The sequence below is a fragment of the Streptomyces sp. NPDC057616 genome, from assembly GCF_042800575.1.
Taxonomy (GTDB): domain Bacteria; phylum Actinomycetota; class Actinomycetes; order Streptomycetales; family Streptomycetaceae; genus Streptomyces.
Genome location: NZ_JBHVGU010000007.1, coordinates 115931 through 227478, shown reverse-complemented (window position 1 = coordinate 227478; position 111548 = coordinate 115931). Strand labels below are relative to the sequence as shown.

Here is a 111548-nt window from a genome sequence, read left to right as displayed (position 1 = left end):
GAGGTGGTACTCCAGGACCGAGGCGTCGAAACGCTTGCCCTCGCAGTCCTCGCAGGTGCTGGCCACCCCGGCCATCATCGCCAGGTCGGTGTAGATGACGCCGTTGCCGTTGCAGGTGGGGCACGCGCCCTCGGAATTGGCGCTGAAGAGCGCGGGCTTGACGCCGTTGGCCTTGGCGAAGGCCTTCCGGATCGGCTCCAGGAGACCCGTGTACGTCGCCGGGTTGCTGCGCCGCGAACCCCGGATCGGGCTCTGGTCGACCGAGACGACCCCGAGGTCCTCCGGGACCGAGCGGTGCACCAGCGAGCTCTTGCCGGACCCCGCGACCCCGGTGATCACGGTGAGCACGCCGAGCGGTACGTCCACGTCGATGTCCCGCAGGTTGTTCGCCGAGGCGCCGCGGATCTCCAGGACCTCGCTGAACCCGCGCACCTCGTCCTTGAGCGAGGCGCGGTCGTCGAGGTGGCGCCCGGTGACGGTGTCGCTGCCGCGCAGCTTGCCGACGGTGCCCTCGAAGCACACGCTGCCGCCCGCCGTACCGGCGCCGGGACCCAGGTCCACCACATGGTCGGCGATCTCGATGACCTCCGGCTTGTGCTCCACGACGAGCACCGTGTTGCCCTTGTCCCGCAGCCGCAGGAGCAGGTCGTTCATCCGCTGGATGTCGTGCGGGTGCAGGCCGGCGGTCGGCTCGTCGAAGACGTAGGTGACGTCGGTGAGCGAGGAGCCCAGGTGGCGGATCATCTTGACGCGCTGCGCCTCGCCGCCGGAGAGCGTGCCCGCGGACCGGTCGAGGGAGAGGTAGCCGAGGCCGATCTCCACGAACGAGTCGAGGGTCTGCTGCAGCGCGTCGAGCAGCGGCGCCACCGACGGTTCGGCCAGCCCCCGCACCCAGTCGGCCAGATCCCTGATCTCCATCCGGCAGGCGTCCGCGATGGAGATCTTCTTGATCTTCGAGGTGCGAGCGTGCTCGGCGAGCCGGGTGCCGTCGCACTCCGGGCACGTGGCGAAGGTGACCGCACGGTCCACGAACGCCCGGACGTGCGGCTGCATCGCCTCCTTGTCCTTGGACAGCATCGACTTCTGGATGCGCGGGATCAGACCCTCGTAGGTCATGTTGATGCCCGCGATCTTCATCCGGGTCGGCTCCCGGTGCAGGAGGTCGTGCAGCTCCTTCTTCGTGAACCTGCTGATCGGCTTGTCCGGGTCGAAGAAGCCGGACTCCGCGTACAGCCGGGAGTTCCAGCCGCCGCCGGTGTAGCCGGGGATGGTGAAGGCGCCCTCGTTGATGGACTTGCTCGCGTCGTAGAGCTGGGCCAGGTCGAGGTCGGAGATGCTGCCGCGGCCCTCGCAGCGCGGGCACATGCCGCCCACCTTGTTGAAGGTGACCTTCTGCTTGGCGCCGCCGCCCACCGAGATCGCGCCGGCCGCCGACACCGAGGGCACGTTGAAGGCGAAGGCCCCGGGCGGGCCGACGTAGGGCTTGCCGAGGCGGCTGAACAGGATGCGCAGCATCGCGTTGGCGTCGGTGGCCGTGCCGACCGTGGAGCGCGGGTCGGCGCCCATCCGCTGCTGGTCGACGCTGATGGCGGTGGTCAGGCCGTCGAGGACGTCCACCTCGGGCCGCGACAGGTTCGGCATGAAGCCCTGGACGAAGGCGCTGTAGGTCTCGTTGATCAGCCGCTGCGACTCCGCGGCGATCGTGTCGAAGACCAGGGAGCTCTTGCCCGAACCGGAGACACCGGTGAACACCGTCAGGCGGCGCTTCGGGATCTCGATGCTGACGTCCTTGAGGTTGTTCTCGCGCGCGCCGTGCACGCGGATCAGGTCGTGGCTGTCGGCGGCGTGCGGCGCGGGCGAGTGCGAGTCCGTCCTCTTGGCCGTGGTCATCGTCTCTCCATCTGTCGGGCCCGGGGCGGGTGCGGGGCGTCGGTGGTCGGCGGGGCGGCGGTGCTCAGCGGTCCTGGAGCAGCCCGAGGACGTTGGTGTCGGGGTCGGTGCGGGTGGCCACCAGGCGGCCGCCGCCCACGTCGTGCGCCGGCTCCGGCGCCACGCCGGGCAGCGCCGTGTACACCTGCCTGGCCGCCGCGACGTCGGACACGGGGTGCAGCACGGTCCTGATTCCCTGCGCGGGTGAGCCGGTCATGGTCACTCCTGAGGTCGTGGTTCTGCGGTCACGTTATCCGCGGCTCGTGGACCGGCGCTTCTCGATTCCTGACGGGGTGCGGCGCCGGTCGCCGCGCCGGGCCGCGAGCAGCACGCAGGCGAGGATGCCGAGCACCACGGTGGCCAGGCCCGAGCCGCCGATCGTCGCCCGGGGGCCCAGGGCCGCGGTGAGCGGGCCGCCGAGCGCCGTGCCGAGCGGTGACGCCGTGAGCAGCACCGCGTTGTTGGCGGCGAGCATCGCCGCAAGGTGCCGGGGCGGCGACTTCGCCTGCATCAGCGTCACCGACAGGGCGACGAAGGGCCCGTAGATCAGGCCGCCGAGGGTGAAGCAGGCGACGGTGGCCGCGGTCGGCGCTCCGAGGCCGAACGGCAGCAGCGAGAGGCCCCAGGCGATCACGATGCAGACGGTCACGGGCCACAGCGGGAGGTTCCGCAGGGTGCCGATCGCCAGCGAGCCGAGCACCGCGCCCACGCCGAACAGCATCCAGTACAGGCCCAGCAGCGTGCCCGGTGCGTGCAGGTCGTCGGTCACGTGCAGCGGCAGGGCCACCTCGACGGGGCCGTAGAGGAAGTTGAAGCACCAGGTGAGCGTCAGCAGGCCGAGCAGTTCGGGGCGGGAGCGCAGGAGGGCGAGGCCGCCGCGGGCGGCCGCCTGGTCGACGGGCTCGACGGGTTCGACGGGTTCGACGCCGGAGGCGTCCGCCCGCTCCGGCAGCCGGGTGCGCGCGACCAGGACGGTGAGGAACACGTAGGTGAGGGCGTCCAGGCCGAGAACCAGCGCGGAGCTCGCGTACGTCACCAGCACACCGGCGACGGCGGGTCCGGCGATGGTGGCGGCGAAGCTGAGGGAGCCGACGAAGGTGTTGGCGGCCAGCCGCTGTTCCTCGGGCAGCAGCTCGGCGAGCAGCGTGTACTTGCCCGCACCGCCCCATGCGTGCAGCAGCGAGGAGACGGCGAGCAGTACGACGTACAGCGGCGGCGTCAGCAGCCCGGCCGACCAGACCAGCGGCACGGCGCCGATGAACACGGCGCGCACCACGCTGTCCGCCGTCAGCAGCCGCCGGGCCGGTACCCGGCGCAGCCGGCGCCCGAACGCCAGCGCGCCGACCACGCCCGGCAGGGTGTACGCGGCGACCGCGCCGCCGACCCACAGCCCCTGCGTCGCCTGTGGTGCGAGCTCGATGGCGAGCCACGCCACCGCGACGAAGCTCATGCCGTCCCCGAGGCCGGAGACCCCGAAGGCCAGGGCCAGCCGCCGGAACACCCCGTTGGCGAGGAGGGGCCGGTAGGCGAAGGGCACCAGACGTCGGATCACACGGTCACGCTACGGGCGGCGCGGGGCCCGGCGCTTCTCCATTACTGATCTCTCCGGCCGCGGGGCTCCCGAGCGCGGCCGCACAAGGGAGGGCGCCCCGAACCGGACCGCGACACCCGGCGAGTACAGCACGCTGACCGGCGCGCCCCGCACCTGCGGCAGACCGGCCGCGGCCACCAACTCGTCCTCGAGATCCAGGAGTTCGGCCCGGTGCAGCGGCCACGGCGGATGGTCGTTCGGCAGGTGCGTGGTGCGGCCGTGCCAGGGCAGGTGCATGCCCCAGCGGGCGGTGAGGAAGTGCTCCAGGGGTGTGGGCCGCGCGATCGGCTCGCCGGGGCGGACGACCACGCGGCTCGTGGGCCCGTGGCCCGCGGTCCGCCCGCGCCGGCAGACGTACGTGAGCACGCCGTCGTCGTGGCGCAGGCGCATCGCCGACCAGACGTAGGGCAGCCGTACGCCCCATCGCCCCACCAGCACCGGCAGCAGGCGGCTCGCGTCCAGGGAGCGGAACACCACGCCGCGGCGGCCCTGTTCGTCCACCGAGTACAGCCGTACGTTCGTCTCGCAGAACGTGCCGAGATACGGCAGCCCGGGCCCCGGGCCGAGGCCCACGCCGCGCATCAGGAACGGCACCAGGCCGACGTAGGTGACGCCGTCGAGGGTGTCCGGGCGGGTCCCGGCGGGCAGCAGCCCGGCCACCCGCTCCGGCTCGACCGGCCAGTGCAGGAACGTGAGTTGGTGCCAGCCCTGCACCAGCGACGCCCGGCGCACGGGCCGCGGCGTGGACGGGGTGACCGGCTCGGCGCCGGCCGGCCTCACCGGCTGCTCCCGCGCGGCGCGGCGGTGCTGTGCCGGACCACGAGGCCGGCCGGGACGAGATCGGTGCCGGCCCGCGCGCCGCCGTGGGCGCGGATCTGCTCCAGGACGCCCTCGACGCAGCGGCGGCCGACCTCGGCGAAGTCCTGGTGGACGGTGGTGAGGGGCGGGACGAAGAACTCGGCGTCGGGGATGTCGTCGAAGCCGACGACACTGATGTCCGCGGGCACGTGCAGGCCGCGCTCGTGGAAGGCGCGCAGCAGCCCCAGCGCCATCTGGTCGTTGGCGGCGAACACGGCCGTGCAGTCCGGCTGTTCGGCGAGGGCGAGGCCGGCCGTGTACCCGGACCCGGCGGACCAGTCGCCGGGCAGGGGCGCCGGGACCGGGCGGCCCGCCTCCTCCAGGACGGTGCGCCAGGCCTGGGTGCGGCGCTGGCCGGCGAAGGACGTCTCGGGCCCGGTCACGTGCCAGACGGTGCGGTGGCCCAGGTCGAGCAGATGGGTCACGGCCTTGCGGGCGCCGTCGGCCTGGTCGGTGTCGACCACGCTGTAGCGGTCGCCGGCGTCGGAGTCCACGACGACGACGTGCACACCGGGCGGCAGCTGCACCGTGCCGGTGTCGAGCAGATGGATCTCCATGATGACGATGACGGCGTCCACCGCCAGCTCTCCCATGCGCGTGAAGGCGCCGAGCACGTTGTCCTGGGTGGGGACGTCGATGGGGATCAGCGTGATCGCGTAGCCCTCGGCCGCCGCGTGCGTGGCGATCGCCTCCACGGTACGGCTGTTGCCCGTCGAGGCGAGGCTGAAGAGGATCACGCCGATGGTGTTGAACTGACCGTAACGCAGCGCGCGCGCCGCGCTGTTGGGCCGGTAGCCCAGCTCCCGCATCGCCGCGAGCACCTGCTCCCGGGTCGAAGTGATCACGCCGGGATGGCCGTTGGAGACCCGCGAGACCGTCTGCGAGGACACCCCCGCGAGCTTGGCGACGTCGGCCATGGACACCCGCTGCTTGCGGCGCCCGCCGGGCACGCCGGAGCCGCCTCGCTGCGCGCCGCCCGCGGGGGCGGACGCCCGTTGCTCCCGGTCGCTCAGATCCATCGCTGCACCACTTCCGCCCGGCTCCTCGACGCACCGGATGTTACGCGTGGGACATCTTGACGGCCGCTGGGACGGATGCCACGATTCCGGCGCCGCCGAGTTTACGTAAACATCCGTTGCCGAGGCAGGGCGTGTTTACGTAAACATGCGGGCGCCGAGCCGCCGTCTCCCGAAAGGCACGTCGATGCGCAAGCCCACCGCCACGAACCGCCTCACCCCCCGGCTGCGCGCCGCCTGCGCGGCGGTCGCGATCGCCGCGCTGTGCGGAACCGCCCTCGCCGGCGGCCCCGCCTCCGCCGCTCCGGGCACCGGCACCACCCAGTTCAAGGGCGTCAACTGGGCCGACCCGCGCGACAATTACGCCGACGACCCGGTCGTCCTGTCCGGTCTGTCGCTCTCCGACACCTACGCGCAGACGTACGCCAAGGCGAGCCGCGTGATCTCCGCCTTCCGCGCCAATCTCGGGGCCAACACCGTGCGGCTGCCCATCAACCCGTACACCGCCGACGGCTCGTACTGGAGGTCGTACCGCGGCGTCATCGACGCGGCCTCCGACCGCGGCTTCAAGGTCATCGTGTCCTACTGGGAGGGCACCGGCACCCGCAAGGACGGCCTCATCGACGACGAGGCCACCTACTGGCCCATGTGGAACACGGTCGTCGGCGCCTACCGGCACGACCCGCACGTCTACTTCGAGCCCATGAACGAACCCCACGGCTACACCGACTCCCAGTGGGCAGACCTCGCCGCGAAGTGGCTCGCCACCTACCCGTCCGTGCCGCGCGACCGGGTCTTCGTCAGCGGCGCCGGCTACAACGACCACGTCACCTCGGTCTGCGCCGACCCGCGCCTGAAGGGCACCTATCTGTCGCTGCACCACTACGGCTTCTGGAAGAGCTACGCCACCTACGACCAGTGGGTGGCCGACCTCCAGGAGCGCATCGGCGACTGCGCCGGCCGCACGGTCGCCGACGAGTTCGGCGCGCCGATGACCACCGGCCTCGACTACGACAGGCCGGACGCCGCCGACAACTCAGTCAACTTCATCCAGGCCGACACCGACACCTTCCGCAAGCTCGGCATGGGGTCGGTCTACTGGCCCGGCCTGCGCACCGACGACACCTACTCCATCCAGAAGCTGACCGGCGATCCCGCCCGGCCCTGGCTGGCCACCACCAACCGCTCCGGCGCCGACCGCCTGGCCTGGGCCTGGGGCCGGGGCAGGCCCGTGCAGAACTGAGGCCGCTGCCCGCGCCCGACCGGCGTACGGCCCCGGCCCCCTGCGGGACCGGGGCCGTACGGCACCCCCAACTGCCGCACCCCCTACGGCTTGATGCCCACCCCGGTCCACAGGCTGACCTCGGCGTCGGTGGCCGTGGGCTCGCCGTCCGGGCGCCAGCGGTGGCCCACCGAGATCCCCGGCTCCAGCAGGTCCAGCCCGCTGAAGAACCGGGCCACGTCCTGCTGCGAGCGGAACTGCACCGGCGTACCGGCGTTGTTGTAGATGTCGGTGACCTTCTGCCAGGTGGCCGGGTCGAAGTCGGGCGTGCAGTGGCTCAGGGCCAGCGCGCTGCCCGAGGGCAGCACGGCCAGCAGCCGCTCCACGATGCCGTACGGGTCCTGCGCGTCCGTCACGAAGTGCATCAGGGCGTTGAGCGACAGGGCCACCGGCCGGCCCAGGTCCAGGACCTCGGCCAGTTCCGGGGAGTTGAGCAGCATGGACGGGTCGTTGACGTCCGCCTCGATGTACGTCGTGCGGCCCTGCGCGGTGCTGCGCATCAGGCGCTCGGCGTACTTGAGGACGAGCGGGTCGTTGTCGGCGTAGACCACCCGTGCCTCGGGCACCACGGACTGGGCCACCTGGTGCAGGTTGGGCTCGGTCGGGATGCCGGTGCCGATGTCCAGCCACTGGCGGATGCCGTGCTCACGGGCGAGGACGCGGGTGGCGCGGTGCATGAACGCCCGGTTCTCCCGCGCGCACACGAAGATGGCCGGGTAGGCCTCGGCGACGGTCTCCGCGGCCAGCTTGTCGACCTCGAAGTGGTCCTTGCCGCCGAGGTAGTAGTCGTACATCCGGGCAGAGTGGGGCCTGCTGGTGTCGATGTCCCGCGCGGCGTGCGAGTTGGTCATCCTGTCCCTTTCGTGGTGTGCGTGTGGGGGTGTCGGGCAGGTGGTGGCCGGGGTGGGCCCCTTCCCGCCGGTCCGGTGGCGTCAGCCGGCCGTCAGATGATCGGCGAGGCCTCGTTTGACTCCCGCGACGAACGCGGTGATCTCCTCAGGGGTGTAGATCAGCGCGGGTCCGGCGGGATCGGTCGACTGCCTCAGCGCCACACGGCCGTCGGCGAGTTGCTTGGTCTGCACGCACTGGCCCCCGTTGGGACCGCTCCACGGAGACTCCCAGCCCTGATCGCCGAGGTCCGACGCCGGCATCCCGTTGTAGACATGGCAGACCCGGCCTCCGGTCACGGTCATGAGTACTCCTTTCGCATGCGGTTCAGGAGCGCCTTGCTGTCCGCGTCCGAGGTCAGCAGGGACATGCGGTTGTGCGCCTCCAGGTGGGCCGCCACGTCCGAACGCTGGTCCAGGTACATGGAGCCGGTGAGGACCTCGGTGTAGACGATGTCGGGCAGCTCCGGCTCCTCGAACCGGAAGTAGGTGAAGGGTGCGCACGCACCGACGTGGGCGCCGGCGGTGAACGGCACGACGTCGACGCTGACGTGCTCCAGTTCCGAGACCTCCAGGAGCCGGTCGACCTGCTCCCGCATCACCTCGGGGCCGCCCACCACCCGGTGCAGCACGGCCTCCTCCATCACCACCCACAGCGTGGGCGCGTCCTTCTTCTCCAGCAGGCTCTGGCGACGCAGCCGCACGTCCACCCGGCGGTCCAGCTCCTCCTCGCTGCCGTTGGGCAGTCCGCCGCGCAGCACGGCCCGCGAGTAGCGGGGGGTCTGCAGCAGGCCGGTCACGTAGTGCGGCTCATAGGTGCGCAGCGTCGTCGCACCGGTCTCCAGGCTGACGTAGGCGCTGAACCAGGTCGGCAGCACGTCGCGGTACATGTGCCACCAGCCGGGCTCGTTGGCCCGCTCCGCGAGGGGGACGAACTCCTCGATCTCCTGCCGGTCGGCCCCGTAGGTCTCGAGCAGCTTCTCCACGTAGAGGGGCTTGAGCGCGACCTCCGCCTTCTCCAGCCGGCGGATGGTCAGGGACGTCACCCGCAGCGCCTTGGCGGCGGCGTCCAGGGAGATGCCGGCGTCCTGACGCCGCTCCTGGAGCCGTCGGCCGAGGATCATGCGGAGAACGGTGGGAGCGCTGGGGCTGTTGCTGCCCGCGCCCGACCGGCCTTCGTTCACGCCCTACCTCCTGAGGAACCGTCACGAACGCTCGTGCGCAAGCGACTTGTTGAAGTCACCAGAACGATACCGGCTAGATGAAAATAACAGGCAGCTGGTTGCAGGTTGAACTGGCCTGTGAGCATAGTTACTTGCGCGGATCTTTGCGACGATCACAGCGCGCCGCCGCTCTCCCCTGGAAGGCAACTGCCGTGTCCCCCCACATGACTTCCTCCCCGCAGCTGTTAGACGCCGCGAGCCAGGAACGAACGCACTGGCTCGAACTGCCGCCCCACCGCTCCAGCATCAAGGTCGCCCGCCGCTCCGTGAGTGCGCGGCTGAGCGCCTGGCGGGTGCCCGCCGACCTGTGCGCCGACGCCGTCCTGCTCGTCTCCGAGCTCGCCACCAACGCCCTGCGGCACACCCTCAGCGCACGCATCCTGTGCGGCATCGGGCTCGTCACCGACGACTGCCTCCGCCTGGAGGTGCACGACCACGACCGCAGCGGGCGCGGACTGCCCCGCTGCGAGCCGGGACCGGACGACGAGAACGGCCGCGGACTGCTCCTGGTCGAGGCGATCGCCGACATGTGGGGGGTCGACCGGTCCAGACTCACCGGGGGCAACGCCGTCTGGGCCAACCTGACGGTCTGAGCCCGCACGGCACGGGGGTGTCAGTCCTTCCCGGGCGTCAGTTCGGCCAGCAGCAGCGTACGGTCGTCCGCGCCGGCGGCGGCGATGGGGGAGCGCAGCAGCCGCCGGCACAGGGACTGGAGCCGCTGGTCCTCCTCGGCCGGGGCGGGCTCGAGGGCGGCCGTGTCCAGGGCCAGCGCGAGGCGGCCGATCTCCTGGTCGATGTCGGCGTCGCGCGACTCGACCAGGCCGTCGCTGTAGAGCGCCAGCAGCGACGGTTCGTCCACGGTGAGCACGGTGGCCTCGTAGCTGCCCGTGCCCAGCCCGAGGGGCAGGCCCGGACTGGCCAGTGTCACCGGCGCGGTCCGGCCGTCGGGGCCGCGCAGCAAGGGGGGAGGGTGGCCCGCGCCGACGAGCGTGCAGGTGCGCGCGCGGGCGTCCCACTCGGCGTAGATGCAGGTCGCGAAGGAGGCGCCCGGGGTGTCGTAGGCGAGCGCGTCGAGGCGGCGTACGAGATCGACGGCCGGGATGTCGAACCCGGCCAAGGTGCGCACGGCGGTGCGCAGTTGGATCATCGCCACGGCCGACTCGGGGCCGTGCCCCATGGCGTCCCCGACGACCAGGCTGACCCGGTCGCCCGGCCGTCTGAGCACGTCGAACCAGTCGCCGCCGATGATGTTGCCCTGTCCGGCCGGCAGACCGGCGTGCGCGACGCGGCAGCCCTCGAACTCGTGGGCGGAGCCGGGCAGCAGGCTGTTGCGGATGGCCAGGGCGGTGCGGCGCTCGCGCTCGTAGCGGCGCGCGTTGTCCAGGGCCGTCGCGGCCCGTGCGGCCAGCGCCGCCACGGCAGCGACCTCCGCGGTCAGGAAGGGGGCCTGGCCCGGGTCGCGGGTGCACGCGACGAAACCGACCGCGGTGCCGCGCAGTTGGAGCGGGACGACGAGGAAGGACGACGACCGCACCAGGGTGTCCATCCGCACGTCGCCGCGGCCGGAGGCGATCAGCCGCTCGGAGGTGTGGGAGTCGACCGCGTCGAGCAACTGCGGCTTTCCGTCGGCGAGGGCGCGGGCGTACGGCGTCTCGCGCGGGAAGACGATCACCTCGCCGTCCGGCAGCAGGCCCGCCCAGTCCTCCACCGCGTCCGTCCCCACGCGCAGGGCCAGCCGGCGTGCCTCTATCTGGGGCGGGTCCGCGGTCGGGTAGGCGTTCTCCTCGCGCAGCCAGCGCTCCAGCAGGTAGACCGAGGCCGCGTCGCAGAATCCAGGCGTGAGCGCGTGCACGACATGGCTGCCGGTCAGCCGCAGATCCAGCTCCGAGCCGATGACGTCGGCGGCGGGGGAGAAGGCCGAACGCCTGGGCGGGGGCTGGGCGGCGTGGGAGTCGTCGGTGCGGCTGCGCGGTTCGTTCCGCAGGGGTCGTGCCTTTCCGGGTGGGGTGTCCGGGCGCACGGCGAGGAGGGTGGCTCGTCGGGCGTCGTCGGCAACTATATGATGACGCGTCAAGGCCCCTGGCCATAGAGGGAGTTGCAGTGCCGGACCACGCTGGAATGCCACCCGGGACCGATCCCGGCAAGGCGAGTGTCGCCCGTATGTACGACGCGATGCTGGGCGGTGACCACAACTTCGCCATCGACCGCGAGGCCGTCGCGGCCTTCACCGCCATCGACCCCCAGGTGCGCACCCTGGCCCGGGCCAACCGCGCCTTCCTCGGCCGCGCGGTGCGCTTCCTGGTCGACTCCGGGGTACGACAGTTCATCGACCTCGGCTCGGGCATCCCCACCCAGGGCAACGTGCACGAGGTGGCGCAGGCCGCCAGCCCCGGCGCCCGGGTCGTCTACGTGGACAACGACCCGGTGGCCGTCGCCCACAGCGCCTCCCTGCTCGCCGACAACCCGGACGCGGACATCGTCGACGGCGACATCCGGCGGCCCGCCGAGGTCCTGGCCTCCCCACAGGTGCGCAAGCTGATCGACTTCGACCAGCCCGTCGCCGTCCTGATGATCACGATCCTGCACTTCGTCTCGCCCGACGAGGACCCCGCCGGCATCGTGGCCGCCTTCCGCGACGCCCTGCCCGACGGCGGCTGGCTCGCGCTGACCCACGCCACCAACGAGGACCGCCCGGACACTGCCGACGCCGTCGGCAAGCTCTACCGCTCCCGCGCCACCTCACCCGTCACCGCCCGCTCCCACGACGAGATCCTCGGTCTGTTCAGCGGCTTCGACCTGGTGGAGCCGGGCCTGGTCTACGTCCCCCTGTGGCGGCCGGACCCGGGCGACCAGATCCCCGACAGCCCCTCGGAGTACTGGGTGTACGCGGGAGTCGGCCGCAAGGGCCCGTGACCGCGGGCGTGCGTCAGCAGTGCTGGATCTGCGACTTCCAGGTGCCAGGGCCGCCCGTGTTGAGATACCAGTCGTTGACGTAGCCGTCCCCGATGCCGTTGTCGACCCGCATCCAGTAGCGGTAGCCGTGGCCGTCCGCGTCCGGGGCACCGGTGGTCCAGCACAGCAGGCCGAGCTGGTCGCCGTTGTGGTACTGGCCGAACACCGGCGACCTGGCGGCGCCGTAGCTCGGCCCGGTGCGCACCGCCAGGTACGAGCCGGCGTCGATGCCGGTGACGTTCGCGCAGACGGCCGGGTCGCCGGAGATGCTGCACGGGTGGATCGCCGCGCCGGCCGGCCCCGCGCCGGCCAGGACGGCCGCGGCCGCGGCGGTGAGAGCGACTGCCGTGGCGGTGAGAGCACGCAGGTGCTTCATGAGGGTTCCCTCCGTTTCCATTCCTCGACGGGGATCAGGCGCACCGGGGGATCTGCGACTTCCAGGTGGCCGGGCCGCCGCTGTCCAGGTACCAGTCGTTGACGTAGCCGTTCCGGCTGCCCGTGGAGACCTGCATCCAGTAGCGGTAGCCGTGGCCGTCCGCGTCCGGGTCGCCGGTGGTCCAGCAGTCCAGCTCCAGCCACTGCCCGTTGCCGAACCGGGCCACCTGCGCCGCGCCGTAGCGCGGTTCGGTGCGCATCACCAGGGACGAGCCCGCCTTGATGCCGATCACCTGGGCGCAGCGCGCCGGGTCGCCGGCCCCGGAGCCCGGGCAGGGACGCGGGTCGGCCTGTGCGGGTGCGGCCGTGAGCAGACCGGATCCGGCGAGCAGGGCCACGGCGACGGCCGCCCCCGCGGCGGCCTTCGACGCCGGCCGGGACCGGGTCGGTCGTGACTTCAGCATCGGTTCCTCCGTTCGATTGCCGATGATCGAGACCATCGCAGCGAACGGTCAGGGAGACATCCTCTGAAGTCTCAGGGTCCGGCGCGCGGCGGCCGTCGCCCGCGGATGTCGATTCGGGCGGCCCCTGTTCGTATGGAAGACAGGGAGACCGGCACCGGGCCGGTCGGGCGGAAGGGCTGTGATGGCGATGACCCAGGTGTCCGTACTGCTCACCGGCCGGGGCCTGGTGGAGTCACCCCGCTGGCACGGCGACCGGCTGTACTTCTCCGACTGGTCCGCCGGCGAGGTCGTCGCCGTCGATCTCACCGGCTGCGGCGAGGTCGTCGCCCGGGTGCCGTCGCTGCCGCTGTGCACCACCTGGCTCCCCGACGACCGGCTGCTGGTCGTCTCGTCCGCGGACGGCCGGCTGCTGCGCCGCGAGCCCGACGGCAGCCTCGTCCTGTACGCGGATCTCGGCGTCCCGGGCTGGAACGACATCGTGGCCGACGGCCGCGGCAACACCTACGTCAACCGCGCCCACTTCGACCCGACGGCGGGGGAGGACCCCGAACCCGGCTCGGTGCACCTGGCCACCCCGGACGGCTCGGTGCGCCAGGTGGCCGACGACATCGCCTTCCCCAACGGCATGGCGGTCACCGCCGACGACTCCACGCTGATCGTCGCCGACTCCTACCGCCACCAGCTGGTCGCCTTCGACATCGAGGCCGACGGCGGACTGTCCCGCCGGCGCGTCTGGGCCGGCCTCGGCGAGGGCACCCCGGACGGGATCTGCCTCGACGCGGAGAACGCCGTCTGGTACGCCGACGTCCCGCACCGGCGCTGTGTGCGCGTCGCCGAGGGCGGCACCGTGCTGCGGACCGTGCCGCTGGATCGCGGGGCGTTCGCCTGCGTGCTCGGTGGCCCCGACGGCAGGACGCTGTTCGTCACCGCGGCCCGCTGGCAGGGCATGACGGAGAAGGAGATGGTGGCGCCCGGAACCGGCCAGGTGCTCACCGTGCCCGTCGACGTGCCGGGGGCGGGGCGGCCGTAGAGCGTGGCCGGCCCCGGAAGGTTCGGCCTCACAGGAACGGTGTGCCCGCGTCGAGTCCCGACAGCACGCGGCCGTACAGCTCCAGATTGGTCGTGGGATTGACGAACGAGTGCAGGTTCAACGCCTGCAGATCGCGTACGGCCCGCTGGACGGGGACCTCGCGGTGCAACGAGGACGCCCCGGATGCGGAGGCGATCAGGTCCACGGCCTCCTTGCACAGCCGCGCCACATGGCCGGTCTGCGCCCGGATGCGCGCCCGCTCCTCCTGCGTGAAGGGGGCGCCGGCCTCGATCCGGGCGACGAAGTCGCGCGTCAGCAGCTCCGCGCAGGAGATCTTCATCGCCGCCTCGGCCGCCTGGAGATGGGTGACGGACGCCTCGTACTGCCGGCCGTGGTGGGTGTACGTGATGCCCCGCCGGTGGATGCGCTCGGTGAACTCCTGCAGCGCCGCCCGGGCCAGACCGAGCGCGTTGGGCGCCGTCCAGGCGCAGAACATCAGCAGTACGGGCATGCGGTAGAAGGGATCGTCGGCGTTGGCCTTCGAGGGGAACTCCCCGCCCAGCAGCGGGCCGACGGGCAGGACGCGGTGGGCGGGCACGAGGACGTCCCGGGCGACGACGCTGCTGCTGCCGCTGCCCGCGAGGCCGGAGACGTGCCAGTCGTCGAGGATCTCCAGCTCCCGCATGGGCACGGCCGTCCACAGCACCTCGGGCGGCCCCTCACCGGAGTCCGCACGGGCCGTCAGCAGATGCCAGTCGGCGTGCCGGCAGCCGGTCGCGAACCCCGAGGTGCCGTTGACGACATAGCCGTCGCCGGACGCGACCGCGGTCGCGTCCGGGACGAGCGTGCCGCCGACCTTCACATCGGGGCCGGTGAAGATCTCGTCCTGCGCCTCGTCGGGAAAGAGCGCCGCGATGAAGGAGCAGCCGGCCTGGATCAGCGCGGTGAAGGCCGTCGAGCCGCACGCGCCGGCGATCTCGGCCAGCGCGTCGACCTGGGTGTGCAGCGGGGTCTGGTAACCGCCGTACCGCCGGGGGACGTTCATCCGGTAGATCCCGGCGTCCGTGAGCGCCGCGACGACCTCCCTCGGCACCGTCCTCTCCTGCTCGGTGCGGAGCGCGTGCGCACGGACGAAGGGCCTGAGCGCGGCGGCGCGCTCGACGAGGCCCGCGTCGGTGGGCGGTGCTGCGGACGGAGCCATGGACGACCTCCGGACACGACGGATCCTCACCGTGACGCGGATCGCACCGAGTGTCAACGGCACCTTGGCGCACAGGAGTTGAGTGCCCGGATGCGCAGCGGCCCGGCGCCCGCACCGCGGCTCAGCGTGTGCCCAGCGGGTTCGCGCCGGCCGCCGCCAGCAGGTACCAGGCCGTGGCGCCCGTGTGCCGGTACGGGTAGTAGCCGAAGCCGTAACCGGTGTCCAAGGGGCTGCTGGCCGACACCACACCCGACCGCTCGGGCAGCGGCCTGCCGCCCACGGTCTGGTCGGGGCCGAGGTGGTCCTGGGCCTTCTCCACGGATGCGAGGAGGCGGGCGGCACGCCGCGCGTCCCCCGCGGCGCCGCGCTCCCGCAGGGCCAGGGCCAGATGCGCGGTGCCCTCGAACCACACGCCGCTGCGGTCGGGCTTGGGCTGGGACGGCGCGATGGGCGCGTCCTCGTTCGCGACGAGGGAGGCCGAGCTGAAGGTGACGCCCCCGTACAACTGCCCGGCCGGGACCGCGCTGTTGGTCCGCTCGGAGGAGTCCAGGACCGCGAGCCCGTCCGCGGCCCAGTCCACGGACCTCGCGCGGCGGCGATCCCGCAGCGCCAGGTAGCTCCAGGTCTGGGCGTCCTCCGGCACCGGGTTGGTGTTGATCGTGACGCCGTCGTTGGTGCCCGTGTGGAAGAAGCCGCCGGACCCGTTCCACATCTTCTCCACGAACGCCCGTGCGCGGGCCCGCCGTTCGAGCCAGACCGTGTCCCCGGTGAGCCGGGCGAGCCGCCCGAAGAGGCAGGTCAGATCGATGTTGTGCTCGGTGGAGGTGTAGGGGAGCGGCCGATCGGCCCCGTCGACCCCGAACTTGTAGCCGCCCAGCGGCTCGTCGGTGCGCCCGTGCGCCTCCACCCAGGCGCCGATCCGCAGCGCACCCGTCAGGAACCGCCGGGCTTCCGTGCGTGCCGCCAGCGCGGCCAGTGCGATGCCCGCCCAGGCCATGTCCCCGACGGCCGTACCGGTGAAGCCGAACTGCGTGCCGACGTTCACGGTGCCGTCGGCCCGCACGAAGCCGTCCGGCTGCGCCGAGCCGTCGTAGAAGACGTACGGCCCCACGTTGTACCCCTGCCGCAGCCGGCCGTCCGCGTACTGCGGGTCGTGGGTCTGGGCGTACAGCAGCGCGTCCCCGAGAGCGACGGCCCGGGCACGGCCCTCCCGGCCGGGGCGGACGAGGTGGGCCAGGATCGCGAGGGCGTTGTCGTAGGTGAACGCGGTGCTGAACAGGCCGGCCTGGTCGGCGTAGCTCTGGGCCAGCCGGATGCCGCCGTGCTCCGGGTAGCCGTCCGCCGCGGCGTCGAGGAAGGCGTAGCCGCGTCTTGGCGCGTCCCCGGCCCCGGCGGCGGGAGCCGAGCGGGCGCCGGCACGTGCCGTGCCGCTGCCGAACACGGTCAGGGCCGCGGCCGTGCCGGCCCCGATGATGGTCCGACGGGCGATCTCGGCCATGTCTGCTCTCCTCGATGTCGATCCGGTGTCGATGGCGGCGCTCGCTTGAGAGCGCTCTCAAGTGGCGCACATTGTGCTGGGGCGGAAAGGGGCGGTCAAGGTGACTCGTTCCTCAACTCCCACAGCCGCAGCCGGACTTCTTGCTTGACGTGTACTCGGCAAGCTGAGTTCACGGGAGCGCTCGCATGTCACCGCCACCCCCCACCCGATGCACCTTGGAGTCGCCTCGGCCGGTGTGACACCGGCGAGTTGCACGAACACGATTCCGGTCGGCGGTTCGGTCACCGTGGGCTTCATCGCCGGCAAGGGGGCCACGAACACCGCACCCGCCGAGTTCACCCTCAACGGCAGCACCTGCACCACCACCGCTCACCAGCCCCACTGCCGGTCATCTCGCCCTTCCGCAGGGACGATTGGGGAGTCATGGTGGGGATAGTGGCTCCCGCGCCGGGCGATCCCACCCACCTGACAATCCCACCCACCTGACAATTTCCCTTCAAGCGCAGGACAGGACGTCCATCCGGCCCGGATCCTGGCCCCTCGTCACAGTGCGGTCTTTGTTGGGGCAGGCACTCTTGACAACATGCGTACTGTTTCGCGAGGTTTGATCCACGGCGGAGAGTGCGCCGTGGGGGGACATCATGGGGGGAGCGGTCGCCGATGCGATCGATGAACAGGGGTCCACACGCTCAGCCGGCCTGTGCCGCGGTCGGGACATCCCTCGCGGAGCCTGCGGAAGGGCGGATGATCTGACGTGGACGTCACGATCCACAGAGCCGACGAGCTGACCGCCGCACTGCGGGCGGCATGGCACACGGCGATGGACGAGTCTCCGGAATACGCCAATCCCTTTCTGGCCCCGGAGTTCGCGACCGGGATCGGCAGGTACCGCGCCGGGACACGGATCGCCGTCCTGCGTGAGGACGGCGAGCCCGTCGGCTTCCTCCCCTACGAGCGCAACGCCTTCGGCGTCGGCCGCGCCGTCGGCCTCGGCCTCTCCGACTGCCAGGCGCTCGTGCACCGCCCCGGCTTCACCTGGGACGCCCAGGACCTGCTCAAGGGCTGCCGGCTGTCCGTCTTCGAGTTCGACCATCTCGTGGAGGAGCAGAAGCCGTTCGGCCGGTACGCCACGGGCCTGTTCGCCTCCCCGGTGGTCGATCTCAAGCCCGACGAGAGCGGGTACGCGCCGTGGCTGCGCGGCGCCTACCCCGGCCTCGCCAAGACCACGCTGAAGAAGGAGCGCCGCCTCGGGCGCGACGTGGGCGAGGTGCGCTTCGAGTTCGACGAGCGCGATCCGCGGATGCTGCGCCGGCTCATGCAGTGGAAGTCCGCCCAGTACCGCAGGACGGGCCGGATGGACCGCTTCGCGCGGCCGTGGATCGTGGACCTCGTGCACCATCTCCACCAGGTCCGCGAGGAGCACTTCACCGGCGTCCTGTCGGTGCTCTACGCCGGCGACCGCCCGGTCGCGGCACACTTCGGGCCCCGCTCGCGCACGGTGCTGGCCGCCTGGTTCACGGCCTACGACCCCGAGTTCCACCGCTACTCGCCCGGGCTGATGATGCATCTGCGCACCGCCGAGGCGGCGGCCCGGCATGGTGTGACCCTGCTGGACCTGGGCCGCGGCGACAAGGAGTACAAGGACTGGCTGAAGACCCGTGAGCTGCGCGTGGCGGAAGGATTCGCCAGCCGGCCCCACCCGGTCGCGGCCGCCCACCAGCTGTGGCGCAGACCCGTGCGGGGCCTGCGGAACACGGTGAACGCCCATCCCGGACTGCGCGCACCCGCCGACCGTCTGCTGAAGACGGTCGGCACCCTGCGTACGTCGAGACGGCCGGATCCTGGCGCCGAGGGGCCCCGCGCCCGCTGACCGCGCCCCCCGTCAGCCCGCGGCGAAGTCCTCTCCGCCTGCCCCTGCAAGGGTGTAAGCATGTAATGCACGCACCTGGGCAAGCGGAAAGGTCGACTCGTGGCCACCACACTTTCCGGGCCCGACCACTCCGGCAGGGAGCAGGCCGCGCTCGACTCCTACTCGCGGATCGTCACCTCGGTCGCCGCCGAGCTCACGCCGAAGGTGGCGGCCCTGAACGTCGCGCACCGCCGCTCCAGAGGACGATTCGTCCGGGGGACGGGCTCCGCGGTCGTCTTCACCGACGACGGCTTCCTGCTCACCAACGCCCATGTCGTGGGGCACGCGGACGCCGGCACGGCATCCTTCGCCGACGGCACGACCACCCCCTTCCACGTCATCGGCGCCGACCCGCTCTCCGACCTCGCCGTGGTCCGCGCCGACGGTCCCACTCCGCCCCCGGCCGCGCTCGGCGAGGCCGACGCACTGCGGGTGGGGCAGCTGGTCGTGGCGGTCGGCAACCCGCTCGGGCTGGCCGGCAGCGTCACCGCCGGTGTCGTCAGCGCGCTGGGCCGGTCGCTGCCGGCCAGTGCGGGCCGGGCCACGCGCGTCATCGACGACGTCGTCCAGACCGACGCCACCCTCCATCCGGGAAGCTCGGGCGGGGCGCTCGCCACGGCCGACGGCCGGGTCGTCGGCATCAACACGGCCATCGCCGACGTCGGCCTGGGCCTGGCCATCCCGGTCAACGGCACCAGCCGGCAGATCATCGCGACCCTGCTCTCCGAGGGCCGGGTCCGCCGCGCCTATCTCGGTCTCGCCGGCATCCCCGCACCGCTGCCGCCGCCGCTCCAGGACCGCACGGGCCGGTCCACGGGCCTGAGGATCATCGAGGTCGTGCCCGACTCGCCCGCCGCCCGCTCGGGCCTGCGCGACGGCGATCTGCTGCTCACCGCGGGCGGTGACCCGGTGACCAGCGCGCAGGTGCTCCAGCGGCTGATGCTGGAGGACGCCATAGGGCGGCCGCTGTCCCTGACGGCTCTGCGCTCCGGCGCGCTCGTGGACGTCGTGGCGGTGCCGGTGGAGCTGGTCGCGGACGACTGAGACCGACGCGGGCGTGCGGGAGGGGCGGGACGGCTGTCCGCCGTCCCGCCCCTCCCGTTGATCCGTGTCCGGTCTACGCGCCGGCCAGTACGCCGCGGCGGCTCGCGCTGCGGTACGTCGAGACGCCCACGGCCAGCAGCCAGTAGCTGAGGATCGCGCCCATCAGGGCCGTGGTGCCCCAGCCGTTGGCCGCGTAGAAGTGCGCGGGGGTGTTGCCGAAGAACAGGGACGGCACGAACAGGAGGTTGACGGCCGCGAGCATGTAGGCCGAGCGCCCCACCCAGCGCGGCAGCAGGTTCGTGCGGGTGACGGCGACGCCGACCGCCGTGAGGAAGAAGGCCAGAATCAGCCGGGAGATCGAACCGTAGAGGATGTAGGTGCCGTTGACGGTGATCGTCGGGTCGATCCGGTGGTCGGTGGCGATGACCGCGCCCGCCTCCAGCCCGGAGGAGACGAGGGTGATCGTGGCGTAGACGAGTCCGGTGGCGAAGGCGATCGAACCGGCCCATTCGTAGGCGGGGTTGGTGTGTTTGACGAGTTCGCGGAAGGCCGTCACGAACACGACCAGGAAGGCCAGGGCGACGATGCCGATGAGCAGCCGGGCGAGCACGTTCGCGTCGGTCGGCGGGCCCGAGTAGACGAAGTACAACGGCACTTCGATGATGAGCGCGGCCGCGGTGGCGATGCCCGCGGCACCTGTCAGCCGCCGTGCGAAGGTCTCGTTCATGGGTGGTCCCCCGAATCCGTGAGGTGGATGTCCTTGCCGGCCGTTCGCCGACATCAGGAATCCTTCCTGTTCAGGGGGACCCCGTCCCTGGGCCTGGGCACCTGATACCAGGTGTACCCGGCAACACCCCCCTAGCCCAGGGCCTTGTCCAGATTGAAGGCCGCGCTGATGAGCGCGAGGTGGGTGAACGCCTGCGGGAAGTTGCCCTGTTGCTCGCCGGTGTGGCTGATCTCCTCGGCGTACAGGCCCAGATGGTTGGCGTAGGTGAGCATCTTCTCGAAGGCGAGCCGCGCCTCGTCGATGCGCCCGGCGTGCACCATGGCCTCGACGTACCAGAACGAGCAGATGGAGAAGGTGCCTTCGTCGCCGCGCAGCCCGTCGGGGCTGGTGAGCGGGTCGTAGCGGTAGACCAGGGAGTCGGACACCAGGTCGTGGGTCAGGGCGTCGAGGGTGGACAGCCATTTGGGGTCGGTGGGCGCGATGAACTTCGTCAGCGGCATCATCAGCACGGCCGCGTCGAGTACGTCGCCGTCCTCGTGCTGGACGAACGCCTGCCGGGTCTCGGACCACCCGTTCTTCATGATCCGCCGGTAGATCGTGTCGCGGCACTCGAGCCAGCGGGGCAGATCGGCGGGCAGCCCGCGCCGGTTGGCCATGCGGATGGCGCGCTCGATCGCCACCCAGCACATCAGCCGCGAGTACAGGAAGTTCTTGCGCCCGCCGCGCGTCTCCCAGATCCCCTCGTCGGGCTGGTCCCAGTGGGCGCACACCCACTCCACCAGGGCGCACACGTCGTCCCACTGCGCGCTGGAGACGGGCTTGGCCCACTTGTCGTAGAGGTAGATCGAGTCGATGAGCGCGCCGTAGATGTCGAGCTGGAGCTGGTCGGCCGCGGCGTTGCCGACCCGGACCGGCGCGGAGCCCTGATGCCCTTCCAGATGGCCGAGTTCGGTCTCCGTGAGGTCGGTGCGGCCGTCGATGCCGTACATGATCTGCAGAGGCCCGGAGGGCCTGCCGTCGCCCGGGCTGATGTGCCGGGTCACGAACTTCATGAACGCCTCGGCCTCGTCGGAGAAGCCGAGCCGCAGCAGCGCGTACACGCAGAAGGCGGCGTCGCGCACCCACACGTAGCGGTAGTCCCAGTTGCGCTCGCCGCCCAGCTGCTCGGGCAGGCTGGTGGTCGGCGCCGCCACGATCGCGCCGGTGGGCGCGTAGGTGAGCAGCTTCAGGGTGAGGGCCGAGCGGTGCACCATCTCCCGCCAGCGGCCCCGGTACTTGGAGGCGGACAGCCAGCGCCGCCAGTACGCCACCGTGGTGCCGAACTGCTCCTCGGCCTCCGCCTTCGCGCACCGGCGCGGCTCCAGGTCGCCGCCGACCTGGTCCAGCGCGAACACCGCCGTCTCACCCTCGGAGAGCTTGAAGTCCGCCCGCACGTCCGGCCCTTGGGCCTCGAGCGGCACGGTCGAGGTCAGTGCGAGGGCCAGCCCGTCGGTCTCGAAGACCGCCGCTTCGCCGGCCATGCGCACGGTGTGCGTCCGGGTGCCGTAGTCGAAGCGCGGGGCGACCCGCGTGCGGAACGGGATGGAGCCGCGCACGCACACCACCCGCCGGATCAGGCGGTGCCGCTCCGCCTCGGCGTCCCCGCCGTCGACGGGCATGAAGTCCTGCACCTCACCGACGCCGTCCTCGGTGAAGAACCGGGTGATCAGCACGTTCGTGTCGGGGAAGTAGAACTGCTTGGTCCGGGCCGGGACGGACGCCGCCAGCTCGAAGCACCCGCCGCGCTCCGCGTCCAGGATCGCCCCGAAGATGCTCGGCGCGTCGAAGGCGGGGCAGCAGTACCAGTCGATCGTGCCGTCCGTGCCCACGAGGGCCACGCTGCGCAGATCACCGATCAGCCCGTGCTCCGCGATCGGCAGATAGCGCGGGCCGGTCCCGGGATCGTCCTGGTCGATCGCTCGTGCACCCATCGCAGCCTCCCTGACCCGCCACGCACCCCGCCCTCAGCCTAGGCGGATTCGGGCCGGGGAGCGCGGGGATCGCGGCAGCGAAGGCAGCCGGTGGCCGGACCACGGCTGCGGGGACGTGGCGGCGGTGGCGGTCGCGGGAGCGAGGGCGGAGGCGTCAGACCGTGAGGACGGTCAGGCCTGCCTCCTCGAACCGCCGCACCTCGTCCGCGCCGGCCCCCGTGTCGGTCACGAGCGTGCCGACCTCGCCGGCCCCGCAGATCCGCGCGAACGCCCGCTGCCCCAGCTTGCTGGAGTCGGCGGCGACGATCACGCGCTCGGCGCGCTCGCACAGCAGCCGGTTGATCGCGGCCTCCGCCTCGTCGTGCGCGGCGGCGCCGTGCGCGGCGTCGAAGGCGACGACGCCCAGCACGGCCACGTCGACGGTGATCTGGCCGAGCACACCGTCCGCGAGCGGCCCGATGAGCTCGTACGACTGCGCGCGCGCCACCCCGCCGGTCACCACGATCTTGAACTGGGGCCGCACGGCGAGCTCGTTGGCGATGTTGAGCGCGTTGGTGACGACGGTGAGCGCCGGCGAGCCGGAGGCGAGATCACTGCGTACGGCCAGTGCGCGCGCCACCTCGGTGGTGGTCGTGCCGCCGGTCAGCCCCACCGCCTCGCCGGGCGCGACGAGGTCGGCCACCGCCTTGGCGATGCGCTGCTTCTCGGAGGGGTGCCGGGCGGTCTTGTAGCGCAGCGGCAGCTCGTACGACACCCCGTGCACGACCGCGCCGCCCCGGGTGCGGACGAGCATCTGCTGCTCGGCGAGCTGGTCGAAGTCGCGCCGGATGGTCGCGGAGGAGACCTCCAGCTCGGCGGCGGCCTCCTCGACGTCGAGCCGGCCGCGCTCGACGAGCAGTTCCAGCAGCGCCTTCCAGCGGGCGTCCCGCGACATGCCCACCCTCCCGTTCCTCGATCTCCCGGCGACCCTAGCGCACACCGCCCTCACCGCAATGCTTGATTATGCTCGAAACGGCGCTGTATCTTGCAGAAACAAGCAAACCGCCGCGTCGAGCGGCATCCACATCAGGGGAGGGCCCGGCATGACCCATGTCGAGGACGAACTGACCAGCCAGCCCGCGTGCTGGATACGGGCCGCGGGAGAGGCGGCGGGGCACCGCGACACGCTCCCGGCGCCCGGCGAGCGGGTCGCGATCGTCGGATGCGGCACCTCGTACTTCATGGCGCAGGCGGCCGCAGTGCTGCGCGAGGGCGCGGGGCAGGGCGAGACGGACGCCTTCGCCGCCTCCGAGTTCCCCTCCGGCCGCACGTACGACCGGGTCGTGGCCCTCACCCGCTCCGGCACCACCACCGAAGTCCTCGACCTGCTCGGGCAGTTGAAGGGGCGCGCCCGCACGGTCGCGATCACCGCCGATCCGGAGACCCCCGTCATGCGGGCGGCCGACGACGTCGTCGTCCTCGACTTCGCCGACGAACGGTCCGTCGTGCAGACGCGGTTCGCCACCACCGCCCTCACCCTGCTCCGCGCCCATCTGGGCCTGCACACCGACGCCGTGGTCGAGGACGGCCGCACCGCCCTCGCGGCCCCGCTGCCCGAAGGACTCGTCGCCTGCACGCAGTTCACCTTCCTGGGCCGGGGCTGGACGGTGGGCCTGGCCAACGAGGCCGGCCTGAAGATGTGCGAGGCCTCACTCGCCTGGACGGAGTCCTACCCGGCGATGGAGTACCGGCACGGCCCGATCAGCGTCACCACCGAGGGCACGGCGACCTGGATGCTCGGCGACGCCCCGGAGGGCCTGGCCGAACAGGTGCGCGCCACCGGCGGACTGTGGATCGCGGGCGGCCTCGACCCGCTGGCCGAACTGGTCCGCGTCCACCGCCTCGCGGTCGCCGTCGCCGCGGCCCGCGGCCTCGACCCCGACCAGCCCCGCCACCTCACCCGCTCGGTGATCCTCACGCCCTGACGCGCCCCGACGCGCCTGATCGAAGGAGAAGCCGTGCCCCTCGTCACCACCGGCGAACTCGTCACCCGCGCCGCCGCCGGGCGCTCCGCCGTCGCCGCCTTCAACATCATCACCCTGGAGCACGTGGAGGCCGTCGTGGCCGGCGCGGAGTCCGCGCGCAGCGCCGTCGTCCTCCAGGTCAGCGAGAACGCGGTCAAGTTCCGCCGCGGACGCCTGCTGCCGCTCGCCCGCGCGGCCGTCGCCGCCGCCGAACGCGCCGCCGTACCAATCGCGTTGCACCTCGACCACGTCCAGAGCGACCACCTGCTGCGCGAGGCCGCGGACGCCGGGTTCAGCTCCGTGATGTACGACGCGGCCCGCCTGCCCTACGAGCGCAACCTCGCCGCCACCCGGGCCGCCGCGGACTGGGCGCATTCCCAAGGGCTGTGGATCGAGGCCGAGTTGGGGCAGGTCGGCGGCAAGACGGGCGAGCCCTCTCTGGACGCGCACGCACCCGGCGCCCGCACTGATCCGGCCGAGGCCCGCGCCTTCGTCGCCGACTCCGGCGTGGACGCGCTCGCGGTCGCCATCGGCAGCACGCACGCCATGACCACCCGCACCGCCACCCTCGACCACGACCTGCTCAAACGGCTCTCCGCGGCCCTGGACGTGCCGCTCGTCCTGCACGGCTCCTCGGGAGTACCGGACGGCGAGCTCGCCGCCGCGGTCGCGGGCGGCATCTCCAAGGTCAACGTCGGCACCGCCCTCAACATCGCCATGACCGGCGCGATCAGGGAGTTCCTGGCCGAGCACCCCGGCGTGGTCGACCCGCGGAAGTACCTGAGCGTGGCGCGGGAGGCGATGGTGCGGGCGGTGACCGGGATCATCGCGACCCTCGCCCGACCGCTCGCCGCGCCCTAACCCTTGACCGCCTTCAGCACCACGAACTTCGGGTTGCCGGCGACCAGCCGGCTGTTGCCGAAGACCTTGCGCAGTTTCACGTGATAGCCCAGGTGCCGGTTGCCGATCACCCACAGCTCACCGCCGGGGCGCAGCACCCGCCGCGCCCCGGTGAACATCCGCCACGCCGTCGCGTCCGTCGTCGCCTGGTGCGAGTGGAACGGCGGATTGCTGAGCACCAGGTCGGCGCTCCCGTCGGGCACCCCCGCCAGCCCGTCGCCGACCCGGAACTCCGCGTGCCCCGGCACCCCGTTCGCCTTGTACGTCGCCTCCGCCGAGGCCACGGCCTGGAACGACTCGTCCACGAACAGCACCTCGGCCGCCGGGTCGGCCAGCGCCACCGCCGTACCGACCACGCCGTTGCCGCAGCCCAGGTCCACCACCCGCGGACCGGTGCGCCCGGCCGGCAGATGCTGCAGGAAGAAGCGGGTGCCGATGTCGAGCCGGTCGGCGCAGAAGACGCCCGCGTGGTTGACGACCGTGCGCCCGGAGACCGCGCCGACGCCGTCGGGGAGCGTGTAGGTGTACGGCCACGGGTTGGGGTTGGCGGGCCGGTCGGGCGAGGGCCGTGGCGTGCAGAAGATCAGCCGCGCCTTCTTCTCGGCGAGCGAGGTGCGGGTCGGCCCCAGGATCCGCTCGAAGAGCTGGAGCGTGGAGGTGTGGATCTCCTTCACCATCCCGGTGCCCACGACGACCGTGCCCTCGTGCACCGCGGGCGCCAGCCGCAGCAGCTGGTCCTCCAGCAGCGCGAGACTCTTCGGCACCCGGACCAGGAGGACGTCGATCCGCTCGGGCGGCGGGTCCTGCGTGGTCAGCAGGCGTACGGCACCGGTCTCGACGCCGGCCCGGTCCAGGTTCGCCCGGGTCGCCTCCTGCGCGAGGAAGGAATCGGTGATCTGCACCGGCCGGTGCGCCGCGAGCGCCGTGACCAGCGCACCCCAGCGGTCGCCCAGGACCACGACCGTGCCGGACAGCGGGACGTCCTCGTCGGCGAGGTGGCGCAGGAGGTACTCGTCGGAGGCGTCCCAGGCGCGTAGCCGGTCGCGCGGGTCCTCGGGGAATCGCGTCAGCGCCGGCTCGCCCCAGGGCGTCGTCATACGGTCGTTCATCGTGTGCCCAGGCTAGCCGAGCCGCAGCTCACGGCCGGTGGGGGAGGATGGACGCATGGACGCCGAGCTGTTCCCCCGCGAGCGCACCGAGGTCGCGCCGGGCGCGGTGCACGTGCCCGACTGGCTGGACGCGCGCGAGCAGGGCACGCTGCTCGGCGCCTGCCGCGCGTGGGCCCGCCCGCCGGCCGGCCTGCGGACGGTCCGCACCCCCGGCGGCGGCACGATGACCGCCCGGCAGGTCTGCCTGGGCTGGCACTGGTACCCGTACGCCTACGCCCGCACGGTCGCCGACGGCGACGGCGCCCCCGTGAAACCCTTCCCCGACTGGCTGGGCGAGCTCGGCCGCCGCGCGGTCCGCGACGCGCTGGGCGACCCCGCGCAGACACCGGCGTACGACATCGCGCTGATCAACTTCTACGACGGCGACGCCCGCATGGGCATGCACCGCGACGGCGACGAGAGATCGGACGCCCCGGTGGTGTCCCTCAGCCTCGGCGACACCTGCGTCTTCCGCTTCGGCAACCCCGAGACGCGCACAAGGCCGTACACGGACGTGGAGCTGCGCAGCGGCGACCTGTTCGTGTTCGGCGGACCCTCGCGGCTCGCGTACCACGGCGTGCCGAAGGTGCAGCCCGGCACCGCACCGCCCGAGTTGGGACTGACGGGACGTCTGAACATCACACTCAGGGTCAGCGGCCGGTAGCCGGTGCGCCGGCGGATCATGGGAGACTCGCCCTCATGAGCGGCAAGGCGGACCCCCGGGCGGCGGGGGAAGGGACCACCTCGAGGGCGCGGCTGGACCGGGGGCGCGGTGCGCTCGGGCCCGCGTTGGAGCTCGTGCACACCGGACGCGCGCCCACCCGGGCCGTGCTCACCGCCGAACTCGGGGTGACCCGGGCCACCGCCGGTGCGGTCGCCGCCGAACTGGAGGCGCTCGGCCTGATCCAGGTGGACGCCCGGCCGGGCGCCGCGGCCGGATCGCAGGGCAGGCCCTCGCACCGGCTCGCGGTCGCCGAGGATGGGCCGGTCGTGCTGGCGGCCCAGGTGCACGCCGACGGATTCCGTGCCGCGCTGGTCGGGCTCGGCGGCCGGATCGTCGCCACAGCGCCGGGCTGCGAGACCGTCGACGCCGACCCGGCGAAGGTGCTCGGCTCGGTCGTGGAGGCGGGCGCCGAGCTGCTGCGCTCGACCGGGCGGCGCTGCGTCGGCGCCGGACTCGCCGTGCCGTCCGCGGTCGCCGAGCCGGACGGCCTCGCCCTCAACCCCCTGCACCTGGCCTGGCCCGTGGGCGCGCCGGTCCGCCGGCTCTTCTCGGAGTGCGTGCGCACGGCCGGGATCGACGGACCCGCCTTCGCCGGCAACGACGTCAACCTCGCCGCCCTCGCCGAGCACCGGCACGGCGCCGGGCGCGGCGCCCGGGACCTGCTGTGCGTGGCCACCGGCCACCGCGGTGTGGGCGGCGCGCTCGTGCTGGACGGCCGCCTGCACACGGGCAGTTCGGGCCTGGCCCTCGAGGTCGGCCACCTCACCGTCAACCCCGAGGGCCGGCCCTGCCACTGCGGCAGCCGCGGCTGTCTCGACGTGGAGGCCGACCCGCTGGCCTTCCTCACGGCCGCGGGCCGCGACCCCGGTCCCGAGGTCTCGCTCCTCCAGCAGGCCATCGACCTGATCCGCAACCACTACGACGACCCGTCCATCCGCACCGCCACCGAGGCCCTCATCGACCGCCTCGGCCTGGGCCTCGCGGGCCTGGTCAACATCCTCAACCCCGACCGCATCATCCTCGGCGGCCTGCACCGCACACTCCTCGACGCCGACCCCCAGCGCCTGCGCGCCGTCGTCGCCGACCGCAGCCTGTGGGGCCAGAGCGGCGGGGTCCCCATCCTGCCCTGCACCCTCGACCACAACAGCCTGGTCGGCGCTGCGGAGTTGGCGTGGCAGCCGGTGCTGGACGACCCGCTGGGGGCGCTGACGTGAGCGCCTGTCGCGCACTGGGAGCGGGCGCTGTGCGGCGTTAGTCTCCAGGCATGCGGATCTCCGTCTCCTCGGACATGGACGAACCCGTGGCGCACCTGCTCGTCGCGGAGCTGCGCAGGCGCGGCCACCAGGTGGTGCCCCACGGCGCACTGAGCCCCGGCGACGACCCGCAGTGGGCCGCGTGCTCGGAGGCCGCGGCCCGCGAGGTCGCCGAAGGCGCCGCGGACCAGGCGGTCGTGTGCTGCTGGACCGGCACGGGGGCCTCCATCGCGGCGAACAAGGTGCCGGGCGTACGGGCGGCCCTGTGCACGGACGCGTACACGGCGGACGGCGCCCGCCGCTGGAACGACGCGAACACGCTGGCACTGAGCCTGCGGCTGACCTCCGAGCCGCTGCTGAAGGAGATCCTCGACGCGTGGTTCGCCGCCGCGGCGAGCGAGGACGCGGAGGACCGGGAGAACGTGGCGCGGGTGGGGCGGCTGGACGCCGGGAGGGGCACGGGCTGACGACGTCCGGTGCCGCTCGTAGCCGCCCCGCGCCTTCGAAATCGCCGCCGATCACCTCTTGCTTGCTCCGATAAAGCCCCTTTAGCTTGGTAAGCATGATGCTGACCCAGCGGGAGCGCGAGATCATCGCCTTGCTGCGCCGCGACCCGCTGGCGGGCCCGCAGGCGATCGCCGACGCCCTCGGCAGCACCCGGGCCTCGGTGAACGTGCACCTGTCCAACCTGGGCAAGAAGGGCGCCATCCTCGGCCGCGGCTACATCCTCCGCGAGGAGAACGCGGTCGTGGTCGTCGGCGGGGCGAACACCGACGTCAAGGTGCGCAGCCTCGCGCCCATACGGCAGCGGACGAGCAACCCGGGCCGGGCGGGCACCACGGCGGGTGGCGTCGGCCGCAACATCGCGGAGAACCTGGCGCGGCTCGGTACCCCGACGCACCTGATCGCCGCCGTCGGCCGGGACGCCGCGGGCGAACGGCTGCTCGCGGAGACCGCGGCGGCGGGCGTGCGCCTCGACCACGTGCACCGCAGCGCGCATCCGACGGGGACGTACACGGCGGTGCTGGACGCCGACGGAGACCTGGTCGTGGCGGTCGCGGACATGGCGGCCACCGAGGCCCTGGCCCCGGAGGACCTGCACCCGGCGCGCGAACTCATTGCCCACGCCGACATGCTGGTCCTGGACGGCAACCTGCCGGCCGGTGTGCTGGCCCACGCGATGGACGTCGCGCATCCCGCCGACGTACCGGTGGTGATCGACCCGGTGAGCGCCCCCAAGGCGGCCTTCCTCGCGCCGCTGCTCGGCCCCCGGCGCCCGGTCTTCGCCCTGACCCCCAACCTCGACGAACTCCGTTCCCTGCTCGGCGACTTCGTCGGCGACGGCGAGGCCGAGGTGGTGGTGGCGGCCGACGCGCTGCACGCCCGCGGGGTGCGGCACGTGTGGGTCCGGCTCGGCGCCCGCGGCAGCGTGCTGAGCTCGGCGGGCGCGGGTGCGCGGTTCCTGGCCGCGCCGCCCGCCGAGGTCGCCGACGTCACCGGGGCCGGCGACGCGATGCTCGCCGCGTTCGTCCACGCGCTGCTGGCCGGCGGCGATCCTGTGGACGCCGCCCGCTTCGGCCACGCGGCCGCGGCCCTCACGGTCGCGAGCGCGTCGACCGTGAGACCGGACCTGACACCACGTCTGATCGAGGACGTACTCGATGACAGCACAGCTCCTACGAACGCCTGACCAAGTGGCGTGCCCGGCCCACGGGTTCGCCTGAAGAACCCGCCCGCCCCACCCACCGCTCGCCCGAACGACCCGATCCGGAGCCCGAGATGATCACGCCCTCCCCCGCCCCGACCCCCGCGACGCCCGTGCCGCACCCGCGCCTGGTGCTGACCGACGAGGTCCGTGACGCGCTGCGCGACGGGCGTCCCGTCGTGGCCCTGGAGTCGACGATCATCAGCCACGGCATGCCGTATCCGCAGAACGTCGGGATGGCCGTGGAGGTCGAGCAGATCATCCGCGACGGCGGCGCCGTCCCCGCGACGATCGCCGTCCTGCACGGCCGCCCGCGCATCGGGCTGACCCCTGAGGACCTGGAGCTCCTCGCGACCGCGCCGGACGTCACCAAGGCCAGCGTCCGCGACCTCGCGTACGTGATGGCGCGTGGCACCCACGGGGCGACGACCGTCGCGGCGACCATGCGGCTGGCCGCCCTCGCCGGCATCCGTACCTTCGTCACCGGCGGCATCGGCGGTGTGCACCGCGGCGCCCCGACGACCTTCGACATCAGCGCCGACCTGACCGAACTGGCCACGACCGGCGTCGCGGTGATCAGCGCGGGCGTCAAGAGCATCCTCGACATCGGCCTGACCCTGGAGACCCTCGAAACGCTCGGAGTCCCGGTCCTCACCTACGGCACGGAGGAGTTCCCGGCGTTCTACTCGCGCCGCAGCGGCTTCACCTCGCCCATGCGCGTGGACTCGGCCGCCGAGATCGCCGCCGTGATGCACGCCCGCTGGGACCTCGGCATCCCCGGGGGCGTCAGCATCGCCAACCCCGTTCCCGAGGACGAGGAGGTCCCGGCCGAGCGTATGGACGGCGTCATCGCGCAGGCCCTCGCCGAGATGGACAAGGCAGGCATCACCGGCAAGGACACCACGCCCTACCTCCTCGGCCGGATCGTCGAACTCACCGGCGGCGAGAGCCTGCGGACCAACATCGCCCTGGTCAAGAACAACGCGCGCCTGGGCGCGCGGATCGCGGTCGAGTACGCCAAGCTCGGCTGACCGCTCCGGGCCGGCAGCGGGTCACCGGCTCCACAGCGCCGCCACCAACGGCCGCCGCAGATCGGCCCGCCGCACGCACAGCCCGATCGGGAACGGCTCCGGCGGCGGATCGGCGGGGACCACGGCGAGCCGGTCGCGCACCGCGCTGTGGTCGAGGACGAGGCGGGGGACCACACCGGTGCCGCAGCCCAGGGCCACGAGCGTCAACAGCCCCTCGTGGCCGTCCGGTTCGCACGCCACGTGCGGCCGTGTGCCGCGGGCGCGGAACCAGCGGTCCGCGGCCTCCCGGACCAGCCCGCGGTGGGGGAGGACGAACGGTCCGCCGAGACCGGGGTCCGGCCGGTCCCGCGCCGTGACGAGGACCAGCTCGGTGACCGCCACCGTCCGGCTCACCAGCCCCTCCGGCAGGCGCGCCGGAATCCCGGCCACGGCCACGTCGACCTCGCCCTCGTCCAGCCGGGCCAGCGCGGCCGCCGCGTCCCCGGTTCGCAGGTCGAGCTGCACCTGGGGGTGGGCGGCGCGGAACGGCGCCAGCAGGTCGGGCAGCAGCGCCTGGCAGGCGGTCACCGTGGCGAACAGACCGAGACGGCCGGTGAGTTGTGCCGGGTCGGGATGCTCCTCGCGGTACGAGCGCCACAACTCCAGTGCCTGCACGGCGTATTCACGGAAGCGGTGGCCCTCCGCCGTCAGCGACACCCCGCGCGGCCCGCGCTCGAACAGCCGGTGCCCGAGGTCCGTCTCCAGCCGCTGCACCGTGCGTGTCAGCGTCGCCGGGCTGACATGGCAGTCGAGACTGGTCCGCCCGAAGTTCAGCGTCTGCGCCAGATGGAGAAAAAGACGCAGCTCCCGATGATCGTCGCGCACGGCATGACCTCTGTCTTTCATTCCACGCAACGCTCCGGTGCACAGGTTGCGCTTGCTGCAACGTTCCCCGCGAGCCTACAACTCGACCATGACCTCCACCACGAACAGCTCCCGCGTCTTCTCGCTCGAGACGATGGACGTGCCCGGCGGCACCGAGACCATCCTGCGCGGCGGCCGGCATCTTTTCCCGCTGCTGCCGCGGGCCTTCGACGGTGTCCGCCGCATCGGCGTCCTCGGCTGGGGCCCGCAGGGCCGCGCCCAGGCCCTGAACCTGCGCGACTCGCTGGCCGGCACGGACATCCGGGTGACCGTCGGACTGCGCCCCAGGTCCGCGTCGGCCGCCGACGCACGGGCCCACGGCTTCACGGAGGAGGACGGCACGCTCGGCGACTGGCTCGCCGTCGCGGCCGGCAGCGACCTCCTGATCCTGCTGATCGCCGACGCGGCCCTCGCCGCCCACCACCAGGAGATCTTCGCCGCGCTCAGGCCAGGCGCCGTGATCGGCCTCTCGCACGGCTTCCTGCTCGGCCATCTCCGGGAGGCGGGCGGGCAGTTCCCGCCCGGGCACGGGGTGATCGCCGTCTGCCCCAAGGGCATGGGCGACTCCGTGCGGCGCCTGTACCAGCAGGGCGCGGAGAGCAACGGCGCCGGGATCAACAGCAGTTACGCCGTCCACGCCGACCCCGACGGCCGCGCCACCGACCTCGCGCTCGGCTGGTCGGTCGCGCTCGGATCGCCGTACACCTTCCGCACCACGCTCGACAGCGAGTACCTCTCCGACATCGTCGGCGAACGCGCCATCCTGCTCGGCGCGGTGCACGGCATCGTCGAGAGCCTGTTCACCCGCGCCCGCCTCGCGGGCGACGACGCCGTCACCGCCTACGAGCGGGCCTGCGAGAACATCACCGGACCGATCGCCCGGACCATCTCGGGCAACGGACTGCGCACCGTGCGCGAGGAGTTGGCCCCGGCCGGCCGCGACGTCTTCGACCGCGCCTACACCGCGACGTACGGCCCCGCCCGGGAGATCGTCGCCGAGATCTACGACGAGGTCGCCGACGGCACCGAGCTGCGCAGCGTGATCCTCGCCGAACAGCGGCTCGGCAGCCGCCCGATGAGCAGGATCGGCGGCTCACCCATGTGGTCGGTCAGCGACGAGGTGCACGCCCGGCGCGGCGAACGCGAGCTGCCCGTCGACCCGTTCACCGCGGGTGTCTTCGTCGCCACCATGACCGCCCAGATCGACGAGTTCGCCGAACGCGGCCACCCCTGGTCGGAGATCGTCAACGAGTCCGTCATCGAGGCGGTCGACTCGCTGCTGCCCTACATGCACGCGCGCAACGTCGCCCACATGGTCGACAACTGCTCCCGCACGGCCCGCCTCGGCACCCGCCGCTGGGGCCCCCGCTTCCAGGCGGCATACGAGCAGATCGCCTACCCGGCCGCCGAGCGACCTGCGGACCGGGACCTGCTGGCGGCCTTCGACGCCCACCCCGTCCACGAGGCCCTGGCCGCGGCGGCGAAACTGCGCCCGTCCGTGGACATCGCGGTCTCCTAGAGGCGTCGGCAACAGGCCCCAGGGGCGCTGTCAGTGGCGGCGGTTAGCCTGCGGGCATGATCGAGACGACCGGCGAGGACCGCCGCTTCCCGCCCGCCCTGGCCGACGTGGCCGAGGTGGAGTTCGACTACGACGACGGCGAGGGCGTCGACTTCGAGCCGTACGGCGCCTTCGGCCCCGCCGAGGAGACCACCGACTGGCTGCGCCACTGGACGGGCAACCACGACCTCGACGGTGCCGCCTACCTGGTCTTCGGCCAGGACGGCAGCGGCGGCCACGCCGCCCTCTGGCAGGTGCGGCCGGGCCGTCCGCCGGCCGAGCAGCCCGTGGTGTTCCTGGGCTCGGAGGGCGAGCGCGGAGTGGTGGCCGGGAACCTCTCCGACTTCCTGTGGGTGCTGGCCGACGGCGTGGGGCCGCTGGAGGTGGTCGAGTTCGCGCAGTTCGAGGGGCGCCCGGACCCCGCCCTCGCCGCACTCGCCGAGCGGCACGCGACCACACCGCGCCGGACCGCCCGTGAGATCGTCGCCGAGGCCCAGGCCGAGTTCCCCGCCTTCTCGGACGACATCGACGCCCTCTGCCGCTGAACCCGCCCGGTCCGGGCCGTACTTGTCAGCGCCAGTCCACGGCGAAGGCCCGGCCGGGATTTTCGGCGAGGATGCGGACCACCGCCTCCGTGCCCAGCGCGGCCTCCAGCCGCGGCCGCACACGCCGCAGCAGATACGGCATCCCGGGCCCGCCGTCGACCGATCGCGCCGCGGCGACGACGGTGTCGCCGCCGAGCAGCAGCCGGTGCCCGAACCCGGCCTCCGCCAGGGCCCGTACGGCGTCCGGCATGCGCCAGTCGGTGGCGTGATGGGCGCGCGACGGCCCGTCGAAGGCCAGCCAGCAGCCGGCCTCGGCGGCCTGGCGCTGCACCGTGAAGTCGGGGGAGCGGTTGAGGTGGCCGAGGATCACGTGCTGCGGAGGCACACCCAACTCGCCGCACAGCAGGTCCAGTACGTCGAGGGCGCCCGTGCCCATCTCCAGGTGGACGGCGATCGGCGCACCCGTCGCGTGGTGGGCCTCGGCCGCGGCGGTCATCGTCCAGCGGGCGTGCGCGTCCAGGGCGTGGAAGCCGCCCGCGACCTTCACGAGCCCGGCGCGGACGCCCGACGTGCCGATCCCCTCGGTGAGTTCGGAGACGAACACCTCGGCGAGACGGCCACGCACCTCCTTGAGCGACTCCGGTGCGTAGTGGGCCGCCTGGTGGAGTCCGGTCGCGCACACCACGTGCACACCGGTATCCCGCGACAGCGCGGGCAGGTCGGCGGCCCGCCGCACCATCCCGTACGGCGTCCACTGCGCGACGGCCGCCCCGCCGGCCGAAGCGAACGCCTCCAGCTCGGCCCGCGCGGCGCGGGCGTCGTTCAGCTCCTGACCGGGCAACTGCGGGCTGCTGATGAAGAGATGGTCGTGCGCGTCGCACACGCCCAGCTCCTCGGGCCGGATGTCGCCCAGCACCGTACGGACGCCGCTCACCACTGCCTCCCTCGCGGCAGGCGGTCACGTCCCGGCGCCGACAGGTGCAGCACCTCGAAGACGTCCCCGTCGGCCTTGGGCGTGTCGTGTTCCCAGAGCGAGAAGTGCACGAGCTCCCAGCGACTCGTGTCCACGGCGGCGGCCGCCAGTATGGCTCCGTCCTCCCCGGCCAGCCGCGCGACCTCGGCCACCGCCTCCGTCGTCAGCTCGGCCAACTCCGCGCCGTCCGGGACGGGTTGACGCCGCCGGACGGCATACCGCGCCGCCGATCCCGCAGCGCCGCCCTCCTCGTAGGCGAGACCGCTCCACTGGCGGACCGAGGGGCGCCCGAAGTCGTTGCTGAGCCCCTGGAAGGCGCCGCCCCACAGGAAGGCGTTCATGCCCGCCATGGTGTTCCAGAGGTAGAAGGGCGCGTACTGGTTGACCGGCGAGCCGTTCACTCCGCGCTCGCGCAGCAGGTAGGTCTTGAAGCCGAGGCCGTCCCAGTCGTCGAGCAGGTGCCCGATGCGGGCTACGCGGCCGCGGACGATGCCCATGTCGTAGTCGGCGGGCAGGGTCAGCTCGTACTGCATGGCGTGCATCGATGCCTCCTCAGGCGGGGGTGTCCGGCGAGGCGCCCGCGGCGTACTCCTCGCGGGCGACATGCGCGTCCCACTCCGTGGTGGTGCCGTCCTCGGCGGCCTCGACGACCGCGAGATGCGTCATGAAGGTGCGCGGCCCGGCGCCGTGCCAGTGCCACTCGTCCGGCTCGATCCACACCGTGTCGCCCGCGCGGATCGCCTCCACGGCACCGCCTTTGCGCTGCACCAGCCCTTCGCCCTCCAGCACGTGCAGCACCTGGCCGTGCGGATGGCGATGCCAGGCGGTGTGCGCTCCGGGGGTGAAGTGGACGTTGAACATGCGCAGCCGGGACGGCGCGGCGGGGGCCGCGATCTCGTCGAGCCACACCGAACCGGTGAAGTTCTCCTCCGGTCCCTGCCGGGTGTCGGGTCGATTCCTTGTGATGTGCACGTGCGTGCGCTCCTCTCGTGGACGGGGCGAAGCGGGGGCGAGTCAGCGCGGTGACGAAGGCACGGCGCGGGCAGGCGAGTTCTGCCGGGGGGCGAGAAGGGACAACAGGCCCCGGACGCCGGCGTCGAAGGCCGTGGGCGAGCCGGAGGCGCGGGCGAGGACGTAACCGCCCTGCACGGTCGCGAGGACGGTCGCGGCGATCTCCTCACCGTCCAGCGAGGACGCGAACTGCCCCTGCTCCTTGCCCTCTTCGACGATGCCGGCGATCAACTCCCGGATGGCGTCGAGCGTCTCGTCGACCGGTGCCCGGAGCTCGTCGCTGGCGATCACCTCTGGATCCATCGTCAGCCGCCCGACCGGGCAGCCGCGCAGCACGTCGCGCTCACGCAGCAGATACGCCTGGATGCGCTCGTACGGCGTCCCCGGACCGCCCAGTACTCCCTCGGCGGTAGCCCGCAACTCCTCGGCCGTCCGCCGGATCGCGGCCAGCGCGAGATCCGGCTTTCCCTTGAAGTGGTGGTACATGCTGCCCTGGCCCGCGCCCGAGCGCTCCAGGATGGCCTTGGGGCTGGTGCCCACGTAGCCGCGCTCCCACAGCAGCTCACGCGTGGACTCGATCAACCGCTCCGACGCGCTCTCCGAAGTGCTCACGAGGGTACTGTACATACTAGTAGTTACAGAAGTCGAGGCCCTGAGGAGCAGGGGAGCGGGCCCCGCGTACTCCCGGGGAGGTACGCGCAGTGCCGCTGGCCGTACGACGACCCGGACCCCTCCACGGCGGGAGCCTCGAGTCATCACCGGAGCACCGGAGGACCGGAGCACCGGAAGACCCACTCTGGGAGATGACTCGAGATGCAGACACTCGCGAACTGGCACGGCGGCGGCCCCGGCCCCTGGATCCTCTTCTTCCCGCTGATCTGGGCGGCCGTCGTGGTCGGCGTCGTGACGCTGCTGCGCCGCACGGTGTGGCGCGGGCGCGGAGGCCCGTGGCGGGCGATGGCGGACGCTCGCCCCACCGGCGACTCACCCATCGCCGTGCTCGGCCGCCGCTTCGCCGCCGGCGAGATCGACGAGGACGAGTACTGGCGCCGGCTGTCCGTCCTGGACGAGCAGTTCGGCCGTACGAAGGGCGGTGCGGCGTGACCACCACGACCGCGATCCGCACGGCCGCCCGGGTCGTCGACGCCGTGAAGGTCTACGGCCGCGGCGACACCGAGGTGAGGGCCCTGGACGGGGTGAGCGTCGACTTCCCGGTCGGCCGCTTCACCGCGATCATGGGGCCCTCGGGCTCCGGCAAGTCCACCCTGATGCACTGCGCGGCCGGCCTCGACACGCTCACCTCGGGCGCCGCCTTCGTCGGCGACACCGAGCTCGGCGGCCTCGACGACCGCCGCCTGACCCTGCTGCGCCGCGACCGCGTCGGCTTCGTCTTCCAGGCGTTCAACCTGGTGCCCACGCTGACGGTTGCCGAGAACATCACGCTGCCGCTGGACCTGGCCGGCGGGAAGGGCGACCCGGAGTGGATCGACGCGCTGATCGACGTCGTCGGCCTGCGCGACCGGCTGCACCACCGGCCCACCGAACTCTCCGGCGGCCAGCAGCAACGCGTCGCCGTGGCACGGGCGTTCGCCGGACGGCCGGACGTCGTCTTCGCCGACGAGCCCACCGGCAACCTCGACTCCCGCTCCGGCGGGGAGGTGCTCGGCCTGCTCGGCCGCGCCGTGCGCCAGACCTCCCGCACGGTCGTCATGGTCACGCACGACCCCGTGGCCGCGGCCCACGCCGACGAGGTCGTCTTCCTCGCCGACGGACGCCTGGTCGACCGTATGGAATCCCCGACCGCCGACACGGTCCTGGACCGCATGAAAGCCTTCGAGGTGCCGTCATGAACGCCGCCGTACGCCTGAGCGTGTCCTCCCTGCGCGCCCACAAGCGGCGCTTCGCCGGGACCTTCCTGGCCGTGTTCCTCGGCGTCGCCTTCCTCGCCGGCACCCTCGTCATGGGCGACACGCTGCGCGCCAGCTTCGACTCGATGTTCGGCAGCGCGACCAGCGGCACGGACGCCGTGGTGCGCAGCGCCGACGCCATCACCACGCCCGGCGAGAGCCAGGGCGTGCGCCAGCCCGTGCCCACCGGCCTGGTGAGCACCCTCGAGAACGTGCCGGGCGTGGCGGCGGCCGCACCCGACATCGAGGGCGCCGGCCAGCTCGTCGGCAAGAACGGCAAGCCCATCGGCGGCCAGGGCCCGCCCACCCTCGCAGGCAACTGGATCACCGACTCCAAGCTCAACCCGTACCAGCTCGCCGAGGGCCGCGCCCCGCGGAAGTCCGGCGAGGTCGTCGTCAACCGCGGCGCGGCGAAGAAGGGCGACCTGAGGATCGGCGACACGACGACGCTGCGCACCCCGGACCCGGTCAAGGTGACCGTCGTCGGCCTCGCGACCTTCGGCGGCGAGGACGGCATGGCGCAGGTGACCTTCACCGGCATGACCCGCGCGGACGCCGAGAAGTACCTGACCGCACGGCCCGGCGAGGCGGCGAGCATCAAGGTGCGGGCCGGACCCGGCGTCAGCGAGAAGGCGCTCGTCGACCGGCTGACTCCCGTGCTGCCCAAGGGAGTCGAGGCCATCACCGGTCAGCAGTCGGCGCAGGAGAACACCGACATGATCTCCAGCCAGTTCCTGACCATCTTCACCACCTTCCTGCTGGTGTTCTCCGGCATCGCCCTGCTGGTCGCGACGTTCTCCATCCACAACACCTTCGCGATCGTCGTCGCCCAACGCACCCGCGAGAACGCCCTGTTGCGGGCTCTGGGGGCCTCTCGCCGCCAGGTCACCGCCACCACTCTGGCCGAGGCCACCGTCGTCGCCGTGACGGCCTCCGTGGCCGGTCTGGCGGGCGGCATCGGCATCGCCGCGGGACTGCAGGCGCTGTTCCCGGCGATCGGATTCCCCTTCCCCGACGGCAACTTGGTGATCGGCGCCCTGTCCATGGTGCTGCCGCTCGTGGTCGGCATCGTGGTCTGCCTCGGCTCCGCGCTGATGCCCGCCGCACGCGCCGGCCGCACCGCTCCGCTGGCTGCGCTGCGCGAGACGGCCGTCGACGCCTCCGGCGCCTCCCGCACCCGTGCGGTCACCGGCATGGGCCTCGGCGCCCTGGCCGTCGCCACCACCCTCGGCGGAGTCCTCGTGTCACCGTCCCTGTGGATGGCGGGACTTGGCGCCGTGCTCGCCCTGGCGTCGTTCGTGGTCCTCGGACCGGTCGCCTCGAACACGGCCGTACGCGTCCTCGGCGGCCCCCTCGACAAACTCCGCGGCGTGACCGGCGGCCTGGCCCGGCGCAACGCCCTGCGCAGCCCCAAGCGGACCGCCGCCACAGCGAGCGCCCTGATGATCGGAGTCGCGGTCGTCTCGTTGTTCACCGTCTTCGGTGCCTCGCTGAAGGCCACCATGGACCAGACCGTGTCCCGGTCCTTCGCCGGTGACGTCGCCGTCAGCACGCCGTCGTTCGGCGCGGGCGGCAGCGGCCTGAGCCCGCGCCTCGCCGACGCGATCCAGCAGCTCCCCGAGGTCGACACGGCCGTAGGACTGGGCCGCGGAGTCGCCCAAGTGGACGGCAAGGGGCGGGCGTTGACCGTCACCGACCCCGTCGCGCTGGAGCGCACCTTCGACCTGGGCACGGTCGACGGCTCCCTGCGCGACCTCGGCTCCGACGGTATCGCCGTCACCAAGGCGGAGGCCGACAAGCAGCACCTCACCACCGGCGGCAAGGCCCAACTCACCTTCACCGACGGCAAGAAGCAGACCTTCACCGTCCGCGCGGTCTACGGCCAGTCCGAACTCGCCGGCGACTACGTCATCACCCGCGCCGCCTGGGCCCCGCACCGCACCCAGGACTCCGACACCCTCGTCGCCGTCTCCTTCAAGGACGGCGTGAGCACGGACGCGGGCAAGGCGGCCGTGCAGAAGGTCGCCGTGCACTACGGCAGCCCCGAGGTGCAGACCCGCGACGACTACGCGCAGTCCTCGGCCGGCGGCATCGACATGATGCTCACCCTGGTCTACGCCCTGCTCGCCCTCGCGGTGCTCATCGCCCTGCTGGGCATCGCCAACACCCTGACCCTGGCGATCCACGAGCGCACCCGCGAACTGGGCCTGCTCAGGGCGGTCGGCCAGACCCGTGCTCAGCTGCGGGCCATGGTCCGCTGGGAGTCGGTGCTCGTCGCCGCCTTCGGCACGGCCGGCGGCCTCGGCCTCGGTGCCTTCCTCGGCTGGGTCCTGGTGAAGGCCTCGGACGGCGCGAGCGACAGCGCCTTCGCCTTCGCGATCCCGCCCGTTCAGCTCGTGATCGTGGCCCTGGTGGGCCTCGTAGCAGGCGCCCTCGCGGGCTGGCGCCCGGCGCGGCGGGCGGCACGCCTGGACGTGTTGCGCGCCATCGCGACGGAGTGACTGCCGTCGGCCTGGCGGGGGTTGAGGGTACGGTCACCGCCCGGTCAGCCGGCAACGGCGGACCGGGCGGGAGCATGTGCGGACCTGTGGGCGTCGACGGCGTGCTCGACCTCGACGAAGCGGCGAGCAGGCTTCTCGGCCGTGCGGCGCTGCGGGCGGGCCGGCGGGGCGACCGGCGCCGGGGCGGTGGGCAGCGTGAACCAGACGACCTTGCCCGACTCGCCGTCCGGGCGCACGCCCCAGCTCTCGCTGACCGCGGCCACCATGGCGAGCCCGCGCCCGGTGGTGGCGGACGTCTCCACGTCCCGGACCTCGGGCAGGCGTGGGTCGTGGTCGCGTACCGAGACCATGAGCCGGTCCAGCAGCAGTTCTATCTCCACGGTGCACAGCTTGTCGGGCTGGGCATGCAGGTGGACGTTGGTCAGCAGCTCCGTCACACCGAGCGCGGCCCGGTCGATGAGCGAGTCCATATGCCAGTAGCGCAACTGCGCAGAGACGATTCTGCGGACCTGGCCGATCCGCGACGGCAGGGCTTGCAGCTCTACCGTGCAGTGCCTGCTTGGGTGAGTGATCACGGCTGCGACTCCCCGACTGAAGAGGTCCGGAAGAACACGGAAGACGGATCCAGCAGGGCCTGAGTGGAACGGCTGCCTGCTGTCGTGCCCGGCGGCTGGTTCGCAGCGTTATCGCCGGTAAACCCAGAGTGACGTGAGACCAGAGTGACGCAGGGGGCGCGGTACCGCAACTCGCCGTCGCCCAACCCGATCCGCTGCCGCGGGCCGAGCGGTGGTCTTGAGCGGTGGTCTTGAGTGGCGGTCTTGAGTGGCGGTCCCGAGTCGTGGCCCTGGGCCGTGGTCCCGAGCCATGGTCCCGAGCCATGGTCGCGAGCCATGGTCGCGAGTCGTGGCCCTGAGGCGTGGTTCCGGGTCGCGGCCTCGGGCTGTGGTTCGAGCCGTGGCCCGCGGTTGTGGTTCGACCCGTGGCCCCGGGCCCTGGTCGGAGTCGCGACCCGCGGTTGTGGTTCGACCCGTGGCCCCGGGCCGTGGTACCGAACGCAGGTTTCGGGTCGTGGTACCGAGTCCGGGGTGCCGGCCCGTGACCCTGAGCCAAGGCCCCGGTTTGGTCCCAGGGCCCGAATCGTGAGCCCCGCTCCAAGGTCTCGCGGTCCAGGCCCAGGTCCCGAGCCGAGTCCCGTCGGTCTGAGACAAGGGCGCCGGTCGTGGCCCCGAGCCGCGGTCTCGCGGTCCAGGCCCACGTCCCGAACCGCGGCCCTGCGGTCTGAGCCCTGATCTCGAGTCGCGGTCCCGGACCAAGGCCCCGGGTCGAGGTCCCAGCCGAGGCACCGAGTTCGGGGTCTCGAACCAGATCCCGGGCTGTGGTCCCGAACCAAGGCCCCGGGCTGTGGTCTCGGACCAAGGTCCCGGGCTGTGGTCCCGGACCAAGGCACCGGGCTGTTGTCCCGAACCAAGAACCTCGAGCCACGGTCGATGCCGAGCCCGTGTGCCGTGGTCGTGAGCCAGGAAGCCCGAGCCACGATCCCAGCCGAACCCGCGTGCCGTGGCCCTGAGCCAGGAGCCGCGCTCCCGGCCGAGTCCGCGGACCGAGGTCCCGAACCAAGAACCCCGAGCCGCCGTCCCAGCCGAGGACCCGAGCCGCCGTCCCAGCCGAGGACCCGAGCCGTGGTCCCCGGCCAAGACCCCGAGCCGTGGTCCCGCCAAGACCCCGAGCCGTAGCCCCCCGGCCAAGACCCAAACCGTAGTCCCCGCCCAAAACCCCGAAGCCCCCTCAACCGCCCCGCCCCGCCGCCTTCCGTACCGCCTCGATGAAGCGGCGGGCCGCAGGGGGACCGACCTCGCCGGGGGCCGGGTCGTGGTCGCCCAGGGTCAGTAGATATCGCTTGCCGTTGAGGTCCGCGAGCGCCCGGTCCTCCGGGGCGAACCAGGGTTTGGAGGCGCGCACCGCCTGCACCGGCGCACTGTCGATCTCGGTGCCGTAACTGGTGAGCAACGCGAGCCTGCCGTCGCTGATCCGGACCTGCCCGGCCCGGGTGAGCGAACGCAGCCGTTTGCCGATCCGCACCCCCGTGGCCGTGAACTCCGGCTCCGCCATGCCGCCGCCCCCTTGTGCGCGTCCGGGCGCTGGACCGTGTGCCTGCGCGGGTCAAGATCCAGCTCGTGTCGAGGCCCAGTGTGCGGCCCCGTTCGGTGCGGTTTGCCCGCACCCGCGGTGCAGTCTGCACGCACCCGGCGTCGAGCACCAGTACGCACGCCTCGCTCGGACGAAGCGCACGGAGCACTCGCGCGAATGCGCCCCCCACGCCCGCCGGCCCTGCACTCCAGGTGGTTCTTTGAGGCGCTCAAAGGTGCGTTTATGCAGGTGAGAAGCGTGTGGAAGGTGCTTATGATCGAGGCGTCGGCCGCGCGACGCGCCGTCGGCGCCCAGCGTAAGGAGCACCCGTCGTGAGCACCCCCCAGCAGACCCGGTCCGGCGAGACCCTCGACGTCGACCACAGCGACGCGGCCTACCGCGACTGGCTGAAAGAGGCCGTCCGCAAGGTCCAGGCCGATGCCAACCGCTCGGCCGACACCCACCTCCTGCGCTTCCCGCTGCCCGAGAAGTGGGGGATCGACCTGTACCTCAAGGACGAGTCGACACACCCCACCGGCAGCCTCAAGCACCGCCTCGCCCGCTCCCTCTTCCTCTACGGCCTGTGCAACGGCTGGATCCGGCCGGGCCGTCCGGTGATCGAGGCGTCCAGCGGCTCGACGGCCGTCTCCGAGGCGTACTTCGCGGGGCTGATCGGCGTGCCCTTCATCGCCGTCATGCCGCGCACGACGAGCGCCGAGAAGATCCGCCTGATCGAGTTCCACGGCGGGCAGTGCCACTTCGTGGACGACTCACGCAGGATGTACGAGGAGTCGGCCCGCCTGGCGGTGGAGAGCGGCGGCCACTACATGGACCAGTTCACCTACGCGGAACGGGCCACGGACTGGCGCGGCAACAACAACATCGCCGAGTCCATCTTCCGCCAGCTGGAACTCGAGCGGTTCCCCGAACCCGCGTGGATCGTGGCGACGGCCGGCACCGGCGGCACCTCGGCGACCATCGCGCGCTACGTCCACTACACCCAGCGCGACACCCGTATCTGTGTGGCCGATCCCGAGAACTCCTGCTTCTTCGAGGGCTGGACCACCGGCGATCCGGACGTCACGTGCGACTGCGGCTCCCGGATCGAGGGCATCGGCCGGCCCCGGATGGAACCGAGCTTCGTGCCGGGCGCCGTCGACCGGATGATGAAGGTTCCCGACGCGGCGAGCGTCGCCGCCGTACGGGCCCTGGAGCGGGCCATCGGCCGCAAGGCGGGCGGCTCCACGGGCACCGGGCTGTGGAGCGCGCTGAAGATCGTCGCCGAGATGGTGGCGCAGGGGCGGCAGGGGAGCGTGGTGACGCTGCTGTGCGACCCGGGCGACCGGTACCTGGACAAGTACTACTCGGACGCCTGGCTCGCCGGGCAGGGCCTGGACATCGAGCCGTACACGGCCGCGATCCGGTCCCTGCTCGAGACCGGCGTCTGGCCCGACTGACCCGTCTGGCCCGTCTGGCCCGACTGACCCGCTGGCCCGACTGACCCGGCTGGCGGCCCGCGGCCGCGACGCCGGGGCCGGGGCCGCTAGGCGGCGATGTGCCGGTCCAATCCGGCCATCGCGCCCCGGAAGGACCGCCCCAGGCCCGCACGGGCCGCCTTCAGGACGAGACGGAACGGCGCCGGCCCGTCGGCGGCGAACGTCCAGCGCACGCGCGTGCCGGTGCCGGCCGGAGTGAGGCGCCACTCCTCGGCCAGGGCCCGCATGCCCGGCGCGTTGGTCTCGTCGACGCGGTAGGCGTACAGCTCCGCCTCCTTCGCCGCGAGCACCGTCTCCTCGAAGCGTGTGCCGCCCTTGAGGCGCACCTCGCGCCGGGCGCCGTCGTCGAGCGGCCGGGCCTGCGTGACCGCCGTGAACCACTGCGCCCAGCCCGGCACGTCCTCGGCCAGCGCACGGAACACCGCCTCCGGCGGGGCCGCGACGTCCCGGGTGAAGACCAGACGTACGGGCGCGGTCTCGACGAAGTCGATCCCGACGGGGCGCAGACGGCGAGCCATGGGCACGAACCCCCGGGCGGAGAAGGGTGGTTGACAGGGCGTCCTCACCGTAATTGACGACCCGTCAGTTGTCTGCCCCGTGGCGGGGATCAGTTCTCCGGCTCGCCCGCCACCACCAGCTGGGGCAGGTGCTCGGAGATCTCCTCGCGGGCGTCGCCCGGCAGTCCCGCGTCCGTCACGAGCGTGTCGACCTGCTCCAGCGCCGCGAACGAACTCAGGCCCACCACACCCCACTTGGTGTGGTCGGCGACCACCACGACACGCCGCGCCGACTGCACCAGGCGCCGGTTGGTCTCGGCCTCCGCGAGGTTCGGCGTCGACAGGCCGGCCTCGACCGATATGCCGTGGACACCGAGGAAGAGCACGTCGAAGTGGAGTGCCGCGATCGCCTGGTCGGCCACCGGTCCCACCAGCGAGTCGGAGGGCGTGCGCACCCCGCCCGTCAGCACCACGGTGGCCGCGCCCTGCCGGGGCCCCGAGGTGCGCTGCGCCGCGTGGAAGACGTCGGCCACGCGCACCGAGTTGGTCACGACCGTCAGGTCCGGCACGTCCAGCAGCTGGTGCGCCAGGGCGTACGTCGTCGTACCGCCCGAGAGCGCGATCGCGGTGCCGGGCGCGACCAGCTGGGCCGCCGAGCGCGCGATGTCCTCCTTGGCCGTCAGCTCCAGGCCCGACTTGGCCTCGAAGCCCGGCTCGTGCGTGCTCGCCTCCACCACCGGTACGGCGCCGCCGTGCACCTTCTCCAGGACACCCTGGCGGGCCAGTGCGTCGAGGTCGCGGCGCACGGTCATGTCCGACACGCCGAGCTTGCGGGTCAGCTCGTTGACCCGGACCCCGCCGCGCCGCCGGACCTCCTCCAGGATCAGGGAGCGCCGCTGCTCCGCGAGGAGGTTCTGATTCTCACTCACGTACGCTCCGGTCCTTTCGCCTCACGCCGTCCGACACGCCGCGCACACCTGCTCCGACAAGGCCATTCTCCCAAGCCCCGGTGCGCGGATGTCCCATCCTCGCACGGGTGGGTACCCGCCACGCCACTGACCCGACGCGCGCATGTCACCGTGGCCACATCTGTTCCCCGCATGTCACTCGGATCGGGGAGATTCCGTGGTCACAGGTGTGAGCCGGGTCCGCAGCGGAGATCCTTGTGCCCGCACGGACACAAGCCGACGGCGCGTCACGGGGGAAGTGCGAACAGTGGAACGTGCGCAGGAACGGGTTTCGGCCGACGGCCCCGCCCAGGGAGCCCAGGCATCGGCGACCGCCCTGGAACTCCTGGTCCACGGCGTGGGCGGCACGACGCCCCAGACGATGCTCAACGATCCGAGCACGGTGCGGATCAGCGGGGACGACACGGCGGCCGTCTTCCGGCGCGCCGAGGACGTCGACGCCGAGAGCAGGCCCGAGGACTACCGGGGCCGGCCGGTGCCGGAGGCGTACGTCTGGTGCAACCTCACCTCCGGAAACAGCGCACGCGCCCTGTGGCTGCTGCTTCTGCCGTTCATGGTCGTCAACCTCGCCCACTGGATGCGTCCGAGCACCCGCGGCCACCGGCGGACGGTCCGGCTGTACGGGCTGCTGGTGCGGCTCGCCGGGCTGACCCTGACGGTGCTGCTGGTCGCGGCCGCCTGCGAGGTGGCCCTGGACCTGGCGGCCTGGCAGTGCGCGGGTACGCGCGCGTGCGCCGAGCGGCACACCTGGCTCGGCTTCCTGTCGCCCGCCCTGTCGCACGACGGCTGGTGGAGTGCACCGGGCCGCCGCCTGGCCCTCGCGGCCGTGGTGCCCGCCGCGCTCACCGGCCTGCTGTGGTACCTCTCCCGCCGCACCTGGAGCGCCTACGAGTCGGTCCGGCCGATGCCCCACCGGGCCGAACCGGACGAGGACACCAGCCGCAGCGCCCTCGGCAGCCCCGGCTTCTGGTACGGCCGCCGGCTGGTCGCCCGCCTGCGGGCCGCCCACACCGCGGCGGGCCTGCTGACGGTGGCCTCGGCCGTCGCCTCGTCCGCGGCACGCCACGACCGCCTGCCCGGCGGCTCCGCCGTGCTCGACACCCTGGGGTGGTCGCTCCTGGCGACGCTCGCCGCCACCGCGCTGGTCGTGCTGTGGGTGGTCTGCCGCCGCGGCCGCAGCGAGAACCGCCTCGACCAGGAGCTCGACGAGCATCTCGTACAACGCCTGCCGCTCGCCGCGCTCGCCCTGCTGCTGCTCGCCGTGCTCTACGCCGGATGGGAGCGGCCGGGCTGGCACTCGACGGGCCGGCTGGTCGGCGGCGGTGCGACCTTCGGCGGCATCGCCGTCATCCAGGGCGCCCTCGTCATCGCCCTCGCCGTGGTCGCCCGCGTCCTGTACCGCACGCGCCCCGACCGGCGGGCGGCCCTGCGCGGCCTGGCGGGCCCGGCCGTCGCCACCCTCGCCTGCGCCCTCGGCGGCGTGATGTCCGGCGGCGTCGCCCAGCGGGTGTCGGACTGGCTGGACGGCACCGGCACCTTCCTCGTCGGCCCGCCGGTCCTGCTGACCTGGCAGGCCTCCGTGATGCCCGTCCTGTTCGTCGTCCTGTTCGTGTTCTGCGGCTGGCTGGCTCGCCGGGCTTGGCTGCTGCGCCGCGCCGAGCTGGGCGGGGTGCAGCTCGACTACCCCTCGGAGCCCCGGGACGCCGCCCGCACCAGCCGTATCGCCTCCACGCGCGCGCTCGCCACGCTCACCGACCGCGCCCCGCTGCTGATCGCCGTCGTCGCCGCCACGACCCTCGTGCTGGGCGCCGGCGCCATCGTCGGCGCCCAGACGACCGACGAGGCCCCCGCACCGGCCGCACAGGACGCGTACGCCTTCGTGCACGGCACCGCGCAGACCGCGCAGGCCCTGGGCTCCTGGCTGATCGGCCTGGGCTTCATACTCTTCGTCACCTGGGGCCGGCGCGCCTACAAGGACGCCTCCGCCCGGCGCACCATCGGCATCCTGTGGGACGTCGGCACGTTCTGGCCGCGCGCCGCCCACCCCTTCGCCCCGCCCTGCTACGCCGAACGCGCGGTCCCCGACCTCACCTGGCGGATGGCGACCTGGACGCGCGCCACCGGCGGCCGTCTCGTCATCTCCGGCCACTCGCAGGGCAGCGTGCTCGCGGCCGCCGCGGCCTGGCAGCTCGAGCCGTCCGACCGCAAGCGGGTCGCCCTGCTCACCTACGGCTCCCCGATCGAGCGCCTCTACGGCCGCTGGTTCCCGGCCCACTTCGGCCCCGCCGCGCTGACCTCGCTGCACCACGACGTCGACTGCTGGCGCAATCTGCACCGGCTCACCGACCCGATCGGCGGCCCGGTCCGCCTGCCCGGCGACTGCGGCCCCGAGGTGGACCGCGCGCCGCTCAAGGACCCCCTCGCCTACGGCCGCACCGCGGCGCACCCCCTGCCCGCACCGATCCTCGGCCACTCCGACTACCAGGCCGACCCCGCCTTCGCCGAGGAGCGCGAGCGGCTGCTGGCCCGGCTGCGGCCGGAGGTGCCGCTCCCGCGCCCCGCGGCGGCCGCTCAGGAGGACCCGGGCAGATCCTCGGCGTAGAGCAGGGTCAGGTCGTCGGTGGTGGGCTCCTCGACCTGGGCGACCCGGCTCGCGTGCCGCTCCACCATCGCCTCGAAGGTCTGGCGGGCGGTACGGCCGTTGCCGAACGCCGGGCCCTTCGGGATCGCCGTGAAGTACGTCAGCAGGGCCTCGGCGGTGCCCGGCGCCAGCCGGTACTCGTGCTCGTCGGCCTGCTGCTCCACGATCCGCAGCAGCTCGTCGGGGTCGTAGTCGCTGAAGGTGATGGTCCGTGAGAAACGGCTCGCCACACCGGGGTTGACCGACAGGAACCGCTCCATCTCGGCGGTGTAGCCCGCGACGATCACCACGACCGCGTCGCGGTGGTCCTCCATCAGCTTCACCAGGGTGTCGATGGCCTCCCGGCCGAAGTCGCGGCCCGAGTCCTCCGGGGAGAGGGCGTACGCCTCGTCGATGAACAGCACACCGCCGCGCGCCCGGTCGAAGGCCTCCTGGGTGCGGATCGCCGTGGAGCCGATGTGCTCGCCGACCAGGTCGACGCGGGAGACCTCGACCAGATGGCCCTTCTCCAGCACACCGAGCGAGGCGAGGATCTCGCCGTAGAGCCGGGCCACGGTGGTTTTGCCGGTGCCGGGGGAGCCCGTGAACACCAGGTGCCGCTTGACCGAAGCCGCCTTAAGGCCGGCCTGCCGGCGCCGCCGGCCCACCTCGATCATGTCGGTCAGCGCCCGCACCTCGCGTTTGACGCTGTCCAGGCCCACCAGCGCGTCGAGTTCACCGAGCACGGCCTTCGACGTCCGTGCCGGCGGCTCGGGCTGGGCGGCGAGCAGCGGCTCCTGCTCGGTGGTGCGCTGGCCCGGGATGGCACCCAGCAGACCGGGCGACCTGTCGGCCGTCTGCACCGCGGTCTCGCGGGCCGCGGGCGGCGTCAGGCCCCCGCTCTCGTCGCTGGTGCACTCCTCGACGACGGGGCCGGTGCCGGGCGCCGCGTCGCTGCCCTCCGCGAACTCGTAACCACCGCGCGCGCAGCGCTCCGTACGGCACTTCTTCAGCGTCGTACGGCTGCCGTCGATCACGTGGAAGCCGTAACCGCCGCTGCCCGTCACACGGCAGCCGAGGAAGGTGCCGCGGCCGCCCGCCGACACGTAGAACCCGGCCTCCGCGGGGGACTCGACCGTGCAGCGCTCGATGGTGGGGTCGGCGCCCTTGGTGACGATCACGCCGGTCTGGGTGCCGTCCACGGTGCAGTTGTTGAGGGTGCCGCCGCTGCCGTGGTCGCGGAACCAGGCGCCCGTAGCGGCGTCCCGGATGCGGCAGTCGTCGAGCTGCGCGGTGGCGCCGTCGCTCACCGACACGGCCGTGTTGCGCACCTGCGAGAGATCGCTGTCGACGACGTCCGCGCGCGAGCCGCGGTCGAGCACGAACAGGGCGTCCGGCACGTCGTGCACCCTGCAGGAGTCGAGCACGGCCGTGGCGCCGTCGCTGACCCACACCGCCGGGTAGTCGCCGGTGCTGTCGAAGATCTCGCACTGGTTGGCGTCCACGCGCGTGCCCGGATCCCACACCGACAGGCCGTTGCGCCCGAACTGACGCACCGTCGTGCGGGTCAGCGTGAGGACCGAGCGCGAGCGCAGGTCGACCGCGTTCTCCGGGATGTCGTGGATACGGCAGTCGGCGAGGGTGAGCACCGCGTCCGTGTCGAGCGTGACGCCGTCCGCCGTGGTGCGGTGCACATCGCAGTCCGTCAGGTGCGCGGTGGCCCGGCCGGTGATCTGGACGCCGCTGCCCCGGACCTCGTAGATCTCACAACTCAGCGCCTCCACAGCGGTGTTCTCGCCGGTCGCGGACAGGCCCGCGCCGGAGGCGTGGTGGATCCGGCAGCGCTCCAGGCGCGGGTGCGCGCCGCCGCGGACCGCGACGCCCGCCTGGCCCGCGGCCACGACCTCGCACTCCTCGAACACCCCGCCCCCGCCGTCGAGTACGGCCACCCCGATGCCGGCCGGGTTGTCGACGGTGCAGCGCCGCACGGTGGGCCGCGCGCCCGCACGCACCTCGATCCCGGCGGCGGACCGGGTGACGACCCGGATGTCCAGCAGCTCCGGCGTCCCCTCCTCGACGAGCAGGGCGGGCGCCGCCCCGTCCTGGCCCTCCACGTGCAGGTCCTGGACCACGGCCGAGGCACGCACCGTCAGCGGCACCCCGTCCGCGGGCGCGATGCGCACCGAACCGGGGGAGCCCTCGGGCCCGCGCAGCGTCACCGACCGCTGCACCACGAGGTTTTCCCGGTAGGTGCCGGGGGCGACGGTGAGGACGTCACCGTCCGCGGCGGCCTCCAGGGCGGCGGCGAGCGATGCGTACTCACCTGTGCGGCGCCGCCACCGCGATGTGCCGGTGTGCGTCACCTGGACCGTGCCCTGTGCCATGGCGCTGCTGTGCCCCCCACCTCGTGTTACGCGGGTTGATGCCGAAGGGATCGGCCGCTCCACGGTAGCGTGCGCGCGGGTGGTGGGTTGACCAGAGCCGGAAGGTGGTCAGCTGCCGGTGCCGGTCCTGCCCCAGTCCGGGCCCGCCTTGTCCCAGGCCTGGTCCCAACGGGCGTACCGGCGACGGGTCATGCGCCAGACGATCAGCCGGCGGCCGGTCTCCAGGGCGCCCGCGGTGAGCATGGCGGCTCCGAACCCGGCGAGCACCGCATGGGTCGTGGCCGTCGCGGGGTCCAGCGGCCGGGCCACTATCCGGCCGTGCAGGTCCGTCCATATCGCGAAGTGGTCGCCGCGGTGCGGGGACTTGAGCTCCGCCATGGCCGCTCCGTGGTGACCGGAGCCGTCCGGCGCGGTCCAGTCGGCGACCACACGGCTGCGCAGGTCGCGCGCCGAGGACGTCTCCGGGTCGGTGTCCAGCGGGGAGCGGTCCAGCTTGCGCACCACCGTGGCCGTCACCAGGTGGCGGGCGGCGCGCTGGTCGCGGACGGACTGTTGGAGCGCGTCCTGGGCGATGTTGCCGACGAAGGAGCCGATCACGGGTGCGGCGACGAGGATGAGCAGCAGCACCACCAAGGCCAGCCAGGCCTCGACCAGATCGCTCGTGCGGCGCAGCGGATTGTGCCGCCAGCGCCAGAGTCCGCTGATGGTGCGCACCGACCCGCACCCCCCTTCCCACTCCGTCTTAACCCCCGGGTGAGCAGTTCACGTGCCGGCCTGGTCGAAGAGAGAGCGAAATCACGCGCCCACTGGCCTCTCATGAACTTCTCACGAAGCTCAACGCGCGGGCCCCCGGCCCGGGTTCCCGCACGCGGGGAGCGCGTCTGCCGCTAGTCGAGGACGGTCACCGCGTCGCCGACCCGGATCGTACCGGTGGTCAGGGGCACCAGGTTCTGGCCGAAGGCCAGCTTGCCGTCGATGCGGCGGTGGCGGCCCAGCGTGGCGAGCGGCTCCTTGCCCCGTGCGGCGGTGCCCTGGTCGGTGGTGGTCACCACGCACCGCCCGCACAGCTTGGTGACGCGGAAGGTGACCTCGCCGACGGCGACGCGGGACCAGGCGTCCTCGGCCCAGGCGGCGGTGCCCTCCACCACGACGTTCGGCCGGAACCGGTTCATGGGCAGCGGCCCCTCGGTCGCGCGCGGGCCTTGTGCGATCAAGGAGTTGAGGGCTTCGAGGGAGGCGCGGGTGGTGAGCAGCAGCGGGTAGCCGTCGGCGAAGCTGACCGTCTCGCCGGGGCGGGCGTACTCGGGGTCGACGGGCCGGCGCGTGGCCGGATCGTCCATGTGCACCAGGCGCACGTCGGCGCCGAGAAAGTCGCTGCACCAGGCATGGGCGGCCGCGTCCTCGGCAAGCACCCCTTCGACCTTGTCGCCGAAGATCTCCACCGGCACGGTGCCGACCGGCCGGGGCGCCGGCACGGTCAGCGGGTCCATGCCCGGCGCGGACAGGCGAACGCCGCCGCCGGGCGTCAACTCGGCGGCGGCAAGCGCGAGACGCGGCTGCTGACGTTGCGTGACGACCTTTCCCCCGTCGTCGATCAGCGTCCAGCGCCGGTCCCCGGCCAGCCCCCAGGGCTCCACGACGGCCTCCCGGGGCGCGAGGCCCCGGAACGCCTTGACCGGGTGGATGTGGATCGACTGCAGCAGAGCATTCCCCATGAGGCCATCGTGCCAGGTGACAACGATGGCCACGCGGGGGCCTCGGACGGTTCAGTAACCGCCGCGGTACTGCTGCTGGCCGTTGTACGGATCCTGGTACTGCGCCGGGGCGGGCCGGGGAGCCGCGGGGCGCATGGCCTCGTAGCCCATGCCGGACGCCATCGGGCGCTGCGGCTGCGGCTGCTGCTGGCCGGGGTACCCGCGAGGCGCGGTGGCCTGTTGCGGGATGTAGGCCGCGGGCGCCTGCTGCAGCGGTGCCGGCTGCTGCGCCTGCGGATAGCCGTAGGAGGGCTGCTGGGACGAGGGACCCGCCGGAAGGGCGGGAAGCGCCGACGGCAGGGCCGGCAGATAACTGCCCGGCGCGTCGTACGCGGCGGGGACCCGGATCGGGGCGATCTGAGGGGTGCCCCGCTCGGCGACCAGCCGGTCGTAGATCGGGGTGTCCGGGAAGGCGGAGTAGTAACCGCCGCCAAAGGTGGAGCGGGGGGAGGTCATGGCTCATAAGTTAAGCCCTCGATGTGCTAGTTGGGGAGACCGATAAGAGGGTTGTTTTCAGTGTCCGCAGTGACCTGGGATCCCCAATGCGAGCGAACTCGGCAAAAAGGGGCGCCGATCGGCGTCTGAATCCTGTAAAGGCCAGCTCGCAGAGGGTTACCGGCGGGTCGGACGAAGGTGTTCCTGCGCCGCTCGTGGGAGTTCGCCGTCCCAGCGAATAGGTTGTGCGGGTAGACAACCCGGAGGGCTGCCGGGACACCGACTGGCGCGCTGAGACGCGATGGGGGCGGACATGTCAATGTCGAAAGGTTCGAATACGCCGGTGCCGACGACGGCGCTGCGGGTGGAATTGGGCTGGCGTTCCGGACCGGGAGTGCCGGACGCGGACGCCTCCGCGCTTCTGCTCGTGAGCGGCAAGGTCCGCTCCGACGGCGACTTCGTCTTCTACAACCAGGCGGTGCACTCCTCCGGCGCGGTCCGGCACGAGGGCAAGCGGGACGGCGGCGGCCGTATCTTCGACACCCTGCTGGTCGACCTCGCGCGCGTGGAGCCCGCGATCGAGACGGTCGTGCTCGCGGCCTCCTCGGACGGCGGCAATTTCGGCCAGGTCTCCGACCTCTACATCGAGGTGCGCGACGCCGCGCAGAACGGCGTGGTGGCCCGCTTCGACAGCACGGGGGCGACCGTGGAGACCGCGTTCGTGCTCGGCGAGTTCTACCGCCGCCAGGGCGCCTGGAAGTTCCGCGCCGTCGGTCAGGGGTACAGCAGTGGACTCGAGGGCCTGGCGACCGACTTCGGCATCACGGTGGACGAGCCGCAGCACGCCGCACCCTCCGCTCCGCCTCCGGCCGCGCCGCCGGTGACCATGCCGCCGCCCGTCGCTCCTCCGGTGACGATGCCGCCGCCGGTCGCGCGGCCCGTGCACATGTCCCCGCCGGTCGCGCCCCCGGCGGCCGTGCAGCCGCCCCCGCCGCAGGCACCTCCCGGCCAGCCGGTCCGGCTGAGCAAGGTGACGCTGACCAAGGCGGCCCCCGCGGTCTCCCTGGCCAAGCAGGGCGGCACCTCGGGCGCCATGCGCGTGAACCTCAACTGGGAGGTGCGCAAGCAGTTCTCCGGCTGGGGCAGCAAGCGCGGCCGGGCCGTCGCCAATCACCGGGACCTCGACCTCGACCTGTGCGCCCTGTACGAACTCAACGACGGCAGGAAGGGCGTCATCCAGGCCCTCGGCAACGCCTTCGGGGCGCTGCACCAGCCGCCGTACATCCACCTCGACGGCGACGACCGCACCGGTGCCGTCGAGAGCGGTGAGAACCTCACCATCAATCTCGACCACAAGCAGGACTTCCGGCGCATCCTCGTCTTCGTCACCATCTACGAGGGCGCGCGCTCCTTCGCGGACCTGCACGCCACGGTCACCCTCCAGCCGCAGTTCGGCGCCCCGATCGACTTCTCGCTCGACGAGTGCACCGTCCCCTCGACGGTGTGCGCGCTCGCGCTGATCACCAATACGGGCGGCGACCTGATGGTGCAGCGCGAGGCCCGCTATCTGGTGCCCGAGCGCGGGGTCAGCCCCCAGCGGACCATCGACTACGCCTACGGGTGGGGCATGAACTGGACCCCCGGCCGGAAGTGACCCGGTGAGAGCGCCCGCCCCTAGAGCGGGTGCTCGTCCGTGACCGCGTCCGGGCGTGCGTAGGTGCGGCCCTTCCAGGCCGCACCGCGCCCCCGGTAGTGCTGCACCGCGGAGTCCACCGTCATCAGGAGATAGAGGAACGCGGTGAACGGCAGCAGGGGAGCGAGCCACGGCGGCTGGCGGTAGTAGCGGAGCATCGGGAAGTACGTCCCCGTCATCACCAGCCACGCGAGGCCGCCGAGGACCCAGGCCGCCGCGTCGCCACTGGCCAGACCCGCGGCCAGGGCCGCGGGCGGCACCAGGTACACCAGGGCCAGCCCGATCACCGTCCCGAGCAGCACCAGCGGGTTGTGCCGCAACTGCGCGTAGGCGCTGCGGGACACCATCCGCCACAGGTCGTGCAGCCGCGGATAGGGGCGCACGCTGTCCACCCGCTCGGCCAGGCCCAGCCAGACGCGCCCGCCGCCGCTCTTGACCGCGCGCGCCAGCGCCACGTCGTCGATGACCGCGTGGCGGATGGCGTCCGGGATCCGCGCCCGCTCGGCGGTCTCGGCGCGCAGCAGCACGCAGCCGCCCGCCGCGGCCGCCGTCCTGCCCTTCCCGCCGATCCGGCGGAACGGATACAGCTGCGCGAAGAAATAGACGAAGGCCGGCACCACGAGCCGCTCCCAGAGGCTCGCCACCCGCAGCCGGGCCATCTGCGAGACGACGTCGTAGCCGCCGCCGTGCGCGGCCGCGACCAACTCCCGCAGGCTGTCCGGCGCGTGCGCGATGTCCGCGTCCGTCAGCAGCAGATGTTCGGGCTCACGCGCGCGTGCCAGAGCGATGCCGTGCCGTACGGCCCACAGCTTGCCCGTCCAGCCGGCGGGCGGTTCGCCGGGGGAGCCGACGGTCAGGGGCAGACCGCCGTGCGCGGCGGCCAGTTCACGGGCGAGCCGGCCGGTGCCGTCCGAGCTGCCGTCGTCGACGAGGAAGATCTCCGCCCGGCCCGGATACTCCTGGGCGAGCAGGGACGGCAGGCTCGCGGGCAGCACATCCGCCTCGTCGCGCGCGGGCACGACCACGCAGACCGACGGCCATACCGCCGGCTCCTCCCGGGGCGGCAGCCGGATGTCCGTACGCCAGAAGAAGCCCTGACAGAGCAACAGCCACAGCCAGGCGGCGAGGGATACGGCGGCGATCCACGAAACGGCGCTCACCCGCGCAGTGTGCCCCACTCCACCGGCCCCTCGGAGGCCATCGTCTATCGTGGCCGGGTGAAGATCGCGCTCATGGACTCCGGAATCGGACTGCTCGCGGCCACCGCCGCGGTGCGGCGGCTGCGGCCCGACGCAGATCTGGTGCTCTCCCTGGACCCCGACGGCATGCCCTGGGGCCCCAGGAGCCCCGAGGACCTCACCGGGCGCGCCCTCGCGGTGGCCGAGGCGGCCGCGGCGTACGGGCCCGACGCCCTGATCGTCGGCTGCAACACGGCGAGCGTGCACGCCCTGCCCGCGCTGCGGGCCCGCCTCGAACCCGGCGTGCCGGTCATCGGCACGGTCCCGGCGATCAAGCCGGCCGCGGCCGGCGGCGGACCGCTGGCGATCTGGGCGACTCCCGCCACCACCGGCAGCCCCTACCAGCGCGATTTGATCGCGGAGTTCGCGAACGGCGTGAGGGTCGAAGAGGTGCCCTGCCACGGTCTGGCCGAGGCGGTCGAGCACGCGGACGAGGCGGCCATCGACGCCGCCGTCGCCGCGGCCGCCGCGCTGACCCCGGCCGACGTGACGACCGTCGTCCTGGGCTGCACCCACTACGAGCTCGTCGCCGAACGCATCCGCGCCGCGGTCCAGCAGCCGGGGACGCCGCCGCTGGTGCTGCACGGCTCCGCGGGCGCCGTCGCCGCCCAGGCCCTGCGCCGCATCGGTGCGCAGCCCGCTCCCGGGGCCCTGGCCACCGGAACGCTCACGGTCCTGCTGAGCGGACGCGAGGGCCCACTCGTCCCGCCCGCCCTCGCCTACGAGGAAGGCCGCCTCCTCGAGGCGGTCAGTCCCGCGGGCTGACCGAAAGCCGCGAAACGGACGGATGGGATCCGGGGTCGTCCGGTCGGCGGAGTCACGCTGCGCGACTCGGTGCCCGCGCAGCGGAACATGAGTACTGTCGTATCCATGAGGGACCACCCCCACGGCGACAACGCCACACATCCCGAGGTCTGGACCGGACGCGCCACCAACAAGGTCCAGTGGGTGCTGGCGCTCGGCGGCGCGGCCTTCATGGCGCTCGGCGTCGAGCTGGCGGTCGACTCCGCCTGGACGTCCGGCATCGCCCCGCTCGTCATGTCAGTGGTCGGCTGCATCGCCGCCGGACTGCTGGTCCTCTTCGGCACCCTCGCCTTCGTGCACGTCGACATGAAGCTCGACAAGGAGTGCGTCGAGGTGCGCTGCGGCCATATCGGTGTGCCGCGCCGCCGCATCCCCCTCTCGCACGTCGCGGGCGCCGAGTTCGCCGAGCACGTCACGCCGCGTCAGTGGGGCGGCTGGGGCTACCGCTGGCGCCCCGAGAAGGGCACCGCGGTCGTCGTGCGGCGCGGTGAGGGCGTCGTCCTGCGCCTGTGGGACGGCCATACGTTCACCATCACCGTGGACAACGCCGAGACCGCCGTACGCGTCATCAGGGACCGGCTGCGGCCGGGCCCGTCCCTCTGATCAGCGACTCACGGTGTCAGCCGGTCACCCCTCGGGCGTGCGTCCACCTCCGGGCGCGGTGACTCCCCGGGAAGCGGCCGGGCCGTCGCCACGCCCGCCAGGAGCCCCGCCCCCACCGACACGGCGGTGAAGCTGAGCGCGTTGCCGACGGCGGCGATCGCCGCGAGCGCCGTCAGGGCCGCTCCGGCGGTGAGCACGACCGGGGTGGGGCGCGGTGAGCGCCACAGGGCGTGCAGCACCCAGCCGAACGACGCCGCGAGCAGGACCACACCGATGACGCCCTGCTCGGCCGCCTGCTGCAGCAGCGCCGAGTGCGGTTTGCCGTCCGAGAGCAGGGTCCGGCTCGCCGTCGAGCTCAGTTCCCCGAAGCGCTCCGGGCCGACCCCGAGGGCGGCGTTGCGGTGCGCCAGGTGCAGGGCGTCCCGCCACAGCTCGATCCGGTGCGGGGTGAGCGGGCCCTCCAGCGACGTGGTCAGCCCGTCGGGCAGGACGTTCCCGGCGACGGCCCAGGTCATGCCGGTCACCAGGACGGCGGCCAGCGCGAGGCCGGCGATGCCCAGGCCACGGTTGGTCATCCGGCCGGCGGCCAGCGCGCACAGCAGGACCGCGATACAGGTCACGAAGCCGCTGGTCGAGCCCAGGAGCGCCGCGGCGACCGTGATGCCGACCGCCAGCGCGACCATGATGTGGCGCAGGGCCGGCGACTCGGCGGACCAGGCCGCACAGCACGCCGCGCCGACGCACAGGGTCAGCAGCGCGGCCGTGGCACCCGAGTGCCCGAGCGGTGCGACGATCTGCGGTCCCGGCGCGAGGTGCGGCACGGCCACGGCCAGGCCGAGTCCGGCCAGCGCCCCGGCGCACGGCGTCGCCACCGGCAGCAGCGCCCCGCAGATCCGCCCGGCCGCGTATCCGGCGGCCACCGCGAGCACGGCGAGCAGCACGCCCTCCGGGCGGCCCTCCTGAACGGTCGCCGTGATCAGCGACCAGGTGGCACACGCGCCGAGCACCACCACGCCCGCCGCATCAGAAACGTTTCGTCTTTCGCTGATCTCCCCATGACCGGCGTCAGACGTCATCCCCGTGGAACCCACCCCGCCCCCAGACCCCGACCGAAAGGCCCCCCGACCTCGTACGACCAGGCCGCCGAGGCCGTGACCGGCCGGGCGACTTGCTGGGCACACCGTAACGGCTGATGGCCGGTTTGTGGATGAGTTGGGCCGAGTTACGCAGGAGCGATGCGACGCCCGTGGCGCCCGTGACGGGGGTGCCCGCCGTTCGGGCCGAGCTGTCGGTGCCAAGGTCACCCGCCGTACACTCCCGGGGTGACCGTCACCGCAACCTCCGTGGACGAGTCGGACCAGCTGCAGCCGCAGTCCGCGCCCGCATCGCGCGCGGCGCGTCTCGTACGCCTCGTTCCGGCCCTCGCCGCCGCGCTCTCCGGAGTGCTGCTCTACGTCAGTTTCCCGCCACGCACCCTGTGGTGGCTGGCCCTGCCGGCCTTCGCCGGCCTCGGCTGGGTGCTGCGCGGCCGCAGCTGGAAGGCGGGCCTGGGTCTCGGCTACCTCTTCGGCCTCGGATTCCTGCTGCCGCTGCTGGTGTGGACCGGCGTCGAGGTCGGCTCCGGACCGTGGCTCGCGCTGGTGGCGATCGAGGCGATCTTCATCGCGCTGGTCGGCTCGGGCGTCGCGGCGGTCTCGAAGCTTCCGGGATGGCCCCTGTGGGCCGCCGCGGTGTGGATCGCGGGTGAGGCGGCACGCGCGCGCGTGCCGTTCAGCGGCTTCCCCTGGGGCAAGATCGCCTTCGGCCAGGCCGACGGTGTCTTCCTGCCGCTGGCCGCGGTGGGCGGCACCCCGGTGCTCGGCTTCGCCGTCGCCCTGTGCGGCTTCGGCCTCTACGAGGTCGTACGCCTCGTCCGCGAAGGGCGGCGCACCCGGGCCGTGCGTCGGCCGGCGGCGGCCGTGGCGCTGCTGAGCGTGGCCGTGCCCGTGGTCGGTGCGGTGGCCGCACGCCCGCTGGTGAGCGACAAGGCCGAGAACGGCTACGCCACCGTCGCCGTGATCCAGGGCAACGTGCCGCGCTCCGGGCTGGAGTTCAACGCCCAGCGGCGCGCCGTTCTCGACTACCACGCGCGCGAGACGCTGCGGCTGGCCGCCGAGGTCAAGGCCGGAAAGACGCCCAGGCCCGACTTCGTGCTGTGGCCGGAGAACTCCTCCGACGTCGACCCCTTCGCCAACGCGGACGCGTACGCCGTCATCGACGGCGCGGCCAAGGCGATCGGCGTCCCGATCTCGGTAGGCGGGGTCGTCGAGCGGCACGGCAAGCTCTACAACGAGCAGATCCTGTGGGACCCGAAGAAGGGCCCCGTCGACACCTACGACAAGCGGCAGATCCAGCCCTTCGGCGAGTACCTGCCGCTGCGCTCGCTGATCGGCGCGATCAACGGCAACTGGACCTCGATGGTCCGCCAGGACTTCAGCCGGGGCACGAAGCCGGGCGTCTTCACGATGGACCACGCCAAGGTCGGCCTGGTCACCTGCTACGAGGCCGCCTTCGACTGGGCGGTGCGCTCCGAGGTCACCGACGGCGCCCAGATGATCTCCGTGCCGAGCAACAACGCGACCTTCGACCGCAGCGAGATGACCTACCAGCAGCTCGCCATGTCCCGGGTGCGCGCCGTCGAGCACAGCCGGACCGTCACGGTGCCGGTGACCAGCGGCGTCAGCGCGATCATCATGCCGGACGGCAGGATCACGCAGAAGACCGGCATGTTCGTCGCCGGCCACCTGGTGCAGAAGGTGCCGCTGCGCTCGTCCGAGACGCCCGCCACGCGGCTGGGCGTCCTGCCGGAGATCGCCCTGGTGCTCGTCGCCGCGGGCGGCCTGGGCTGGGCGATCGGCGCCGGAGTGCGCGGGCGGCGCGCCCAGGGCGTGTAGCCGTACGCCGTGCGTACGCCCACGGGCGTGCGCCGGGTCCGGGGCACCGGCCGATTAGGGTCGGTGCCATGCCAACTCCTGACTTCATCCGCGACATCCGGGCCACCGCCGGCCACCAGCTGCTCTGGCTCCCCGGCGTCAGCGCCGTCGTCTTCGACGACCAGGGCCGAGTGCTGCTGGGGCAGCGCGCGGACAACCACAGGTGGGCGCTGATCTCCGGCATCCCGGACCCGGGAGAGCAGCCCGCAGCGGCGATCGTGCGGGAGGTGCAGGAGGAGACGGGCGTCGAGTGCGTCGTCGAGCGCATGGTCGCGGTGCGGTCCGGGAGGCAGGTCACCTACCCCAACGGCGACGTCTGCCAGTTCATGGACATCTGCTTCCGCGCCCGGGCCGTGGGTGGCGAGGCGCGCGTGAACGACGACGAGTCCCTGGAGGTCGGCTGGTTCGCGCTGGAGGCGCTGCCCACCATGACCGAGTACCACCACTTCCGGATCAAGCAGGCGCTGTCGGACGACCCCACATGGTTCGAGCCCATGACTTCTAACTGAAGTATGGGCTGCAAGCACATGCAGGGAGGCGAGGGCGCTGCTTAGGGTCGACTCATGACTCCGCCCAGCGCCCTTCCGGCCCCCCACGCCCCCTCGCTCGACCTCGGCGGCCGCACCGCCCTCGTCACCGGCGCCGCCGGTGGCATCGGCCGAGCCTGCGCACTGCGGCTCGCGGCCGCCGGGGCCAAGGTCAGAGCGGTCGACCGGGACGCCACGGGCCTGGAGTCGCTCGCGGAGGAGGCCCGGGGTCTCGCGGGCGCCGTCGAGTCGCACGTCCTCGACCTCACCGACCTCGACGCCGCGGAACTGGCCGCCGCGGGCACCGACGTCCTGGTCAACAACGCCGGGCTGCAGCTGGTGCGCCCCCTGGAGGAGTTCCCGCCCGACGTCTTCCACACCGTGCTCACGGTGATGCTGGAGGCGCCGTTCCGCCTCATCCGCGGAGCGCTGCCGCACATGTACGGCCAGGGGTGGGGCCGTATCGTCAACATCTCCTCGGTGCACGGGCTGCGCGCCTCGGCCTACAAGTCGGCGTACGTGGCCGCCAAGCACGGCCTGGAGGGGCTGTCCAAGACCGCCGCCCTCGAAGGCGCGGCCCACGGCGTCACCTCGAACTGCGTGAACCCCGCCTATGTGCGCACCCCGCTGGTCGAGAAGCAGATCGCCGACCAGGCCGAGGCGCACGGCATCGCTCCGGAGCGCGTGCTGGCGGACGTGCTGCTGCAGGACAGCGCGCTCAAGCGGCTCATCGAGCCCGAGGAGGTCGCCGAGGCCGTGGCCTACCTGTGCGGCCCGGCGGCGTCCTTCGTCACCGGCACCTCGCTGGTGCTCGACGGCGGCTGGACCGCGCACTGACAACTCCGTCAGCCCTGTGGACGAGAGTTGTCCACAGGGCTGACGGGGCGGCCGTGCCATGAGGAATCCTGTGAGCATGTCTGGTGATCACGTGCAGTCCGCCGAGCGTGCCGGCGCCGAAGTGGCCGGTGCGGCGCCGACCGGCGCCGAGGCGCCGTTCCTGGAGCTGCTGTCCAGGGGCGCGTCCGCCGACGCCTACGAGCAGCCGGTGCTGCTGGCCCGGGCCGAGGGCCGGCCCGCCGAGACGATCGCCGCGCTCGAGCACGCCAAGCTGCTCGCGCTGCGGGTGCGCGCGGAGCTGGAGGGGCGGCGCCGCCGCGAGGCCGAGCTGTCCGCGCTGTTCGAGACGGCCCACGACCTCGCGGGCCTGCGCGACCTGGACTCGGTGCTGCAGGCCATCGTGCAGCGCGCCCGGTCCCTGCTGGGCACGGACGTCGCCTACCTCAGCCTGAACGACCCCGACCGGGGCGACACCTACATGCGGGTGACCGAGGGCTCGGTCGCCGCCCGCTTCCAGCAGCTGCGGCTCGGCATGGGGGAGGGCCTGGGCGGTCTCGTCGCGCAGACCGCCCGCCCGTACGTCACGGACGACTACTTCGAGGACGGCCGCTTCCAGCACACGAACACCATCGACACCGGTGTGCGGGACGAGGGCCTGGTCGCCATCCTCGGCGTGCCCCTGATGCTGGGCCACCACGTCATCGGCGTCCTCTTCGCGGCCGACCGGCGCGCCCGGGTCTTCGAGCGGGAGCAGATCGCGCTGCTCGGCTCGTTCGCCGCCCTGGCCGCGGCCGCCATCGACTCGGCGAACATGCTCGCCGAGACCCGCTCGGCCCTCGCCGACCTGGAGCGGGCCAACGAGATCATCCGGGACCGCAGCGGCGTCATCGAGCGCGCCTCCGACGTGCACGACCGGCTCACGGAGCTCGTGCTGCGCGGCGGCGGGGTCCACGACGTGGCCGCCGCCGTCTCCCAGGTCCTCGACGGCACGGTCGAGTTCACCGAAGCCGCCGACGCACCCGCGCTCCCGCTGGAGGCGTCCCGCGCCGAGGGCCACGCGGTGTGCCACGAGGACGACTGGATCGCCGCCGTGACGGCCGGCGGCGAGCTGCTCGGCGCGCTCGTGCTGCGCGGCCACCCCGGACTCGACCCCGTCGACCAGCTCACCCTTGAGCGGGCCGCGATGGTCACCTCGCTGCTGCTGCTCGCCAGACGCTCCGCCGCGGAGGCCGAACGGCGCGTCCGCGGCGAGTTGCTGGACGACCTCCTCGACGCCCGCGACCGCGATCCGCGCCTGCCGCGCGAGCGTGCCGCGCGGCTGCGGGCCGACCTCGACGCCACGCATGTCGTGCTCGCCGCCCGGCTCGACGCCGTGGCCCCCGACGCCGACCAGGAGGCGGAGGCCCGCCGCCGGCTGTGGTCCGCCGCCTCGCATCTCGCCGCCACCCGGCACGGCCTGGCCGCCGCCCGTGACGGCGGCACCGTCCTGGTGCTGCCGCTCATCGCGGGCGACACCGCCACCGAACTGGCCCGGCGCACCGCCCGCCAGCTGGGCACGGCGGTCCACGAAGCGGTCACCGTCGGCGCCTCCGGCCCCGTGCGGGATCTCGCAGCCGACCCGGACACCGTGGCCGCCGCCTACGGGGAGGGCCGGCGCTGCCTCGACGCCCTGCGGCTGCTCGGCCGCTCCGGCGACGGGGCCGCGGCCGAGGACTTCGGCTTCCTCGGCCTGCTGCTGGCGGGGGACCGGGACATCGCCGGCTTCGTGGACCGCACCATCGGCGAGGTCGTCGCCTACGACGAGCGACGCGGCACCGATCTCGTCCGCACCCTCGACGCCTACTTCACCTGCGGCATGAGCCCGGCCCGCACCAAGGACGCCCTGCACGTCCATGTGAACACGGTGGCGCAGCGCCTGGAGCGCGTCGGCCGTCTCCTCGGTGACGACTGGCAGAGCCCGGCGCGGACGCTGGAGATCCAACTCGCCCTGCGGCTGCACCGGTTGTCGGCACAGCACTGACTTCCGCCGCAGCACCGACCCCCGTGACAGCCCTCACCCCCGTAACAGCACCGACCCCCGTACGCGCGGCGTACGGGGGTCGGCTGCGCCGGGTCAGACGGTGCGCATGTCCGCCGGGGCCGTCGCGGGCTGCTCGTCCACGGGCGACTCGACGTCGGCCAGGTCCCGCAGGCGGGTCTCCTTGGCCACGCCCACGGCGAGGACCGTCAGGAGCGCCGCGGCGATGACGTAGAGGGCGATCGGGGTCGAGCTGTCGTACTCCGACAGCAGCGCGGTGGCGATCAGCGGCGCCGGGGCGCCCGCCGCGACCGAGGCGAACTGGGCGCCGATGGAGGCACCGGAGTAGCGCATCCGGGTCGCGAACATCTCGGAGAAGAAGGCGGCCTGGGGCGCGTACATCGCGCCGTGCAGCACCAGGCCCACGGTGACGGCGAGGATCAGGTTGCCGAAGCCGCCGGTGTCGATGAGGGAGAAGAACGGGAACATCCACAGGCCGACACCGACCGCGCCCAGCAGGTACACCGGACGCCGTCCGATCCGGTCGGAGAGGGCGCCCCAGGCCGGGATGACCGCGAAGTGCACGGCCGAGGCGATCAGCACCGCGTTGAGCGCCGTCTGCTTGGAGACGCCGGCCGACGTGGTGGCGTAGACGAGGATGAACGCGGTGATCACGTAGTAGCTGATGTTCTCCGCCATGCGCGCGCCCATCGCGATGAGGACGTCCTTCCAGTGGTGGCGCAGCACCGACACGAGCGGCAGCTTCTCGGCCGCCGCTGTCCGGTCGGCCTTGCGGGCCTCGGCCCGCGCCAGCGCCTCCTTGAAGACCGGCGACTCATCGACAGAGAGACGAATCCACAAACCGACGATCACCAGGACGCCGGAGAGCAGGAACGGTATGCGCCAGCCCCAGGACGTGAAGGCGGCGTCCGAGAGCAGGGCGGTCAGCGCGGAGAGCACGCCGGTCGCGAGCAACTGCCCGGCGGGCGCGCCGGTCTGCGGCCACGAGGCCCAGAACCCGCGCCGGCGCGCGTCCCCGTGCTCGGACACCAGCAGCACCGCGCCGCCCCACTCGCCGCCCAGCGCGAAGCCCTGGATCAGCCGCAGCGTGGTGAGCAGGACCGGAGCGGCGGACCCGACCGAGGCGTGCGTCGGCAGGAGACCGATCGCGAACGTCGCACCGCCCATCATCAGCAGGCTCAGCACCAGCAGCTTCTTGCGCCCGATCCGGTCGCCGTAGTGCCCGAAGACCAGAGCACCCAGCGGGCGGGCGGCGAAACCGACGGCATACGTCAGGAAGGAGAGCAGCGTGCCGACGAGCGGGTCCGAGTCCGGGAAGAACAGCTTGTTGAAGACGAGGGCGGCGGCGGAACCGTAGAGGAAGAAGTCGTACCACTCGATGGTGGTGCCGATCAGGCTGGCGGCGACGATGCGCTTGAGACTGGCGGGCGTCGGGGGAGCGGATGCTGCTGAGGCCATGTGCGCCACTTCCTCGTGTGCGGTGGGGACGGGTACGTGTCGGCACACGGTAGGAAGCCCAAGGTCAGGAGCACATGTGGTGGGACTACATACTTCCCTTGGGAAGTGTGCAGGCAACGCCTATGACTGCCCTGCACCAAGTGATCGAACGGCTGCCCGTCAGGCGCGAGTGAGCAGGCCGGCGTCGACGACGGCGCGGCCGAAGGGGCTCGCGAGTTCGGCGAGGCGCTCACAGCAGGCGTCTCCCAGGGCGGCGTAGGCGGGAAGGGCCAGGCGGTCGGTGCGGTCCTCGATGTGCCGGCGCAGCAGTACGCCCTCGGAGCTGAGGGAGTCGCCGTCGAGGAGACCTCGCTTGCGAAGGCGTTCCTGGGTGCCCGCCCATTCCTCCTCCGGCCATGCCCGGCTGGCCTTGAGGAAGTCGACGGGAACCTCACCGGTGGCGGCGTGCAGCACCAGGGCCTCCAGGCCCCCGACGCCCTCGGTCAGCAGGCACGCGACATGGCCGTCTCCACGGAACTCCCGGAGCAGCGTCTGGGCGTGCCACAGCTGCAGTACCGGCTCGTCCGGCCACGGCAGTGCGGCATGCGCGGCGAACAGCGGGCGTCCCTGGGCGTGTTCGCAGGCCGCCTCCGCGGCCTGGCGGGTCAGTGCCAGGACCTCGGCCAGGTCGGGCAGTTCGTGGATTTTCGCCCGCCGCAGGGCTTCCCCCGCCGCGGCGTAGCGCGCGTGCAGCACCTGCTGCGGCGTCGTCGCGTCCCAGGCCCCGTCGACCGCCTGCCGTACGAGATCCGGGTTGAAGTTGTAGAAGGTCGAGATGATCAGCTCGGCGGACGTCCGGCCGAACGCGGCGCTTCGCGAGGTGAAGTACCCGGCGCGTCCGCTCAGGCCGAGTTCCGCATACCGTCGCTTCGCCTCGGGGACGAAGTAGATCATGCCGTGCACGGGCTCGAGGCGGCGCCAGGCCGCGTGCGCTGTCTTCAAGGGGTCCTCTTCTTCCGGGAGTTGACGAAGGGGTACTGGCCTGCGGTTCAGTTCGCGCCGTGCGCGCCCAGATGCTCCAGCAGGAGGCGGCTCAGCGTCTCGGGCGCCTCCTCGGGAACCCAGTGGCTGACATCCTCAAGCGTCTCGAACCGGTACGGCCCGTCGACCCACCGCCCGGTTTCCTGTGCGGCCGCCGGGCCGAACGCGCTGTCCCGCGTGCTCCACACGTACAGCGTGGGCACCTCGAGGACACCGATCGCGCCGTCGGGGCGGCCCGCCCGGTACCAGTTCAGGGCAGCGGTGAGAGCGCCCGGCTCGGACAGGTGCCGTACGTAGGCGTCGGCGCTGTCCTTCGGGACCTTTCCGGCGAAGAAGCCGCGAAGCTCCTGGGCGTCGTGGGCGAGCATGCGCTCCTCCGTCGCGGGCGCCTCGCGCCAGTCGATCATGTAGCGGGAGCGATTGCGCTGGTCCTCGTCGGTGCGCAGGGTGGTGGCCAGGGCGCCGGGGTGCGGGGTCGAGACGGCCGTCAGCGTGCGGACGCGGCCGGGGTGCGCCTGGGCGGTCCACCAGGCAACCGCGCCGCCCCAGTCATGGCCGACCAGGTCGAACGCCGTCCACCCCAGTTCCTTCGTGATCGCGACCACGTCGTCGACGAGAAGGCTCATGCGATAGTCCCCGGGCCGCACGGGGCGGGCGCCGGGGGAGTAACCGCGCTGGTCGGGTGCCACCACCCGGCAGCCCTGGGCCGCCAGCGCCTCGACCTGCCGTCGCCACACCAGCCCCGTCTGCGGGAAGCCGTGCAGCAACAACACCGGGCGGCCCTCGCGCGGACCCGCCGTGATCGCGTCGAACACGCCCGCGTCCGTGCGGATGCTCAGCAGAGTCACGATGCACCTCTTCGTACCGACTGGTCGGTACCCTTCTGGCGCGGAAGCCGCCTGTCAAGACGCCTTTTCGGCCTCGGACCGGTGCCCCGTGCTCGTCGACCGTCCAGGCATCCAGTTGAACCTGACGCCGGATTCAACTATAACGAGTGCCCCGATCACCCGAGGCAGTGAGGCGACATGAGGGAAGCAGTCATCGTTTCGACGGCGCGCACGCCGATCGGAAAGGCCTACCGGGGCGCGTTCAACGACGTCCAGGCGCAGGAACTCGCCGCTCATGCCCTCTCGCACGCGGTACGGCGCGCCGGGGTCGACGCGGGTGAGGTCGAGGACGTGATCTTCGGTTGCGCGGTGCAGCAGGGGGCGTCCGGTGGCAATGTCGCCCGGCAGGCGGTTCTGCGCGCCGGACTTCCTGACGCCGTGTCGGGGATGACGATCGACCGGCAGTGCTCGTCGGGCCTGATGGCCATCGCGACGGCCGCCAAGCAGATCGTCACGGACGGCATGCAGGTCGCTGTCGGAGGCGGCGTCGAGTCGATCTCCCTGGTGCAGAACGACCACATGAACACCCACCGCATGGAGGATCCCTGGCTGGTCGAGCACAAGCCGGACATCTACCTGCCGATGCTGCACACGGCGGAGATCGTCGCCGAACGCTACGGCGTGAGCCGGGAACGCCAGGACGAGTTCGCCCTGATGTCCCAGCAGCGCACCGCGGTGGCGCAGGAGGCCGGCCGGTTCGACCGGGAGATCGTCGCGCTTCCCAGCGTCAAGAAGGTTCTCGACAAGCAGTCCGGTCAAGTCCGGGACGAGGAAGTCACGTTGACCCGGGACGAGGGCAACCGCGCGTCGACGACGCTCGAAGGTCTCGCGGGGCTGGCGCCGGTGCTGCCCGACGGTCAGGTGAGCGCGCGGTCCGGCGTCACGGCGGGCAACTCCTCGCAGTTGTCGGACGGGGCCTCGGCGTCGGTGCTGATGGAGTCGAGGGAGGCCGAGCGTCGTGGCTTGCAACCACTGGGCGTCTACCGGGGGATGACCGTCGCCGGCTGCGGACCCGATGAGATGGGCATCGGCCCGGTCTTCGCCATCCCGAAGCTGCTCAAGCAGCACAACCTCACCATCGACGACATCGGCCTGTGGGAACTCAACGAGGCGTTCGCCTCCCAGGCGCTGTACTGCCGGGACGAACTGCACATCGACCCGGAGCAGTTCAACGTCGACGGCGGCGCAATCTCGGTCGGTCATCCCTACGGCATGACAGGCGCCCGGCTGGTGGGGCACGCCCTGATCGAGGGCAGGCGCCGGGGAGTCCGGTACGTAGTGATCTCCATGTGCGTCGGCGGCGGAATGGGCGCGGCCGGGCTGTTCGAGGTCGCCTGAGCCTCGACTCCCGCCAATACGGCGGCAAGTCGCCCCGAGAGAGAAGTGTGGACACCGTGTCGTACGTAGCGGAAAAGACCCGAACCGCGGTCCTGGTGGACTTCGGCGGCGTGATCACCTCCAGTGTGCTGCGGGCCTTCACCGAGTTCGGCGCCTCGCTCGGCGGCGACCCGCGTCTGCCGCTGAACCTGCTTGCCCGTGACGAGCGCGCCCGCACCCTCCTGGCCGACCACGAGTGCGGCCGTATCGACACCGAGGCCTTCGAGCGCGGATACGCCGAACGCCTCCGTGCGCACGGCGCGGACGTGTCGGCCGAGGGGCTCACGGCCCGGATACAGGCGGGCATGTCGATCGACCAGGACATGCTCGCCCTGCTCGACGAGCTGCGAGCCGCCGGCCATCGCGTCGCGCTCGTGTCCAATTCGTTCGGCAACGGGACCTACGACGGCGTCGACCTCGCCGCTGTCGCCGATGTCGTCGTCATCTCCGCAGAGGTCGGCATCCGCAAGCCCTCCCGACGGATCTACGCGATCGCGTGCGAACGCCTCGGCGTCGCCCCCGAGGAGGCGGTCATGATCGACGACCTGCGGCAGAACCTCGACGGAGCGGCCCGGATCGGCATCGGGGGAGTCCTGCACACCGGCGCCGCCGACACCCGGCGCCAGCTCGCCGAACGCTTCGGGATCGGTTCAGCGGCTTTGTGACCATGGCACCGGATCCAAGTACAGTTCCCGGGATGGACACCACCGCGCCCGAGGAGATCGACGGCGAGCACGTACCGCCCGTGGCTCCTCTCTCGCACCTTCGCGAGCCGCCCACGACCAAGCGTGGAGCACGCACGCGGGCGGCTCTGGTGAAAGCCGCGCGGACGGTGTTCGAACGGGACGGCTATCTCGAGTGCCGCCTGACTGACATCACCAAAGAGGCGCACTGCGCGGCGGGATCCTTCTACACCTACTTCGCCAACAAGGAAGAGGTGCTTGCCGCCGTCCTCCTGGAGGCGCAGGAGGACATGATGCACCCCGGCATGGACCGGGTGCAGGACACCGACGACCCCTACGCGGTGCTCGAGGCCAGCAATCGCGCCTATCTCGAGGCCTACCGGCGGAACGCGAAGCTGATGGCCCTGCTCGAGCAGGTGGCTCAGGTGGAGCCGGAGTTCCGTGAGTTCCGAAGCCGGCGCGCCGACGCCTTCATCCGCCGCAACGGCCGCGGTATCGCCGATCTGCAGACGCGGGGTGTCGCGGATCGCGACGTCGATCCGATGCTGGCCTCCCGAGCCCTGTCGGGCATGGTCAGCGTCATGGCCTACAACGCCTTCGTGCTGGGCGAACCGCAGGAGGGAGGTGCCCCCGTGGACTTCGACGAGCTCGTGTCCACGGTCACCCGGCTCTGGGCGAACGCCCTGCGCTTCCCCACCCGGCGCTGAGGCTCGGGCGCGTCAGCCGGGCGGTGTCGTCAGGTGGATCAGGATGCCGCACACCTCGTCCACGATCTCCAGGGCCTCCGTCTCGTCCCCGCAGTCGCCCAGCTCACGCGCCGCTCCTCCGATGACGGTGGTCAGCACACTCACCCGGACCCGGCCGGCGCGCTGCCGCTCGTCCACCTCCAGGAGCCGGGCGTTGCGCCGTACCCATGCACGGTCCCACTGGCGGCGCAGTGCGTCGAAACCGGCCGGGGCGTCGTCCTGCGCGAGCAGTCTGCCGAGCCGCCGGTTGTCCCAGGCGCCCTGAAGATACGCCCTGGCTCCGGCCATGAAGAGGGCGATCGGGTCGTCCACGCCACGGCCGCGCTCGACGGCCAGCGTGGCCGCGGTCCGGCGCTCCTGCTCCTCCCGGAACTCCTCCCAAAGGGCTAGGTAGAGCCCGCGCTTACCGCCGTAGTGCTGGAAGAGGCTGCCGCCCGGGATGCCGGAGCGCGCCGCGATCTCGGTGAGACCGGCCTCGGCGTAGCCGCGCTCGAGGAACACCTCCAGTGCGGCGCCCAGCAGCGCGGGCCGGACCGCCGGGTGGTGCCCGCCGTGCCCTTCCGCGAGACGCATGCCTTCCTGCCCGCCGGGCAGTTGACCCGCCGCTTCGGTCCCGGAGGACTCTACGATGCCGCTCACCGGCGATCCCCGCCTTCCCCAGCCCCGTCGCGGATGGCGAGGGCGACCAGTAGTTCCAGGAGGTCGGCGAGCCGGCGCGGATTGCAGCCGGTGCGCTCCTCGATCCTGCGCAACCGGTAGTGCGCCGTGTTGTGATGCACCCGCAGCCGGTCGGCGGCCAGCCGCAGATTGAGGTCCGCGTCCGCGAACGCCCTGATGGTGACGGCCAGCGTGTCGCCCCGTCTTCGGTCCTCCTCCAGCAGCAATCGCACCCGTGGATCGACCAGTTGGCGTGCGAGGTCGTCGGCACGCAGCGCCAGGTAGTCGAACGGAGACAGGCGAGGCAGCGCCGCCACTCCGCCGCCGCTCGGCACCAGGTCCAGGGCGGCCCGCGCCTCCCCGTAGGCGCGCGGCAGCTCGTCGGCGCTCCGTGCGACCGTACTGATCCCCATGGACAGCATGGTCCCCTCCCGCGCGAGCCGCCGCTGCACCGCCTCGAAGTGGGCGCAGATGTCCTCCGCGTCCATCCCGGCCCGGACCACGGGCACGGCCACCACCTCACCGTGGCGCACGACGACCAGGGTCCTGCCTGCCCAGGGGCCCGCGACGCTGATCGACGCGCTGGCGGCGTACCCGTTCTCGGCCGAGGTGACGTCGCCGGTACGGGTGTCGCCGACGCACACCGCCACGACCGCCATCATCGGCGAGCGCGGCCCGATGCCGTACGCCTGCGCCGGGGCGAACAGCGGGCCGTGCGACGGTGCCACACCGGCCAGCAACTGGTCCAGCAGGTCCCGGCGCTCCCGGTCCGCGTCCGCGACCACGTGCTGCTGGTACTCGACGTAGGCCTGCGCGGCATGCGTACTCGCGTAGTCGACGTACCGCATCAGCGGAGTGACGAGTGACAGGGCGGCCTGCTGGGCCTCGGCCGACGTGCCCGCGCACTCCAGCATCGCGTCCCACATCACCTGCCGGCCGACCCGGAAGGCACTGATCCAGTCCTCGAGGGCGAATCCCGCACGGGCTCGGCGCATGGCTGCCGCCCGGCTGAAGAGCAGGTCCTCGGCGGCGATGTCACGGTCGCCCGCAAGTGCCGCGAGCTGCATCCGGTAGTGCTCGAGCACCTGCTCCCGTACGTCGTCGAAGAACCGCCCGTCCTGCAGTGCGTACGACGGGATCTCCGCGCGCATCACCTCGACCGCGGCCTGCGCCACCTCCTCGATCCGGTCCTGGACGGCATGCAGGATCCGCCACCGCTGCCGGCGGAGGTGTTCGGAGAGCTGGGGGGTGCCGAGGGCGGGACCGCGAGGCATGGCGCCGATCGTGACCGCTCGACTCGTGCTCCGTCAACAGTCTCCGGGTGAGACATCGTGCGGCACCTGTGCACGGCGCACAGTTCGGCGACCGGGAAGTTGGGTGCTCACGCACAATGTGCGCCGGGAACAGCCCCACCTACTGTGACGCTCGCTCATCCCCCAGCACGTCGGAAGGGGCGTCACTCATGCTTGCGGTCGACGGTATCACCGTGCGCTTCGGCGGGATCACGGCGCTGGACGGTGTCTCCTTCACCGTCGAGCCGGACACCGCCGTCGGGCTCATCGGGCCCAACGGAGCCGGCAAGACCACTTTGTTCAACTGCCTCACCCGGCGCTGCACTCCCGGTGAGGGAGGCGTGCGGTTCGAGGGCGAGGACCTGCTGGCCCTGCCTCCGCACGCCGTGGCCGGACGCGGAATCGCCCGCACCTTCCAGAACCTGGGCCTGTTCCCGCGGCTCTCGGTCCGGGAGAACGTCATGGTCGGAGCCCACAGCCGGGGGCGCACCGGACACCTCGCCGCGGCGCTCCGGCTGCCCCGCGTGCGGCGGGAGGAGAGGGAACTACGTGACCGGGCGGACGACTTGCTACGGCGGCTCGGCCTGGCGGACGTCGCCGGCCACCCCGCCGCCGGGCTGCCGTTCGGCACGCTCAAACGGGTCGAACTCGCCCGGGCGCTCGCGGTACGGCCCCGGCTGCTGCTGCTCGACGAACCCGTCAACGGGCTCAGCCACCGCGAGGTCGACGAATTCGCGGATCTGGTCCGGTCGGTGCGCCACGACTTCGATCTCACCCTCGTGCTGGTCGAACACCACATGGGATTCGTGATGGAGCTGTGCGACAAGGTGGTCTGCCTCGACTTCGGCCGAAAGATCGCCGAAGGCTCGCCCCAGGACATCCAGCGCGACCCGGCCGTCGTCGAGGCGTACCTGGGGGTGGCCGCGTGAGTGAGGTAGCGGCGGGTGCGGAGCCGGACTTCCTGACGGTCCGCGATCTGCACGCCGGATACGGCCAGGCCCGTGTGCTGCAGGGTCTCGACTTCTCCGTCGCCCGCGGTGAGGTGTGCGCGGTCCTCGGACCCAACGGCGCGGGCAAGACCACGACGCTGCGGGCGCTGTGCGGCATGGTCCGCGGCCGCGGCTCGGTCACCCTGAACGGGGCGGAACTGCTGGGCCGTTCGCCCGAGCAGGCCGCCAGGCTCGGCGTGGCGCACGTGCCCGAGGGCCGGGGCACCTTCAACGACCTCACCGTCGAGGAGAACCTGCGCATCGGCGCCCATCTGCGCTCCGGACACGGGCGGCGGGGCCGCGCCGCGCGTGCGGCCGTGACGGCCGACCTGGAACGGATCTACGGCTACTTCCCCACCCTGCGGCAGCGGTCCCACCAGGCCGCCGGCAGCCTCAGCGGCGGTGAGCAGCAGATGCTCGCCATCGGCAGGGCGCTGATGCTGCGGCCCTCGCTGCTGCTCCTGGACGAGCCGTCCCTGGGACTCGCACCGCTGGTCACCCGCGAACTGTTCGAGATCGTCCGTGCCGTCAACGAGGAGGAACGCACCACCGTGGTCGTAGTCGAGCAGAACGCACAACTCGCGCTGGACATCGCGCACCGGGCCCACGTCCTGGAGGCCGGTCGTCTGGTGCTGTCCGGACCGGCCGCGCAGATCCGCGAGGACGGGCAGGTCGCCGAGGTGTATCTCGGTGTCTCCGTCCGCACCGGCAAGGCCGGGTGAGCGCCGTGACCGATCTTCTCCAGCAGGTGGTGGAAGGGCTCGGATCCGGCGCGGTGTACGCCAGTCTGGCGCTGGCCCTGGTGCTGATCCACCGGTTCACGGGGATCGTCAACTTCGCGCAGGGCGAGCTGGCGATGCTCTCGACGTATGTCGCCTGGCAGTTGGTGGTGTCCGGGATGCCGTTCTGGCTGGCGCTGCCGGTCACCCTGGCGGTGTCCTTCGCCGGCGGCATGCTGGTCGAACGGATCGTCATCCGCCCCGTGCAGGGCGCGCCCGAGCTGACGGTCGTCATCGTCACGGTCGGCCTTTTCATCTTCGTCAACGCGTTGGCCGGTCTCATCTGGTCGTTCACCGTGAAGGACTTTCCCGAGCCGTTCCCGGACGGCGCGCTGGACCTGGCCGGGGTGCGCGTGGACTGGTCGACGCTCGGCATCATCGGCGTGGTCGCGGTCGTGATGGGCCTGCTGTACCTGCTGTTCCAGCACACCTCCATCGGCCTGGTGATGCGGGCGGTCGCCTGCAATCCGGCCTCCGCCCGGCTGTCGGGCATCCGGGTGGGGCGGGTGCTGATGCTCGGCTGGGGACTGGCCGCCACGGTGGGCGCGGTGTCGGGCGTGCTCGTCGCTCCGGTGCTGTTCCTGGAGCCGAACATGATGGGCGGGGTGCTGATCTACGCGTTCGCGGCAGCCACCCTCGGCGGCTTCGACAGCCCGGTCGGTGCGGTCGTCGGCGGCCTGTTCGTGGGCGTAGCCGAGACGCTGACCGGCGCGTACGTCGACGTCATCGGCGCCGACCTCAAGGTGGGCGTCCCCCTGGTGATCATCCTGGCGGTTCTGCTGGTGCGGCCCCAGGGCCTCTTCGGACGGGCGGCGGTGGAGCGCGCATGAACACCCTCACAGCGGCGCTCGGCACCGACCGGGTCCGGTGGCTGCGGGCCACACTCACCGTGCTGGTCGCGGCGGCGGTCGCCCTCGGCGCACCGTTCTACTTCGCCCCCTTCCAGGTCTTCCAGCTGACCATGGTCCTCCTGTACGCCGTCGCGCTGGCCGGCCTGAACCTGCTCGTCGGCTTCGGCGGCCAGATCTCGCTCGGGCACGGCGCGTTCTTCGCGGCGGGGGCGTACACGGCGGCGGTCATGCTCGACCGCTACGACACCGGCCACCTGGCCACGCTGCCGGCCGCGGCCGCCGGATGCTTCCTGCTGGGTCTCGCGTTCGGGGTCCCCGCACTGCGGCTGCGCGGCCTGTATCTGGCCCTGGTCACCCTCTCGTTCGCGGTGTTCCTGCCTCCCCTGCTCAAGCGGCTGGAGTCGGTGACGGGCGGCTCCATGGGGCTGACCGTGGACAAGCTGGAACCGCCGGCGTGGAGTGGGCTCGCCGAGGACCAGTGGATGTACTTCGTCGTCCTCGCCGTCACCGCGGTGGCCCTGCTGCTGGCCCGCAACCTGCTCCGGTCCCGGGTCGGCCGGGCACTGCTCGCCGTGCGGGACAACGAGAGCGCCGCCGAGGTCATGGGCGTACGGCTGTCGCTGCACAAGACGCTGGCCTTCGCGTGGAGCGCGATGTTCGCGGGCGTCGCCGGCTGTCTGTACACCTGGGTGATCGGCTTCGTCTCGCCCGACTCCTTCAGCTTCGTGCTGTCCATCACGCTGCTGGCCGGCCTGGTGGTCGGGGGGCTCGCCTCGCTGTACGGACCACTGCTGGGCGCGGCGTTCGTGATGTACGTGCCGAGCGTTTCCCAGGACCTCAGCGAGGCGGCACCGGGAGTGGTGTTCGGGCTGCTGATCATCATCGTGATGTTCGTGGCCCCGACGGGACTGGCCGGTCTGCCGGGCCGCGTGCTCGGCGAGGTGACCCGCCGCCTCCACCGCACCGCCGCCCCCGACCGAACGCCCGGGGCCGAGTCCGACACCGGGGCCGCACCCGCTCACGGTGCCGAATCCGCCGTCGAGGCCGGACCCGCACCCGATACGGAACCGAAGTCCCCCGCCGAGTCCGGACCCTCCGCGACCGTCACCCCTGCGGACCCCGCAGTGGTCGATGCCGAACCCGTGGGCGCACCGCCCCGTACGGAAAAGGAATGAATCACATGCGCAAGACGACCGCTCTGCGGGCGGCCGCGGCCGCGACCGCCGCCCTGCTCACCGCGACCGCCTGCAGCAGCCAGCGTGGTGCGGACGGCCAGGACGCCGCCGCCGATGGCGCGTGCAGGGGCCAGCAGACCACGGGCATCACCGACAAGACCATCAAGCTGGGCGGGATCTACCCGCTGTCGGGGCCCGCCTCCGCGTACGGCACGATCAGCAAGGGCGTGGCCGCCTACTTCAAGTACGTCAACGACAAGGGCGGAATAGACGGCCGCAAGGTGCAGTTCGTCGTCCGCGACGACGGCTACCAGCCGCCCAAGGCGGTCGAGGAGGCGCGCAGACTCGTCGAGCAGGAGAGGGTCTTCGCCGTGTTCCAGACCCTCGGCACCCCGTCCACGGCGGCCGTGTGGGACTACCTGAACCAGCAGAAGGTGCCGCAGCCCTTCGTCGCCACGGGCGCCTCCGCCTGGGGCACGGACGACAAGCACCCCTGGACCATCGGCTGGCAGCCCAACTACGTGGCCGAGGCCCGGGTGTACGCCAAGTTCCTCAAGGACGAGAAGCCGAAGGCCAAGGTCGCGGTCCTCTACCAGAACGACGACTTCGGCAAGGACCTGCTCGGCGGGTTCAAGAAGGCCGTCGCCGGCAGCGGCGTCAAGGTGGTCGCCGAGGAGAGCTACGAGGTCACCGACCCCTCCGTGTCGGCACAGATGACAACTCTCGCCCGGTCCAAGGCGGATGTGCTGCTCGACGTCACCACGCCGAAGTTCGGCAGCCAGGCCCTCGCCGCCGATGCCAGGAACACCAAGTGGAACCCGCTGCACATCGTGAACAACGTGGCCTCGTCGGTCGCCGTGCTGCAGCCCGTCGGGCTCAAGCACGTGCAGGGCGTCGTCTCGGCGACCTACTTCAAGGACCCCGCCGACCCGCAGTGGGACGGCGACGCGGCGATGAAGACGTACAAGGACGCGCTGCACAAGTACGCGCCCGACGCCGACCCCGCCAACCAGTTCAACGCCTACGGCTGGGCCGTCGCCGACAGCCTGCACAAGGCCCTCGACGCGATGAAGTGCCCCACCAGGGAGGGGCTGCGGGACGCGGTGCGCAACCTGAAGAACGTCAAGGTGGGCCTGCTGCTGCCCGGTGTCACCATTTCCACGGGACACGGCGACGCCTTCCCGCTCGAGACGATGCAGCTGATGCGGTTCAAGGGCGCGCGGTGGCAGCTGTTCGGCCAACCGGTCGACACCCGCAAGGAGTTCGGCCCGCTGGCGAAGTGAGCCGACGGGGGCGGTCCCCGTCGATGCCCTGACCTCTGGGACCGCCCTCGCCACCGCCCGCTCAGACGGCGCTCGCCACGCTGTCCACCAGGCTGTGACCGGTGATGCGGGAGGCACGGTCGCTGAGCAGGAAGGCGACGGCCTCGGCCACCTCCCAGGCGGTGCCCTGGCGGCCGAGCGGTATGCGGCCGCGCGAGGCGGAACGCGACGAACGCTGGGCCGAGGCCGCACGGCCCATCGGGGTGTCGATCAGGCCCGGGCCGACCAGGTTGGCGCGGATCCCGCGCGGCGCACCCTCCTTGGTGACATGGCGGGTGAGACCGAACAGGCCTGCCTTGGAACTGTCGTAGGCGGGCGAGTCGGTGGCCGCGCGCAGCCCGGCCAGGGAACCGACGAAGACGATCGATCCTCCCTCGGCCATCACGGGCAACCCGTACTTGGCGGCCAGGAACGGGGCGCCCAGATTGAGCGAGAGCACCTCGTCCCACTGCTGCGGCGAGGTGTCCGCCAGGCTCGCGTCGAGGCCGATTCCGCCGTTGACCACCATCGCGTCGAGCTCACCGAGTTCGCGCAGTGCCTCGGTGACCACGGCCGAAGACTGGCCCGGGTGCGTGGCGTCACCGGCCACGGCGAAGCCACGGCCGCCCTCCTCACCGACCAGAGTGGCGGTGGCCGCCGCGGCGGAGGGGGTGACCTCGGCGCAGGCTACGGAGGCTCCCTCGCGGGCGGCGAGCACGGCCACCGCGCGCCCGTTGCAGACCGGGGCCTGCGGATCCTCGCCGGGCCGGGTGCCCGCGCCGATGACCAGCACGTTCCGGCCGGTCAGGAGGCCGACCGGATGGGTCGTGGTGTGCTGGGCTTCAGGCATCGCGGTGCGTCCCTTCCGCGCCGTCCTCGCGGGCCGTGGGTGCGGGCAGGGTCTGCGTGTCGTAGCCGGGCTCGAGCCGGGTGCCGGCCGAGTTCAGGAAGAAGGCGACCATGTGGTACTGGCCGACGAGCATGGTGATCTCGATCAGCTGTGCCTCGTCGTGGTCGGTGGCGAGGGCGAACCAGGTGGCCGAGGACAGCCGCGCGTCACGGTGCAGTTCGTCGGCGGCACGCAGCAGCCGGGCGTCGGCCGGTGTCCACCCGTGGACGTCCGGGCCCGCGCCGACCCGGTGGATCTCCTCGTCGGTGACCCCCGCCGCCCTGGCCAGTGGTACGTGTCGGCCCTATTCGTAACCGGCCCGGGTGTTGCGCGCGGTGCGCAGGATCAGCAGTTCCCGGGTCCGGTCCGGCGCCGGCCGTAGCGCAGCAGATGGCAGCCGAACGGCAGGAAGTACCGGAAGAGTTCGGGGTGCCGCACCAAGGTGGTGAAGACGTTTATGACGTGTCCGTCGGCGTCCCGGGGAATCGGGGCGAGCAACTCCCTGGTGGAGGGGTCCCAGCCGTCCTCGGCCAGGGGCGCGAGGCGCGGCCCGGAGTCGGCGGCACCGTCGGGTCGGTGATGGTGCTCGTCGGTCATGAAGGTCTCCGCACTGTCGGTGAGGGTGGGCCGGCGGCACGAGGGCGGGTCCGGGCACGGCCGGTCGATGTCCTGCCCGGTGCGCGCCGATGCGTCTCTTCCGCCGCCGTGCCACTGTGCTTTCGAGGCCGGGGAGCTGTCGACGGCTCCCCGGCGAAGACCGGCGGGCGACATATTGTTCAGTTGCACAACGGCCGGTGCCGACAGGGGTGGAGGTGAGATCCATGCCCGGACCGCCGGGCGCGACGGAGCCCCTCGAACGGGTCATCGCCGCGATGGCCGCGCAGCGGTCGAACGTGGGCTGCCGGTTGCACGCGGATCTGACGGACCACATCCCGTCCTACCGCACGGTCCCGCGCGAACTCCTGGATGAGATCTGGCAGCGGCACTTCCAGCGGGCGCTCGCGGAGGTGCGGGACGGGAGGGTGCCCGCACCGGAGGACTACGACGAGGCCGACGTGGCCCGGGACCGGGTCACCAGAGGCGTGCCGCTCAGCGACGGGCTCCGCGCCTTCCGCCGGGCGCTGAGCGCGATGCGGGACCTCTTCATCGCCGAGGCGACCGAGTGCGGACTGGACCCCGGCGTCATCGTCGACCGCACCACATGCCTGTGGGAACTCGCGGACGTCGCGAGTGTGCGGATCGCCACCCTCCACCGGCAGGCGGAGGTCGCGTCCGCCCTGTTCGACGCCCGCCGCCACGCCGGCTTCCTGCGCGGACTGCTCCACGGGATGCTGAGCGCGACGGAGATCCACAGCGGTGCGTCGATCTACGGACTGGACCTGACGCGGCCGTACCGGGCCATCAGAGCGGTGCGGTACGGCAACGCCGGCCCGGACGCGCTGGAACGCTCTCTGCAGGTCCACGGCCGCAGCCAAGGACGTGGCGCGCTGCTGGCCGTCCTGGACGAGGCTGTCGCCGGAGTCGTGGAGGCGAAGCCGGAGATCGGTGACCTGGAGCTGACGGCGGGTCTGGGTCCACCGGCCGACGTGGCCGCGGCGCACAACACATTCCGGGCCGCCGGCAGGCTGCGGGAAGCCGCCCGTGCGTACGGCCTGCGCGGGGTGTACGACCTGAGCGACCTGTCCTGGCGGGTCGCGGTGGTCGCCGAACCGGAACTCGCGGAGTTGCTGCTCGAGCGCCATCTGCGTCCACTGGAGGCGGAGGGGGCGTTCGGCGCGCTCATCGAGGAGTCGGTGCGGGGCTACCTGGAGAGCGGACGAAACGTCCGCGAGGCCGTCCGTGGTGCATACGTCCATGTCAACCCGCTACCGGCTGCGCCGTTACGAGGAGCTGACCGGCACCAGTCCCGACGCACCGGACACCGCGGTGGAACTCAGCTGGGCGTTGGCGGCAAGCGAGCCGGAGAGGTCTCGCGGCACATCGGTGACCGAGTACAGGGTGGTGTCCATCGGTGGAGAAGCGGATGACTGAGCTCAAGGAAAGCCACGACGATCCGTTCGCCCTGAACCTCGCCGCCTTGGCGGTGCTCGACGACCGCGGGGTCGTGGCCGGATGGAGCCGGCGGGCGCAGGAACTCCTCGGCCATCCGGACACGGCTGTGATCGGCCGCCGGGCGTTCGAGTTCCTCGTCGACCCTCGCGATCGGCCGGCTGCCATGGAGGCGGCCGCGGAGTGCGGACGAGCCGGCGGCTGGTTCGGGATGCTCACGGTGCGGCACCGCGACGGGCAGCCCGTGCCGATGGGACTCAGGGCGCATGAGCTGTCACGCGACGGCGGGATCCGCGAGTGGTTCCTCGCGGGCGCACCCGCGGCCGACGTCCTGGAGTGGCAACGGGACCGCGCGGTTCTCGACGGGTTGTACCGCCGGTGCCCGATCGGCCTGGTCGTGCACGGCCCCGATCTGCGGCTGCTGCGGGTGAACCGGGCCATCGAGCGCTTCAGCGGAGTCCCGGCGGCCGACTTCCGGGGGTTGCCCACCGGGTGGATGCTCCTCCCCGACGACGAACGCAAGGCCGTCGACCGCGTCCGCGAAGTGATGGAGACCGGAAGGCCGTTGGTCTACTCCGAGCAGTTCGCCCGCCTGGAGCAGGATCCGGCACGCGAGCGGGTCGTCCTGGTCTCGTCCTTCCGTATGGAGGACCCATCGGGCCGCGTCCTGGGTGTGGCCGAAATGATCGAGGACATCACCGAACGGCACCGGGCCCAGCGCCGGCTCGCGCTCCTCGACCAGGCCGGCGGCCGTCTCGGAACCACCCTCGACGTAGCGGAGACTGCCCGCGAACTCGCCGAGGTGATGGTGCCCCACCTCGCCGACCACGCGACCGTGGACCTGCTGCGGCCCGTGACGCGGGGCGAGGAGCTGGCACCGGCCCTGCCAGGGCCGGTGGTACGGCTGGGAGCCTGTGGCGTGGGTGCCCAGCAACCCGGCCCGCCCCATCCTCAGGGCGAGCCGGTGGACTTCGCGCCGGACTCGCCCCAGGCCGTATGCCTGGCCGAAGGACGGCCCGTCCTGGAACCGGTTCTCCCGCCCGACCGGCTCTCCATGGCAGGCCGCAGGGGCGCCCATGCTCCGGACCCGGGCGTTCACTCGCTGATCGTGGTACCTCTCGCCGCGCGTGGCATGACGCTGGGCGTGATGACCCTGTGGCGTTCGCGCCGCCCCGATCCGTTCGAGGCGGACGATCTCACCCTCGCCCAGGAACTCGCCTCGCGCGCCGCCGTCGCCATCGACAACGCCCGGCGCTTCACCCAGCAGCAGCAGACCGCTTTCACCTTGCAGAGCAGCCTTCTGCCCCGGGCGGTCCCGGACCAGTCGGCCGTGGAGGTGGCCTTGCGCTACCTGCCGGCCAGCGCGGCACCAGGTCTGGGCGGCGACTGGTTCGACGTCATCCCTCTGTCCGGGGCCAGGGTCGCCCTCGTCGTCGGCGACGTGGTGGGACGCGGCATCCATGCCGCCGCCACCATGGGCCGGCTGCGCACCGCCGTGCACACGCTCGCCAGCCTAGACCTGGAACCGGACGAGGTTCTCTCCCGCCTGGACGACCTGGTCCTCATGCTGGCGGCCGAGCAGGAAGCGGCCGGCGAACGGCCCGTGGTCGAGCAGGTCGTCGGCGCCACCTGTCTGTACGCCGTGTACGACCCGGTCTCCCGACGCTGCTCCGTGGCGCGCGCGGGACACCTGCCGCCGGTGGTGACCGCTCCGGACGGACACGCGGCACCGCTCGACCTGCCCGCCGGGCCACCGCTCGGCCTCGGCGGCCTGCCGTTCGAGGCCCGGGAGATCGAACTGGCCGAGGGAAGCCTGCTCTGTCTGTACACCAACGGAGTCATCGGCGAACGCCACGTCGACGCCGACGCCGGCCTGAGCAGGCTGTGCGCAGCGCTCACCCGCCCGGCCGACACGCTGGAACAGACATGCCGAACAGTGCTCCAGTGGCTCGTGCCGTCACGTCCCACCGACGACGTCGCCCTGCTGATCGCCCGCACCCGCACGCTGCCACCGCAGGACGTCGCCTCCTGGCGCCTGCCGCCGGAGCCCGCAAGCGCCGCCCGCGCCCGGGCGCTCACCTCGGCGAAGCTGGCCGAGTGGGGCCTGGAGCACCTGGCGTTCACCACCGAACTGATTGCCAGCGAACTGGTCACCAACGTCTACCGCTACGCCGGCGGACCTGCGACCCTGCGGCTGATCCGCGACCGGTCCCTGGTGTGCGAGGTCAGCGACACCAGCCACACCTCACCGCATCTGCGCCGCGCCCGGACGACCGACGAGGGCGGGCGCGGCCTGTTCCTGGTGGCCCAGATGACCGAACGCTGGGGTACCCGCTACACCCGCGAGGGCAAGACCGTGTGGACCGAACAGCTGCTGGCCGGCCCGCCCGGGTGACGGAGCAGGCGGAAGAGACCGGGATCAACGGGTGGGGTCGAGAAGGATCTTGCGGACGCCTGCGGCGCGGCCGCTGAACAATTCGTACGCCGCCGGGCCCTCGGACAGGGGGAAGCGGTGGGAGATCACGACCTCCGGCTTGATCCGGCCGGCCTGAGCGAGGGGGATCAGGGCCGGGAGTTCGTAGGGGACCGAGCACAGCCCGATGGCGAACTCCAGCTCCTTGATCTGGGCCAGTCCCATGTGGAAGGGAAAGGCCTTGTTCTGGCTGACGCCGATGACGCTGACCCGTCCCGCCTGCCGGACGGCTTTGAGGGCCAGCTCGATGGTGGCGTCCGAGCCGACGGCCTCCACCACGGCGTCCGGTCCGCGTCCCGCCGTCATCTCCCGTACGGCCGCTCGCGCGTCGTCGCCCTCGACCGGCTCGACGCCCAGGGTGGCGGCGAAGGCGCAACGCTCCGCGACCAGGTCCACCCCCAGCACCCGGGCGGCACCCATGGCGAAGGCGGATTGCGCGGCCATCAGGCCGACCGGGCCCAGACCGATGACAAGAACCGTCTCGCCGGGCCGGATGCGGGCTCGGCGGCAGCCGTACCAGGCCGTGGGTGCGTTGTCCGTCAGGACGACGGCGGCTTCGTCGGAGACGCCTTCGGGCAGGTGGACCAGGTTGGCCTCGGCGTGGGGCACGGCAAGAGCCTGGGCCTGGCTGCCCGGTATGCGGGGGCTCACTCCGTAGCAGAGGTCGGTAGGGGTACGGGCTCGCTCGCACCTGGCGGTGAGCCCCTTCGCGCAGGTTCCGCACAGGGTGCAGCCCACCGAGGCGGGAACCAGGACCCGGTCGCCGGGCCGGAAGCGGGTGACCTGGTCGCCGGTGTCCACGACCACGCCGACGCACTCGTGGCCCGGCGTGTAACCGGTCTCCGGACTGAACCCGTTGCCCCCGTAGATGTGCAGGTCACTGCCGCAGATGCCGGCCGTCGTGACCTGGACGACCGCGTCGGTGGGGCTGGTGACGGCCGGGTGGGGGACATCCTCGTACCGGACGTCGTGGGGGCCGTGGTAGGTGAGTGCCTTCACTGGATCGACTCCCGCACCGCGCACAATGCGCTTGTATCAATGATTAATGCATGCGTATTACTAGGGCGTCGCGACGCTAGCATGGGCGTCCGTGACAGCACATGAGACGCAGGCCACGTCGCCTCGGAGCCGGAAGGCCGGCGACACCCGCGCCATGCTCGTCCGGGCCGCCGAGCAGCTGTTCGCGCAGAAGGGCGTCGACGGTGCGTCGCTCAACGAGATCAAGCGGGCCGCGGGCCAGCGCAACGCGATGGCCCTGCAATACCACTTCGGTGACCGGGCGGGGCTGCTGCGGGCCGTACTCGACAAGCATCTTCCGGCGGTGGACGCACAGCGGGACGTACTGCTGCAGCAGTACGAGGACGAAGGCGCCGCCGATCTTCGGGCCCTCGCCGCCGCGCTGGTGCTGCCGGCCGCCGCGAAGCTCGCCGACCCCGACGGCGGCCGCGCGTTCCTGCAGGTCGTGGCCGAACTGCTGAACCGTCCCGAGCCCCTGGTCGAGGTGGTCGTGACGAAGGGGTCGAGCATCCATCCCTGGCGGCGCCTGGTGGAACCGCTGCTGGCACCGGAGTCGACCGCGGTGTTCCACACCCGCTTCACCGCCATGCGCTTCTGTCACGCCGAACTCGCCGCGCGGGCCGCCGCCCGCCCCCGCAGGGACGACCGGTTGTTCACCAGCCGGCTGGTCGACCTGGTCACCGCGCTGCTGGCCGCTCCGGTGTCCGAGCGGACCGCGCGACTGCTGCACGAGCGGGACCGCAAGGGCAGGACCGGCCGGCAGGCCTCGACCCGCTGACCCCCGCGCCCCCGGTCGCGCCGCGTGTCGCGAGGTGTGTGGGAAACCTCACGACCCACTCATACCGACTGGTCGGTACCCTGCTGCGAGACTTCGATCGACAGGAGGCGCGATGTCTGCGACCAACCGCCAGATCCGTCTGGCAGCCCGCCCCGTGGGCGAGGCGAAGCCGGATGACTGGCAGCACTGTTCCGGCCCGTGGAGGAACCGGGCCCGGGCCGGTTCGTGGGCCGGACACGCGTCATCTCCCTGGACCCGGCCATGCGGGGCTGGCTGGACGACCGCCCCTCCTACCTGCCGCCCGTGGGCATCGGCGAGGTGATGCGTGCCGGATCGGTCATCGAGGTCACCACGTCGAACCATCCCGACTTCCAGCCCGGTGACCATGTGGTCGGCATGTTCGGCGTGCAGGAGCACGTGGTCTCCGACGGCCGGGGCGCCCTCAAGGTCGACACCTCGCTCGCACCGCCCTCGACCTATCTCGGCGCGCTGGGCATGCCCGGCATGACCGCCTACTTCGGACTGCTGGACGTCGGGGCGCTCAAGGAGGGTGAGACCGTCGTGGTGTCGGGCGCGGCCGGCGCCGTCGGCAGCATCGTGGGGCAGATCGCGAAGGCCATGGGCTGCAGGGTGGTGGGCATCGCCGGAGGACCGGAGAAGTGCGCGCTGCTCACCGACGACCTCGGGTTCGACGCCGCGATCGACTACCGCGCCGACGACATCAGGACGGCGCTGCGCCGATACGCCCCCGACGGCGTCGACGTCTACTTCGACAACGTGGGAGGCGACGTCCTGGACGCCGTCCTGACCCGGCTGTCGATGCACGCGCGCGTCGTGATCTGCGGTGCGATCAGCCAGTACAACAACGCCGCCCCGGCCAAGGGTCCTTCGAACTACCTGACCCTGCTGGTACGTCGCGCCCGTATGGAGGGCTTCGTCGTCTTCGACTACGCCAAGCGCTACCCCGAGGCCGCACGCGACCTCTCCGCCTGGATCGCCGACGGCCGCGTCAAGGTCAAGGAGCACGTGGTGCTGGGGACCGTCGACGACTTCCCCGAGACACTGAACATGCTCTTCCGCGGAGAGAACGTCGGCAAGCTCGTCCTCGAGCTGACCTGACGCGATCCGCAGCCCTCGACCGCTGTACGGCCGACCCCGCAGCTTCCCCGAAAGGCATGTCGCGATGAACACCCACCAGCACACCGGCCACGGGCCCATTGCCGCAAAGGTCGCTCACCGTACGGCGGTCGCGGCGGAGACCGGTCGGTTCGTCGCGGCGGTCCAGGACGCCGACCCGGCTGCCGCGGTGCCCAGCTGCCCCGGCTGGACGCTCGCCGATCTGATCAAGCACACAGGCAGCGTCCAGCGCTGGTTCTCGGTCCTGTTGAGGGCGCGTATCCAGGAACCGCCGCGCACGCGGGAGGTGGACCTGCGGCTCCCGGAGCAGGAGGACGGATACGCCGACTGGCTGGCGGAGAGCGCGACGGTGGCCGAGGAGGCGTTCGCCGCGACCGACCCGAACCTGCCGATGTGGGCCTGGGGCGCGGACCAGCACGCGCGCTTCTGGGCACGCCGCATGCTCTTCGAGACCCTGCTGCACCGGGTCGACGCCGAACTCGCACTCGGCCGCCGGCCCGTCGTCGATCGCCCGCTCGCCGTCGACGGGATCGACGAGTTCCTCGTCAACCTGCCCTTCGCCGGCTTCTTCGCCCCCAAGGTGACCAATCTGCGTGCTCCTGACAAGACCATCCTCTTCCGCACGACCGACGGAGACGACGCCTGGCTGATCCGCCTGCGCCGCGACGGCTTCGGATCGGACACGGCCCACCCGGGCGCGGTCCCTGCTGATGCGACCGTCCAGGGATCCGCGGCCGATCTCCTCCTCCTCGTCTACGGCCGCCTGACCTGGGACGGGGAGGCCTTCGCTCACGAGGGGGACGAGCAGCTGCTGGCCGACTGGTTCGCCAACTCCGCCTTCTGAGGTCGGTTCCCGGCCGGCGCCGCACAGGTGCGTCGGCCTCACGGGCGGACCAACTCCCGTACGCGAAGCCTTTCTTCATGCCTTGACTTAACATTGCAGATATTGCTTGGATCTCTCCGCAGCGCACGGCCCCGACCCCCCAGAGTCCAGGAGCAGCTGTGAGACGAAGGTTCACCGCAATCGCGGCCGTCGCGGCCACAACACTGTCCCTGCTGGTCGCCACGGGCCCGGCCGCCCACGCGGACCGGGACGCAACCGCGCACCCCGGGCACGGACATGCCGTGACCGGCACCTACTCCACCACCGGCGGCGCGCACGCCTGGCAGCCGCTGCCCATCGTCCGAACGGGTGCCGACGCCAGCGGTTCGGTCGATGCCACCGTGGTTGCCGACCCCGGTGCAACTCGGCAGAAGTACACGGGAGTTGGCTTCTCCCTCGACGAGACGAGCGTGTCCAACCTCTGGAAGCTCACCCCGCACAAGCGGGCGGAGGCCATCCGGCTGCTCGTGGACCCCGGGCACGGAGCGGGACTGGACCGGTTCCGGCTGACGATCGGCAGCCCCGACCTCATCGAGCACCTGCCGTTCTGGTCGGAGGACGACCTGCCCGCGGGCGTCAAGGACGACTTCGGCCTGAAGCACTTCTCGATCCGGCGCGACATCGACCTGCACATTATCGACACGATCAAGCTCATCCAGCGTTACAACCCGCACGCCACGTTCTTCGCGTCGGCGTGGAGCGCGCCGGCGTGGATGAAGACCAACAACCGCTTCACCGGCGAGGTCGCCCTCAAGCCCGGGAGCAGCACCGACTACTACCAGGTCGGCAAGTTGCGCGACGACTGCATCGACGTCTTCGCCCGCTACTACGTCAAGTTCGTCCAGGCGTACGCCCGGCACGGCGTCCGCGTCGACGCGCTGACGCTGCTCAACGAGCCCGGCATGGACGTCGTCTACCCGGCCATGGACATCAGCGTCGCCCAGCAGCAGAAGCTGGCCCTGGCCATCAAGCGGGAGTTCCGTTCGGCCCGCCTCAACACCCAGCTGTACGTGCACGACTTCAACTTCTGGGACTGGCGCGACCCCAACAGCACGGCCACCAAGAACTACCACCGCATCTTCGACGACGCCCCCGACGGCTCGGTGACGGGCAAGCAGGTCCGCGACGCCGCCGACGCCATCGCCTTCCACCCCTACTGGGGCGACCCGACCGTCATGCGCGACGCCTACGAACAGACCGGCAAGCCCGTCCAGATGACGGAGACCAGCGACCTGTCGCCGTCGACGATCCTCGACTACTTCCGGCTCGACGCCAGCTCCTACATCCTGTGGGCCCAGACCACCGACCAGGACGGCGGCACGCTGCACTGGACACCCGCCCGCGACAACAACATCGACTGGAACCAGGTCGCCGCCACCACCAAGTGGCCCAACCGCCTGGTGACGGTGCACACGGACACGAAGGACTTCACCGTCCGCGACGAGCTGTACGGCATCGGGCAGTTCGCGAAGTACCTGTCGCCCGGTGACGCGCGTCTGGAGTCCAGCGCCGCCCAGAACGGCGTCAGCAACGTCGTCTACCGCTCCGGCAAGGGCGGTTACGTCGCTGTCCTCGGCAACAGCTCGGACGTCAACCGTACGGCGCGGATCATCGTCGGCGGTCAGAGGTTCGTCGTGACGGTCCCCGCGGGCTCCTTCGCCACCTACCGCTGGAGGGGCTGAACTCAGGCGGACCTGGGGATCGGCAGAGGCTACTGCCGTCGGCACCGTGGAGCGGACCGGTGCCGGCGGCAGTGTTCATGTGCCCGGCCCGAGGGGGTTCCCGACACGGGGCGGGACGTTGTGGCGCGGTACCTGCCGGGCAGGCGAGAGGCTCGTGGTCAGCGGCAAACCGACGGTTCGCTGAGTACGTACAGTGCGATCTGCCGTACATCAACGAGCATCGCCGTACAAGGAGGTACGTCCATGACCGTCCAGTCCACACCGCCCACGGACCTGCGCCTGACCGCCGAGGTCTATGCGGCAGTCCAGGCCAGGGACCCCGCGCAAGCCGAGTTCCATCAAGCCGCGCGTGAGGTGCTGGAGTCACTCGAGCCGGTCCTGGACCGTCACCCCGCCTACACTCACCACCGCGTCCTGGAGCGGCTGTGCGAGCCGGAGCGGCAGGTCGTCTTCCGTGTGCCGTGGGTCGACGACGACGGCCGGGTGCGGGTCAACCGGGGCTTCCGGGTGGAGTTCAACAGCGCCCTCGGTCCCTACAAGGGCGGCCTGCGCTTCCACCCCTCCGTCAACCTGGGCATCGTGAAGTTCCTCGGCTTCGAGCAGATCTTCAAGAACGCGCTCACCGGCCTGCCCATCGGCGGCGGCAAGGGCGGCGCGGACTTCGACCCCAAGGGCCGCTCGGACGGCGAGATCATGCGGTTCTGCCAGTCGTTCATGACCGAACTGCACCGCCACCTCGGCGAGCACACCGACGTCCCGGCCGGCGACATCGGCGTCGGCACCCGCGAGATCGGCTTCCTCTTCGGCCAGTACAAGCGCATCACCAACCGCTACGAGTCCGGGGTGCTCACCGGCAAGGGCCTGAACTGGGGCGGCTCCCACGTCCGTACCGAGGCCACCGGCTACGGCACCGTCTACTTCGTCCGCGAGATGCTCGCCGCCCGCGGCCAGGACCTCGACGGGCGGCGCGTCGTCATCTCCGGCTCCGGCAACGTCGCCATCTACGCCGCCCAGAAGGCGCAGGAGCTCGGCGCGACGGTCGTCGCGCTGTCCGACTCGGGCGGCTACGTGGTCGACGAGGCGGGCATCGACGTCGAACTGGTCCGGCAGATCAAGGAAATTCGCCGCGGCCGCATCAAGGAGTACGCGCAGACCATGACCCGGGCCCGCTATGTCGAGGGCGGTTCCGTCTGGGACGTGCCGTGCTCGGTCGCGCTGCCCTGCGCCACCCAGAACGAACTCGACGAGGACGCGGCGCGCACCCTGCTGGCGAACGACGTGGTGGCCGTGGCCGAGGGCGCCAACATGCCCACCACCCCGCAGGCCGTTCGCCTGCTGCAGGACGCGGGCGTGGCCTTCGGCCCCGGCAAGGCGGTCAACGCCGGCGGCGTGGCCACCTCGGCCCTGGAGATGCGGCAGAACGCCTCCCGCGACGCCTGGACCTTCGAGGACACCGACCGCCGCCTGGCCACCATCATGGCCGGCATCCACACCACCTGTCGCACGACGGCCGAGGAGTACGGAGTCCCGGGCAACTACGTCGTCGGTGCGAACATCGCCGGCTTCGTCAAGGTCGCCGACACGATGCTCGACCTCGGAGTGGTGTAACTGCCGTACGGCGGGCAGGTGTTGGGTCGCCGAACCGGTCGAGCCCGTCGGGCCGGCACGCCGGCCGCACCGACGTCCCGCTGACGGACGCGGGGGAGGCGACGGCCAAGGCCCTCGTTCCCCGGCCGGCCTGACCGGCGTACGGCCCGATCCCGATCTGATCGAGTCGGGCTACGGCGGCTACGAGGGGATGACCGCGGCACAGATCCGTCAGCAACGGCCCGGCTGGGACATGTGGCGGGACGGAGTCGTTCCCGGCGACGCCGACCGTCCGGGCGAGCGGCACGAGCAGGTGGCCGCCCGTGCGGACGCGGTGCTGGACCGGATCCGGCCGCTGCTGAGCGACGGTGACGTCGCCGTGGTCGCGCACGGTCATCTGGCGCGCGTGCTCACCGTGCGTTGGCTGGGCATGGACGCGTCGGCGAGCCGACTGCTCGGCCAATCCGCATCAGGGGACCCTGCGCATCTTGGCCGCGGAGGACGGGCGGCCGTTCCTTTCCGCGTGGAACGTTACGTAGCCGCGATCCCGTGAAGCTAGCGCCCTAGTCCCGCGGGCGCGTCGTCGTGAAGCGTCTGCGGTATTCGGTCGGGGTGGTGCTCAGGTGGCGGGCGAAGGCGCGGCGGAGGGTCTCGTCGCTGCCGAGTCCGCTGCGCCGGGCCGCCGCCGTCACGCCGTGCCCGTCGAGCAGGAGCTGCTGCGCGCGGTCGAGGCGGACGCGCTCGACCCAGCGGGCGGGCGTGGTGTTCAACTCGGTCTGGAACAGCCGGGTCAGGTGCCGGGTGCTGACGGCGGCGGACGCGGCCATGGCGGGCAGGCTGTGGTCGGCGGCCGGGTCGGCGAGCACGGAGCCGATCAGCCGCCCCAGCAGGTCGCTGCGGGCCGGCGGTGTCTGCAGGGCCGTGGAGAACTGGGACTGTCCGCCCGGGCGTTGCATGAAGACGACCAGTTCGCGGGCGGCCTCCCGGGCCGCGTCCGCGCCGTGGTCGTCCTCGACCAGCGCGAGCGCCAGATCGATGCCGGCGCTGATGCCCGCGGAGGTGACGTACCGGCCGTCGCGGATGTGCAGGGAGTCCGGTTCGACCTGTACGCGGGGGTAGCGGCCGGCGAGGGTCTCGGCGTGCCGCCAGTGTGTCGTCGCCCTGCGCCCGTCGAGAAGTCCCAGCTCGGCCAGGACGAAGGCACCGCTGCACACCGACGCCACCCGTGCCGCCCGCCGGGCGAGTCCAGCCGCCGCTGCCAGTAGCTCCTCGCCCGGGGGCTGCTCGGCGAGCACGTCGGCTCCGGCGACCACCAGCGTGTCGACCGGCCCGGCGTCGGCCGCCGCGACGGTCCGCGCCAGTACCGGACCAGAGGAGGTCATGACGTCGCCGCCGGCCGGGGAGACCAGGACCGGTGCGTAGGCGGGGCCGGGCCGTCCCGCCCGGTGCAGCACCTCCAGCGGGCCGCTGACGTCGAGCAGTGTCACCCCGTCGAACACCAGGAAGGCGACACGATGCGTCATGTCTGAATCTGTGGGTCGTGCGGCAGAAAGGACATGGCGCCAGCCTACGGCACCCGACGAATCTGAAGTAGGTCGTCGAGCGACCGTCAGGCAGTGGTCAGACATGCGGAGGAAGACGAGATCATGAGTGATTCGATCGCGGGCGTACGGATCCCGGACAGCGCACTGGCCCGGGAGGCGACCGAGCTCGTACGGGACGTCGCCTCGCCGCTGCTGTTCGACCACTCCAGGCGGGTGTTCCTGTTCGGCTCGCTGCGCGGCCGGGAGCAGGGGCTGCGGTTCGACCCCGAACTCCTCCACGTCGGCGCCATGTTCCACGACCTGGGGCTGACCGACCGCTTCCGCCGCACCGACCAGCGTTTCGAGATCGACGGCGCCGACGAGGCCCGCCGCTTCCTGCAGAGCCACGGCATCACCGGCGAGCCGGCCGACCGCGTCTGGACGGCGATCGCCCTGCACACCACCCCGGAGATCCCGCTGCACATGGCGCCCGAGGTCGCTTTGGTCACCCGCGGCGTCGAGCTGGACGTCCTCGGCATCGGCTACCACGCCGTCTCCGACGAACAGCGCGCGGCCGTCACCGCGGCCCACCCCCGTCCCGACTTCAAGAACCGGATCCTCGCCGCATTCACCGACGGCATCAAGGACCGCCCCGGGACGACGTTCGGCAACGTCAAGGCGGACGTCCTGGCCCACTTCGCGCCCGGCTTCGTACGCGGCGACTTCGTCGAGGTCATCAAGGACTCGGACTGGCCCGAGTAGCAGCCTGTGCGCGGGCGGAGCGCGGGAAGCTCCGCCGTCAGCCCCGGGGACCGCTGCCCGCGAGCACCGCGGCCACCAGTTCCCGCCGGCTGCGGACACCGAACGTGTCGAAGATCGCCGTGAGATGCTCCTGCACGGTGTTGCCGGAGATGTGCAGCTCGGCGACGACCTCGCGGGTGGAGCGGCCCTTGAGGATGAGGGCGGCCACGCGCAGCTGGGCCTCGGTGAGACCGTACGCGTTCAGCAGCATGGAGCCGAGCTCGGCCGGTGGAACGGCCTGGATCACGATGCCGATGCGCGGGCCCGACGGGTCCGGCAGCCGGCTGGCGTGCAGGGAGAGCCACCGCCCGGAGCGGCCACGCAGGCGGACGGCGGTCGGAGGCGGGCACACCGCGGGGTCTGCGCGCTCGGCGAGGATCAGCCGGGCCGCGGCCGCGTGGAGGGGCACGGGCAGCTCGCCCGAGCCGGGCCACCGGTGGCCCGGCGAGGTCGGCAAGCCATTGCTCTGCCTCGGGGTTCATGGACACCGGGGCGAGGCTGTCGTCGAGCACGACGATCTCGGGCGGCGGGCTCTCGGCGGTCGAGAAGGAAGGCGCGCACCGAAGTCGCCACCGGTGACCGCCCGGCGAAGCCCGCCCGCGAGATGCGGGGCCAGGCGGCGGACCAGTTCCACTTCCTCGGCGGAGAACCCGGCGGGCGCGTCCTCCCGGTGCAGGCACAGCACGCCCCAGCAGCGATGGCCGACCACCAGTGCCGCGCGCAGCTCGTCGCCGAGGCCGAGCGGGGCCATGACCTCGCGGTAGCGGGCACTGCTCGCGCGGTCACCGTGCGTGGCGCGGTCGAGCGAGGAGACCGCGGGCGCCGTCCCGGCCAGCTCGGCGAACTTGTTCACGTCCCGGCGCCCGAACTCGTTCTCCAGGAACAGCGGCGTCACCGTGCCGAGTGGATCCTCCGCCGCCGAGGTGAACAGCAGCGTCACCGGGTCGACCGTGGCGAAGAAGGCCGCGTCCACCGGCATGATCTTGCGCAGGCGGTACAGGAAGCCCGTGCGGAGCGCGTCCGCGTCCTGCCCTGCCCGGCACAGCGCCTGGATGCCCGTCACCCGGTGCTCCAGGCGTGCCGCCGTGGCCGTCGCTCCCGCCATGCTTTCGACATTACGCCGGGGCGGGGACGAGCCCCAGTTGACGCAGGACGCCGAGCTCGTCGAGCCGGCACCACTGCTCGGCGATACGTCCCTCCCGGACCCGGAAGATGTTGATCCCGTGCAGGGTCAGGGTGCGCCGGCCCGCCGGTGCGGGTACTCCGAGCACTTCACCGCGCTGTGTGCCGGACGCGGTGAAGTGCTCGACGACCAGGTCGCCCTCGGCGATCAGCCGGTGCGGCTCGCTGTGCCAGTCGGGAAAGGCCGACCGGAACAACGCACCGGCGGAGCGCATGCCCTCCCGGTCGCCAGGCGTGCCGAAGGGAGGGTTGTGGTTGACGAAGTCCTCAGCGAGGTAGTCGTCCACGGCGCCGAGGTCGCCCCTGGTGAACAGCGCGTCGATGAACGCGCGCACGATGTCCTTGTTGCTGGTGGTGGTTTCCGAGGTGTTCATGACCTCAGTCTCAAACAGGCCACTACCTGCGCATACCCCAGGAATCTGGGGTTTCGGTCAGCTGCTCGGGGAAGCCTTGGGCTCGGCGCACAGGACGTGATCGACCAGCGCGCCCGTCGCACGGTTGAGGGCGGCCAGGTCCGGCGGTGCCGTGGTGGTGGTGAGGGAGACGGTCACCGCGCGCCGGCCGTCCGCGCTCACGGCGGGGCGGGTGTTGACGCCCGCCCCGTCCCCCTCGTGGGTGTAGTAGAAGCCGCCGCAGGAGAGCGGGATCTTGCGCAGCCCGAGGCCGTAGGTGCCCTCGGGCATCTCCGCCACGTCGTCCGGATCGTCGGTCCGCTCGACGGTCCGCCGCATCTCGCGCCACTGCTCGGCGGGGAGCAGCCGGCCGCCGGCCAGGGCGCGGAAGAAGGTGTTCAGATCGGCGGTGGTGCTCACCACGCCGGAGTCCGCGGTGTGCTGGAGGCTGTGGTCGGTCACGTCGAGGCGCCTGCCGTCGGCGTCCGTCAGATACGCGTTCACGTGCGGGTCGGGCAGGCGCGGATCGAGCCCGGGGACGGAGGTGTCCCGCAGTCCCAGCCGCGCGATCACCCGGCGCTCGACGAGGTGCTGCCAGCTCGCGCCGCCCGCCTTCTCGGCGATCATCCCGGCCAGCAGGTAGTTGGTGTTGGAGTAGGCCCATCGCGTGGCGTCGCCCGGCTGCGGGACGAAGATCGGCCGGTGCCGCATCGCCACCGCGACGAGATCGGCCGCCGGGGTGGTGTCGTAGCGGTTCTCGTCGAAGTGGTGGATCAGCCGGTCCTGGATCTCCGGGTCGTCGATGTAGTCGTAGAGGCCGCTGGTCTGGCGGAGCAGGTCGCGGACGGTGATACGGCCGCCGTCGTTGCCGTTGCCCGCGACGACGCCCGGCAGCCAGTGCTCGACGGTGTCGTCGAGCGACAGCCGCTTCTCGGCGGCGAGTTGGAGGACCACGGTCGCCGTGAAGGTCTTCGTCGTGCTGGCGACGCGGAAGTGGGCGTTCCACGGGATCGGGTCGGAGGAGCCGGCCGTGCGGGTGCCGATGCGCGCCATGAGGGGTGCGCCCTGCGGCCGGTCGACCCTGGCCAGGACGTTCACATCCCCTCCGCCGGCCTGTCGTACGGCCGCCAGGTCCTGCCGGAGCGCGGCCTCGGTGTAGCGGCGGTTCGCGCAATCGTGGCCGGTGGCGGCGGTCGCTGCCATGGGCGAGGCCAGCGCGAGCAGTGCTGCGGTGAGCACGGCGGCGCCGGCCTTCTTCGGCGACGGCATCTGCATGGTCGAGTCCCCCCGTGTCGCGGGTCTGGTTCCTGATCGGTGACGATCACCAGCCAACCGGACCGGACGGCGCACAAGGATGGGACTGTCCTCCGAATGAGGGGTGTACGTAGGCCCCCTGCGCGACACATTCGACTCCCGTCGAATGGTGTGGACGGGACATGTCGGCCTTCGTCATTTTGGTGGGCACGGAGGCCCTGACCTGGGTTTCCACGTCGAAGGGAAGTCGACATGTCTGCAAGCGAACACTCCACCATGACCCGTCCGCGCCGTTCCCGCCGTAGCCGGGTCGCCGGTGCGCTCGTCGCCGTCGCGGCGGTCGGGGCGCTGGCCGGAGCGATGGCCGAACCCGCGAGCGCGGGGTCCGCGCCGGCCGCCCCGGCGACCGCGAAGCTGCTGAACTGCGGCTGGAACGAGGCCGGCGGCAACGACGGGCGCGCCTCCTACGAACACTGCGCGACGGACACCAACGTCTGGATCCAGGTGACGCGGTGGGCCCGGGGCGACTACCACCGCTGCGTCGGCCCGGGCCGCACCATCCTGGACTACGACGCCACGGGCGCCTGGTACGACAGCACCTTCCGCGGCGGGCTGTGCTCCCACCCCGGCGACACCGCCTGACCGCGTTCGGTCCCTCGATCCGCATGACGTAGGCGCAGGCGTGGGGGTGTGACGCTCACCACATCCCCACACCCTCGCGTCACGCTCTGAACAGGGACAACACACGTCCCACCCATGTCTCTTGGCGCACCCGTCCGAAGAACTGTTATCCGAGACCCACCGAACGGTCTCCCAGGTATCGGGCAGGATCGTTCGACGTCGAGGACGGGAAGCTTTCATGAGTACACAGCGCACGGTGGAGCCGGCAGCCCTGGTGGCCGCCGCCCGAGGGGGCGATCCGGATGCTCAGGACGCCCTGGTCGCTGCGTGTCTCCCGCTCGTCTACAACATCGTGGGCCGGGCGCTGAACGGTTCGGTGGACGTCGACGACGTGGTCCAGGAGACCATGCTGCGGACGCTGGACGGACTCGGCGGGCTGCGCGCCCCGGAGAGCTTCCGCTCCTGGCTCGTGGCGATCACGATGAACGAGGTCCGCAAGCACTGGCAGGACCGCCGGCTCGCGACGGGCGGTGTGGAGGATGCCGTCGAACTCGCCGATCCTGGCGCCGACTTCGTGGATCTGACCATGGTCCAGCTGCAGCTGTCGGGCCAGCGCCAGGAGACCGCCCGCGCCACCCGCTGGCTGGAGCCGGACGACCGCGGACTCCTCTCGCTGTGGTGGCTGGAGTGCGCGGGCGAGCTGACCCGTGCCGAGGTCGCCGCCGCCCTGGAGCTGTCGCCGCAGCACACGGCCGTACGGGTGCAGCGGATGAAGGCGCAGCTGGAGGCGGCGCGCGTGGTGGTGCGGGCCCTCGACGCGCAGCCGCCGTGCGAGGAACTGCGCGGCATGCTCGGCGCCTGGGACGGCCGGCCCTCGGCCCTGTGGCGCAAGCGAATAGCCCGGCACGCCCGCGGCTGCGTCCGCTGTTGCGGGCTGTGGAGCGGGCTGATGCCCGCGGAGGGACTGCTGGCCGGGCTGGCGCTGGTCGCCATGGCGCCCTCGGTGCGGGAGAACGTGCGCGCCGTCTGCGGCGGAATCGCCGAGGCGGGGACGTCCGTCGCCGGACCGGCAACCTCGCGTGGTCACGGGGGACACCGTGCCGGGCGCGGCCGGGGCGTCTCCCGCAGCGAGGCGCGCCGGCGCCGTCGCAACCGGCGCCGGGCCGTCGGCGGCGCGGTCGTCGCGGCCTGCGTGGCGGGCGGCGGCCTCTGGTACTTCGGCACGGACAACGGGATCGGGGGCACCGAGGGGACGACCGCGGAACGGGCCGCGGACGCCCCCGTCGCCGACCTGTCGGAATCGAGCGCCGCCCAGACCTCTCCGGCAGTCGCACCTTCTCCGTCGCCCTCCGCGTCCACGCCCAGGAAGGCCGCCGCCTCCAAGACCACGCATCCGGCGAAGAAGACCGTGCCGAGCGCCCGGGCGTCCGCCACCCCCACCAGGAGCCCGCTCGCCGCGCCGCAGGTGTCGTCCACGCCCTCCGACACCGTCGCCCAGGTCGTCGCGCTGGTGAACCAGGAGCGGGCGAAGGCCGGTTGCGGTGCGCTCGCCGAGGACCCGCAGCTGGAGCAGGCCGCGCAGGGCCATTCCGACGACATGGCGGCCCGCGGCTTCTTCGACCACACCAACCCGGACGGCGCCGACCCCGGGCAGCGCATCACCGCCGCGGGCTACAAGTGGTCCACGTACGGCGAGAACATCGCCCAGGGTCAGCAGACCCCGCAGGCGGTGATGGAGTCCTGGATGAACAGCCCCGGCCACCGCGCCAACATCCTCAACTGCTCGTTCAAGGACATCGGCGTGGGCGTCCACAAGGGCACGGGCGGCCCGTGGTGGACACAGGACTTCGGCGCGAAGCTCTGACGCGGGGAAACTCCGACGCGGGGAGGCTCTGACGCGGGGAAGCTCCGACGCGGAGAAGCTCTGACGCGAAGTAGAGGCGCCGCCCGTCGCGACGGCCCGCCGTCCGCAGGTCAGGACGCCGGCTGATCCGGTGCGGGACGTGCCGACCGCACGATGAGGGACCGCAGCTCCTCCACGGCCCGCACACGCGCCCCGGACAGTTCCGGCGAGGTCAGCGCGGCCGCCGTGACGGGGACGGGCCGCGGGGTGCGGGCGCGCCGGCACCCGGCGCTCCACCGGGCCCTGACCCCCATCCCCGACGTCAGGGCCGGCGACTCCGCCTGGTGGCACTGCGACATGATCCACAGCGTGGCCCCGGTGGAGAACCAGCAGGGCTGGGGCAACGTCATGTACATCCCCGCCGCCCCCTGGTGCCCGCCCAACGAGACCTACGCGGCCTCCGTCCGGGAGGCCTTCACCACCGGTTCCAGCCCCGGCGACTTCCCCGAGGAGCACTACGAGCGCTCCTGGACCGGCCGCTTCACCCTCGACCAGCTCAACGACACCGGCCGCCGCGGCCTGGGAATCGCCTGATCCGGCACGGGAGCTGACGGTGGGCGCGCGGAGGCGGCCCGTCACAGCATGACATGCTTGACCTGGGTGTAGTCGAGCAGACCGGTCAGGGACAGGTCGCTGCCGTGGCCGGAGTGCCGCACACCGCCGTGCGGCATCTCTGACACCGTCGTGCCATGGGTGTTGACCCAGACGATGCCCGTGGCCAGGGCGCGGCTCGCCCGCATCGCACGGTCGTGGTCGCGCGTCCACACGCTCGCCGCGAGCCCCTGCGGGACGTCGTTGGCCAGCCGGAACGCCTCGGACTCGTCGGCGAAGGGCTGGACGGTGACGACCGGACCGAACACCTCCCCCTGGACGATCTCGTCCCGCTGCCGCACTCCCGCCACCACGGTGGCCTGATGGAAGTACCCGGGGCGGGGGAGCGCCGCTCCTCCCGCTACGACCTCCGCGTGGTCCGGCAGCCGCTCCAGCATCCGTCCCACGGCGGCGAGTTGGGCGGCGTTGGCGAGCGGACCGAAGTCGGCGTGCGGGTCGTCCGGCGCTCCGGGCCGCCGCCCAGCGGCCCGCTCGGCGAAGGCGGACAGGAACGTGTCGTGGACCCGCCGGTGCACCAGGATCCGGGTGGCGGCCGTGCAGTCCTGGCCCGCGTTGTAGAAGGAGAGGGACGACAACTGCTCCACGGCGTCGTCGAGATCGGCGTCCTCGTGGATCAACACCGGTGCGTTGCCACCGAGTTCGAGGTGGAGCCGCTTCAGGTCCGCCGCCGCCGCGGCGGCGATCTCCTGTCCTGCGCGGACACTGCCCGTGACGGCGACCAGCCGGACCAGCGGATGGACGACGAGCGAGCGGCCCGTGTCCCGGTCGCCGCACACGACGTTCAGCACACCGGGCGGCAGATGCTCGGCGGCCAGCCGGGCCAGGAGCACGGCCGACGACGGCGTGGTGTCGGACGGCTTGAGGACGACCGTGTTGCCGGCGGCCAGCGCCGGCGCGACCTTCCACACGGCCATCATCAACGGGTAGTTCCACGGCGTGATCTGCGCGCACACGCCCACCGGCTCACGGCGCAGGATCGACGTACGGCCCGGGGTGTACTCGGCGGCCGCCGCACCCGGCAGGTTGCGGGCGGCCCCCGCGAAGTACCGCAACACGTCGACGATCGCCGGGAGTTCGTCCGCCAGGAACAGGGCGCGCGGCTTCCCCGTGTCCGTCACCTCGGCATCCGCCGGCGCGTCCGCCTCGCGTTCCAGGGCGTCCGCGATGCGCAGCAGCGCGGTCTGCCGGTGCCCGGGAGACGTGGCCGCCCAGCCGGGGAACGCCTGCCCGGCCGCGCGGCAGGCCGCGTCCACGTCCTCGGGACCCGAGAGCGGAGCCGTGCCGTGCGGGAGGCCGGCGGCGGGGTCGATGAGGGCCAGCGTGCGGTGGGAGGCCGCCGGCACCTCTTTGCCGTCGATGTGGTTGAGGCGGTCAGCCACGGCGCAGGGCCTCCTTCGCGGCGGCGCGGCCGGTGCGGACGGCACCCTCCATGTATCCGGCGACCCACTGGTCGGAACCGCAGACGTAGAAGGGCGGTTCGTGGGTGCCGTGCAGCGGGCCGACCGCCATCACCTCGCCCGGCGGCCACTGGGTGACGTAGCCCTGGGTCCAGGGGTCGGTGCCCCACAGCCGCAGATGGCACGCGTCCGGGTGGAGCGCCTTGTCGCCGAACAGGGCGGCCACCTCGGCCAGGAGTTCCGGGATGCGCAGGTGCGCCGGGGTCCCCAGCAGGACGCCGTAGCGCTCGGGCGCGACGAGCGCCGACAGGATGCCCTCGCTCTGCGGCCAGGTGCTGCCCAGGACGCCCTCGGACTCCGAGAGGCCGTCGAGGTCGTCGGCGCGCCAGAAGGGATCGCCGTAGACGGCGGCGAACTTCGCGGCGACGGCCTGGCGTTGACGATGCAGGGACGCCAGGCGGGCGTCGCTGACGCCGGTGACGGCGACCGACCGCAGCGGTCCCACCGGCAGGGCGCTCACCACGGCATGTGCGGTGAGGATCTCCCCGGTCGCCAGACGTACGGTGCACCGGCCGGGGCGGACGCCGAGCGCGGCGACGGGCGCGCCGAGCCGGACACGCGGGCCCAGTTCGCGGCCCATCACCTCGGCGAGCGTCGCCGAACCCGAGGCCAGCCGCAGTCCCTCCCAGTCCTCGTAGTCGTAGTCACCCGTGCCCGAACCGGGCACCGCGGCGCTCTTGCGCAGGGCCGCCAGCAGGGAGATGCGCTCGTAGGAGCCACCGGCCAGGGCGAGTTGGCCGATGTCCCACAGGCGCACCACGGCGGGGGATGCCTGCTTCGAGCGCAGCCAGCCGGCGACGGAGAGGCGGTCCAGGGCGGCGGCGTCGGGATGCGACCAGGGGTCGTCGGGGTCGACCGTGGCGGCCAGGGCGCCGAACTCCCGGCTGAGCTCGGCGTGCTGGGCCGCGTCGCCGTTGCCGAACCAGTGCGGCGGCTCACCGGCCGAAAGCCCCTCCGGCGTGGCCCGGGTCATGCGGCCGGGCTCGGCGACATAGCTGGGGATCAGCTCCAGGCCGAGTTCCTCGGCCAGTTGGAGATAGGCGGTGTGTCCCTGGCCGACCACCTCGCCGCCGAGCTGGACGGTACGGCCGTCGGGTGTGCGGGTCTGCTCGACCCGGCCGCCGACGCGGTCGCGGGCCTCCAGGACGAGCACGTCGGTGCCGGCGGCCGCCAGGTCGCGGGCGGCGGAGAGCCCGGCGAGACCGGCGCCGAGCACGATCACGTCGTGATGCATGGATGTCGCTTTCGATCGGGGAGCGGGCTCAGGCCAGGACCAGGCAGTGCTCGGGACGCCAGCCGAACTCCACGGTCTCGCCTCCGCTCCAGCGGTCCTCCATGCGGGCGCGGTCCGTGTTCTGCTCCAGCACCGACAGGGTGACGCCCGGGGCGAGTTCGATGAGATACGTCGTGGTCGGGCCGCTGTAGACGGTCTCGCGGAGCTGCCCGCTCAGCTTCGACATGCCCGGTTCGAAGTCGGACAGCCAGATCTTCTCGGGGCGCACGGACACGCTGACCGCGGTGCCGTCGCTGATCTCCGACCGGGTGCCGACGGGCAGCGCGGGGCCCTGCTCCAGGGCGACCCGGCCGTCGCGGTAGGTGCCGGTCATCAGGTTGGAGGTGCCCATGAAGGAGGCGACGAAGCGGCTGGCGGGGTGCTCGTAGATGTCCTCGGGGGTGCCGCACTGCTCGATGCGGCCCTCGTTCATGACCGCGATCCGGTCGGACATGGTCAGCGCCTCGTCCTGGTCGTGGGTGACGAAGACGAAGGTGATGCCGACCTCGCGCTGGATCTGCTTGAGCTCCACCTGCATCTGGCGGCGCAGCTTCAGGTCGAGGGCCGCCAGCGGTTCGTCGAGGAGCAGCACGGCCGGCCGGTTGACGAGCGCCCGGGCGAGCGCGACGCGCTGGCGCTGGCCGCCGGAGAGGGTGCGGGGCCTGCGCCCGGCGAGTCCGTCGAGCTGCACCAACTCCAGCATTTCGCCGACGCGTTGGCGTATCTCGGTCTTGGCGACGCCCTTGCGCTTGAGGCCGAAGCCGACGTTGTCCGCGACGCTGAGGTGGTCGAAGAGGGCGTAGCTCTGGAAGACGGTGTTGACGTTGCGCCGGTTCGGCGGCAGGTCGGTCACGTCCTCGCCGTTCAGCAGCACCAGGCCCTCGGTGGGGTCGGTGAACCCGCCGATCATGCGCAGCGAGGTGGTCTTGCCGCAGCCGGAGGGGCCCAGCAGGGAGAAGAAGTGGCCGGCCTCGATGTCGAGGTCGAGACGGTGGACGGCGTAGGAGTCCGCGAACTGCTTGGAGACGCCGTCGAGCCGGACAGCGGGGGTCGCGTCCATGGGGTTCACTCTCCGGAGAGGATGTCGAGGCCGCCGCGGCGGCCGAAGAGGCGCGGGATGAACAGGGCCAGGGCGATCAGGGCGATGGAGCCCGCGAGCATCAGCGTGCCGACCGCGTTGATGGTGGGCTGCACCCCGAAGCGGATCGCCGAGTAGATCCGCACCGACAGCGGCTGCGGGTCGACGCCGGTGGTGAAGTAGGCGAGCACGAAGTCGTCGAAGACCAGCGCGAAGATCAGGACGGCGGAGGCGAGCACCGCGGGCAGCAGGGCCGGCAGGGTCACCAGCCGGACCGCCTGCCAGCGGGTGGCCCCGAGGTCCATGGCGGCCTCCTCCACCTCCGGGTTCAGCGCGGCGACCCGGGAGCGGAGGATGACGGTGACGTAGGAGATCGAGAAGGTGATCTCCGCGAGCATCACCGTGCCGGTGGACAGGGCGACGCCCAGGCCCTTGAACAGCAGCATCGACGCGACGCCGGTGACGATCTCGGGCGTGATCAGCGGCACCAGCATGATCAGGCCGGCCAGGGAGCCGAGCCGGGTGCGGCAGCGGACCAGGCCGAGCGCGAGGGCCACCCCGAGGACGACCGAACCGGCCATCGCCACCAGGGAGATGCGCAGGCTGGTGGTGAGCGACGCGATGAGGACGTCGTCGTGGACGAAGGCGCGGTACCAGCGCAGGCTGAACCCGCCGAAGACGGTCAGGGACTTCTTGGAGTTGAAGGAGAACAGCGCGACGACGCCGATGGGCAGGTAGAGCAGGGCGAAGAAGAGCGCAGTGACGGCGACGAGGAGGCGCGGTCTGCGGTCGGCGCGGCCACGGCGGGTGCGGGACTTGGCGGCCGGGCGGGCCGGCGCGGTGGCGGCGGGCAGTTTGACCATGGTCATCGGCGGGCCTCCGCCTCGTCCTTGCGGGTGCGCCGCAGGTAGCCGAACATCCCGATCAGCAGCACCAGCATCAGCAGCATGGTGAGCGCGGAGCCCAGTGGCCAGTTCTGGCCCTGGAAGAACTTGTCCTGGATGAGGTTGCCGATCATGATCTGGTCCGGCCCTCCCATGAGTTGCGCGCTGACGAAGTCGCCCATCGCGGGCAGGAAGACCAGGACGAGCCCGGCCGCCGCGCCCTGCCGGGTGGCGGGCAGGGTGACGAAGAAGAAGGTGCGCACCGGGCCGCCGTACAGGTCGCGGCCGGCCTCGATGAGGGAGACGTCGAGACGCTCCAGGGCCGCGTACAGCGGGATGATCATGAAGACGACGAAGCCGTAGACGAGTCCGGCGACCACGCCGACACCGGTGTTGAGGATCTTCGTGCCGGAGTCGGCGAGTCCCACGGCGCGCAGGGTGCGCAGCACCGGGCCGTCGTCGGACAGGACCACCGACCAGCCGTACATCCGCACCAGGTAGTTGGCGAAGAACGGCACGACGATCGCGGCGATCAGCGCGTGTTTGTAGCGGCCGCCGTACAGGGCGATCGTGTACGCCACCGGGTAGGCGATCAGCAGGCAGATCGCGCAGGTCAGCAGGGCGTAGCCGAGGGAGCGGGCGAGGACCTCGGTGTAGGCGGGGTCGGCGAGGGCGCGCACGCCGGACAGGTCGAAGCCGAAGCGGGGGTTGCCGAGTTCGTCGGTGGTGCCGACCGCGAGGACGGCCACCAGGGCCAGGGACGCGATCAGGAAGCCGGTCATCCACAGGGTGCCCGGCAGCATGAACCAGACCCACATCCGGTTGCCCGAGGCGTCGCGGCGGCGGGTACGGGCGGACGGTCGCAGCAGGGTCATGGCTCAGCCCGCCTTCACATGGGTCCAGGCGGTGTCGCGGGCGTCCTCCGCGGCACGCGTGCCGTTGCGGAAGAACAGGTCCGCCTTCAGGTCGTCCTCGGTGACCAGGCACTCGGGGAACGGCCTGACCAGCTCGGCGTAGACCTTCTCGGAGCCGGCCACCGGCATCGGGTAGCCGATGTACTCGATGTTCTTCTTCACGTTCTCCGGCCGCAGCATGTAGTCGATGAAGAGCATCGCGGTGCCGGGGTGGGGCGCGTTCCACGGGATGGCGTAGCAGTCGGAGTTGATCGGCGTGCCCTCCTTGGGGGCCTGGAAGCCGAACACCGAGGGGTCCTTGGCCTGGTTGAGCATGGCGGCCATGTCACCGCTCCACGCCTGCGTCATCAGGGCGTTGCCGTTGAGGAGGTTGTTGTAGCTGTCGCTGGAGAAGCCGCGCAGCCGCGGCCGCAGGCTGCCCAGCAGGGAGGTGATGCGGTCCAGGTCGCCCCGGTCGCCGGTGCTGACGCCCAGGCCGAGTTCGAGGGCGGCCATGCCGAGCACCTCGTCGCGGTCGTCCAGCAGGAAGACCTTCCCCTTGACCTTGTCGCTCCACAGGTCCTTCCAGGAGCCGGTCAGTTCACCGATGCGGTCGCGGCGCCAGCCGATGCCGGTCTTGTACGCGGTGAAGGGCACGGTGTGCGCGGAGCCGGGGTCGTACCAGGGGTCGGCGAAGTAGGAGGAGTGGCCGAACACCGCGGGGGAGTTGGACAGTTCGGTGTGGTCGATACGGCGCAGCCGGCCGCCGCGGACCAGGCGCTGGGCCCATTTGGCGGTGGGGAAGACGATGTCGTAGCGGTTGCCGGCGTTGAGCTTGGCGACCATGCCCTCCATCGAGTCGAAGTTCGACTGGACGACCCGGACGCCGTGCTCCTTCTCGAAGCCCTTGAACACGGACGGGTCGACGAAGTCGGCCCAGTTGAAGTAGATGAGATCGCCGTCGACGCGCGCCTTGACGGGCGCGAGCTCCTGCGCGTCGGGCCTTCTCGCGGGCATGAACCCGCAGCCTCCGGCCGCGGCGCCCAGCAGACCGCAGGCGCCTGCCCGCAGTACTGCGCGTCGGGTCGGTGGGGGTACCTCGGGGGACATCGAACGTCCTCTCCGTCGAGGAACGGCACTGCTCCAGGGCTGGACCGGCTGGTCGGCTCGACGGAGGCCCTGACTCCGTGGGGAAGACCGGTCTGGAAAGGGTGCGGGCGTGCGTCAGCGGGGGAGGGATAAGCCCGTCCGCGGGCGTACGGCGAAGGGTGCGCGGAAGGTCGTCACGGCGTGGCCCCCTCCAGATCGTCGCGGACGCGGCGGGCGAACCAGCCGACGGCCACCTCGCGCTGCGAGAGCGGGCCCGGCTCGTAACCCGGCGTGTTCAGCCCGTCCTGCACGCGCTTGACCAGCTCGACGTCCTCGTCGTTGGTGCCCCAGCCGATGTGGATGTTCAGCCTGCGGGCCAGCCGGGTGCGGACGCTCTCGCCCTGCCGGGTGTAGAAGGCGCCCGGGGTCGCCGCCCGGTCCTGGGCGGTGGGCAGGGCGGTCCACGCGAGCACGTGGTCAGGGTAGAAGTCGATGAGCGTGTTCGGATAGATCACGGCGTACCGCCAGACCCGCCGGTCCGCCTCGTCCAGGCCCGGCATCGGCGTCGCGAGGCGCTGGTAGAGCCGCTCGGTCCAGTTCGACGAGGGCTTGTCGCGCAGCGGCGACTCGAACAGGACGTAGTTCCCCCGCACGTCCACCGTGTACGCCTGGTAGTCGAGCAGCCGCATGAGCGAGGGATGCGCCACGGGGACGTGGTACCCCTCGAGATAGTTGTCGACGATCACCTTCCAGTTGGCGTGCTGCTCCTCGCCGCCGGCCAGGTCGTGGATGCGGTGCCTGCCCACCGGGACCAGGTCGGGCCCGGCGTAGCGGCCGACGGCCTCGGCGAGTCCGGCGCAGCTCTCGGCGAGCGGGGTCGCCTCCAGGTCGAGGTTGACGAAGACGAAGCCGAGGAAGGACTCGACGTTGACCGGGTGCAGCCCGAGCCGTGGCTTGTCCAGGCAGGGGATCCGGCGCGCCTCGGGGGCGCCGACCAGCCGTCCGTCCAGCTTGTACGTCCAGCCGTGGTACGGGCAGCGGATCGCCTTGCCCGACGGTTCGGGGCCGGTGACCAGGCGGGTGCCGCGGTGCCGGCAGACGTTGAGGTGGGCGGCGAGCGTGCCGTCCTCGGTGCGGACGACCAGGACCTCCCGGCCGGCGGCGGTGGCGGCGAGACGCGCGCCCGGGCCGGGGAGGTCGGATTCGTGGCAGACCAGCTGCCAGGACCTGGCGAAGATGCGCTCGGTCTCGGCCGCGGCGACGGCCGGATCGGTGTAGTAGCGGGCGGCGAGCGCTTCCCCGGGGTGACCGGGCGGCGCCTGCCCGGCCTGCTCGGAGGGCGTCTCCGGCGGGGCCGGGGACGGGGCGGCTGCCCGGGTGGTCGAGGGGTGCATGGGGTGGTCCTCCTCCGCGCCGCGGCGGCGGCGATGGGCGGTGAGGCTGGGGACGCGGCCGGACGCGGTGCGCGACAGGTGCGGGGGTGCTGACCTGCCGCAGTCCGGCTGACTGATTGATTAGTCAGAGTGAGGGGGCGGGGGAATCAAGTCAAGACTTGTGGCCTGACTAATTGATTAGTTAGTGTCGTGGTAGGACGGATCGCCCGAGCCTTCGGACGGCTCCCGGCGCCGTCCGCCGGACCGCGAATCTGCGACGGTCCACGCCACCGCCACCCGACTCCGGACGCCCGGAGCCGGTGCGCCTCCGGAGGCACCATGAACGCTCGCCGAAGTCTCGTGTGGCTCGGCCTCACGCCCGAGCCCGAACAGGAACTGCCCGCCGCGGTGGCCGCCCTGCGGGCCCGGACCGACCGCCGTCCGCCGACGGCCCTCGTCGCCGCCGAGCGGCGGCGCGTCGAGCGGCTGGTGCTGCGCGGCACCCAACGCGGCTGGCTGCGCTACCTCGGCGAGGTCACCGACCTGGTCGTCGAGGCGGCGGCGCTGCCCGCGTCCACCGACCCGCGCCCGGCCCTGCTGGCCGGCGAGGTCGTCCTCGACCACCACCGCATGCTGATCGGCCTGCCCGGCCAGGGCTACGACTGCACCGCCGGCCAACGGCGGGACCTGGAAGGGGCGTTGGCGCACCTGAGATCCCGCGCGCGGAGCGCGCCCCGATCCGAGCACTGGAGCACCGTATGACCGGCGTCTTCTCCCTCCTTCCCGAAGGGCGGCCCGGCCTCCTTGCCGTGCCCGGCGACGGCCCGTCGTATCCCGCCGCCGGCCGCACGCCGCCGGCCGAGCCCGACCTGCTGCTCGACCGGATCGCCGCCTGCGGGCTGCGCGGCCGCGGGGGCGCAGGATTCCCCGCCGCCGTGAAACTGCGCGCCGTGCGGGACGCGGCGGGGCGGCCTGTCGTCGTCGCCAACGGCGAGGAGGGCGAGCCGGGTTCGGTCAAGGACCGCTGGCTGCTGCGGCACCGGCCGCACCTGGTCCTGGACGGACTGCGGCTGGCCGCGTCCGTCACCGGTGCCGCACGCGGGTACGTCCATCTCTCCGACGGGCAGGCCGAGCAGGCCGTCCGGCGGGCACTCGCCGAGCGTCCCGCGGACGTGCCCGTCGAGGTCGTACGGACCGGGCACACCTATGTCGCGGGGGAGGAGACCGCGGTCGTCCGGCGCATCGACGGAGGACCGGCGCTGCCCACGGCGAAGCCGCCGCGCCCGTTCGAGAGCGGCGTCGGCGGTCAGCCGACCCTTGTCGCCAACGTGGAGACGCTGGCCCGTATCGCGCTGATCCACGCCCGGCCGGACGACGCCGCCGAGGTCGCCGGCGCGCATCTCGTGACGCTCTCGGGAGCTGCTGGTGCCGCGCTCGTGGAGGCGCCCGCCGGTACGCACCTCAAGGTCCTCGCCGATCTGTGCGGGCACGGCCGGGCCGAAGCGGTCCTGCTGGGCGGCATGTTCGGCGGTCTGCACGGTCCGGGGTGGCGGGACCTGCCCTGCGACCACGACGGCCTGGCCGCGGCGGGCGGCGCCCTCGGCTGCGGCGCGCTGCACTTCCTGCACCCCGAGGACTGCCCGGTCGCGGTGGCCGCCGAGGCCGTGACCTACCTGGCGGCACAGAGTGCCCGGCAGTGCGGGGTGTGCGTGTCCGGCACCGGAGCGCTCGCCCGCACCCTCACCGCCGTCGCCCGCGGCGAGGCGAACGACGACACGACTTCCCAACTGCGCCGCTGGTCCGAGCGGTTGCCCGGCCGGGGCGCCTGCGGACTGCTCGACGCCGCCGCGCGGACCGTCGCCACCCTGCTCACCCACTTCCCGGACCGCGTCGACGCCCACCGCGGCTCCCCGTGCCGCGCCTGCACGGCTCCCCTGCCCCACGACGGACGCCGCTTCACGGTCCGCGTGCCCTGACCTTCAAGCCCGCTCGCTCGAAAGGACCGTCCCATGAAACTCCTGCTGGACTCCACCCGTTGCCAGGGCTACGGCCTCTGCCAGGAACTCGCGCCCGAACTGATCGATCTCGACGAGTGGGGCTATGCGCAGGTGCGGGTCGCCGAGGTGTCCGCCGAGGGCGAGGAGATCGCCGCTGCCGCCGTCGCCGCCTGCCCCAACTCCGCGCTGCGGCTGGTGAAGTGAGATGGGGCGCGACCTGTCGGCCCTCTTCGACCCCGTCTCCGTCGCCGTCGTCGGAGCCAGCGACGACCCGGCCAAGTACGGCCACGCCATCGCCGCGCAGGCCGTCCGCGCCGGCGATCGCCGCCCCGTGCACCTGGTCAACCGCCGCGGCGGCACGGTGCTCGGCCGTACCGCCGCACCCAGCCTGAGTGCGATCGGCGAACCCGTCGACCTGGCGGTGATCTCCGTGCCCGCCCGCGGTTTCGAGGACGCCGTCGACGAGGCCCTGCGCTGCGGGGCCCGGGCGATCGTCGCGATCACCGCCGGCTTCGCCGAGACCGGCGACGCGGGCCGGACGCGCCAGGCCGCCGTCGCCGAGCGGGTGCGCGCCGCCGGTGCCGTGATGGTCGGGCCCAACTGCCTCGGCCTGGCCGACAACACCACCGACCTCTTCCTGGCCTCGGGCACCTTCGCCCCCGGCGGCGTCGCCCTGCTCAGCCAGAGCGGCAACCTGGCCCTCGAACTCCAACTCCGCTTCGCGCCGCACGGTTTGGGCTTCTCCCGATTCGTCTCGCTCGGCAACCAGGCCGACGTCACCCTCGTCGACCTGCTCGCCGACTGCGCCCGGCACGACGGCAGCCGCGCCATCGCCGTCTACGCCGAGGACTTCGCCGACGGGCGGGCCTTCGCCGAGGCGGCCGCCGCAGCGGACAAGCCGGTTGTTCTGCTCACCGCGGGCCGCGGTGACGCCTCCGCGCGCAGCGCCCTGTCGCACACCGGCGCGCTGACCACCTCGGCCGACGTGGTGGCCGCCGCCTGCCGCGACGCCGGCGTCGAACTGGTCGCCACCCCGCGCGAACTCGCCGTGGTCCTGGCCGCGTCGGACGGCGCACGGCACTCACCCGGCCGCCGGGTCGCCGTGCTCACGGACGGCGGCGGACACGGCGCGGTGGCCGCCGACGCCGTGGAGACGGCCGGGCTCGCCGTGCCCGAACTCCACGAACCCACCCGGCGGACGCTGCGGGAGACCCTGTGGGAGCAGTCGGCCGTCGCCAACCCGGTGGACCTCGCCGGCATGGGCGAGCAGGACCCCGGCTCGTACGCGGCGACCGTGGACGCACTGCTGGCGGCCGAGGAGGTCGACGCCGTGCTGATGACCGGCTACTTCGGCGGCTACACCGCCACCGAGGGCGGGCTCGGCGGAGGCGGCACGCCGCTCGCGGAGGGGGAGCAGGAGGCCGCGCGCCTCATCGCCGCACGGCATCACGCGACCGCCAAGCCCCTGGTGGTGCAGTCGATGTATCCCGAATCCCCCAGCTGCCGCACCCTCGCCGCCGCAGGCATCCCGGTCTTCGACGCCACCGAGGACGCCGCCCGCGCCCTCGCCGCGACGGCACCGCGCGCCCCGCGCCCCGGCATCGCACCCCTGCCTCCGGCGGCCGTACCGCTCGCCGAGGTCGGCTACATGGAGACCCGCAGAGCCCTGGAGGCTGCCGGACTCGCCTTCCCCGCCGCCCGCGAGATCCACGACGAGGCCGAACTCCTCGCCGCGGCAGCGGAGTTCACGGGACCGTACGCCCTCAAGGCCCTCCACCTCCTGCACAAGTCCGACGCGGGCGGAGTTGCTCTGGGCCTGGCCGGGCCCGCCGAACTCCTCGCCGCCCACCGGGAGATGCACGCCCGGCTCGGCGCACCCGCGTACTCCGTCGAGGCCATGGCGGACCTCGCCGACGGCATCGAGCTGATCGTCGGCGTCAACCGCGACCCGCGCTTCGGCCCGGTCGCCATGGTGGGCCTCGGCGGAGTCCTGGCCGAGGCGCTGCGCGACGTCGCCTTCACGCTCGCTCCCGCGCCCGCCGCCCACGCACAGCGTCTGCTGCGCGGACTGCGCACCGCCGCGCTCCTCGACGGCACGCGCGGCCGCCCGCCCGTCGACGTCGCGGCCGCGGCGGCAGCCGTCGAGACCATTACCGCGTTCGCCGCCGCACACCCCGAGATCGCCGAACTCGAGGTCAACCCCCTTCTCGTACGCCCCGACGGGGTCCTCGCCCTGGACTCCCGGGCCGTGCTCGCCTGACCGGTCCCGCCCAGCCCCTGCCCGTCCCTGTCCGCTCACGGAGGGTTCCCATGGACTTGCGCTACACCCCCGAACAGGCCGACCTGAAGCGTCGCGCCGCCGCCTACGCCCGGCTGCTCATGCGGTACGAGGACCAGTCCGAGCAGGCCGGCGGCCCCCTGCCGCAGCAGCTCGTGACCGAACTGACCCGCGCCGCCATGGACGCCGGTGTCTACGCCATCAACATGCCCGCCGAGTGGGGCGGCGCCGGGCTCAGCCTCCTCGACCAGGTCATCGTGGAGGAGGAGTTCGGCAAGGTCACCAACTGCCTGTGGGACATTCCCTGGAGGCCCGCCAACGTCCTCGCCCAGGGGGACGAGCGGCAGCGCGAGACGTACCTGCTGCCCGTGATCCGCGGGGAGCGGTTCGACGCGTTCGCCGTCACCGAGCCGGGCGCCGGCTCCGACCCGTCCTCCGGCACCTCCACCGCCGACCGCACCGACGGCGGCTGGCTGCTCAACGGCGAGAAGTGGTTCGTCACCTGCGGCGACATCGCCGACTTCCTGCTGGTGCAGGCGGACGCGGGACCGGACCGGCTGCCCACGCTGTTCTTCGTGGACAAGGCCGCGCCCGGCGTGACGATGACCCGGGTGCCGCACTTCATGCACTCCGCCGTCAACGGGCACCCCGAATTCACCTTCACCGACGTCTTCGTGGCCGACGAGGACGTGCTCGGCGGCGTCGGCAACGGCTACGAGCTCACCAAGGAGTGGTTCACCGACGAACGCCTCATGATCGCGGCCCGCACGGTCGGCGCCGCCGAGCGCGCGCTGGAGCTGGCCCGCGACTGGGCCGTGGAACGCGAGCAGTTCGGGGCGCCGATCGCCTCGTACCAGCTGATCCAGGGCATGCTCGCCGACTGCGCCGTGGACATCGCCGTCAACCGCGCCTACACCCACCAGGTCGCCTGGGAGGCCGACCAGCCGGGCACCGACCGCAAGACCCTGCACGCGAAGGCGTCCACGGCCAAGCTCGCCGCCAGCGAGGCGGCCGGCCGGGTCGCCGACCGGTGCCTGCAGATCTTCGGCGGCCGCGGCTACGACCGCACCTACCCCGTCGAGCGCATGTACCGCGAGCTGCGCGTGGACCGGATCTGGGAGGGCACCTCCGAGATCCAGCGCCTGATCATCGCCAACGAGCTGGTCAAGCGCGGCACCCGCGCCCTCGCCCTGCCCACGCACTGACCGCGCCCCCCACCTGCGCGTCCCCCCTCCCGGCCCCGAACTCACCCATCCCGCCGCCACATCGAGGACTTCCATGGACTTCCGTCTCACCCCGCGCCAGGCACAGCTCAAGGCCGACGCCCGCGCCCTCACCGACTTCATCGCCGGCTACGAGCTCCAGTGCGAGGAGGACAACGGCCTGCCCGCCGACGTCCACGCCAAGGTCCGCGACGCGGTCCTCGACGCGGGGCTGCAGGCCGTCAACATGCCCGCCGAATGGGGCGGCGCCGGCCTCACCATCGCCGAACAGGCCACTGTGCAGGAGGAGTTGGGACGCCTCACCGGCGCCCTGTGGGACATGGTGTGGCGGCCCGCCAACGCGCTGCGGTTCTGTACCCCGGCCCAGCGCGAGCGCTTCCTGATCCCGGTGATCAAGGGCGAGCGGCGCGACTGCTACGCCGTCACCGAGCCCGGCGCCGGCTCGGACCCGCAGAACCTCACCACCACCGCGACCAGGAACGACCGCGGCTGGGTCCTCGACGGCGAGAAGTGGTTCGTCACCGTGGGCGACCACGCCGACTTCATGATCGTGCTCGCCGCGGCCGGCCCCGGGCGCGCCCCCACGCTGTTCCTCGTCGACAAGGACACCCCCGGCATCGAGATGACGCGCGTGCCGCGCTTCATGCACACCTTCGTCTACGAGCACCCCGAGTTCACCTTCACCGACGTCCAGGTCGACGAGGACGCCGTGCTCGGCGGCATCGGCGAGGGCTACGACATCACCCGCTCCTGGTTCACCGAGGAGCGTCTGATGATCGCGGCCCGCACCACGGGCGCGGCCGAGCGCGCGCTGGAGCTGGCCCGCGACTGGGCCGTGGAACGCGAGCAGTTCGGGGCGCCGATCGCCTCGTACCAGCTGATCCAGGGCATGCT

The 111548-nt window shown here is 72.3% G+C and carries 107 protein-coding genes (1 of these 107 cut by a window edge); 54 read left to right on the top strand and 53 right to left on the bottom strand.

Features of this window, described 5'->3' with window-relative positions; all coding sequences use genetic code 11:
- The 5 genes from ACFU97_RS11315 to ACFU97_RS11295 all read right to left on the bottom strand — a co-directional run.
- A protein-coding gene (locus ACFU97_RS11315) for an ATP-binding cassette domain-containing protein (RefSeq protein WP_384253996.1) crosses the window boundary here: on the bottom strand, positions 1 to 1890 show its 5' portion. The gene continues 492 nt to the left of window position 1, outside the view; the window shows 1890 of its 2382 coding nt (coding positions 1–1890); it begins with the start codon at positions 1888 to 1890; its stop codon lies off the left edge, out of view.
- A gap of 64 nt (positions 1891 to 1954) precedes the next feature.
- Positions 1955 to 2146 carry a hypothetical protein gene (locus ACFU97_RS11310; protein WP_384253993.1) on the bottom strand — a complete coding sequence of 64 codons (192 nt, stop codon included), beginning with the start codon at positions 2144 to 2146 and terminating at the stop codon, positions 1955 to 1957.
- Between the two features lie 33 nt (positions 2147 to 2179).
- On the bottom strand, positions 2180 to 3481 hold the full coding sequence (locus ACFU97_RS11305) for an MFS transporter (RefSeq protein ID WP_384253991.1): 1302 nt from the start codon (positions 3479 to 3481) through the stop codon (positions 2180 to 2182).
- Positions 3482 to 3490: 9 nt separating this feature from the next.
- Entirely contained in the window at positions 3491 to 4300 is an 810-nt protein-coding gene (locus ACFU97_RS11300; RefSeq protein WP_384253988.1) for a YqjF family protein, read from the bottom strand.
- Positions 4297 to 5397 carry a LacI family DNA-binding transcriptional regulator gene (locus tag ACFU97_RS11295; protein WP_384253986.1) on the bottom strand — a complete coding sequence of 367 codons (1101 nt, stop codon included), beginning with the start codon at positions 5395 to 5397 and terminating at the stop codon, positions 4297 to 4299. Before ACFU97_RS11295 ends, ACFU97_RS11300 begins: the two co-directional genes overlap by 4 nt.
- Before the next feature lie 184 nt (positions 5398 to 5581).
- Between ACFU97_RS11295 and ACFU97_RS11290 the strand changes: the two genes are divergently transcribed.
- Positions 5582 to 6637, top strand: coding sequence for a cellulase family glycosylhydrolase (locus tag ACFU97_RS11290; RefSeq protein ID WP_384253983.1), 1056 nt, complete (start codon positions 5582 to 5584; stop codon positions 6635 to 6637).
- Between the two features lie 83 nt (positions 6638 to 6720).
- Here the strand turns inward: ACFU97_RS11290 and ACFU97_RS11285 are convergent, their stop codons facing one another.
- The 3 genes from ACFU97_RS11285 to ACFU97_RS11275 form a co-directional block, all read right to left on the bottom strand.
- Positions 6721 to 7527 (bottom strand): SAM-dependent methyltransferase, encoded by an 807-nt coding sequence (locus ACFU97_RS11285; RefSeq protein ID WP_384253981.1) that lies wholly within the window; start codon positions 7525 to 7527, stop codon positions 6721 to 6723.
- Positions 7528 to 7608: 81 nt separating this feature from the next.
- Positions 7609 to 7869, bottom strand: a complete 261-nt coding sequence (locus ACFU97_RS11280) for a DUF397 domain-containing protein (protein ID WP_384253979.1) — start codon at positions 7867 to 7869, stop codon at positions 7609 to 7611.
- Complete coding sequence (locus ACFU97_RS11275) at positions 7866 to 8747, bottom strand: helix-turn-helix domain-containing protein (protein WP_384253977.1); 882 nt, start codon at positions 8745 to 8747, stop codon at positions 7866 to 7868. Before ACFU97_RS11275 ends, ACFU97_RS11280 begins: the two co-directional genes overlap by 4 nt.
- Before the next feature lie 203 nt (positions 8748 to 8950).
- Here ACFU97_RS11275 and ACFU97_RS11270 point away from each other — a divergent pair, with 203 nt between their 5' ends.
- A complete protein-coding gene (locus tag ACFU97_RS11270; RefSeq protein WP_384253975.1) occupies positions 8951 to 9379 on the top strand; it encodes an ATP-binding protein in 429 nt (142 codons plus the stop codon).
- A 20-nt stretch (positions 9380 to 9399) separates the two neighbouring features.
- Here ACFU97_RS11270 and ACFU97_RS11265 read toward each other — a convergent pair whose 3' ends face one another.
- Positions 9400 to 10806 (bottom strand): PP2C family protein-serine/threonine phosphatase, encoded by a 1407-nt coding sequence (locus ACFU97_RS11265; protein WP_384253973.1) that lies wholly within the window; start codon positions 10804 to 10806, stop codon positions 9400 to 9402.
- A gap of 98 nt (positions 10807 to 10904) precedes the next feature.
- Here ACFU97_RS11265 and ACFU97_RS11260 point away from each other — a divergent pair, with 98 nt between their 5' ends.
- On the top strand, positions 10905 to 11699 hold the full coding sequence (locus ACFU97_RS11260; protein ID WP_384254148.1) for an SAM-dependent methyltransferase: 795 nt from the start codon (positions 10905 to 10907) through the stop codon (positions 11697 to 11699).
- Positions 11700 to 11712: 13 nt separating this feature from the next.
- Here the strand turns inward: ACFU97_RS11260 and ACFU97_RS11255 are convergent, their stop codons facing one another.
- Both ACFU97_RS11255 and ACFU97_RS11250 read right to left on the bottom strand, forming a co-directional pair.
- Entirely contained in the window at positions 11713 to 12114 is a 402-nt protein-coding gene (locus ACFU97_RS11255; protein WP_384253970.1) for a hypothetical protein, read from the bottom strand.
- A 34-nt stretch (positions 12115 to 12148) separates the two neighbouring features.
- Complete coding sequence (locus ACFU97_RS11250) at positions 12149 to 12577, bottom strand: hypothetical protein (RefSeq protein ID WP_384253968.1); 429 nt, start codon at positions 12575 to 12577, stop codon at positions 12149 to 12151.
- A 181-nt stretch (positions 12578 to 12758) separates the two neighbouring features.
- On the opposite strand from ACFU97_RS11250, the gene ACFU97_RS11245 reads away from it, so the two are divergent.
- Positions 12759 to 13607, top strand: coding sequence for an SMP-30/gluconolactonase/LRE family protein (locus ACFU97_RS11245; protein ID WP_384253966.1), 849 nt, complete (start codon positions 12759 to 12761; stop codon positions 13605 to 13607).
- A gap of 28 nt (positions 13608 to 13635) precedes the next feature.
- Here the strand turns inward: ACFU97_RS11245 and ACFU97_RS11240 are convergent, their stop codons facing one another.
- Together ACFU97_RS11240 and ACFU97_RS11235 are read right to left on the bottom strand one after the other, a co-directional pair.
- Entirely contained in the window at positions 13636 to 14808 is a 1173-nt protein-coding gene (locus ACFU97_RS11240; RefSeq protein WP_384253964.1) for an acyl-CoA dehydrogenase family protein, read from the bottom strand.
- A 121-nt stretch (positions 14809 to 14929) separates the two neighbouring features.
- Positions 14930 to 16306: a Tat pathway signal sequence domain protein gene (locus ACFU97_RS11235; protein WP_384253962.1), complete on the bottom strand. Its 1377-nt coding sequence runs from the start codon at positions 16304 to 16306 to the stop codon at positions 14930 to 14932.
- A gap of 208 nt (positions 16307 to 16514) precedes the next feature.
- Here ACFU97_RS11235 and ACFU97_RS11230 point away from each other — a divergent pair, with 208 nt between their 5' ends.
- The 3 genes from ACFU97_RS11230 (at position 16515) to ACFU97_RS11220 (ending at position 19259) form a co-directional block, all read left to right on the top strand.
- Positions 16515 to 16742, top strand: a complete 228-nt coding sequence (locus tag ACFU97_RS11230) for a cellulose binding domain-containing protein (RefSeq protein WP_384253960.1) — start codon at positions 16515 to 16517, stop codon at positions 16740 to 16742.
- A 318-nt stretch (positions 16743 to 17060) separates the two neighbouring features.
- Complete coding sequence (locus ACFU97_RS11225) at positions 17061 to 18176, top strand: GNAT family N-acetyltransferase (protein ID WP_384253958.1); 1116 nt, start codon at positions 17061 to 17063, stop codon at positions 18174 to 18176.
- Positions 18177 to 18275: 99 nt separating this feature from the next.
- Positions 18276 to 19259, top strand: coding sequence for a S1C family serine protease (locus tag ACFU97_RS11220; RefSeq protein WP_384253955.1), 984 nt, complete (start codon positions 18276 to 18278; stop codon positions 19257 to 19259).
- A 73-nt stretch (positions 19260 to 19332) separates the two neighbouring features.
- On the opposite strand, the gene ACFU97_RS11215 is transcribed toward ACFU97_RS11220, so the two are convergent.
- The 3 genes from ACFU97_RS11215 to ACFU97_RS11205 all read right to left on the bottom strand — a co-directional run bounded on the left by ACFU97_RS11215 (position 19333) and on the right by ACFU97_RS11205 (position 22890).
- The gene (locus tag ACFU97_RS11215) at positions 19333 to 19986 is read right to left on the bottom strand and encodes a hypothetical protein (RefSeq protein WP_384253953.1); all 654 of its coding nucleotides are present in this window, start codon (positions 19984 to 19986) and stop codon (positions 19333 to 19335) included.
- 131 nt (positions 19987 to 20117) lie between these two features.
- Entirely contained in the window at positions 20118 to 21956 is a 1839-nt protein-coding gene (locus tag ACFU97_RS11210) for a glycoside hydrolase family 15 protein (protein ID WP_384253951.1), read from the bottom strand.
- Positions 21957 to 22110: 154 nt separating this feature from the next.
- Positions 22111 to 22890 (bottom strand): DeoR/GlpR family DNA-binding transcription regulator, encoded by a 780-nt coding sequence (locus ACFU97_RS11205; RefSeq protein WP_384253949.1) that lies wholly within the window; start codon positions 22888 to 22890, stop codon positions 22111 to 22113.
- A 148-nt stretch (positions 22891 to 23038) separates the two neighbouring features.
- Between ACFU97_RS11205 and ACFU97_RS11200 the strand changes: the two genes are divergently transcribed.
- Together ACFU97_RS11200 and ACFU97_RS11195 are read left to right on the top strand one after the other, a co-directional pair.
- Positions 23039 to 23920 carry an SIS domain-containing protein gene (locus ACFU97_RS11200; protein WP_384253947.1) on the top strand — a complete coding sequence of 294 codons (882 nt, stop codon included), beginning with the start codon at positions 23039 to 23041 and terminating at the stop codon, positions 23918 to 23920.
- Positions 23921 to 23953: 33 nt separating this feature from the next.
- Positions 23954 to 24820: a ketose-bisphosphate aldolase gene (locus ACFU97_RS11195; protein ID WP_384253945.1), complete on the top strand. Its 867-nt coding sequence runs from the start codon at positions 23954 to 23956 to the stop codon at positions 24818 to 24820.
- On the opposite strand, the gene ACFU97_RS11190 is transcribed toward ACFU97_RS11195, so the two are convergent.
- Positions 24817 to 25956, bottom strand: coding sequence for a methyltransferase (locus ACFU97_RS11190; RefSeq protein ID WP_384254145.1), 1140 nt, complete (start codon positions 25954 to 25956; stop codon positions 24817 to 24819). The two genes, ACFU97_RS11195 and ACFU97_RS11190, sit on opposite strands and share 4 nt — an antisense overlap.
- Before the next feature lie 67 nt (positions 25957 to 26023).
- Between ACFU97_RS11190 and ACFU97_RS11185 the strand changes: the two genes are divergently transcribed.
- From ACFU97_RS11185 to ACFU97_RS11165, 5 genes are all read left to right on the top strand, one after another.
- On the top strand, positions 26024 to 26671 hold the full coding sequence (locus ACFU97_RS11185; RefSeq protein ID WP_384253942.1) for an alpha-ketoglutarate-dependent dioxygenase AlkB family protein: 648 nt from the start codon (positions 26024 to 26026) through the stop codon (positions 26669 to 26671).
- A gap of 35 nt (positions 26672 to 26706) precedes the next feature.
- The gene (locus ACFU97_RS11180) at positions 26707 to 27945 is read left to right on the top strand and encodes an ROK family protein (protein WP_384253940.1); all 1239 of its coding nucleotides are present in this window, start codon (positions 26707 to 26709) and stop codon (positions 27943 to 27945) included.
- A gap of 50 nt (positions 27946 to 27995) precedes the next feature.
- Complete coding sequence (locus ACFU97_RS11175) at positions 27996 to 28451, top strand: RpiB/LacA/LacB family sugar-phosphate isomerase (RefSeq protein ID WP_384253938.1); 456 nt, start codon at positions 27996 to 27998, stop codon at positions 28449 to 28451.
- Positions 28452 to 28546: 95 nt separating this feature from the next.
- Positions 28547 to 29674, top strand: coding sequence for a PfkB family carbohydrate kinase (locus ACFU97_RS11170; RefSeq protein WP_384253936.1), 1128 nt, complete (start codon positions 28547 to 28549; stop codon positions 29672 to 29674).
- An 89-nt stretch (positions 29675 to 29763) separates the two neighbouring features.
- Complete coding sequence (locus ACFU97_RS11165) at positions 29764 to 30720, top strand: pseudouridine-5'-phosphate glycosidase (protein WP_384253933.1); 957 nt, start codon at positions 29764 to 29766, stop codon at positions 30718 to 30720.
- A 21-nt stretch (positions 30721 to 30741) separates the two neighbouring features.
- On the opposite strand, the gene ilvY is transcribed toward ACFU97_RS11165, so the two are convergent.
- A complete protein-coding gene (gene ilvY, locus ACFU97_RS11160; protein ID WP_384253931.1) occupies positions 30742 to 31584 on the bottom strand; it encodes an HTH-type transcriptional activator IlvY in 843 nt (280 codons plus the stop codon).
- 88 nt (positions 31585 to 31672) lie between these two features.
- Between ilvY and ACFU97_RS11155 the strand changes: the two genes are divergently transcribed.
- Both ACFU97_RS11155 and ACFU97_RS11150 read left to right on the top strand, forming a co-directional pair.
- Complete coding sequence (locus tag ACFU97_RS11155) at positions 31673 to 33142, top strand: ketol-acid reductoisomerase (protein WP_384253929.1); 1470 nt, start codon at positions 31673 to 31675, stop codon at positions 33140 to 33142.
- A gap of 56 nt (positions 33143 to 33198) precedes the next feature.
- The gene (locus tag ACFU97_RS11150) at positions 33199 to 33726 is read left to right on the top strand and encodes an SMI1/KNR4 family protein (protein ID WP_384253927.1); all 528 of its coding nucleotides are present in this window, start codon (positions 33199 to 33201) and stop codon (positions 33724 to 33726) included.
- A 25-nt stretch (positions 33727 to 33751) separates the two neighbouring features.
- Here the strand turns inward: ACFU97_RS11150 and ACFU97_RS11145 are convergent, their stop codons facing one another.
- From ACFU97_RS11145 to ACFU97_RS11130, 4 genes are read right to left on the bottom strand one after another with little or no spacing between them, the layout of a single operon-like run.
- Positions 33752 to 34660 carry a phosphotriesterase gene (locus ACFU97_RS11145; RefSeq protein ID WP_384253925.1) on the bottom strand — a complete coding sequence of 303 codons (909 nt, stop codon included), beginning with the start codon at positions 34658 to 34660 and terminating at the stop codon, positions 33752 to 33754.
- Positions 34657 to 35241: a DUF4865 family protein gene (locus tag ACFU97_RS11140; protein ID WP_384253922.1), complete on the bottom strand. Its 585-nt coding sequence runs from the start codon at positions 35239 to 35241 to the stop codon at positions 34657 to 34659. The genes ACFU97_RS11145 and ACFU97_RS11140 overlap by 4 nt, the downstream gene beginning before the upstream one ends.
- Positions 35242 to 35251: 10 nt before the next feature.
- Positions 35252 to 35671 carry a cupin domain-containing protein gene (locus ACFU97_RS11135; RefSeq protein WP_384253920.1) on the bottom strand — a complete coding sequence of 140 codons (420 nt, stop codon included), beginning with the start codon at positions 35669 to 35671 and terminating at the stop codon, positions 35252 to 35254.
- A gap of 42 nt (positions 35672 to 35713) precedes the next feature.
- Complete coding sequence (locus tag ACFU97_RS11130; RefSeq protein WP_384253917.1) at positions 35714 to 36337, bottom strand: TetR/AcrR family transcriptional regulator; 624 nt, start codon at positions 36335 to 36337, stop codon at positions 35714 to 35716.
- A 186-nt stretch (positions 36338 to 36523) separates the two neighbouring features.
- Here ACFU97_RS11130 and ACFU97_RS11125 point away from each other — a divergent pair, with 186 nt between their 5' ends.
- The 3 genes from ACFU97_RS11125 to ACFU97_RS11115 are packed head-to-tail and all read left to right on the top strand — an operon-like array spanning position 36524 to position 40118.
- The gene (locus ACFU97_RS11125) at positions 36524 to 36814 is read left to right on the top strand and encodes an SHOCT domain-containing protein (RefSeq protein WP_384253914.1); all 291 of its coding nucleotides are present in this window, start codon (positions 36524 to 36526) and stop codon (positions 36812 to 36814) included.
- Entirely contained in the window at positions 36811 to 37560 is a 750-nt protein-coding gene (locus ACFU97_RS11120) for an ABC transporter ATP-binding protein (RefSeq protein ID WP_384253911.1), read from the top strand. The genes ACFU97_RS11125 and ACFU97_RS11120 overlap by 4 nt, the downstream gene beginning before the upstream one ends.
- The gene (locus ACFU97_RS11115; protein ID WP_384253908.1) at positions 37557 to 40118 is read left to right on the top strand and encodes an ABC transporter permease; all 2562 of its coding nucleotides are present in this window, start codon (positions 37557 to 37559) and stop codon (positions 40116 to 40118) included. The genes ACFU97_RS11120 and ACFU97_RS11115 overlap by 4 nt, the downstream gene beginning before the upstream one ends.
- A 44-nt stretch (positions 40119 to 40162) precedes the next feature.
- Here ACFU97_RS11115 and ACFU97_RS11110 read toward each other — a convergent pair whose 3' ends face one another.
- Both ACFU97_RS11110 and ACFU97_RS11105 read right to left on the bottom strand, forming a co-directional pair.
- A complete protein-coding gene (locus tag ACFU97_RS11110; protein ID WP_384253905.1) occupies positions 40163 to 40693 on the bottom strand; it encodes an ATP-binding protein in 531 nt (176 codons plus the stop codon).
- A 1210-nt stretch (positions 40694 to 41903) separates the two neighbouring features.
- Complete coding sequence (locus tag ACFU97_RS11105; RefSeq protein WP_384253901.1) at positions 41904 to 42227, bottom strand: hypothetical protein; 324 nt, start codon at positions 42225 to 42227, stop codon at positions 41904 to 41906.
- Between the two features lie 350 nt (positions 42228 to 42577).
- On the opposite strand from ACFU97_RS11105, the gene ACFU97_RS11100 reads away from it, so the two are divergent.
- Complete coding sequence (locus ACFU97_RS11100; RefSeq protein ID WP_384253898.1) at positions 42578 to 43702, top strand: PLP-dependent cysteine synthase family protein; 1125 nt, start codon at positions 42578 to 42580, stop codon at positions 43700 to 43702.
- 86 nt (positions 43703 to 43788) lie between these two features.
- Here the strand turns inward: ACFU97_RS11100 and ACFU97_RS11095 are convergent, their stop codons facing one another.
- Together ACFU97_RS11095 and ACFU97_RS11090 are read right to left on the bottom strand one after the other, a co-directional pair.
- Positions 43789 to 44259, bottom strand: coding sequence for an SRPBCC family protein (locus tag ACFU97_RS11095; RefSeq protein ID WP_384253895.1), 471 nt, complete (start codon positions 44257 to 44259; stop codon positions 43789 to 43791).
- An 89-nt stretch (positions 44260 to 44348) separates the two neighbouring features.
- Positions 44349 to 45167, bottom strand: a complete 819-nt coding sequence (locus ACFU97_RS11090) for a DeoR/GlpR family DNA-binding transcription regulator (RefSeq protein ID WP_384253892.1) — start codon at positions 45165 to 45167, stop codon at positions 44349 to 44351.
- Positions 45168 to 45453: 286 nt separating this feature from the next.
- On the opposite strand from ACFU97_RS11090, the gene ACFU97_RS11085 reads away from it, so the two are divergent.
- Positions 45454 to 47808, top strand: a complete 2355-nt coding sequence (locus ACFU97_RS11085; RefSeq protein WP_384253890.1) for a hypothetical protein — start codon at positions 45454 to 45456, stop codon at positions 47806 to 47808.
- Here ACFU97_RS11085 and ACFU97_RS11080 read toward each other — a convergent pair.
- The 4 genes from ACFU97_RS11080 to ACFU97_RS11065 form a co-directional block, all read right to left on the bottom strand.
- The gene (locus ACFU97_RS11080; protein WP_384253887.1) at positions 47778 to 50210 is read right to left on the bottom strand and encodes a right-handed parallel beta-helix repeat-containing protein; all 2433 of its coding nucleotides are present in this window, start codon (positions 50208 to 50210) and stop codon (positions 47778 to 47780) included. The two genes, ACFU97_RS11085 and ACFU97_RS11080, sit on opposite strands and share 31 nt — an antisense overlap.
- Before the next feature lie 108 nt (positions 50211 to 50318).
- A complete protein-coding gene (locus ACFU97_RS11075) occupies positions 50319 to 50924 on the bottom strand; it encodes a hypothetical protein (protein ID WP_384253885.1) in 606 nt (201 codons plus the stop codon).
- 173 nt (positions 50925 to 51097) lie between these two features.
- Entirely contained in the window at positions 51098 to 51925 is an 828-nt protein-coding gene (locus ACFU97_RS11070) for an MOSC domain-containing protein (protein WP_384253883.1), read from the bottom strand.
- Between the two features lie 51 nt (positions 51926 to 51976).
- Positions 51977 to 52420 carry a DUF6643 family protein gene (locus ACFU97_RS11065; protein WP_384253881.1) on the bottom strand — a complete coding sequence of 148 codons (444 nt, stop codon included), beginning with the start codon at positions 52418 to 52420 and terminating at the stop codon, positions 51977 to 51979.
- Positions 52421 to 52718: 298 nt separating this feature from the next.
- On the opposite strand from ACFU97_RS11065, the gene ACFU97_RS11060 reads away from it, so the two are divergent.
- A complete protein-coding gene (locus ACFU97_RS11060) occupies positions 52719 to 54053 on the top strand; it encodes a TerD family protein (RefSeq protein ID WP_384254143.1) in 1335 nt (444 codons plus the stop codon).
- 20 nt (positions 54054 to 54073) lie between these two features.
- On the opposite strand, the gene ACFU97_RS11055 is transcribed toward ACFU97_RS11060, so the two are convergent.
- Positions 54074 to 55270 carry a glycosyltransferase gene (locus tag ACFU97_RS11055; RefSeq protein ID WP_384253878.1) on the bottom strand — a complete coding sequence of 399 codons (1197 nt, stop codon included), beginning with the start codon at positions 55268 to 55270 and terminating at the stop codon, positions 54074 to 54076.
- Between the two features lie 39 nt (positions 55271 to 55309).
- Between ACFU97_RS11055 and ACFU97_RS11050 the strand changes: the two genes are divergently transcribed.
- Both ACFU97_RS11050 and ACFU97_RS11045 read left to right on the top strand, forming a co-directional pair.
- Positions 55310 to 56095 carry a glutamate racemase gene (locus tag ACFU97_RS11050; RefSeq protein ID WP_384253876.1) on the top strand — a complete coding sequence of 262 codons (786 nt, stop codon included), beginning with the start codon at positions 55310 to 55312 and terminating at the stop codon, positions 56093 to 56095.
- 105 nt (positions 56096 to 56200) lie between these two features.
- On the top strand, positions 56201 to 56737 hold the full coding sequence (locus ACFU97_RS11045; RefSeq protein WP_384253874.1) for a hypothetical protein: 537 nt from the start codon (positions 56201 to 56203) through the stop codon (positions 56735 to 56737).
- Positions 56738 to 56745: 8 nt separating this feature from the next.
- Here the strand turns inward: ACFU97_RS11045 and ACFU97_RS11040 are convergent, their stop codons facing one another.
- Positions 56746 to 57813: an O-antigen ligase family protein gene (locus ACFU97_RS11040; RefSeq protein WP_384253871.1), complete on the bottom strand. Its 1068-nt coding sequence runs from the start codon at positions 57811 to 57813 to the stop codon at positions 56746 to 56748.
- Positions 57814 to 58059: 246 nt separating this feature from the next.
- Here ACFU97_RS11040 and lnt point away from each other — a divergent pair, with 246 nt between their 5' ends.
- From lnt to ACFU97_RS11020, 4 genes are all read left to right on the top strand, one after another.
- Entirely contained in the window at positions 58060 to 59670 is a 1611-nt protein-coding gene (gene lnt / locus ACFU97_RS11035; RefSeq protein WP_384253869.1) for an apolipoprotein N-acyltransferase, read from the top strand.
- Positions 59671 to 59738: 68 nt separating this feature from the next.
- Entirely contained in the window at positions 59739 to 60218 is a 480-nt protein-coding gene (locus ACFU97_RS11030) for an NUDIX domain-containing protein (RefSeq protein WP_384253867.1), read from the top strand.
- Positions 60219 to 60272: 54 nt separating this feature from the next.
- Entirely contained in the window at positions 60273 to 61073 is an 801-nt protein-coding gene (locus tag ACFU97_RS11025; RefSeq protein WP_384253865.1) for a 3-hydroxybutyrate dehydrogenase, read from the top strand.
- 76 nt (positions 61074 to 61149) lie between these two features.
- Complete coding sequence (locus ACFU97_RS11020; RefSeq protein WP_384253863.1) at positions 61150 to 63093, top strand: helix-turn-helix domain-containing protein; 1944 nt, start codon at positions 61150 to 61152, stop codon at positions 63091 to 63093.
- A 93-nt stretch (positions 63094 to 63186) separates the two neighbouring features.
- Here the strand turns inward: ACFU97_RS11020 and ACFU97_RS11015 are convergent, their stop codons facing one another.
- The 3 genes from ACFU97_RS11015 to ACFU97_RS11005 all read right to left on the bottom strand — a co-directional run bounded on the left by ACFU97_RS11015 (position 63187) and on the right by ACFU97_RS11005 (position 66437).
- Positions 63187 to 64569, bottom strand: coding sequence for an MFS transporter (locus ACFU97_RS11015; RefSeq protein WP_384253860.1), 1383 nt, complete (start codon positions 64567 to 64569; stop codon positions 63187 to 63189).
- Positions 64570 to 64728: 159 nt separating this feature from the next.
- Entirely contained in the window at positions 64729 to 65550 is an 822-nt protein-coding gene (locus ACFU97_RS11010; RefSeq protein ID WP_384253858.1) for a hypothetical protein, read from the bottom strand.
- A gap of 47 nt (positions 65551 to 65597) precedes the next feature.
- A complete protein-coding gene (locus ACFU97_RS11005) occupies positions 65598 to 66437 on the bottom strand; it encodes an alpha/beta fold hydrolase (RefSeq protein ID WP_384253856.1) in 840 nt (279 codons plus the stop codon).
- Between the two features lie 177 nt (positions 66438 to 66614).
- On the opposite strand from ACFU97_RS11005, the gene ACFU97_RS11000 reads away from it, so the two are divergent.
- Genes ACFU97_RS11000 through ACFU97_RS10990 form a run of 3 tightly spaced genes read left to right on the top strand, consistent with a single transcriptional unit; the run spans position 66615 to position 69243 of the window.
- The gene (locus ACFU97_RS11000) at positions 66615 to 67814 is read left to right on the top strand and encodes an acetyl-CoA C-acyltransferase (protein ID WP_384253853.1); all 1200 of its coding nucleotides are present in this window, start codon (positions 66615 to 66617) and stop codon (positions 67812 to 67814) included.
- A 56-nt stretch (positions 67815 to 67870) separates the two neighbouring features.
- Complete coding sequence (locus tag ACFU97_RS10995; protein ID WP_384253851.1) at positions 67871 to 68518, top strand: HAD family hydrolase; 648 nt, start codon at positions 67871 to 67873, stop codon at positions 68516 to 68518.
- Positions 68519 to 68550: 32 nt separating this feature from the next.
- Complete coding sequence (locus ACFU97_RS10990) at positions 68551 to 69243, top strand: TetR/AcrR family transcriptional regulator (protein ID WP_384253848.1); 693 nt, start codon at positions 68551 to 68553, stop codon at positions 69241 to 69243.
- 12 nt (positions 69244 to 69255) lie between these two features.
- On the opposite strand, the gene ACFU97_RS10985 is transcribed toward ACFU97_RS10990, so the two are convergent.
- Positions 69256 to 69921 carry a TetR/AcrR family transcriptional regulator gene (locus ACFU97_RS10985; protein ID WP_384253846.1) on the bottom strand — a complete coding sequence of 222 codons (666 nt, stop codon included), beginning with the start codon at positions 69919 to 69921 and terminating at the stop codon, positions 69256 to 69258.
- A complete protein-coding gene (locus ACFU97_RS10980; protein ID WP_384253843.1) occupies positions 69918 to 71213 on the bottom strand; it encodes a PucR family transcriptional regulator in 1296 nt (431 codons plus the stop codon). The genes ACFU97_RS10985 and ACFU97_RS10980 overlap by 4 nt, the downstream gene beginning before the upstream one ends.
- 188 nt (positions 71214 to 71401) lie before the next feature.
- On the opposite strand from ACFU97_RS10980, the gene ACFU97_RS10975 reads away from it, so the two are divergent.
- The 5 genes from ACFU97_RS10975 to ACFU97_RS10955 are packed head-to-tail and all read left to right on the top strand — an operon-like array spanning position 71402 to position 76308.
- Positions 71402 to 72160 (top strand): ABC transporter ATP-binding protein, encoded by a 759-nt coding sequence (locus ACFU97_RS10975; protein WP_384253841.1) that lies wholly within the window; start codon positions 71402 to 71404, stop codon positions 72158 to 72160.
- Positions 72157 to 72942 (top strand): ABC transporter ATP-binding protein, encoded by a 786-nt coding sequence (locus tag ACFU97_RS10970; protein ID WP_384253839.1) that lies wholly within the window; start codon positions 72157 to 72159, stop codon positions 72940 to 72942. The genes ACFU97_RS10975 and ACFU97_RS10970 overlap by 4 nt, the downstream gene beginning before the upstream one ends.
- A gap of 5 nt (positions 72943 to 72947) precedes the next feature.
- Positions 72948 to 73829 (top strand): branched-chain amino acid ABC transporter permease, encoded by an 882-nt coding sequence (locus ACFU97_RS10965; RefSeq protein WP_384253836.1) that lies wholly within the window; start codon positions 72948 to 72950, stop codon positions 73827 to 73829.
- Positions 73826 to 75025 (top strand): branched-chain amino acid ABC transporter permease, encoded by a 1200-nt coding sequence (locus tag ACFU97_RS10960; RefSeq protein WP_384253834.1) that lies wholly within the window; start codon positions 73826 to 73828, stop codon positions 75023 to 75025. Before ACFU97_RS10965 ends, ACFU97_RS10960 begins: the two co-directional genes overlap by 4 nt.
- A gap of 5 nt (positions 75026 to 75030) precedes the next feature.
- Positions 75031 to 76308 (top strand): ABC transporter substrate-binding protein, encoded by a 1278-nt coding sequence (locus ACFU97_RS10955; protein WP_384253831.1) that lies wholly within the window; start codon positions 75031 to 75033, stop codon positions 76306 to 76308.
- 61 nt (positions 76309 to 76369) lie between these two features.
- On the opposite strand, the gene ACFU97_RS10950 is transcribed toward ACFU97_RS10955, so the two are convergent.
- From ACFU97_RS10950 to ACFU97_RS10940, 3 genes are all read right to left on the bottom strand, one after another.
- Positions 76370 to 77176 carry an SDR family NAD(P)-dependent oxidoreductase gene (locus ACFU97_RS10950; protein WP_384253829.1) on the bottom strand — a complete coding sequence of 269 codons (807 nt, stop codon included), beginning with the start codon at positions 77174 to 77176 and terminating at the stop codon, positions 76370 to 76372.
- Positions 77169 to 77309, bottom strand: a complete 141-nt coding sequence (locus tag ACFU97_RS10945) for a hypothetical protein (protein ID WP_384253827.1) — start codon at positions 77307 to 77309, stop codon at positions 77169 to 77171. The genes ACFU97_RS10950 and ACFU97_RS10945 overlap by 8 nt, the downstream gene beginning before the upstream one ends.
- A gap of 251 nt (positions 77310 to 77560) precedes the next feature.
- Positions 77561 to 77812, bottom strand: coding sequence for a hypothetical protein (locus ACFU97_RS10940; RefSeq protein ID WP_384253824.1), 252 nt, complete (start codon positions 77810 to 77812; stop codon positions 77561 to 77563).
- Positions 77813 to 79069: 1257 nt separating this feature from the next.
- Here ACFU97_RS10940 and ACFU97_RS10935 point away from each other — a divergent pair.
- Both ACFU97_RS10935 and ACFU97_RS10930 read left to right on the top strand, forming a co-directional pair.
- Complete coding sequence (locus ACFU97_RS10935) at positions 79070 to 79246, top strand: helix-turn-helix domain-containing protein (protein WP_384253822.1); 177 nt, start codon at positions 79070 to 79072, stop codon at positions 79244 to 79246.
- A complete protein-coding gene (locus ACFU97_RS10930) occupies positions 79239 to 81659 on the top strand; it encodes a SpoIIE family protein phosphatase (protein ID WP_384253820.1) in 2421 nt (806 codons plus the stop codon). Before ACFU97_RS10935 ends, ACFU97_RS10930 begins: the two co-directional genes overlap by 8 nt.
- A gap of 24 nt (positions 81660 to 81683) precedes the next feature.
- Here the strand turns inward: ACFU97_RS10930 and ACFU97_RS10925 are convergent, their stop codons facing one another.
- A complete protein-coding gene (locus ACFU97_RS10925) occupies positions 81684 to 82736 on the bottom strand; it encodes a zinc-binding dehydrogenase (protein ID WP_384253817.1) in 1053 nt (350 codons plus the stop codon).
- Positions 82737 to 82827: 91 nt separating this feature from the next.
- Here ACFU97_RS10925 and ACFU97_RS10920 point away from each other — a divergent pair, with 91 nt between their 5' ends.
- The 6 genes from ACFU97_RS10920 to ACFU97_RS10895 all read left to right on the top strand — a co-directional run bounded on the left by ACFU97_RS10920 (position 82828) and on the right by ACFU97_RS10895 (position 89374).
- Positions 82828 to 83532, top strand: coding sequence for a TetR/AcrR family transcriptional regulator (locus ACFU97_RS10920; RefSeq protein WP_384253815.1), 705 nt, complete (start codon positions 82828 to 82830; stop codon positions 83530 to 83532).
- A gap of 198 nt (positions 83533 to 83730) precedes the next feature.
- On the top strand, positions 83731 to 84651 hold the full coding sequence (locus ACFU97_RS10915; RefSeq protein ID WP_384253812.1) for an NADP-dependent oxidoreductase: 921 nt from the start codon (positions 83731 to 83733) through the stop codon (positions 84649 to 84651).
- Between the two features lie 64 nt (positions 84652 to 84715).
- On the top strand, positions 84716 to 85513 hold the full coding sequence (locus tag ACFU97_RS10910) for a maleylpyruvate isomerase family mycothiol-dependent enzyme (RefSeq protein ID WP_384253810.1): 798 nt from the start codon (positions 84716 to 84718) through the stop codon (positions 85511 to 85513).
- A 158-nt stretch (positions 85514 to 85671) separates the two neighbouring features.
- Complete coding sequence (locus tag ACFU97_RS10905; protein ID WP_384253808.1) at positions 85672 to 87234, top strand: glucosidase; 1563 nt, start codon at positions 85672 to 85674, stop codon at positions 87232 to 87234.
- 243 nt (positions 87235 to 87477) lie between these two features.
- Complete coding sequence (gdhA, locus tag ACFU97_RS10900; protein ID WP_384253805.1) at positions 87478 to 88842, top strand: NADP-specific glutamate dehydrogenase; 1365 nt, start codon at positions 87478 to 87480, stop codon at positions 88840 to 88842.
- Between the two features lie 190 nt (positions 88843 to 89032).
- Entirely contained in the window at positions 89033 to 89374 is a 342-nt protein-coding gene (locus ACFU97_RS10895; RefSeq protein WP_384253803.1) for a histidine phosphatase family protein, read from the top strand.
- A gap of 10 nt (positions 89375 to 89384) precedes the next feature.
- Here ACFU97_RS10895 and ACFU97_RS10890 read toward each other — a convergent pair whose 3' ends face one another.
- Entirely contained in the window at positions 89385 to 90344 is a 960-nt protein-coding gene (locus ACFU97_RS10890) for a GlxA family transcriptional regulator (protein ID WP_384253801.1), read from the bottom strand.
- A gap of 123 nt (positions 90345 to 90467) precedes the next feature.
- Between ACFU97_RS10890 and ACFU97_RS10885 the strand changes: the two genes are divergently transcribed.
- A complete protein-coding gene (locus tag ACFU97_RS10885; RefSeq protein WP_384253798.1) occupies positions 90468 to 91106 on the top strand; it encodes an HD domain-containing protein in 639 nt (212 codons plus the stop codon).
- A 37-nt stretch (positions 91107 to 91143) separates the two neighbouring features.
- Here ACFU97_RS10885 and ACFU97_RS10880 read toward each other — a convergent pair whose 3' ends face one another.
- Genes ACFU97_RS10880 through ACFU97_RS10865 form a run of 4 tightly spaced genes read right to left on the bottom strand, consistent with a single transcriptional unit; the run spans position 91144 to position 93994 of the window.
- Positions 91144 to 91602, bottom strand: a complete 459-nt coding sequence (locus ACFU97_RS10880; protein ID WP_384253796.1) for a LuxR C-terminal-related transcriptional regulator — start codon at positions 91600 to 91602, stop codon at positions 91144 to 91146.
- 21 nt (positions 91603 to 91623) lie between these two features.
- Positions 91624 to 92250 carry a GAF domain-containing protein gene (locus ACFU97_RS10875; protein ID WP_384253794.1) on the bottom strand — a complete coding sequence of 209 codons (627 nt, stop codon included), beginning with the start codon at positions 92248 to 92250 and terminating at the stop codon, positions 91624 to 91626.
- A 10-nt stretch (positions 92251 to 92260) separates the two neighbouring features.
- A complete protein-coding gene (locus ACFU97_RS10870; protein WP_384253792.1) occupies positions 92261 to 92701 on the bottom strand; it encodes an ester cyclase in 441 nt (146 codons plus the stop codon).
- A gap of 57 nt (positions 92702 to 92758) precedes the next feature.
- Positions 92759 to 93994 (bottom strand): serine hydrolase domain-containing protein, encoded by a 1236-nt coding sequence (locus ACFU97_RS10865; protein WP_384253789.1) that lies wholly within the window; start codon positions 93992 to 93994, stop codon positions 92759 to 92761.
- Positions 93995 to 94225: 231 nt separating this feature from the next.
- Between ACFU97_RS10865 and ACFU97_RS10860 the strand changes: the two genes are divergently transcribed.
- From ACFU97_RS10860 to ACFU97_RS10850, 3 genes are all read left to right on the top strand, one after another.
- Entirely contained in the window at positions 94226 to 94615 is a 390-nt protein-coding gene (locus ACFU97_RS10860) for a DUF6355 family natural product biosynthesis protein (protein WP_384253787.1), read from the top strand.
- Positions 94616 to 94832: 217 nt separating this feature from the next.
- Positions 94833 to 96458 (top strand): sigma-70 family RNA polymerase sigma factor, encoded by a 1626-nt coding sequence (locus tag ACFU97_RS10855; RefSeq protein ID WP_384253785.1) that lies wholly within the window; start codon positions 94833 to 94835, stop codon positions 96456 to 96458.
- A gap of 153 nt (positions 96459 to 96611) precedes the next feature.
- Complete coding sequence (locus ACFU97_RS10850; RefSeq protein WP_384253782.1) at positions 96612 to 97031, top strand: YbiU family protein; 420 nt, start codon at positions 96612 to 96614, stop codon at positions 97029 to 97031.
- Between the two features lie 41 nt (positions 97032 to 97072).
- Here ACFU97_RS10850 and ACFU97_RS10845 read toward each other — a convergent pair whose 3' ends face one another.
- The 7 genes from ACFU97_RS10845 to ACFU97_RS10815 all read right to left on the bottom strand — a co-directional run bounded on the left by ACFU97_RS10845 (position 97073) and on the right by ACFU97_RS10815 (position 105177).
- The gene (locus ACFU97_RS10845; protein WP_384253780.1) at positions 97073 to 98488 is read right to left on the bottom strand and encodes an aminobutyraldehyde dehydrogenase; all 1416 of its coding nucleotides are present in this window, start codon (positions 98486 to 98488) and stop codon (positions 97073 to 97075) included.
- Positions 98481 to 99800: a flavin monoamine oxidase family protein gene (locus ACFU97_RS10840; protein ID WP_384253777.1), complete on the bottom strand. Its 1320-nt coding sequence runs from the start codon at positions 99798 to 99800 to the stop codon at positions 98481 to 98483. The genes ACFU97_RS10845 and ACFU97_RS10840 overlap by 8 nt, the downstream gene beginning before the upstream one ends.
- A 28-nt stretch (positions 99801 to 99828) precedes the next feature.
- Complete coding sequence (locus ACFU97_RS10835) at positions 99829 to 100899, bottom strand: ABC transporter ATP-binding protein (protein WP_384253775.1); 1071 nt, start codon at positions 100897 to 100899, stop codon at positions 99829 to 99831.
- Positions 100900 to 100904: 5 nt separating this feature from the next.
- Positions 100905 to 101786 (bottom strand): ABC transporter permease, encoded by an 882-nt coding sequence (locus ACFU97_RS10830; protein ID WP_384253773.1) that lies wholly within the window; start codon positions 101784 to 101786, stop codon positions 100905 to 100907.
- A complete protein-coding gene (locus ACFU97_RS10825) occupies positions 101783 to 102676 on the bottom strand; it encodes an ABC transporter permease (protein WP_384253771.1) in 894 nt (297 codons plus the stop codon). Before ACFU97_RS10825 ends, ACFU97_RS10830 begins: the two co-directional genes overlap by 4 nt.
- A gap of 3 nt (positions 102677 to 102679) precedes the next feature.
- Entirely contained in the window at positions 102680 to 103711 is a 1032-nt protein-coding gene (locus tag ACFU97_RS10820) for a spermidine/putrescine ABC transporter substrate-binding protein (RefSeq protein WP_384253768.1), read from the bottom strand.
- A 266-nt stretch (positions 103712 to 103977) separates the two neighbouring features.
- Positions 103978 to 105177 carry an aromatic ring-hydroxylating dioxygenase subunit alpha gene (locus tag ACFU97_RS10815; protein ID WP_384253766.1) on the bottom strand — a complete coding sequence of 400 codons (1200 nt, stop codon included), beginning with the start codon at positions 105175 to 105177 and terminating at the stop codon, positions 103978 to 103980.
- Between the two features lie 318 nt (positions 105178 to 105495).
- On the opposite strand from ACFU97_RS10815, the gene ACFU97_RS10810 reads away from it, so the two are divergent.
- The 6 genes from ACFU97_RS10810 to ACFU97_RS10785 all read left to right on the top strand — a co-directional run.
- Entirely contained in the window at positions 105496 to 105918 is a 423-nt protein-coding gene (locus ACFU97_RS10810; protein ID WP_384253764.1) for a hypothetical protein, read from the top strand.
- Entirely contained in the window at positions 105915 to 107132 is a 1218-nt protein-coding gene (locus ACFU97_RS10805; protein WP_384253761.1) for an NADH-ubiquinone oxidoreductase-F iron-sulfur binding region domain-containing protein, read from the top strand. Before ACFU97_RS10810 ends, ACFU97_RS10805 begins: the two co-directional genes overlap by 4 nt.
- A gap of 33 nt (positions 107133 to 107165) precedes the next feature.
- The gene (locus tag ACFU97_RS10800; RefSeq protein WP_384253759.1) at positions 107166 to 107357 is read left to right on the top strand and encodes a ferredoxin; all 192 of its coding nucleotides are present in this window, start codon (positions 107166 to 107168) and stop codon (positions 107355 to 107357) included.
- 1 nt (position 107358) lies between these two features.
- Complete coding sequence (locus tag ACFU97_RS10795; RefSeq protein ID WP_384253757.1) at positions 107359 to 109413, top strand: acetate--CoA ligase family protein; 2055 nt, start codon at positions 107359 to 107361, stop codon at positions 109411 to 109413.
- Between the two features lie 50 nt (positions 109414 to 109463).
- A complete protein-coding gene (locus ACFU97_RS10790; RefSeq protein ID WP_384253754.1) occupies positions 109464 to 110636 on the top strand; it encodes an acyl-CoA dehydrogenase family protein in 1173 nt (390 codons plus the stop codon).
- Positions 110637 to 110709: 73 nt separating this feature from the next.
- Positions 110710 to 111548, top strand: an 839-nt coding sequence (locus tag ACFU97_RS10785) for an acyl-CoA dehydrogenase family protein (protein WP_384253752.1), incomplete at its 3' end; no start/stop codon positions are given.

Bases quoted from the DNA above. Each gene is read 5' to 3' on its own strand.
- ACFU97_RS11025 (WP_384253865.1), top strand. From the start codon at position 60,273: ATGACTCCGCCCAGCGCCCTTCCGGCCCCCCACGCCCCCTCGCTCGAC.
- ACFU97_RS11280 (WP_384253979.1), bottom strand. From the start codon at position 7,869: ATGACCGTGACCGGAGGCCGGGTCTGCCATGTCTACAACGGGATGCCG.
- ACFU97_RS10790 (WP_384253754.1), top strand. From the start codon at position 109,464: ATGGACTTGCGCTACACCCCCGAACAGGCCGACCTGAAGCGTCGCGCC.
- ACFU97_RS11240 (WP_384253964.1), bottom strand. From the start codon at position 14,808: ATGGCTCCGTCCGCAGCACCGCCCACCGACGCGGGCCTCGTCGAGCGC.
- ACFU97_RS11190 (WP_384254145.1), bottom strand. From the start codon at position 25,956: ATGACGACGCCCTGGGGCGAGCCGGCGCTGACGCGATTCCCCGAGGAC.
- ACFU97_RS11150 (WP_384253927.1), top strand. From the start codon at position 33,199: ATGATCGAGACGACCGGCGAGGACCGCCGCTTCCCGCCCGCCCTGGCC.
- ACFU97_RS11170 (WP_384253936.1), top strand. From the start codon at position 28,547: ATGATGCTGACCCAGCGGGAGCGCGAGATCATCGCCTTGCTGCGCCGC.
- ACFU97_RS10840 (WP_384253777.1), bottom strand. From the start codon at position 99,800: ATGCATCACGACGTGATCGTGCTCGGCGCCGGTCTCGCCGGGCTCTCC.
- ACFU97_RS11205 (WP_384253949.1), bottom strand. From the start codon at position 22,890: ATGTCGCGGGACGCCCGCTGGAAGGCGCTGCTGGAACTGCTCGTCGAG.
- ACFU97_RS10955 (WP_384253831.1), top strand. From the start codon at position 75,031: ATGCGCAAGACGACCGCTCTGCGGGCGGCCGCGGCCGCGACCGCCGCC.
- ACFU97_RS10855 (WP_384253785.1), top strand. From the start codon at position 94,833: ATGAGTACACAGCGCACGGTGGAGCCGGCAGCCCTGGTGGCCGCCGCC.
- ACFU97_RS11185 (WP_384253942.1), top strand. From the start codon at position 26,024: ATGGACGCCGAGCTGTTCCCCCGCGAGCGCACCGAGGTCGCGCCGGGC.
- ACFU97_RS11270 (WP_384253975.1), top strand. From the start codon at position 8,951: ATGACTTCCTCCCCGCAGCTGTTAGACGCCGCGAGCCAGGAACGAACG.
- ACFU97_RS11140 (WP_384253922.1), bottom strand. From the start codon at position 35,241: ATGCACGCCATGCAGTACGAGCTGACCCTGCCCGCCGACTACGACATG.
- ACFU97_RS10910 (WP_384253810.1), top strand. From the start codon at position 84,716: ATGAACACCCACCAGCACACCGGCCACGGGCCCATTGCCGCAAAGGTC.
- ACFU97_RS10990 (WP_384253848.1), top strand. From the start codon at position 68,551: ATGGACACCACCGCGCCCGAGGAGATCGACGGCGAGCACGTACCGCCC.
- ACFU97_RS11250 (WP_384253968.1), bottom strand. From the start codon at position 12,577: ATGCTGAAGTCACGACCGACCCGGTCCCGGCCGGCGTCGAAGGCCGCC.
- ACFU97_RS11235 (WP_384253962.1), bottom strand. From the start codon at position 16,306: ATGGCCGAGATCGCCCGTCGGACCATCATCGGGGCCGGCACGGCCGCG.
- ACFU97_RS11080 (WP_384253887.1), bottom strand. From the start codon at position 50,210: ATGGCACAGGGCACGGTCCAGGTGACGCACACCGGCACATCGCGGTGG.
- ACFU97_RS11245 (WP_384253966.1), top strand. From the start codon at position 12,759: ATGGCGATGACCCAGGTGTCCGTACTGCTCACCGGCCGGGGCCTGGTG.
- ACFU97_RS10865 (WP_384253789.1), bottom strand. From the start codon at position 93,994: ATGCAGATGCCGTCGCCGAAGAAGGCCGGCGCCGCCGTGCTCACCGCA.
- ACFU97_RS10820 (WP_384253768.1), bottom strand. From the start codon at position 103,711: ATGCCCGCGAGAAGGCCCGACGCGCAGGAGCTCGCGCCCGTCAAGGCG.
- ACFU97_RS11040 (WP_384253871.1), bottom strand. From the start codon at position 57,813: ATGACGTCTGACGCCGGTCATGGGGAGATCAGCGAAAGACGAAACGTT.
- ACFU97_RS11165 (WP_384253933.1), top strand. From the start codon at position 29,764: ATGATCACGCCCTCCCCCGCCCCGACCCCCGCGACGCCCGTGCCGCAC.
- ACFU97_RS11310 (WP_384253993.1), bottom strand. From the start codon at position 2,146: ATGACCGGCTCACCCGCGCAGGGAATCAGGACCGTGCTGCACCCCGTG.
- ACFU97_RS10875 (WP_384253794.1), bottom strand. From the start codon at position 92,250: ATGGCGGGAGCGACGGCCACGGCGGCACGCCTGGAGCACCGGGTGACG.
- ACFU97_RS10980 (WP_384253843.1), bottom strand. From the start codon at position 71,213: ATGCCTCGCGGTCCCGCCCTCGGCACCCCCCAGCTCTCCGAACACCTC.
- ACFU97_RS10805 (WP_384253761.1), top strand. From the start codon at position 105,915: ATGACCGGCGTCTTCTCCCTCCTTCCCGAAGGGCGGCCCGGCCTCCTT.
- ACFU97_RS11180 (WP_384253940.1), top strand. From the start codon at position 26,707: ATGAGCGGCAAGGCGGACCCCCGGGCGGCGGGGGAAGGGACCACCTCG.
- ACFU97_RS11070 (WP_384253883.1), bottom strand. From the start codon at position 51,925: ATGGGGAATGCTCTGCTGCAGTCGATCCACATCCACCCGGTCAAGGCG.
- ACFU97_RS10830 (WP_384253773.1), bottom strand. From the start codon at position 101,786: ATGACCATGGTCAAACTGCCCGCCGCCACCGCGCCGGCCCGCCCGGCC.
- ACFU97_RS10895 (WP_384253803.1), top strand. From the start codon at position 89,033: ATGACCGCGGCACAGATCCGTCAGCAACGGCCCGGCTGGGACATGTGG.
- ACFU97_RS11065 (WP_384253881.1), bottom strand. From the start codon at position 52,420: ATGACCTCCCCCCGCTCCACCTTTGGCGGCGGTTACTACTCCGCCTTC.
- ACFU97_RS11285 (WP_384253981.1), bottom strand. From the start codon at position 7,527: ATGACCAACTCGCACGCCGCGCGGGACATCGACACCAGCAGGCCCCAC.
- ACFU97_RS10885 (WP_384253798.1), top strand. From the start codon at position 90,468: ATGAGTGATTCGATCGCGGGCGTACGGATCCCGGACAGCGCACTGGCC.
- ACFU97_RS10795 (WP_384253757.1), top strand. From the start codon at position 107,359: ATGGGGCGCGACCTGTCGGCCCTCTTCGACCCCGTCTCCGTCGCCGTC.
- ACFU97_RS10935 (WP_384253822.1), top strand. From the start codon at position 79,070: ATGTCAACCCGCTACCGGCTGCGCCGTTACGAGGAGCTGACCGGCACC.
- ACFU97_RS11295 (WP_384253986.1), bottom strand. From the start codon at position 5,397: ATGGATCTGAGCGACCGGGAGCAACGGGCGTCCGCCCCCGCGGGCGGC.
- ACFU97_RS10810 (WP_384253764.1), top strand. From the start codon at position 105,496: ATGAACGCTCGCCGAAGTCTCGTGTGGCTCGGCCTCACGCCCGAGCCC.
- ACFU97_RS10870 (WP_384253792.1), bottom strand. From the start codon at position 92,701: ATGAACACCTCGGAAACCACCACCAGCAACAAGGACATCGTGCGCGCG.
- ACFU97_RS11230 (WP_384253960.1), top strand. From the start codon at position 16,515: ATGCACCTTGGAGTCGCCTCGGCCGGTGTGACACCGGCGAGTTGCACG.
- ACFU97_RS11115 (WP_384253908.1), top strand. From the start codon at position 37,557: ATGAACGCCGCCGTACGCCTGAGCGTGTCCTCCCTGCGCGCCCACAAG.
- ACFU97_RS10960 (WP_384253834.1), top strand. From the start codon at position 73,826: ATGAACACCCTCACAGCGGCGCTCGGCACCGACCGGGTCCGGTGGCTG.
- ACFU97_RS11155 (WP_384253929.1), top strand. From the start codon at position 31,673: ATGACCTCCACCACGAACAGCTCCCGCGTCTTCTCGCTCGAGACGATG.
- ACFU97_RS11095 (WP_384253895.1), bottom strand. From the start codon at position 44,259: ATGGCTCGCCGTCTGCGCCCCGTCGGGATCGACTTCGTCGAGACCGCG.
- ACFU97_RS11290 (WP_384253983.1), top strand. From the start codon at position 5,582: ATGCGCAAGCCCACCGCCACGAACCGCCTCACCCCCCGGCTGCGCGCC.
- ACFU97_RS11210 (WP_384253951.1), bottom strand. From the start codon at position 21,956: ATGGGTGCACGAGCGATCGACCAGGACGATCCCGGGACCGGCCCGCGC.
- ACFU97_RS10815 (WP_384253766.1), bottom strand. From the start codon at position 105,177: ATGCACCCCTCGACCACCCGGGCAGCCGCCCCGTCCCCGGCCCCGCCG.
- ACFU97_RS10940 (WP_384253824.1), bottom strand. From the start codon at position 77,812: ATGACCGACGAGCACCATCACCGACCCGACGGTGCCGCCGACTCCGGG.
- ACFU97_RS11015 (WP_384253860.1), bottom strand. From the start codon at position 64,569: ATGGCCTCAGCAGCATCCGCTCCCCCGACGCCCGCCAGTCTCAAGCGC.
- ACFU97_RS10825 (WP_384253771.1), bottom strand. From the start codon at position 102,676: ATGACCCTGCTGCGACCGTCCGCCCGTACCCGCCGCCGCGACGCCTCG.
- ACFU97_RS10890 (WP_384253801.1), bottom strand. From the start codon at position 90,344: ATGACGCATCGTGTCGCCTTCCTGGTGTTCGACGGGGTGACACTGCTC.
- ACFU97_RS11200 (WP_384253947.1), top strand. From the start codon at position 23,039: ATGACCCATGTCGAGGACGAACTGACCAGCCAGCCCGCGTGCTGGATA.
- ACFU97_RS11215 (WP_384253953.1), bottom strand. From the start codon at position 19,986: ATGAACGAGACCTTCGCACGGCGGCTGACAGGTGCCGCGGGCATCGCC.
- ACFU97_RS11175 (WP_384253938.1), top strand. From the start codon at position 27,996: ATGCGGATCTCCGTCTCCTCGGACATGGACGAACCCGTGGCGCACCTG.
- ACFU97_RS11060 (WP_384254143.1), top strand. From the start codon at position 52,719: ATGTCGAAAGGTTCGAATACGCCGGTGCCGACGACGGCGCTGCGGGTG.
- ACFU97_RS11105 (WP_384253901.1), bottom strand. From the start codon at position 42,227: ATGGCGGAGCCGGAGTTCACGGCCACGGGGGTGCGGATCGGCAAACGG.
- ACFU97_RS10930 (WP_384253820.1), top strand. From the start codon at position 79,239: ATGACTGAGCTCAAGGAAAGCCACGACGATCCGTTCGCCCTGAACCTC.
- ACFU97_RS10945 (WP_384253827.1), bottom strand. From the start codon at position 77,309: ATGCTCGTCGGCCAGTACCACATGGTCGCCTTCTTCCTGAACTCGGCC.
- ACFU97_RS10860 (WP_384253787.1), top strand. From the start codon at position 94,226: ATGTCTGCAAGCGAACACTCCACCATGACCCGTCCGCGCCGTTCCCGC.
- ACFU97_RS11030 (WP_384253867.1), top strand. From the start codon at position 59,739: ATGCCAACTCCTGACTTCATCCGCGACATCCGGGCCACCGCCGGCCAC.
- ACFU97_RS11125 (WP_384253914.1), top strand. From the start codon at position 36,524: ATGCAGACACTCGCGAACTGGCACGGCGGCGGCCCCGGCCCCTGGATC.
- ACFU97_RS11130 (WP_384253917.1), bottom strand. From the start codon at position 36,337: ATGTACAGTACCCTCGTGAGCACTTCGGAGAGCGCGTCGGAGCGGTTG.
- ACFU97_RS11045 (WP_384253874.1), top strand. From the start codon at position 56,201: ATGAGGGACCACCCCCACGGCGACAACGCCACACATCCCGAGGTCTGG.
- ACFU97_RS10835 (WP_384253775.1), bottom strand. From the start codon at position 100,899: ATGGACGCGACCCCCGCTGTCCGGCTCGACGGCGTCTCCAAGCAGTTC.
- ACFU97_RS11255 (WP_384253970.1), bottom strand. From the start codon at position 12,114: ATGAAGCACCTGCGTGCTCTCACCGCCACGGCAGTCGCTCTCACCGCC.
- ACFU97_RS11260 (WP_384254148.1), top strand. From the start codon at position 10,905: ATGCCACCCGGGACCGATCCCGGCAAGGCGAGTGTCGCCCGTATGTAC.
- ACFU97_RS10850 (WP_384253782.1), top strand. From the start codon at position 96,612: ATGAGGGACCGCAGCTCCTCCACGGCCCGCACACGCGCCCCGGACAGT.
- ACFU97_RS10800 (WP_384253759.1), top strand. From the start codon at position 107,166: ATGAAACTCCTGCTGGACTCCACCCGTTGCCAGGGCTACGGCCTCTGC.
- ACFU97_RS10975 (WP_384253841.1), top strand. From the start codon at position 71,402: ATGCTTGCGGTCGACGGTATCACCGTGCGCTTCGGCGGGATCACGGCG.
- gdhA (WP_384253805.1), top strand. From the start codon at position 87,478: ATGACCGTCCAGTCCACACCGCCCACGGACCTGCGCCTGACCGCCGAG.
- ACFU97_RS11000 (WP_384253853.1), top strand. From the start codon at position 66,615: ATGAGGGAAGCAGTCATCGTTTCGACGGCGCGCACGCCGATCGGAAAG.
- ACFU97_RS11020 (WP_384253863.1), top strand. From the start codon at position 61,150: ATGTCTGGTGATCACGTGCAGTCCGCCGAGCGTGCCGGCGCCGAAGTG.
- ACFU97_RS10950 (WP_384253829.1), bottom strand. From the start codon at position 77,176: ATGCCTGAAGCCCAGCACACCACGACCCATCCGGTCGGCCTCCTGACC.